General features: G+C 51.9%; 110 protein-coding genes and 2 tRNA genes (1 of these 112 running past the window's edge). 33 read left to right on the forward strand and 79 right to left on the reverse strand.

The features are described 5' to 3' along the window. The first annotated feature begins 441 nt into the window (after positions 1-441). Positions 442-1,431, forward strand: coding sequence for a cytochrome-c peroxidase (locus CPA45_RS14545; RefSeq protein ID WP_096652665.1), 990 nt, complete (start codon positions 442-444; stop codon positions 1,429-1,431). Between the two features lie 87 nt (positions 1,432-1,518). Here CPA45_RS14545 and CPA45_RS14550 read toward each other — a convergent pair whose 3' ends face one another. The 6 genes from CPA45_RS14550 to CPA45_RS14575 all read right to left on the reverse strand — a co-directional run bounded on the left by CPA45_RS14550 (position 1,519) and on the right by CPA45_RS14575 (position 9,569). Then, on the reverse strand, positions 1,519-2,517 hold the full coding sequence (locus CPA45_RS14550; RefSeq protein WP_096652667.1) for an adenosine deaminase: 999 nt from the start codon (positions 2,515-2,517) through the stop codon (positions 1,519-1,521). Between the two features lie 18 nt (positions 2,518-2,535). Next, positions 2,536-4,260: a thiol reductant ABC exporter subunit CydC gene (gene cydC / locus CPA45_RS14555; protein WP_096652669.1), complete on the reverse strand. Its 1,725-nt coding sequence runs from the start codon at positions 4,258-4,260 to the stop codon at positions 2,536-2,538. Then, a complete protein-coding gene (gene cydD / locus CPA45_RS14560) occupies positions 4,257-5,906 on the reverse strand; it encodes a thiol reductant ABC exporter subunit CydD (RefSeq protein WP_422822039.1) in 1,650 nt (549 codons plus the stop codon). Before cydD ends, cydC begins: the two co-directional genes overlap by 4 nt. A gap of 31 nt (positions 5,907-5,937) precedes the next feature. Next, positions 5,938-6,939, reverse strand: a complete 1,002-nt coding sequence (cydB, locus tag CPA45_RS14565; protein ID WP_078087705.1) for a cytochrome d ubiquinol oxidase subunit II — start codon at positions 6,937-6,939, stop codon at positions 5,938-5,940. Positions 6,940-6,941: 2 nt separating this feature from the next. After that, the gene (locus CPA45_RS14570) at positions 6,942-8,357 is read right to left on the reverse strand and encodes a cytochrome ubiquinol oxidase subunit I (protein ID WP_096652671.1); all 1,416 of its coding nucleotides are present in this window, start codon (positions 8,355-8,357) and stop codon (positions 6,942-6,944) included. Between the two features lie 237 nt (positions 8,358-8,594). Further along, positions 8,595-9,569, reverse strand: coding sequence for a calcium/sodium antiporter (locus CPA45_RS14575; protein ID WP_096652673.1), 975 nt, complete (start codon positions 9,567-9,569; stop codon positions 8,595-8,597). A gap of 150 nt (positions 9,570-9,719) precedes the next feature. On the opposite strand from CPA45_RS14575, the gene CPA45_RS14580 reads away from it, so the two are divergent. The 9 genes from CPA45_RS14580 (at position 9,720) to CPA45_RS14620 (ending at position 18,733) form a co-directional block, all read left to right on the forward strand. Beyond that, a complete protein-coding gene (locus tag CPA45_RS14580) occupies positions 9,720-11,087 on the forward strand; it encodes a paraquat-inducible protein A (protein ID WP_096652872.1) in 1,368 nt (455 codons plus the stop codon). After that, the gene (pqiB, locus tag CPA45_RS14585; RefSeq protein ID WP_096652675.1) at positions 11,080-12,765 is read left to right on the forward strand and encodes an intermembrane transport protein PqiB; all 1,686 of its coding nucleotides are present in this window, start codon (positions 11,080-11,082) and stop codon (positions 12,763-12,765) included. The genes CPA45_RS14580 and pqiB overlap by 8 nt, the downstream gene beginning before the upstream one ends. 12 nt (positions 12,766-12,777) lie before the next feature. Further along, positions 12,778-13,368 (forward strand): PqiC family protein, encoded by a 591-nt coding sequence (locus CPA45_RS14590; protein WP_096652677.1) that lies wholly within the window; start codon positions 12,778-12,780, stop codon positions 13,366-13,368. 139 nt (positions 13,369-13,507) lie between these two features. Continuing rightward, positions 13,508-13,975 carry a helix-hairpin-helix domain-containing protein gene (locus CPA45_RS14595; RefSeq protein WP_096652679.1) on the forward strand — a complete coding sequence of 156 codons (468 nt, stop codon included), beginning with the start codon at positions 13,508-13,510 and terminating at the stop codon, positions 13,973-13,975. Positions 13,976-14,238: 263 nt separating this feature from the next. Next, complete coding sequence (locus CPA45_RS14600) at positions 14,239-15,495, forward strand: DEAD/DEAH box helicase (protein WP_096652874.1); 1,257 nt, start codon at positions 14,239-14,241, stop codon at positions 15,493-15,495. Positions 15,496-15,572: 77 nt separating this feature from the next. After that, a complete protein-coding gene (locus CPA45_RS14605; RefSeq protein WP_096652681.1) occupies positions 15,573-16,076 on the forward strand; it encodes a hypothetical protein in 504 nt (167 codons plus the stop codon). 9 nt (positions 16,077-16,085) lie between these two features. Then, entirely contained in the window at positions 16,086-17,285 is a 1,200-nt protein-coding gene (locus CPA45_RS14610) for an MFS transporter (RefSeq protein WP_096652683.1), read from the forward strand. Between the two features lie 53 nt (positions 17,286-17,338). After that, positions 17,339-18,409: an asparaginase gene (locus CPA45_RS14615; protein WP_096652685.1), complete on the forward strand. Its 1,071-nt coding sequence runs from the start codon at positions 17,339-17,341 to the stop codon at positions 18,407-18,409. 84 nt (positions 18,410-18,493) lie between these two features. Beyond that, complete coding sequence (locus CPA45_RS14620; protein ID WP_096652687.1) at positions 18,494-18,733, forward strand: DUF2789 domain-containing protein; 240 nt, start codon at positions 18,494-18,496, stop codon at positions 18,731-18,733. A gap of 63 nt (positions 18,734-18,796) precedes the next feature. On the opposite strand, the gene CPA45_RS14625 is transcribed toward CPA45_RS14620, so the two are convergent. Together CPA45_RS14625 and CPA45_RS14630 are read right to left on the reverse strand one after the other, a co-directional pair. Then, a complete protein-coding gene (locus CPA45_RS14625; RefSeq protein ID WP_096652689.1) occupies positions 18,797-19,462 on the reverse strand; it encodes a TVP38/TMEM64 family protein in 666 nt (221 codons plus the stop codon). Beyond that, a complete protein-coding gene (locus tag CPA45_RS14630) occupies positions 19,455-19,871 on the reverse strand; it encodes an SRPBCC family protein (RefSeq protein ID WP_096652691.1) in 417 nt (138 codons plus the stop codon). Before CPA45_RS14630 ends, CPA45_RS14625 begins: the two co-directional genes overlap by 8 nt. 192 nt (positions 19,872-20,063) lie before the next feature. Here CPA45_RS14630 and queC point away from each other — a divergent pair, with 192 nt between their 5' ends. From queC to CPA45_RS14650, 4 genes are read left to right on the forward strand one after another with little or no spacing between them, the layout of a single operon-like run. Further along, positions 20,064-20,774, forward strand: coding sequence for a 7-cyano-7-deazaguanine synthase QueC (gene queC / locus CPA45_RS14635; protein WP_096652693.1), 711 nt, complete (start codon positions 20,064-20,066; stop codon positions 20,772-20,774). Continuing rightward, positions 20,774-21,418, forward strand: coding sequence for a 7-carboxy-7-deazaguanine synthase (queE, locus tag CPA45_RS14640; protein ID WP_096652695.1), 645 nt, complete (start codon positions 20,774-20,776; stop codon positions 21,416-21,418). Before queC ends, queE begins: the two co-directional genes overlap by 1 nt. Next, entirely contained in the window at positions 21,418-22,251 is an 834-nt protein-coding gene (locus CPA45_RS14645) for a 6-carboxytetrahydropterin synthase (protein WP_096652697.1), read from the forward strand. The genes queE and CPA45_RS14645 overlap by 1 nt, the downstream gene beginning before the upstream one ends. Continuing rightward, on the forward strand, positions 22,248-22,529 hold the full coding sequence (locus tag CPA45_RS14650; RefSeq protein ID WP_096652699.1) for a YkgJ family cysteine cluster protein: 282 nt from the start codon (positions 22,248-22,250) through the stop codon (positions 22,527-22,529). Before CPA45_RS14645 ends, CPA45_RS14650 begins: the two co-directional genes overlap by 4 nt. Before the next feature lie 50 nt (positions 22,530-22,579). Here CPA45_RS14650 and CPA45_RS14655 read toward each other — a convergent pair whose 3' ends face one another. Together CPA45_RS14655 and CPA45_RS14660 are read right to left on the reverse strand one after the other, a co-directional pair. After that, positions 22,580-26,476 (reverse strand): ATP-binding protein, encoded by a 3,897-nt coding sequence (locus CPA45_RS14655; protein ID WP_096652701.1) that lies wholly within the window; start codon positions 26,474-26,476, stop codon positions 22,580-22,582. Positions 26,477-26,495: 19 nt separating this feature from the next. Then, positions 26,496-27,164, reverse strand: coding sequence for a MiaE family protein (locus tag CPA45_RS14660; protein WP_096652876.1), 669 nt, complete (start codon positions 27,162-27,164; stop codon positions 26,496-26,498). Between the two features lie 587 nt (positions 27,165-27,751). Here CPA45_RS14660 and acnB point away from each other — a divergent pair. The 3 genes from acnB (at position 27,752) to CPA45_RS14675 (ending at position 32,949) form a co-directional block, all read left to right on the forward strand. Next, complete coding sequence (gene acnB / locus CPA45_RS14665) at positions 27,752-30,355, forward strand: bifunctional aconitate hydratase 2/2-methylisocitrate dehydratase (protein ID WP_096652703.1); 2,604 nt, start codon at positions 27,752-27,754, stop codon at positions 30,353-30,355. A gap of 146 nt (positions 30,356-30,501) precedes the next feature. Further along, positions 30,502-30,999, forward strand: a complete 498-nt coding sequence (rraA, locus tag CPA45_RS14670; RefSeq protein WP_096652705.1) for a ribonuclease E activity regulator RraA — start codon at positions 30,502-30,504, stop codon at positions 30,997-30,999. Between the two features lie 6 nt (positions 31,000-31,005). Next, a complete protein-coding gene (locus tag CPA45_RS14675) occupies positions 31,006-32,949 on the forward strand; it encodes a glycerophosphodiester phosphodiesterase family protein (RefSeq protein WP_096652707.1) in 1,944 nt (647 codons plus the stop codon). Positions 32,950-33,026: 77 nt separating this feature from the next. On the opposite strand, the gene ggt is transcribed toward CPA45_RS14675, so the two are convergent. Both ggt and ppsA read right to left on the reverse strand, forming a co-directional pair. After that, positions 33,027-34,847: a gamma-glutamyltransferase gene (gene ggt / locus CPA45_RS14680; protein WP_096652709.1), complete on the reverse strand. Its 1,821-nt coding sequence runs from the start codon at positions 34,845-34,847 to the stop codon at positions 33,027-33,029. Positions 34,848-35,032: 185 nt separating this feature from the next. Beyond that, a complete protein-coding gene (gene ppsA / locus CPA45_RS14685) occupies positions 35,033-37,417 on the reverse strand; it encodes a phosphoenolpyruvate synthase (RefSeq protein WP_096652711.1) in 2,385 nt (794 codons plus the stop codon). A 297-nt stretch (positions 37,418-37,714) separates the two neighbouring features. Between ppsA and ppsR the strand changes: the two genes are divergently transcribed. Next, complete coding sequence (gene ppsR, locus CPA45_RS14690) at positions 37,715-38,548, forward strand: posphoenolpyruvate synthetase regulatory kinase/phosphorylase PpsR (protein ID WP_078087727.1); 834 nt, start codon at positions 37,715-37,717, stop codon at positions 38,546-38,548. A 26-nt stretch (positions 38,549-38,574) separates the two neighbouring features. Here ppsR and CPA45_RS14695 read toward each other — a convergent pair whose 3' ends face one another. From CPA45_RS14695 to CPA45_RS14710, 4 genes are all read right to left on the reverse strand, one after another. Further along, positions 38,575-39,153, reverse strand: coding sequence for a hypoxanthine-guanine phosphoribosyltransferase (locus tag CPA45_RS14695; RefSeq protein WP_096652713.1), 579 nt, complete (start codon positions 39,151-39,153; stop codon positions 38,575-38,577). A gap of 61 nt (positions 39,154-39,214) precedes the next feature. Then, positions 39,215-40,225, reverse strand: coding sequence for a beta-N-acetylhexosaminidase (gene nagZ / locus CPA45_RS14700; protein ID WP_096652714.1), 1,011 nt, complete (start codon positions 40,223-40,225; stop codon positions 39,215-39,217). A gap of 38 nt (positions 40,226-40,263) precedes the next feature. Next, positions 40,264-40,827 (reverse strand): L,D-transpeptidase, encoded by a 564-nt coding sequence (locus CPA45_RS14705; protein ID WP_096652716.1) that lies wholly within the window; start codon positions 40,825-40,827, stop codon positions 40,264-40,266. After that, positions 40,805-41,482, reverse strand: coding sequence for a TetR/AcrR family transcriptional regulator (locus CPA45_RS14710; protein WP_096652718.1), 678 nt, complete (start codon positions 41,480-41,482; stop codon positions 40,805-40,807). Before CPA45_RS14710 ends, CPA45_RS14705 begins: the two co-directional genes overlap by 23 nt. Before the next feature lie 271 nt (positions 41,483-41,753). On the opposite strand from CPA45_RS14710, the gene lexA reads away from it, so the two are divergent. After that, a complete protein-coding gene (gene lexA / locus CPA45_RS14715; RefSeq protein WP_096652720.1) occupies positions 41,754-42,431 on the forward strand; it encodes a transcriptional repressor LexA in 678 nt (225 codons plus the stop codon). 59 nt (positions 42,432-42,490) lie between these two features. Here lexA and CPA45_RS14720 read toward each other — a convergent pair whose 3' ends face one another. Beyond that, entirely contained in the window at positions 42,491-43,162 is a 672-nt protein-coding gene (locus CPA45_RS14720; protein WP_096652722.1) for an energy-coupling factor ABC transporter permease, read from the reverse strand. A gap of 18 nt (positions 43,163-43,180) precedes the next feature. After that, a complete protein-coding gene (purU, locus tag CPA45_RS14725) occupies positions 43,181-44,035 on the reverse strand; it encodes a formyltetrahydrofolate deformylase (RefSeq protein WP_096652724.1) in 855 nt (284 codons plus the stop codon). A 312-nt stretch (positions 44,036-44,347) separates the two neighbouring features. Between purU and CPA45_RS14730 the strand changes: the two genes are divergently transcribed. Further along, positions 44,348-45,949: a ribonuclease J gene (locus CPA45_RS14730; protein WP_096652726.1), complete on the forward strand. Its 1,602-nt coding sequence runs from the start codon at positions 44,348-44,350 to the stop codon at positions 45,947-45,949. On the opposite strand, the gene moaE is transcribed toward CPA45_RS14730, so the two are convergent. The 10 genes from moaE to CPA45_RS14780 form a co-directional block, all read right to left on the reverse strand. Then, on the reverse strand, positions 45,946-46,428 hold the full coding sequence (gene moaE / locus CPA45_RS14735; protein ID WP_096652728.1) for a molybdopterin synthase catalytic subunit MoaE: 483 nt from the start codon (positions 46,426-46,428) through the stop codon (positions 45,946-45,948). The two genes, CPA45_RS14730 and moaE, sit on opposite strands and share 4 nt — an antisense overlap. Before the next feature lie 4 nt (positions 46,429-46,432). Further along, positions 46,433-47,227 carry a cyclic pyranopterin monophosphate synthase MoaC gene (gene moaC / locus CPA45_RS14740; RefSeq protein ID WP_096652730.1) on the reverse strand — a complete coding sequence of 265 codons (795 nt, stop codon included), beginning with the start codon at positions 47,225-47,227 and terminating at the stop codon, positions 46,433-46,435. 14 nt (positions 47,228-47,241) lie between these two features. Continuing rightward, on the reverse strand, positions 47,242-47,793 hold the full coding sequence (gene mobB / locus CPA45_RS14745) for a molybdopterin-guanine dinucleotide biosynthesis protein B (protein ID WP_096652732.1): 552 nt from the start codon (positions 47,791-47,793) through the stop codon (positions 47,242-47,244). Positions 47,794-47,832: 39 nt separating this feature from the next. Then, positions 47,833-49,053, reverse strand: coding sequence for a uracil-xanthine permease family protein (locus CPA45_RS14750; protein WP_096652734.1), 1,221 nt, complete (start codon positions 49,051-49,053; stop codon positions 47,833-47,835). A gap of 93 nt (positions 49,054-49,146) precedes the next feature. Next, positions 49,147-49,776 (reverse strand): uracil phosphoribosyltransferase, encoded by a 630-nt coding sequence (gene upp / locus CPA45_RS14755; protein WP_078087740.1) that lies wholly within the window; start codon positions 49,774-49,776, stop codon positions 49,147-49,149. Positions 49,777-49,873: 97 nt separating this feature from the next. Further along, a complete protein-coding gene (ung, locus tag CPA45_RS14760) occupies positions 49,874-50,557 on the reverse strand; it encodes a uracil-DNA glycosylase (RefSeq protein ID WP_096652736.1) in 684 nt (227 codons plus the stop codon). Between the two features lie 9 nt (positions 50,558-50,566). After that, positions 50,567-51,046 (reverse strand): xanthine phosphoribosyltransferase, encoded by a 480-nt coding sequence (gpt, locus tag CPA45_RS14765; RefSeq protein WP_096652738.1) that lies wholly within the window; start codon positions 51,044-51,046, stop codon positions 50,567-50,569. An 8-nt stretch (positions 51,047-51,054) separates the two neighbouring features. Next, positions 51,055-51,600: an adenine phosphoribosyltransferase gene (locus CPA45_RS14770; RefSeq protein ID WP_096652740.1), complete on the reverse strand. Its 546-nt coding sequence runs from the start codon at positions 51,598-51,600 to the stop codon at positions 51,055-51,057. Between the two features lie 33 nt (positions 51,601-51,633). Beyond that, a complete protein-coding gene (locus CPA45_RS14775; RefSeq protein WP_096652742.1) occupies positions 51,634-52,932 on the reverse strand; it encodes an NCS2 family permease in 1,299 nt (432 codons plus the stop codon). A 196-nt stretch (positions 52,933-53,128) separates the two neighbouring features. Continuing rightward, on the reverse strand, positions 53,129-53,755 hold the full coding sequence (locus CPA45_RS14780) for a riboflavin synthase subunit alpha (RefSeq protein WP_096652744.1): 627 nt from the start codon (positions 53,753-53,755) through the stop codon (positions 53,129-53,131). 478 nt (positions 53,756-54,233) lie between these two features. Between CPA45_RS14780 and CPA45_RS14785 the strand changes: the two genes are divergently transcribed. The 4 genes from CPA45_RS14785 to CPA45_RS14800 all read left to right on the forward strand — a co-directional run bounded on the left by CPA45_RS14785 (position 54,234) and on the right by CPA45_RS14800 (position 57,366). Next, complete coding sequence (locus CPA45_RS14785) at positions 54,234-55,277, forward strand: methionine ABC transporter ATP-binding protein (RefSeq protein WP_096652746.1); 1,044 nt, start codon at positions 54,234-54,236, stop codon at positions 55,275-55,277. Next, entirely contained in the window at positions 55,258-55,911 is a 654-nt protein-coding gene (locus CPA45_RS14790) for a methionine ABC transporter permease (RefSeq protein ID WP_078087747.1), read from the forward strand. Before CPA45_RS14785 ends, CPA45_RS14790 begins: the two co-directional genes overlap by 20 nt. A 103-nt stretch (positions 55,912-56,014) precedes the next feature. Next, a complete protein-coding gene (locus CPA45_RS14795) occupies positions 56,015-56,806 on the forward strand; it encodes a MetQ/NlpA family ABC transporter substrate-binding protein (protein WP_096652748.1) in 792 nt (263 codons plus the stop codon). Between the two features lie 80 nt (positions 56,807-56,886). Next, positions 56,887-57,366, forward strand: a complete 480-nt coding sequence (locus CPA45_RS14800; RefSeq protein ID WP_096652750.1) for a GAF domain-containing protein — start codon at positions 56,887-56,889, stop codon at positions 57,364-57,366. Positions 57,367-57,444: 78 nt separating this feature from the next. Here the strand turns inward: CPA45_RS14800 and CPA45_RS14805 are convergent. The 3 genes from CPA45_RS14805 to CPA45_RS14815 all read right to left on the reverse strand — a co-directional run bounded on the left by CPA45_RS14805 (position 57,445) and on the right by CPA45_RS14815 (position 59,214). Beyond that, positions 57,445-57,521, reverse strand: a tRNA-Val gene (locus CPA45_RS14805). Between the two features lie 77 nt (positions 57,522-57,598). Then, a tRNA-Val gene (locus tag CPA45_RS14810) sits at positions 57,599-57,675 on the reverse strand. A 162-nt stretch (positions 57,676-57,837) separates the two neighbouring features. Continuing rightward, positions 57,838-59,214: a class II fumarate hydratase gene (locus CPA45_RS14815; RefSeq protein ID WP_096652752.1), complete on the reverse strand. Its 1,377-nt coding sequence runs from the start codon at positions 59,212-59,214 to the stop codon at positions 57,838-57,840. Between the two features lie 419 nt (positions 59,215-59,633). Here CPA45_RS14815 and CPA45_RS14820 point away from each other — a divergent pair, with 419 nt between their 5' ends. Continuing rightward, positions 59,634-60,008, forward strand: a complete 375-nt coding sequence (locus CPA45_RS14820) for a phasin family protein (RefSeq protein ID WP_096652754.1) — start codon at positions 59,634-59,636, stop codon at positions 60,006-60,008. A 93-nt stretch (positions 60,009-60,101) separates the two neighbouring features. Here CPA45_RS14820 and hda read toward each other — a convergent pair whose 3' ends face one another. Together hda and CPA45_RS14830 are read right to left on the reverse strand one after the other, a co-directional pair. After that, positions 60,102-60,806: a DnaA regulatory inactivator Hda gene (gene hda, locus CPA45_RS14825; RefSeq protein WP_096652756.1), complete on the reverse strand. Its 705-nt coding sequence runs from the start codon at positions 60,804-60,806 to the stop codon at positions 60,102-60,104. Next, positions 60,803-61,972, reverse strand: coding sequence for an AI-2E family transporter (locus CPA45_RS14830; protein ID WP_096652758.1), 1,170 nt, complete (start codon positions 61,970-61,972; stop codon positions 60,803-60,805). Before CPA45_RS14830 ends, hda begins: the two co-directional genes overlap by 4 nt. A gap of 222 nt (positions 61,973-62,194) precedes the next feature. Between CPA45_RS14830 and purM the strand changes: the two genes are divergently transcribed. After that, entirely contained in the window at positions 62,195-63,292 is a 1,098-nt protein-coding gene (purM, locus tag CPA45_RS14835) for a phosphoribosylformylglycinamidine cyclo-ligase (protein WP_096652760.1), read from the forward strand. Next, positions 63,289-64,032 (forward strand): phosphoribosylglycinamide formyltransferase, encoded by a 744-nt coding sequence (gene purN, locus CPA45_RS14840; RefSeq protein WP_096652762.1) that lies wholly within the window; start codon positions 63,289-63,291, stop codon positions 64,030-64,032. Before purM ends, purN begins: the two co-directional genes overlap by 4 nt. Positions 64,033-64,140: 108 nt before the next feature. Here the strand turns inward: purN and dcd are convergent, their stop codons facing one another. The 3 genes from dcd to CPA45_RS14855 all read right to left on the reverse strand — a co-directional run bounded on the left by dcd (position 64,141) and on the right by CPA45_RS14855 (position 66,758). Beyond that, on the reverse strand, positions 64,141-64,707 hold the full coding sequence (dcd, locus tag CPA45_RS14845; protein WP_096652764.1) for a dCTP deaminase: 567 nt from the start codon (positions 64,705-64,707) through the stop codon (positions 64,141-64,143). Between the two features lie 11 nt (positions 64,708-64,718). After that, positions 64,719-65,519 carry an iron-sulfur cluster carrier protein ApbC gene (apbC, locus tag CPA45_RS14850; protein WP_096652766.1) on the reverse strand — a complete coding sequence of 267 codons (801 nt, stop codon included), beginning with the start codon at positions 65,517-65,519 and terminating at the stop codon, positions 64,719-64,721. A gap of 147 nt (positions 65,520-65,666) precedes the next feature. Continuing rightward, a complete protein-coding gene (locus tag CPA45_RS14855) occupies positions 65,667-66,758 on the reverse strand; it encodes a coiled-coil domain-containing protein (protein WP_096652768.1) in 1,092 nt (363 codons plus the stop codon). Positions 66,759-67,186: 428 nt separating this feature from the next. Here CPA45_RS14855 and CPA45_RS14860 point away from each other — a divergent pair, with 428 nt between their 5' ends. The 4 genes from CPA45_RS14860 (at position 67,187) to CPA45_RS14875 (ending at position 71,425) form a co-directional block, all read left to right on the forward strand. Beyond that, entirely contained in the window at positions 67,187-68,086 is a 900-nt protein-coding gene (locus tag CPA45_RS14860; protein ID WP_096652770.1) for a GGDEF domain-containing protein, read from the forward strand. A gap of 76 nt (positions 68,087-68,162) precedes the next feature. Beyond that, the gene (locus tag CPA45_RS14865; RefSeq protein WP_096652772.1) at positions 68,163-68,501 is read left to right on the forward strand and encodes a 4a-hydroxytetrahydrobiopterin dehydratase; all 339 of its coding nucleotides are present in this window, start codon (positions 68,163-68,165) and stop codon (positions 68,499-68,501) included. Further along, a complete protein-coding gene (locus CPA45_RS14870; protein ID WP_096652774.1) occupies positions 68,502-69,692 on the forward strand; it encodes an amino acid aminotransferase in 1,191 nt (396 codons plus the stop codon). Positions 69,693-69,934: 242 nt separating this feature from the next. Beyond that, positions 69,935-71,425 (forward strand): uracil permease, encoded by a 1,491-nt coding sequence (locus CPA45_RS14875; RefSeq protein WP_096652776.1) that lies wholly within the window; start codon positions 69,935-69,937, stop codon positions 71,423-71,425. On the opposite strand, the gene CPA45_RS14880 is transcribed toward CPA45_RS14875, so the two are convergent. The 18 genes from CPA45_RS14880 to leuC all read right to left on the reverse strand — a co-directional run bounded on the left by CPA45_RS14880 (position 71,422) and on the right by leuC (position 91,243). After that, the gene (locus tag CPA45_RS14880; RefSeq protein ID WP_165771568.1) at positions 71,422-72,756 is read right to left on the reverse strand and encodes an MATE family efflux transporter; all 1,335 of its coding nucleotides are present in this window, start codon (positions 72,754-72,756) and stop codon (positions 71,422-71,424) included. The two genes, CPA45_RS14875 and CPA45_RS14880, sit on opposite strands and share 4 nt — an antisense overlap. Before the next feature lie 117 nt (positions 72,757-72,873). Next, a complete protein-coding gene (locus CPA45_RS14885; protein ID WP_096652780.1) occupies positions 72,874-73,458 on the reverse strand; it encodes a YceI family protein in 585 nt (194 codons plus the stop codon). Between the two features lie 107 nt (positions 73,459-73,565). Beyond that, positions 73,566-74,123 carry a cytochrome b gene (locus CPA45_RS14890; RefSeq protein ID WP_096652782.1) on the reverse strand — a complete coding sequence of 186 codons (558 nt, stop codon included), beginning with the start codon at positions 74,121-74,123 and terminating at the stop codon, positions 73,566-73,568. Between the two features lie 324 nt (positions 74,124-74,447). Then, complete coding sequence (locus CPA45_RS14895; protein WP_096652784.1) at positions 74,448-75,647, reverse strand: O-succinylhomoserine sulfhydrylase; 1,200 nt, start codon at positions 75,645-75,647, stop codon at positions 74,448-74,450. Between the two features lie 36 nt (positions 75,648-75,683). Beyond that, positions 75,684-77,204 (reverse strand): amidophosphoribosyltransferase, encoded by a 1,521-nt coding sequence (purF, locus tag CPA45_RS14900; RefSeq protein ID WP_096652786.1) that lies wholly within the window; start codon positions 77,202-77,204, stop codon positions 75,684-75,686. Positions 77,205-77,354: 150 nt separating this feature from the next. Continuing rightward, complete coding sequence (locus CPA45_RS14905) at positions 77,355-77,939, reverse strand: CvpA family protein (RefSeq protein WP_096652788.1); 585 nt, start codon at positions 77,937-77,939, stop codon at positions 77,355-77,357. 5 nt (positions 77,940-77,944) lie between these two features. Beyond that, entirely contained in the window at positions 77,945-78,598 is a 654-nt protein-coding gene (locus CPA45_RS14910; RefSeq protein ID WP_096652790.1) for an SPOR domain-containing protein, read from the reverse strand. Between the two features lie 33 nt (positions 78,599-78,631). After that, complete coding sequence (gene folC / locus CPA45_RS14915) at positions 78,632-80,092, reverse strand: bifunctional tetrahydrofolate synthase/dihydrofolate synthase (protein ID WP_096652792.1); 1,461 nt, start codon at positions 80,090-80,092, stop codon at positions 78,632-78,634. Then, positions 80,085-81,113: an acetyl-CoA carboxylase, carboxyltransferase subunit beta gene (accD, locus tag CPA45_RS14920; protein WP_096652794.1), complete on the reverse strand. Its 1,029-nt coding sequence runs from the start codon at positions 81,111-81,113 to the stop codon at positions 80,085-80,087. Before accD ends, folC begins: the two co-directional genes overlap by 8 nt. Before the next feature lie 93 nt (positions 81,114-81,206). Next, entirely contained in the window at positions 81,207-82,010 is an 804-nt protein-coding gene (gene trpA / locus CPA45_RS14925) for a tryptophan synthase subunit alpha (RefSeq protein ID WP_096652796.1), read from the reverse strand. A gap of 8 nt (positions 82,011-82,018) precedes the next feature. Then, positions 82,019-83,257 (reverse strand): tryptophan synthase subunit beta, encoded by a 1,239-nt coding sequence (trpB, locus tag CPA45_RS14930; protein ID WP_096652798.1) that lies wholly within the window; start codon positions 83,255-83,257, stop codon positions 82,019-82,021. Positions 83,258-83,342: 85 nt separating this feature from the next. Then, positions 83,343-83,978 (reverse strand): phosphoribosylanthranilate isomerase, encoded by a 636-nt coding sequence (locus CPA45_RS14935; RefSeq protein ID WP_096652800.1) that lies wholly within the window; start codon positions 83,976-83,978, stop codon positions 83,343-83,345. Next, positions 83,975-84,910 (reverse strand): tRNA pseudouridine(38-40) synthase TruA, encoded by a 936-nt coding sequence (gene truA / locus CPA45_RS14940; protein WP_096652802.1) that lies wholly within the window; start codon positions 84,908-84,910, stop codon positions 83,975-83,977. Before truA ends, CPA45_RS14935 begins: the two co-directional genes overlap by 4 nt. 29 nt (positions 84,911-84,939) lie before the next feature. Beyond that, on the reverse strand, positions 84,940-86,553 hold the full coding sequence (locus CPA45_RS14945; RefSeq protein WP_096652804.1) for a type IV pilus assembly protein FimV: 1,614 nt from the start codon (positions 86,551-86,553) through the stop codon (positions 84,940-84,942). 237 nt (positions 86,554-86,790) lie between these two features. Beyond that, positions 86,791-87,903 carry an aspartate-semialdehyde dehydrogenase gene (asd, locus tag CPA45_RS14950; RefSeq protein WP_096652806.1) on the reverse strand — a complete coding sequence of 371 codons (1,113 nt, stop codon included), beginning with the start codon at positions 87,901-87,903 and terminating at the stop codon, positions 86,791-86,793. 119 nt (positions 87,904-88,022) lie between these two features. After that, entirely contained in the window at positions 88,023-89,105 is a 1,083-nt protein-coding gene (gene leuB, locus CPA45_RS14955; RefSeq protein ID WP_096652808.1) for a 3-isopropylmalate dehydrogenase, read from the reverse strand. A gap of 35 nt (positions 89,106-89,140) precedes the next feature. Further along, positions 89,141-89,788: a 3-isopropylmalate dehydratase small subunit gene (gene leuD, locus CPA45_RS14960; RefSeq protein WP_078087778.1), complete on the reverse strand. Its 648-nt coding sequence runs from the start codon at positions 89,786-89,788 to the stop codon at positions 89,141-89,143. Positions 89,789-89,791: 3 nt separating this feature from the next. Continuing rightward, complete coding sequence (gene leuC, locus CPA45_RS14965; protein WP_096652810.1) at positions 89,792-91,243, reverse strand: 3-isopropylmalate dehydratase large subunit; 1,452 nt, start codon at positions 91,241-91,243, stop codon at positions 89,792-89,794. A 176-nt stretch (positions 91,244-91,419) separates the two neighbouring features. On the opposite strand from leuC, the gene CPA45_RS14970 reads away from it, so the two are divergent. Beyond that, complete coding sequence (locus tag CPA45_RS14970; RefSeq protein WP_096652812.1) at positions 91,420-92,307, forward strand: LysR family transcriptional regulator; 888 nt, start codon at positions 91,420-91,422, stop codon at positions 92,305-92,307. 28 nt (positions 92,308-92,335) lie between these two features. On the opposite strand, the gene CPA45_RS14975 is transcribed toward CPA45_RS14970, so the two are convergent. The 15 genes from CPA45_RS14975 to CPA45_RS15040 form a co-directional block, all read right to left on the reverse strand. Next, positions 92,336-93,145: a diguanylate cyclase domain-containing protein gene (locus CPA45_RS14975; protein ID WP_096652814.1), complete on the reverse strand. Its 810-nt coding sequence runs from the start codon at positions 93,143-93,145 to the stop codon at positions 92,336-92,338. Then, positions 93,138-94,292 (reverse strand): nitric oxide-sensing protein NosP, encoded by a 1,155-nt coding sequence (nosP, locus tag CPA45_RS14980; protein ID WP_096652816.1) that lies wholly within the window; start codon positions 94,290-94,292, stop codon positions 93,138-93,140. The genes CPA45_RS14975 and nosP overlap by 8 nt, the downstream gene beginning before the upstream one ends. A 237-nt stretch (positions 94,293-94,529) precedes the next feature. Further along, positions 94,530-95,549 (reverse strand): OmpA family protein, encoded by a 1,020-nt coding sequence (locus CPA45_RS14985; protein ID WP_165771567.1) that lies wholly within the window; start codon positions 95,547-95,549, stop codon positions 94,530-94,532. A 119-nt stretch (positions 95,550-95,668) separates the two neighbouring features. Beyond that, complete coding sequence (locus tag CPA45_RS14990) at positions 95,669-96,136, reverse strand: OsmC family protein (RefSeq protein ID WP_096652820.1); 468 nt, start codon at positions 96,134-96,136, stop codon at positions 95,669-95,671. A gap of 205 nt (positions 96,137-96,341) precedes the next feature. Then, entirely contained in the window at positions 96,342-97,877 is a 1,536-nt protein-coding gene (locus CPA45_RS14995; RefSeq protein WP_208858519.1) for a sigma-54 interaction domain-containing protein, read from the reverse strand. A gap of 159 nt (positions 97,878-98,036) precedes the next feature. Beyond that, positions 98,037-98,486, reverse strand: a complete 450-nt coding sequence (gene cynS / locus CPA45_RS15000; protein ID WP_096652822.1) for a cyanase — start codon at positions 98,484-98,486, stop codon at positions 98,037-98,039. Between the two features lie 47 nt (positions 98,487-98,533). Beyond that, a complete protein-coding gene (locus tag CPA45_RS15005) occupies positions 98,534-99,463 on the reverse strand; it encodes an ABC transporter ATP-binding protein (RefSeq protein ID WP_096652824.1) in 930 nt (309 codons plus the stop codon). After that, positions 99,453-100,298, reverse strand: a complete 846-nt coding sequence (ntrB, locus tag CPA45_RS15010; RefSeq protein WP_096652826.1) for a nitrate ABC transporter permease — start codon at positions 100,296-100,298, stop codon at positions 99,453-99,455. The genes CPA45_RS15005 and ntrB overlap by 11 nt, the downstream gene beginning before the upstream one ends. A gap of 17 nt (positions 100,299-100,315) precedes the next feature. Continuing rightward, the gene (locus tag CPA45_RS15015) at positions 100,316-101,704 is read right to left on the reverse strand and encodes an ABC transporter substrate-binding protein (RefSeq protein ID WP_096652828.1); all 1,389 of its coding nucleotides are present in this window, start codon (positions 101,702-101,704) and stop codon (positions 100,316-100,318) included. 52 nt (positions 101,705-101,756) lie between these two features. Next, positions 101,757-103,091, reverse strand: a complete 1,335-nt coding sequence (locus tag CPA45_RS15020) for an FAD-dependent oxidoreductase (protein WP_096652830.1) — start codon at positions 103,089-103,091, stop codon at positions 101,757-101,759. Beyond that, positions 103,088-104,257, reverse strand: a complete 1,170-nt coding sequence (locus CPA45_RS15025) for an acyl-CoA dehydrogenase family protein (RefSeq protein WP_244287619.1) — start codon at positions 104,255-104,257, stop codon at positions 103,088-103,090. The genes CPA45_RS15020 and CPA45_RS15025 overlap by 4 nt, the downstream gene beginning before the upstream one ends. A gap of 60 nt (positions 104,258-104,317) precedes the next feature. After that, on the reverse strand, positions 104,318-104,875 hold the full coding sequence (locus tag CPA45_RS15030) for an OsmC family protein (protein ID WP_096652832.1): 558 nt from the start codon (positions 104,873-104,875) through the stop codon (positions 104,318-104,320). Between the two features lie 141 nt (positions 104,876-105,016). Continuing rightward, on the reverse strand, positions 105,017-105,268 hold the full coding sequence (locus tag CPA45_RS22720) for a hypothetical protein (protein ID WP_133066790.1): 252 nt from the start codon (positions 105,266-105,268) through the stop codon (positions 105,017-105,019). 112 nt (positions 105,269-105,380) lie between these two features. After that, the gene (locus CPA45_RS15035) at positions 105,381-105,824 is read right to left on the reverse strand and encodes a hypothetical protein (RefSeq protein ID WP_096652833.1); all 444 of its coding nucleotides are present in this window, start codon (positions 105,822-105,824) and stop codon (positions 105,381-105,383) included. A 119-nt stretch (positions 105,825-105,943) separates the two neighbouring features. After that, positions 105,944-106,309, reverse strand: a complete 366-nt coding sequence (locus CPA45_RS15040) for an SH3 domain-containing protein (RefSeq protein WP_096652835.1) — start codon at positions 106,307-106,309, stop codon at positions 105,944-105,946. Between the two features lie 179 nt (positions 106,310-106,488). On the opposite strand from CPA45_RS15040, the gene CPA45_RS15045 reads away from it, so the two are divergent. Continuing rightward, entirely contained in the window at positions 106,489-107,841 is a 1,353-nt protein-coding gene (locus CPA45_RS15045) for an erythromycin esterase family protein (protein ID WP_096652837.1), read from the forward strand. A gap of 364 nt (positions 107,842-108,205) precedes the next feature. Here CPA45_RS15045 and CPA45_RS15050 read toward each other — a convergent pair whose 3' ends face one another. The 10 genes from CPA45_RS15050 to CPA45_RS15100 form a co-directional block, all read right to left on the reverse strand. Then, positions 108,206-108,652 carry a GNAT family N-acetyltransferase gene (locus tag CPA45_RS15050; RefSeq protein ID WP_096652839.1) on the reverse strand — a complete coding sequence of 149 codons (447 nt, stop codon included), beginning with the start codon at positions 108,650-108,652 and terminating at the stop codon, positions 108,206-108,208. 224 nt (positions 108,653-108,876) lie between these two features. Continuing rightward, on the reverse strand, positions 108,877-109,473 hold the full coding sequence (locus tag CPA45_RS15055) for a GNAT family N-acetyltransferase (protein ID WP_096652882.1): 597 nt from the start codon (positions 109,471-109,473) through the stop codon (positions 108,877-108,879). Positions 109,474-109,763: 290 nt separating this feature from the next. Further along, a complete protein-coding gene (locus CPA45_RS15060; protein ID WP_096652841.1) occupies positions 109,764-110,210 on the reverse strand; it encodes a hypothetical protein in 447 nt (148 codons plus the stop codon). An 81-nt stretch (positions 110,211-110,291) separates the two neighbouring features. Next, complete coding sequence (locus tag CPA45_RS15065; protein ID WP_208858520.1) at positions 110,292-110,576, reverse strand: putative quinol monooxygenase; 285 nt, start codon at positions 110,574-110,576, stop codon at positions 110,292-110,294. A gap of 148 nt (positions 110,577-110,724) precedes the next feature. After that, positions 110,725-111,288, reverse strand: coding sequence for an NADAR family protein (locus CPA45_RS15070; RefSeq protein WP_096652843.1), 564 nt, complete (start codon positions 111,286-111,288; stop codon positions 110,725-110,727). 109 nt (positions 111,289-111,397) lie between these two features. After that, entirely contained in the window at positions 111,398-111,955 is a 558-nt protein-coding gene (locus tag CPA45_RS15075; protein WP_096652845.1) for a putative glycolipid-binding domain-containing protein, read from the reverse strand. Between the two features lie 36 nt (positions 111,956-111,991). Further along, on the reverse strand, positions 111,992-112,471 hold the full coding sequence (locus CPA45_RS15080) for a pyridoxamine 5'-phosphate oxidase family protein (protein WP_096652847.1): 480 nt from the start codon (positions 112,469-112,471) through the stop codon (positions 111,992-111,994). Positions 112,472-112,707: 236 nt separating this feature from the next. Next, positions 112,708-113,775: a homoserine dehydrogenase gene (locus CPA45_RS15085; protein ID WP_096652849.1), complete on the reverse strand. Its 1,068-nt coding sequence runs from the start codon at positions 113,773-113,775 to the stop codon at positions 112,708-112,710. 329 nt (positions 113,776-114,104) lie between these two features. Beyond that, positions 114,105-114,779 (reverse strand): cysteine hydrolase family protein, encoded by a 675-nt coding sequence (locus tag CPA45_RS15095; protein WP_208858521.1) that lies wholly within the window; start codon positions 114,777-114,779, stop codon positions 114,105-114,107. Between the two features lie 78 nt (positions 114,780-114,857). Further along, positions 114,858-115,343, reverse strand: partial view of a Crp/Fnr family transcriptional regulator gene (locus CPA45_RS15100; RefSeq protein WP_208858522.1) — the 3' portion only. Its footprint extends 201 nt past the window's final position; the window shows 486 of its 687 coding nt (coding positions 202-687); the start codon falls outside the window, past its right edge — the gene reads right to left on this strand; its stop codon occupies positions 114,858-114,860.

The raw sequence follows: 115,343 nt of genomic DNA on the forward strand, positions 1-115,343 counted from the left end.
TGCCTTGATATTTGGTGATTTATCACCCTCATCGGCAAGCGCCCACATGAATTACCTGATCAAATTGTTAAAGAGCTTATCGAAGGTCGTTGCCGTTCGATGTGGGCGTATCATACCTGTATTTTTTATTTGGTCAAGCGCTTAAATTAAGTTTTTGCAGGATCACGAAAGTCGACTAGCACTTCTCCACCTGAAAACACCTTGCTCAACAGCCTACTTCAGCACAAGCAGAGACTCAAACAAACAGCCCGCCTTGGCTGGATAGCTTATCAAGAGAGAAGAGAATCCTGAATCTCGGCAGACCTTGATCCAGCGCAAGCCGATCGATTTCCTGATCATTACACTGGACTGAAGCTTAAAAATTCAAGCACCTAGCGTAATTGATATTAAATTGAAAAACCGCAGGGCTGGACAGTGCTACTCATGCAGGGGGATCAAAAAATGAAAATGGTGAGAAAAATTCTGCCAAGCATTATCGCTAGCGCAGTTTTTACGACTACGGGCATCGCTGGAGCCGAAGATGGCTTTGAAGACTATCGCAACCGTTTTGAGCCACTGCCCTACCTCCCTCCCATTCCCACCAACAACTCACTTACGGAAGAAAAAGTTGAGCTGGGTAACATGCTATTTTTTGAACCAAGGATCTCATCAAGCGGTGTCATCAGCTGCGCCACCTGCCACAACCCAGCATTAGGCTGGGCAGACCGCATCCCACGTGCAGTAGGCCATGAGGGCCAAGTAGGCGAGCGTAATACGCCAACGGTTCTTAACAGCGGTTTTTTGGGGGCGCAGTTCTGGGATGGTCGTGAGCCAGACCTTGAAGGGCAAGCTCTTGGCCCCATCGAAGCCGAGGTTGAAATGGCCATGGCTCTTGAGACGGCATTAGATCGTCTGACTGAATTCGAGCTCTACCAAGAGAAATTTGCTGATGCCTATCCAGATGATGAAGACCCCATCAATGCAGACAACCTAGCTAAAGCCTTAGCCACATTCCAGCGAACCTTGAATACTCCCAACTCTCCGTTCGATCGCTATTTACGCGGAGACATAAGTGCCATTAGCGATCAAGCAAAAGAGGGGATGGTAGCTTTTGTAGATAACGGCTGTATCGCTTGCCACAGCGGTCCAGCCTTCACAGATAGCCGTTTCCACGCAATCCAGGTGCCAGGTTCCACAGATCTTGGCCGTTATTTGGTAACAGGAGAAGAATCCGATAAATACCGCTTTAGAACACCAACGCTCAGAAACGTAGCGGTAACCTATCCCTATATGAATAATGGTGCGACTGAAACGTTAGAAGAAGCAGTAGCTATCATGGGGCAAGAAATGCTTGGTCGTGAATTCGATGAAGCCACTATAGATAACATTACTGCGTTTCTTCATACCCTAACCGGCAAAATGCCCGACTTTGAGGTTCCAGCGCTCCCCTAACACCGGTGTAAAGCTGATACCGTCGGCCTAGGCCGACGGTATTTATTAACTGAAACTTTACAGCTTCAAGGTATCGCCATACACACTCTAAACACGGTAAGTTTCTAAACGCAGCAAAAGCTCTGCACGACGCTTTTCATTAGTAAAGGCCTCTTCAATGGCATTACGGTTTAAAGTGCAGAACAGATCCGCATCCCAACCAAATGCGTCTGCACATGCCATATGATTAGTCAGCAAACCTCCACCGAAATAAGCAGGATCATCAGAACTAATAGTTACTTTTAGCCCCTCTGCCAACAACTTAGGTAGGGGATGGTCACGTAGCTGCTCAACTACTTTCAAGCTTACATTTGAGAGAGGGCAAACAGTCAATACTACCTGCTGCTCACGGAGGCGTTGCACAACATCACTACTCTCTAAACAACGCACACCATGATCAATGCGCTGAACATCTAACACATCAAGAGCTTCGGCTATATAATCAGCTGGCCCTTCTTCTCCAGCATGAGCAACACGCACCAAACCCAGCTCTTTTGCCCGTGCAAAGAGCGCCTGAAACTTTCTAGGTGGGTTATTACGCTCTGCGCTGTCTAGCCCAATAGCATCTAAGTACTGCCAATACGGTGCCGCTTGCTCCAGCACCTGAAGAGCCTCGTCCGCAGGGCGGTCGCGCAAAAAAGCCATGATCATGCCAACAGATAAATCAAGCGATGCTTCAGCTTCTTGCTTAGCGCGAAGCAGGCCTGCCATCACAACGTTTAAAGGAACATCGCGCTGAAGATGCGCTTGCGGATCAAAATGCATGTCGATATGCACTACCCCCTCCGCCCGTGCGCGCTTGAAGTAATCCATCGCCAAGTCATAGAAGTCCTGCTCAGTACGTAGGACATTCATGCCGAGATAATAGAGATTCAGGAATCCTTGCAGGTCATCAAACTGGTAAGCTGCTTTTGCTTCACTGATCGTTGCATAAGGAAGCTCAATATTGTTTCGTTTAGCAAGCTGAAACATCAGCTCAGGCTCAAGGGAGCCTTCAATATGTAGATGGAGCTCAACTTTTGGCAATTTACGTAAAAAATCATGCATAGCGGGCTCCTTTATAGCTCACTGCGGTAGCGGATTATGCATTCCAGTATCAGTAATTAGCCGACCTTCATCAAGCTGCCAATAAAACTCAACGCCAGGTAAAAGCGAGACATCATCTACTTGATGAACAAAGTAAATCACTGTTTTATTACCAAGCCACTGATCTAATGAATGGGCAATATGCTTTGCTGTTTGCGCATCAACACCTGCAAACGGCTCATCCAACAACACCATATTTGGACTGCGCAAAAATAAGCGCGCCAAAGCAACCCGCCTTGCTTGTCCACCGGAAAGCTGTTGCCCCTTCTCACCTACCGGGGTATCCAGCTGTTGCGGTTGCCGCTGCGCCCAATCGCTAAGCGCAACCTGAGCTAGCGCACGCCATAGCTGCTCATCGTTCGCATCAGGGTTAGCAATACGTAAATTTTCTGCTAGAGAACCATCGAACAAATCCACCTGTTGCGACAGCATGGCAAAGTTCGCTGCACGGCTATCGGCTAATACCTCACACGGGGCACAATCGGATACGCTAACTTCACCGCTAGTAGGGGAAATACGCCCCATCAGTAGTTGCGCCAGCGTCGATTTACCCGCTCCAGAAGCTCCAGTAATAACTGCTCGTTTCGTGGAAGGAAGAGTCAAAGAAACCGTATTGACGGCAGGCTCGAGCATATCCGGATAGCGAAATGAAACATTGCTAAGGCTAACCAAGGGCCCACTACAAGAGGTAGGTAAGGTAATTTTCCCAAGGTTTGCGGGGCTCGTTGACAGGGCATTGAGCCGTTTGACAGCAGCGTGGCTAGCCCCTAATTTTACAAAGGCTGCCGGAAGCACACTAAAGGCTTCATTTACACCTAATAAAATTAACACTGCCATCACTAAGATTGGCCCACTCACATGCCCCTCTAGCATAGCGACACTGCCCACCCACAGTACGCTTATCACTAGTATGCCTGTTACCAAAGAAACCGCAGCATTACCAAGCGCAGTTTTAAACACTAAGCGTCGCTGATTCGCCGCGGCATGCACTTCCTGGCAGGAAATTTTCTGCTGATGCCATGCACTAGTCCGATAACTCATTAGCTCTGCGGAGGCCTGCACTTGGTCGAGTACTAAGTGGCGCAATTCCCTTTGATCGCTAGTCTGCTGATAGCTATTAGCGAACCCGAGCCAAGCAGAGCCTAACGTGATCATTAGCCACAGCGCCCCAAGCGTAACCACAACAATGATGGCCACCCCAGGCATCCAAATAGCTATAAAAGCTGGCACAGCCAGAACACATAACAGAGCGACTACCGGTGGCATTAGTAGACGCAGGTAGAGATTATCCAGTGTATCAATATCTGCTGTGAGTCGACTCAACCAGTCACCAGCCCGGCTACGACGCAAACTAGTATCATCTAGATGCGTTAAGTAGCCAAAAACACGAAAGCGCAAATCCGCCAACAGCGTTAATACCGTATTGTGGTTATATAGGCGCTCAACATAGCGCACAACCGTTCGCAACAATGCAAAAAAACGAATACCGCCACCTGGCACGTAAATATCCAGTGAAGACGGCAAGCCTGCGGCTAACGCGATACCAGCAAGCGCGCAGGCAGCAATAAACCAGCCCGACAAACCCAATAGCGACAATCCCGCTATGAGCGTTACCCATATGAGGATCGCACCTAATAAAAAACGCTGCCGACGGCGTAGTAAAAGTCTGAGCCAGGGTTTGAAATCTTGGTAGGCTTGCTTCATGGGGCCACCTCTGTGAGTGTGCCCATTTCACACATAAAGTGCCTATTGGCAACAGCAACGATGGCTGGGTGATGCGTCGCAACTACGAGCGTACGCCCCTCTCTGGCCCACGACAATAACGCTTGAATAACAACCTGTTCGGTTGAAGCATCCAAACTCGCTGTTGGCTCATCTAACAATATTAACGACGCTGAACTCAGATAAATGCGTGCAAGGGCAAGTCGCTGGGCCTGACCTCCTGATAGCCCAACACCCCGCTCACCAATGGTACTTTCAAGCCCAGCAGGCAATGCTGCTAATAGCTGCCCCAACCCAGCCTGCTGCAGCGCTTGAACCATTGCTTCAGCATCTGCGGCTGGGCTAGCTAACCGCAGGTTATCTGCCAAACTTCCCTGAATAATGCAGGGGTTTTGGTCAAGCCACGCCACTTTTGACGCTTTTCGACGATAGGTACCACTAAGGGGAGCCATAAATCCTGCCAACACTGCCAAGAACGATGACTTACCACTGCCCGACTCCCCCGTAACAGCAACAACATCACCCTCAAAAATCGAAACATTTACCGCTTGGAGCGCCAGCTCTCGGCCTGAATAACCTATGCTTGCGCTTGCAAGCTCACACACTGCGCCTGGCCCCTGTGGCTTTGCCAAGTATTCAGGCACCAAGCTCGGTTCGTTATAAATCACAACCAAGCTTTCAGCAGCGCCTAGTGCTGCCGCACGGTCGTGGTAGTGCTGGGAAAGCGTACGTAAAGGCTGGAAAAACTCAGGTGCCAACAAGAGGACAGCCAGACCACTAAATAGCGTAAGCGACGGTGATGGGCCGTAATCGATATAGCCCAGCAGGCCAAAACCTACATACATGGCAACAACGGCGATCGCCACTGACGCAAAAAACTCAAGCACTGCGGAAGATAAAAATGCCAACCGTAAGGTACGCATACTTAAGCGGCGATACTCATCAGTGGCATACCACACCATTCGCTGCGCAGATTGGGTATGGCCAAAAAGCTGCAGCGTTGTCATGCCGCGTACGCGATCAATGAAGTGTGCGGATAAGCGAGAGACTGCTTTGAACTGGTCTTGATTCAAACGCTCTGCCCCCATGCCCACTAAAGCCATAAAGAGAGGGATAAGCGGTGCTGAAAGAAACAAAAAAATGGCGACTAAGTAGTCCAGCCATCCCACTACACAGACAATAGCTAGCGGCAAGGCCACCACAATGCGCAGCTGAGGGTAGAAACGAGCAAAGTAGCCATCCAGCGTATCGACATGCTCAACCACTTGGGTAGCCAGCGCGCCACTTTGTTGCTGAGTTAACCAGACAGGACCAAGCTCAGCGATTTTAGATAAGAGTTCGGCCCTCGCGAACAAACGAATTCGTAGGCTGGCCTCAGCACTCAACACCTCCTGCGCTGATTGAAAAACTGCGCGAAGCCCTACTGCAGCAGCAAGTGCCAAAAATAGCGGCACAAACTCTGCCGGAGAACGGTCATGAACAACTAACTGCTCGATCAGCCAAGCCAGCCCCACCACTAGTACAACCGTTTGAACTCCCGCCAAAACGCCACACACTGCCGCGCCGGTTAATCTTTTTTGCTCGCGCTTTGCAAGCGAAGAAAGCCAACGGCGCGGCGTTATGGGCATCATCTTATCTTGATGACTAGCAGGCATACGCTCAGTGATACCCGTCCCCAACCCGTACCTTGCCGCGGAACACCCAGTATGTCCAAGCGGTGTAAGTGAGAATGATAGGAATGACAAATAACACGCCAATCAACAAGAAAAGCTGCGACTCCGGCGCAGATGCGGCGTCCCAAAGTGTGTAGTTAGGGGGCACAATCACAGGCCACTTACTAACAATCAAACCCAGGTAGGTGAAGACATAGATGCCGATGGTAGCCAGGAACGGCACACCCTCGCGCCGCGTTTTCACTGAACGATAGACAATAAAAGCACAGGCAAGCGCCAAGAATGGGAAGATCCATATAAGCTGAATATTACCAAACCAACGCTCCCACACCAGCGGGTTCACAAACGGCGTCCATATACTAATAATCCCAAAAACGAGCAGCACAAGGGCCAATAACATGGGAGTAATCTTATAAGCCCAGTCTTGAATATGTCCCTCTGACTTCAGAATTAACCAAGTCGCCCCGAGCAAAGCATAACCCGCCATCAGACCAAGACCAGTCAATATAGAAAATGGTGTCAGCCAGTCGAATGGGCCGCCCACATAGGCGAAATTTTCAACGGGGAAGCCCTGAATATAGGCACCTACTACCGCCCCCTGGGCAAAGGCAGCAATCGCAGATCCCCAGCAAAACGCTCGGTTCCACCAGCGACGGTTACGACGCGACTTAAAACGAAACTCAAAGGCAACACCGCGGAAAATCAACCCCGCCAACATGAGAAAAACGCCAATATAAAGTGCTGGCAGAAATACCGAGTAGACCAGCGGAAAGGCGCCCAACAATCCTGCTCCCCCCAGTACTAGCCAAGTCTCATTACCATCCCAGACAGGCGCCACAGAGTTCATCATGACGTCACGAGCATCTTCATCAGGAGCAAATGGATACAGTATCCCAAGCCCCAGATCAAACCCATCCATCAGTACGTACATCATAATGCCAAAGCCGATGATGAACGCCCATATTAGCGTTAAATCAAACATTTCCATGTTTAGCTCCTGACTGGATCAACGTCATCATCGAAAGGGGTATGCGCTGCAGAAAGCGGGCGCATGGGACGATGGAAGTTATCACCCACTGTTTCACGCTCTTCTTCGGGCAACATGCCATTGCGTACGACACGCGTGAGGTAGTAAACGCCTGCATAAAACACTACCCCGTAAACTAATATGTAACCAATTAAGGTAAATAACGCCATGGGGCCGGTTAGTGAGGGTGTTAAGCCCTCAGCATGAGTCATCATGCCATATACCAACCAGGGCGCCCGACCAGTTTCAGTGACGATCCAACCTGCCAAGACCGCGACAAACGGCATGGCAATCATACCTACCAGAGATTTTAGAAATAATGGCTGCGTATAGATGCGCCCTTTGCGGCGTAAAATCAGGCCTGTCAACGAAACTGCAATCATTAATAAGCCAATTCCAACCATTACCCTAAAGGCCCAAAAAACAATCAATACGGGTGGCTGCTCTTCCGGCGGAGCTTCACTAATTCCTGGTATCTCACCATCGACCGAGTGGGTCAAAATAATGCTCGCTAAGTTAGGGATGCCGAACGCAAAGTGATTGGTTTGCGCTTCTTGATCGGGTATCGCAAATAACAGCAGCGGCACATTGGTTGATGTTTCCCAGTGCCCTTCCATTGCGGCAACCTTTGTAGGCTGATGCTCCAATGTATTCAGACCATGAAAGTCACCGATAACAGCTTGAGTCGGCGCCAAGAACAACAGTAACCAAAGGCACATTGATAGTGCACGTCGATTCGCTTCAGGGTCACGATTACGGAGCAAGAACCATGCACTCACTCCCGCCACAACAAAGCCACCCGTCAGAAAGGAAGCTACAGCCATGTGCAGGAAGCGATAAGGGAAAGAGGGGTTAAAAATCGCTTCAGTCCACGAAATAATATGGAAGCGATTATCAATTAACTCGACCCCTGCTGGCGTGTGCATCCAGCTGTTCGCCGAAAGGATCCAGAATGATGAGATAAATGTACCGATGGCCACCATAATGGCGGCAAACAGATGCACTCCCTGGGGTACTTTTCCACGACCAAATAGAAGCACACCAAGAAAAGCGGCCTCTAAAAAGAAAGCGGTGACCACCTCATAACTCAGGACAGGTCCAAGAAAATTTGATGCCGCTTGGGAGAAATTACTCCAGTTAGTACCAAATTGGAAAGACATCACGATGCCTGACACCACGCCCATACCAAAGACAACGGCAAACACCTTTGTCCAGAATAGAGCAAGACGATCCCAGGCAGGGTTCTCGGTCTTGTAAAACAGGCCATGAAGTAGCGCTATATAGGACGCTAAGCCGATCGTAAAGACAGGGAAAATCGCATGAAACGATACAACGAATGCAAACTGCAATCGCGATAACAACAGGGGATCAAGTTCCATCTTACTCTCCTAAGACATGGATCGGTTTCCCACCTATGGGTTAACACAAGCTTAGTTGAGCCTTTGTGGCGCGACATTTTAGTTATAAGCACTAAGCCTATTTTTTTCTAAGCCTATTTTTTGATTGCTTATGGGCCGTTGCAATCAACTTAAATTGGACATTCATCATATAACATCAGCTGACCGTCCAAGATGTGTCGCATTGACGCATATCTTCAGTGAAATATCTTCAGTGAATTAAGAGAGTAGTACTAAACTCACCAGATAACCTGTGTACGCTATAAATAACAAGAACAACACTCCGCCCTCAACACGATTAATACGACGCGGGCGCCCTCGCCACGAGAAGGCGAATAGCACCATTAGAAGCGTCATAACGGTCATAACGCTCCAGTCTCGCACCAACACTTCGCGCCCCACTTCAATAGGATGAATAACCCCTGCCAACCCAACAACTGCCAAGCTATTGAACAAGTTGGATCCCACTACATTCCCCAGCACCATGTCATGCTCTTTACGGCGTAGAGCACTAATAGAGGAAGCCAGCTCAGGTAAGGAAGTGCCTATAGCCACCACCGTCAGCCCAATAATGAGATCACTGACACCAAAGCCAACAGCAATCTCAACAGCGCCCCATACTAATAGGCGTGAACTAGCAATTAGCAGCACTAGGCCAACCAGGGTCCACATTATCGCCTTCCCACGGGAAAGAGCTTTACTCTCTAACGTTTCAGCGACCTCCCCCGTCAATGGATCATCCTGCTGAGCACGGGAACGAACGATGCTCACGCCAATAAAAAGCACCAGTCCGCAAAGCAACAAAATGGACTCCCAGCGAGAGATCCAGCCATCAAACAGCATATAGCCAGTTAATAGCATAATGGCTACCAAAAGCGGCATCTCTTTGCGAATGACGTCTGAATGAACGGCCAATGGCGCTATCAGCGCTACAAAGCCAAGCACAAGACCTATATTCGCAATATTCGAACCGTAAGCATTACCCACCGCCAGCCCTGGATTTCCCTGCATAGCAGCTAGCACTGACACGGTCATTTCGGGTGCCGATGTCCCAAAACCAATCACAAGCATGCCAATAAGCAGCGGCGAAAGCCCCAGCCAATGAGAAGTAGCTGCCGCACCGTCGATGAATTTTTCCGCACTCCAAATTAAAAGAGCTAGCCCTACCAACACTGCTATGCAGGCGAGTAACATTTCAGTTCCTTAATGACATGATGTTAGGCACTATCGCGGCTGCATCCTTGTCCAAGCTAGTGCATACGTCAAGTACAGTTTTCTATCGACTTGACAGTCAAGCGTATCCACCGTATTGGTTTTACTACTCAACGCACTGAGAACTTGCTGTTGCCCCATTTCTCATTAAAAAATCGCCCATCGGTGTCAGTTAACACACCACTGGTTGACCGCACACCACCTGAGCTACGCGCTCAACGGAGGCGGCTGCGCGCTTGTCATGAGTGCGATTGGGTATCAGCACTCCCCCCTCTTAAGTCCGGGGAAAAAGCATCGTGCCCACGCTGCTCTCATACGCTGGTTAAACGCCACCGCTATCCCGCTCAACGCAGCATGGCATTGGCCATTTCAGCGCTTATTGCGTTGCTTGTGGCGGTCTCGTTTCCCTTCGTTAGTTTCAGCATAGGGGGAGTGGGCAACCGAATTGAGCTTTCACAAACAGCAACTACCTTAATAGCTTTTCATCAGCCTGTTGTGGCGATTGCAGTTATCATGACAATCATTGTGCTGCCTGCAGTTTATCTTATTGGGGTTATTTGGCTTCAGTACGGGCTTTTAAGCGGCAGGCATATGTCATTTAGCCGTGACATTGCGCGATCACTGGCCCACCTAACCCCTTGGATGATGGCTGATGTATTCATTATTGGCGCGCTTGTCAGCCTTATAAAAATAGCGGGTATGGCACAAATCGAGCTGGGCATCTCATTTTGGTCGTTTTGTATTTTTGCAGTGCTACTCCTTATGACGACTCAATCTCTGGATGCAGACTGGATGTGGTTCTCTTTGGAAGGCGAACCCCTCGCCCCAGAAGGAACGAAAACTGGCGCAACCGGCTTTAGCCAAGGGGTAACAGGATGCCCTACCTGCGGCTTAGTGAACCGGCTATCTCACAGCGGCGAAAAAAACCGCTGCACCCGTTGTAATGAGAAGCTACACCAGCGATTACCACATAGCTTACAGCGTACTTGGGCACTGCTATTTGCAGCCGCTGTCATGTATATCCCTGCTAACGTATACCCTATTATGACCACCACTAGCCTGGGGCATGCCATGCCTTCTACTATCATCGGCGGTGTGGTGCACTTATTGCAGATGGGTTCCTGGCCAGTAGCCTTGGTTATCTTTGTTGCTAGCGTTATCGTACCCGTGGGCAAGCTTATGGCCTTGACGTGGCTATGTTTTGCTATCAAGCGTAGCAATGAACTAAATGCCCAAAGCAGAACCAAGCTTTACAGAATCACGGAATTTATTGGTCGCTGGTCAATGGTCGATGTCTTTGTTGTTGCCATACTGGTAGCACTGATACGGGCAGGCTCCCTGATGTCGATTACCCCTGGACCAGCCGCACTCGCTTTTGGCTCAGTGGTTGTGCTCACCATGCTTGCTGCCATGACGTTTGATCCACGCTTGATTTGGGACGCTCCGCCTCCACGCTCTACTCGCCGTGAAACGGCCGCCAAGGAACCTGTTGATGGCTAATGATGTGATTCACAAAAACAGCTCGACATCCCCTGAAGAGAACGACCTACACAGAGCTAAGGCATCACCACAAACAAGGCTTTCCCCAATTTGGATTGTACCTATTGTGGCTGTCATTATTGGAATGTGGTTGGTCTATGACACCTACTCAAGTCGTGGCACTCTCGTTACCCTGAATATGGATAGTGCCGAGGGAATCGAGGCTGGAAGTACACTAATCCGCAGCCGTAGCGTAGAAATAGGAAGAGTGCAGAGCGTGCGTCTTTCAGACGATCTCTCACACGCAGTAATGACTGCCCGCATTCAGCCTGAGGCAGAGGCTATGCTACGTGATGATAGCCGCTTCTGGGTGGTCAAACCCCGTATTGGTCGGGAAGGTATCAGCGGTCTTGGCACCGTACTTTCAGGCGCTTATATACAGCTTGAACCGGGCAGATCAGAAGAACCACGCCGTGAGTTTCAGGTTAGTGATGTCCCACCTGTAGCGCCATCTGGGCAAGCTGGTCTACAAATTAGTTTAGTGAGTCAATTGGGTAATTCACTACGCGTCGGAGACCCTGTCTCCTATCAAGGCTATACCGTTGGTCGTGTTGAAGACACACGCTTTGAGCCCGAGTCCCGCACCATGCACCATCAGGTCTTCATAGAAGAGCCTTATGCACAGCTGGTTACTGACAGCACCCGTTTTTGGACATCCAGCGGTGTTGATTTTCGTTTGGATGCTGACGGTTTCCGCGTCAATGTAGGGTCACTTGAAGCATTACTGGGCGGTGGTGTCACTTTTGGCGTGCCAGAGGATCTACCAATGGGACAACCAGCAGCAGCCAACTCCAGCTTTAGTTTATATGCGGATGAAGACAGCGCTCGCGAAGGCACCTTTAACCGCTATTTAGAGTATGTGCTGTTGGTTGATGATACGGTCCGAGGCCTTTCAAGAGGAGCACCTGTCGAGTTTAGAGGCGTCCGATTAGGTACCGTTGCAGCAGTGCCTTGGAATTTCACCGCTCCGCAGCCAGGCTCCCGCGCCCAGTTCGCCATACCAGTACTCATTCGAATTGAGCCACAGCGCTTGGGTATTGAAAACTCGGACATTGATTTAGAAGAGTGGGAGGAGCGCTTCACTCGCATGTTTAATTTAGGTCTACGGGCATCTCTAAAAAATGGCAGCCTGCTTACAGGCGCCCTCTTTGTCGACCTTAATTTTCAGCGTGATTTAGCAGGCGAATATTTGGCTGAATCTTTCTCTGAGCGCACTGTATTCCCAACCGTGGCGGGCGGCTTCGCCCAAATCCAAGCCCAAGTGACTAACTTACTGGACAAGCTTAATGCGCTTGAGGTGGAGCCACTGCTAGCTGGCCTTGACCGGAACTTACAAGCCTCCGAGAGCGTACTAAATGAAGTCCGCAACGTTAGCGCTTCCATTAATCAGTTACTGAGTGATCCCGAGACCCAGGCAATGGGAGGCAATTTAAACGCCACGCTGGATGAACTACGTAGCACACTACAAGGGGTCTCACCGTCATCCCCTGCTTATCAAGAATTAACCAGCGCTATAGAGCGCCTTGACCGCTTAATGCGCGACTTACAACCGCTCACGCGTACGTTGAACGAAAATCCCAGGGCATTACTATTTGATAACCTGGATACTCAAGACCCAATCCCTCGTGCTCCTCGTTAACAAGGACTGATAATGCGTACTACGGCGCTCAAGGTTATATCACTGCTCAGTTTAAGCATGCTGCTCTCTGCTTGTGCGAGTAGCGTTACTCCACCAGCACGCTACCTACTCCCCAGCAGTCCAATGCTAAGCGCACCTGCACACCCTCAGGGCACACTCCAGGTGCGTTCACCACGTTTAGCACACTACCTGGATGTTGATGGAATCGTCATGCAGTTAAATGACATCACTCTCAACGAGGCACGAGAACACCAGTGGGCAGAAAGTATTGGCCGCCAGTTGGAACGCTCGCTGCGATCTCATCTTGCTCAAGAGCTAACGACTATCCAGATAGTACGAGATGATGGTAGTGCGGCCAATGCTATGACGTTACTTTTGGAAATCGATCAATTCCAAGGTAGATACGATGGCATGGCTGTTGCCAGCGGACAGTGGCAGTTAAGAGGCGCTAATAATGAGCTTCTGACCCTAAAGAGTTTTTCGGCTGAAAGCGCACTCGATGAAGATGGCTACCCGGCACTGGTTCGCGCACTGGGTGATAGCTGGAGCAGTGTTGGAAGGCAAATTGCACACCAAATTCGCCAAGGCAACTATTTCGACTAAGCTAAGCACAAATACCGCGCCCCAGATGCGCTATACAACAGCCGCATGACTTACTTAATTTACCCAATTAACTTAATTTTATGTAGATGCCCGTAATTAAGTGTATTAGCTACGTCAGAGACTAAGACAAGGATGCGATATGAACGGTGACAACACGCTTGGCAGTGAGGAGCTACTCAAACATCTATCTAGCTTAACGCAGTCGCTTGAAACGGTGCTTAGTGGAAACGCAGCGCTCGAACCACTTGAGTGTGCGTTGTCTAGCCATGATGTCCTAACTGAAGAGCTAGCCTCACTGGGCATGTCCTCTGCTGTCGCTGAGGTACTGGAACGCATCGAGCGCTTTATTATCGAACAAGCTCTCGCCTTATACGAAATAGCTCAATCAACCCAACAGCAAAGCCATATTGTCGATTGCTTTGCCCGCCACTTGTTAGCGGTTGAAGGCATTGGCCCAGCCACGGCAAAGCAACTATTTGAAGCTAACATAGCGTTTCCCGAACAACTATTTGAGCTTTCCCCCAAGGAGATAGCTGACCTGCCACTTCCTCCCGCCAGTCACGCACGGGTAACAGCCCTCTATGAGGAGCATGCAGCTAATCAATAACCTCTCTAGGCGCTGCCAGCGCATAACCGTGATACACTGGTGACGGTGTATCACGGTTATTTTTAGCGCCACCCCGTCACCTCCGAGCAAGACCTACTTTTTTTATCTAGGTCTTTATTGGCAAATAAATGACCGCCGCGGCTGCGAACTTTATCTGGCATATTTCACAGCCGCGACGGTGGATCATCCTCGCTTTTATGAACATTACGTCCAGTAACCGCCCTGCGCATCAGGGCTGCTTGCTAGGCGATTGCGGAGAACGCATGAGCTTTTCTGAACTTGGTCTGCACGACGATTTACTACGCGCTGTTACTGCGCAAGGCTATACCCAGCCAACGCCTATTCAAATAAAGGCTATCCCCGTCGTACTAGAGGGACGTGACCTGCTCGCCAGTGCACAAACTGGTACTGGTAAAACAGCGGGCTTTACGCTGCCTATGCTGCAGCGCCTCGCCAATGGCAAACGCCCAGGCAGACGCCAAGTAAGGGCATTGGTATTAACGCCAACGCGAGAACTTGCCGCCCAGGTAGGTGAAAGCGTTTCAGCTTACGGCCAACATTTAGCACTACGCTCACACATTATTTTTGGCGGCGTAGGCCAACAGCCTCAAGTGGATGCCCTCAAAGCAGGCCTTGATGTTTTGGTGGCTACCCCAGGAAGACTGCTTGACCTTCATCAGCAAGGTCACGTCGACTTATCTGCTGTGGAAATTCTCGTTCTTGATGAAGCTGATCGCATGCTTGATATGGGCTTTATCCATGACATTAAGCGCCTGCTTCGCCTGGTCCCCAAACAGCGTCAAAATTTGCTATTCTCAGCGACATTCTCTAATGAAATTCAAGCACTAGCCCAACAGCTGCTGAACAACCCAGCGCTGATTGAAGTCGCGCCGCGCAATACAACTGCTGAAAAAATTGAACAGGCCATTTATCGAGTCGACCGTGATAAGAAGCGGGAGCTCTTAGCCCACTTAATCCAGCAGCATGGCTGGTTCCAAGTGCTCGTTTTCACGCGGACTAAACATGGCGCAAATCGTTTAGCAGAGCAGCTTTCTAAACAAGATATTCCTGCCATGGCGATCCACGGTAATAAAAGCCAGGGAGCCAGAACACGGGCACTTGGCGCATTCAAGAGCGGTGATCTACAAGTCCTAGTGGCTACCGATATCGCAGCACGAGGTCTAGATATCAATGAACTACCCCACGTAGTTAACTTCGACCTGCCTAATGTCGCCGAAGATTACGTGCACCGCATAGGCCGCACAGGACGGGCTGGCAGTAATGGTGAAGCCGTATCTTTGGTCTGTGTGGATGAGCATGGCTTACTCAGCAATATCGAGCGGTTAATTAAGCAAACCCTGCCAAAGCGCATTGAGCCAGGCTTCGAACCTGACCCCAACGCCAAGCCCGAGCCAATTGAAAATGGTCGCCGCGGCCAGCGGCAGCCTCGCGCTAATCGCAAACCAGAAGGACAAGCCGCTAACGCAGGTGGCGAACGCCGTCGCCGCGCCCGCCGCTAGCCCATTGCCAAGGAATATGCAAAGGTTATCATCTTGCATATTCCAGCATTACAGCTGAACTGATTTATGGAGTTATTATGGCGTCAACGCAACTTATCAATGACTATCGTCAATGGCTGGCTTTTCAGCGCCAGGAGCAGCTAAGCCGCGAACATCAAGGCATTTCACAGCGTTTAGAAGATGCTCGAGCATCAGCAGTACAAGTGCTCCAGGCATATCGCAGCATGGCGGAAAAAGCATCTATAGAAGGTGCCTGCTACCGTACGCTTTTTCTACGTGAGCGCGACAGCAATGATGCCCTCCCCTGCGAAGGCTGGCTGTTTGTTCGCCGCGTCTTAAGCGAGGCTAATAGCACGCGCGTACGAGTTACTCTGATTGAAACATTTACCCTTGAAGAGGGCGTTATCGCTTTAGGTGACAAACCTGCGCGCAAACTGACCCTGGAAATCTACGATAAATTAGACATTAATAAGGGAATGCGTACTCAGGTGCGGGTAGACTGCCTGGACACTCCGCAGGACTACCACTTCATTACGATGTTAGATGCAGTGCGCGGTGACCTGCGCCCCTATCTAAAATAAGCATCCTTTATGATTTCACGTCGTGCGCTAACGTTCATCTTACTGATGTTCGTAGTTGGGCTTAATTTACGTCCTGCCATGTCGTCAGTTGCTCCGCTGTTAACTCGCTTGCAGGAAACAGCAGGGCTAACGCCCGCAGCTGCGGGTATGCTAACGACATTGCCAGTACTATTTTTAGGCCTATCAGCGCCTCTTGCGCCACTGCTAGCCCAGCGCCTTGGCAGCGAACGAGCACTAAGTGCCGCACTGATATTGTTAGCTAGCGGGCTAATACTACGTGGCTTGCCAGTGTCTGGCAGCCTGTTTATTGGCTCTGCGATGGCTGGTGCTGCTATTGGTGTTGGCGGTACGCTTTTGCCTGCGCTGGTCAAACGAGAGCTACCTGAAAGTGCCGATCTTCTGACTGGGCTATACACCATGGCACTATGCTTTGGTGGCGCCCTCGGCGCCGGGCTTAGCGTGCCCCTTATGCACTGGCTAGGCAGTTGGCAACTGAGCTTAATGAGTTGGTCGCTGTTGGCTTTTGCCGCATTACTTCTATGGATCGCAAAAGCACCCAGCCCTCAACGCCTTCAAATAGCGACTTCGTCACAAGCAAAGCTATTGCATTTATTGCGTAAACCGCTCACTTGGCACGTAATGCTATTTATGGGCATTCAGTCCTCTATGGCGTATATCGTGTTTGGCTGGCTGCCGACACTGTTAGTTGATCGTGGCTACAATGAAGCAGCCGCCGGTTGGACAATGGCAGTTTCCATCATGTGCCAGCTAGGCTCCGCTCTAGGTGCTCCCTGGCTGGCACGGCTAGGTAAAGACCAGCGTCCTGCGCTGCTGTTAGTACTATTTAGTACCGCACTAGGACTCTGGATGCTGCTTATTGCGCCAATGGCCTGGAAGTGGCCGGGCGCCGTGCTACTAGGACTAGGCCAAGGGGGCAGCTTTAGCTTGGCTCTTAGCTTACTGGTATTAAGAACCGCCAATTCACGACTAGCCGGCCAGCTTTCCGGCTTGGTTCAGGGTGGAGGCTACACCCTCGCAGCCTTAGGGCCATTTGGTGTAGGCATTATGCTACAGACAGGAGCTAAAACAGCTGATATTGCTTGGTTGCTTATTTTATTAATTTTAATCTGCTGCGGGTTTGCTCTGCTAGCTGGCCGTCAACAAAAATTAGACGACCAATCAGGCGAACTGCTGGTCCATCGCTGCTAATCCAGTCCCGGCCAGCACCTGGGCGCAGCATGCGCATATACTAGGATACAGTTTTGAGCTCGATACTCCCTTCGGCAAGTACAGCCCCTGCCCAAGAACGCCTATTGGTTATTTACACAGGCGGCACTATCGGCATGCTCCAACAGGCTAATGGTCTCACGCCAGGCGGTAATTTTACTAACCGCTTACAGCAGGCACTGAGTAAACTCTCCTTGGCTCAGCAGCAGGCTATACCTGCCTATGATGTGATGAGCTATGACTCACTCATCGACTCAAGTGCCGCCACCCCACTGAACTGGCAACAGCTAGCAAAAGATATCGCCAGCAACCTGACAGCATACTGTGGCTTTGTGATCATTCATGGAACCGACACGCTTAGCTGGACCGCCGCTAGCCTTGCCTACCAACTTCAAGGGCTAGACCGCCCTGTGGTTTTAACCGGCGCTATGCACCCCCTGGAAGCCCCCAATAGCGATGCGCTAGCCAACGTATACGGCGCATTTCGTTTCGCCGCCCAGCCAGCTCTTCAAGAAGTAGCTATCTATTTTGCGAACCGGCTGCTACGCGGCGTGCGAACTATTAAGCAACACACTGAAGCCAACAATGCATTTAGCTCTCCCAACTATCCGCTAATTGGCGAACGAGTGGGAGACGACTTTGTGTATTACCCCAGCAGAGGACTTGCTCGTCAGCAACGTGGTGCACCACGCTTTGAACTCGCCGACTACCAACCGGTAGCCCAAGGTGAAATATCAAGGGTTGTGCTTTGGCCCGGCATAAGCGCTTGGCAACTGCACGCTCTGATTGCAGAGCCCCGCATAAAAGGTTCGCTGTTACAACTATGGGGAGCAGGCAATTTACCCAACAACCCTGAGTTACTCTCGGTGATAGCCAGTGCTTGCGGAGAAGGCAAGCTGATAGCGGCTATTAGCCAGTGCCCCCAAGGTGGTACCCATTTAGGTGCTTATGCAGCGGGCCATGGACTAGCCGATGCCGGAGTACTTCCAGGCGATGATATGACGCCTGAAGCCGCTTACACCAAACTAGTGCACCTTGTGGCACAACCACTACCTATTGAGGACCGGCGGCGTCAGTTTTTAACGCCACTGGTAGGAGAACGCTGAAACGTTAGAGTAATAGGCACTGGCATCCTTGTTCATTCACGCTATGTTTAAGGGTAGGCTAACCGAAGGGAAGGAAAGAATAATATGGAACAACCTGTACATCACTTTAGCGAGCTTTTTGAGCAGTTGGGGCTACGTTCTGATGCAGAGTCCATCGAACGCTTCATACAACTCCACTCCCCTCTGCCTAAAGATATGCCACTAGCGAATGCGCCTTGCTGGAATGAGGGCCAATCCGACTTCCTTCGTGAATCAATTGAAGAGGACGCTGACTGGGCAGAGGTAGTAGACCACCTAGATGCATCAATGCATAAAACGGCATAGCTCGCCGTCATTGTATACTTCTATTAATACCAGCTTGTTATAGTTAATACCGGATTGTTATCGTTAACACCTGCGCGCCGATTCTACGCGGCGCCTATACCACCCACCTAACAACAGCAGTAGGGTCAGCGCTAAAAGCGGTAGTATTACCTCGAACTGCAATGCATTCTCCTCTTCAATCGCCTCTAGCGCACCGTAAATCGCGCTACTATACACCGCCCACTTCACAGATAAGCCGATAGCAGCCGCAATTAAATAGCGACTCAACGAAATCCGCCGCAACCCTGCTGCGAAGTTAATGACAGAGTGCGGAAAGCCCGGAAGAACACGCAACGCACACTGAGTAAAGAGATCACTACGCGCCTCAAGTGTTTCCATTACCTTGAGCGTTAACCCCTTAGGGTTCCATCGATCACCAGCATTGGCTGCTAATTGATAAGCCCCCCATGCCCCCGCCACACTGCTCAGGGTCAGCATCAGCGTAGCGATCATCGGCGGGTAAAAGGGAGCTATCAACCAAAGGCCTATGCTCCCCGGCAAACCAATAGCCAGGGTAATTGCCATGGTGATCATTACCCCGATGATCACCACCGGATGATGCGACATAGTAGCCGCCCAATGTTTAACTGCCATTAAATCGGGTGAGCACCATAACCATACATAAGCAAGCATTGCTACTACCGCAAAACCGGCGGCCCAACGCCAGGAGTATTGAAGAAATTTATTCATGTAATCGGGCTTCGACTCGTTCAAGTATTTGTCGACTAACCTTACCTACTAAAGGCTTGGCAGCCTTGTTAACCGCTTTTTCCATTAAGCGATTACGAATTTCATAACGTAACGTTAACTCCACCTCAGTACCCTCTGGTACTGCACGCAATTGGTAACGCCCCTGATTTTTCACACCTTCCAGTGACTCCCATGCCAGGGTATGAGGCGACTGTATTTCAGTCACTTTCACATCAAATGACCAATCCACTCCAACCGCCCGCACATGCCAGCGATAGCAATCATTACCCAAGATATCAATTGAGCGGATTAGATCGGAGTAATCCGCAAAATCCTCAACTCGGCGCAATAGCTCAAACACTCGCTCTGGTGGGGCTTTAACAATTTCACTATGTTCTATGGTGGCCATGAGTTCATCTCTTACGGCTAGGCATATAGCTTAACATGCCAAACCATACCGACATACACAACGAGGCTGCCTACCAACTGCCCCCTGGTCAGACACTCTGACATTGCGTACACTGCCGCACTTCCGGACCGGACCCCGGATCAAAGCGATGCGCAAGCACCCAATAAATTCTCCGAACAATGAGTATTCATTATGTTGCTATCCCCTGCTTCTGACGTTAACGCGTCTTCTACCGTTGTGATTTACTCCGGAGGTATGGACTCCTTCACCGTACTTCATCGCGCCATTCAAGAAGGACTGAATGTCCACGCTCTTTCGTTTGATTATGGACAACGCCATGCACGAGAGTTGGTCACGGCTCGAGAAGTTTGCCGGCAGCTCAAAGTACCCCATCAAGTGGTCGATATACGTGCCATTCACGGCCTAATTGACAACTCTGCATTAACCAACAGCTCCATTGCCATGCCAGAAGGCGATTACGCGGCAGATAATCTCCGCGCTACGGTAGTACCTAATCGCAATATGATCCTACTCTCACTAGCGATTGCCAAAGCAGTCAATATCGGCGCTTCACGTGTGGATTATGGTGCCCATGGCGGCGATCACATTCTCTACCCTGATTGCCGCCCTGAGTTTGTTGACGCAATGAATCATGTATCAGGCATTGCCAATTTTGAGCCAGTGCTCATTCATGCACCTTATCTAAAGTCTACGAAAGCCGATATTCTACGTGACGGCCTCGCCATGGGACTGGACTATCGACATACCTGGACCTGCTATGAAGGGCGTACATTGGCTTGTGGTAAGTGCGGGAGTTGCTTAGAGCGCCTGGCCGCTTTTACCGCCAACCACGCTACAGACCCACTGGAGTATGAACACAGTACTGCCCAGGTAACGAGCTGATGTACCATATAAAAGAAGCGTTCTATACACTCCAGGGCGAAGGGGCTCAAGCAGGCCGGGCAAGCGTTTTTTGCCGCTTCACCGGCTGCAACCTTTGGTCTGGCCGTGAGATTGACCGCGCCAATGCTCAGTGCACTTTTTGCGATACCGATTTTATTGGTACCGACGGTATTAACGGTGGCCGCTTTACTACCCCAAACGCGCTTGCCGAGCACCTCAATGCTCTTTGGCCTCAGCACAATACGCGCGCCACACCCTATGTTGTGTTCACGGGCGGCGAACCACTTTTACAGTTAGATACTCCGCTAATTACAGCGATGCATGACTACGGCTTTGAAGTTGCTGTAGAAACCAACGGTACTTTACCCCCGCCACCGGGCATTGACTGGCTGTGCGTAAGCCCTAAAGGCGCTAATACCCTAGCCATTACACAGGGGGACGAATTAAAACTGGTCTACCCCCAGTCTAAGGCGCTACCAGAAAAATTTGCGCCATTAGGCTTTAAACACTTCTTTTTACAGCCGATGGACCGTGGAAACCCACAGGTAAATGCTGAAACAGTGCATTTGACTACCGCTTACTGCATGGCAAATCCGCAGTGGCGCTTATCGCTCCAAACGCACAAAATTGCAGGATTTGATTAATGTCACTATTTGTAAACCATTTAACCCATATTGATGTGTCACTATGGTCTCCTGAGAAAGGCTTAATGGGCTGCAGTTGGCAAGTAGACGCCCTATTGGATGGAGAGCTGGGTGAAGATGGTATGCTGTTTGATTTTGGTGAGGTAAAACCCTGGATCAAACGAACGCTAGACAATGGCCTTGACCACACATTACTGGTACCAATTAGTGCGCCAGGTATTACAGTCAGTGATTGTGATGAAGGCCTGTGCATTCGTACTAACACCCCTTATCCAATGGAAGTACGTGGCCCAGCAGAAGCATTTACCCTTTTGCCCTGGGAAACGATTACGATCGAAGATGTTGCCGACCTATTGAGTGACACATTAACTAAGCAGCGCCCTGCCAACGTTCATTATGTAAAGCTCAACTTAAGTGATGAAGCGATTGAAGGCGCAGCCTATGGCTATAGCCATGGTTTGAAACGCCACCTTGGAAACTGCCAACGCATTGCCCATGGCCATCGCTCACGGCTTTACATTTGGCAATCAGGAGAGCGTCAACCGTCTCTTGAGCAGCAGTGGGCTGACTGGCTCGATAATCGTTATTTACTCGAAGAAGCAGATATAGCGCACCAGGATGAAGAAACTCTGACATGCCATTATGGCGCTGCCCAGGGTAGGTTTACGATTACTTTGCCTCTAGAGCGCTGCTGCGTATTACCTAAACCAACCACTGTCGAGAATATTGCTGCATGGCTCGCCGCCCAAGTTGCTGAACAGTGTGAAAAATCAACTTCGGTACAGGCATTTGAAGGGATTAACAAGGGCGCCATGGCTGACGCATTAACATGAACAGCAGGACATCTTCTCCTCAACCAGCGCAGTGTCGAGCTGGTTGCGGCGCATGCTGTATAGCACCATCGATAACATCCCCTATTCCCGGCATGCCTAACGGCAAGCCGGCTGGGGTCAGGTGTGTCCAATTGAGCGACGACAATTTGTGCAAACTGTTTGGCGAACCTAGCCGCCCCGCCGTGTGTGAGAACTTCAATTTTGATGGTGAAATATGTGGCGAGCACCGAGTACAGGCGCTCGCCACAATTGCATGGCTTGAAAGCAGTACGGCTTAAGCTGCTGCCAAGTGGCCGTTATATTTCAGAAGCCGCTTTAGTTCTCAACGTTAGCTCTCAACACTCAATACGTGGGAGCGCCGATCTAATAGACTCACCCAACGCACTAACACAGGTGCATCGCTATGGCTGACATCACCTAACAAAGCCCTGAATGCTTCTTTGGCCTGCTGGTCACTAGGAGCAATGCGCGTTAACCAAAACTCCAATGCAGCCAACTCCTGATGGCGGTTGCCATGCTCACGCGACTGGTGAATCGCCATTTCTGCAAGCGCTCTCACCTCATTAGCGGGATGCCCCAATAAATCGCGGACTTTAGCTAGTTGGGTGGCTATTTCAGGTAAAAACAGCGTCGTCCGCTCTCGCGCAATAACCAAGCACTGATCGAGATAGTCTTCTGCCGCTGCTAACTCCCCTAGCGCGATGCATGCATCGGAGTACCACAGCACAGGTCTCTGAAAACGATCACGGCCATTAAGCTCAGCCATTTGATCCAAACTATCACGCAGCTGCGCCAACCCACCTTGATCGCCTGATAATGCACGCTGCCAACCCAATACACCTTGGGCGGAAATTTGCCAAAGCTGTAAATCTGGTGTCTCCGTCATAGCAGCCGCACGCTCAGCATGTCGAGCGGCAAGATGTACATGGCCAAGTTGGCGGTATAACGCAGCAGCAAACAACAACGCCATAGCAAGGGTGCCTGGGTGACCTATTTTTTCTGCTAACCGTATCGCCGCAGAAACATGGCGTTCGGCACGCTGGTAATCTCCCCGCAAGCAGAGCGTCCACCCCTGGAAGCACGCCGCAGTTACCTGCGGGTGGTCAGAGAACGGCAGCCACTCAATCATCATTTGAGCGTTTAGTGGATCGATCTCATCAAGGTGGTCGTGTGCCTGCTGTATACGTCCCGCCCAGTACTCGCAATGGGCTCTGGCGTAGTCGGCCAGCCTACGATAGCGGGGGTCTTCCAAGCGCTCAGCAATATCGGCCAAGGTAGATGCTAATGCGAACGCATCCGCGTGCGCATAACGCTGGCTACGGCCGACCCACAACCCCCACTTAACCAAGAAAATTTGTTCTAGATCTTCTGGGTCCCCAACAGGGTCACTACACGATTGCCGCAATAGCTCTCTGGCACGTACAAAGCTTTCATGGGCCGTGGGCGAACCATGTCCCTCAAGGGCAAAGGCTGCTTGCCCCCGTACGGTTAGCAGGCTTACCTCACGTTCAGCCTGATGTTCAACATGGCGTAGGCTAGCCAGTCCAAAGTCTGCCATACGCAGTGCGGTACGGTTGGCACTAACCTTTAGCGCCTCACGAGCGGCAAGTTCAAAGTAACGGGCCCCCCGAGCATAATGGCCGCTGCGTCGTAGGTGTGTAGCAAAATCTCCGGGGTGACGACTAATCCAAACGGGAAAACGATTTTCGATTAAGGTGACGACCTGCTGATGTAACTTAACCCTTACATCCCGAGGGCAGGAAAGATAAGCCGCTTCCTGCAACAATTGATGGCTAAATTGGTACTCGTGCTCACCACTTTCTTTATCTACCGGCTCAATAATTTCCAGCAGCCGCATATGCTCAACCGCTTGTGTCAGCCGAACTTTTTCCCAACCGCTGCATTCGAGCAGGAAGTCTAGCCTGAAGCGCTTACCTAACACCGCAGCCACATGGGCAATTTCACGGTCGCTTTCCAACTGATCAATCCGGCTAGCCAGCAGCCCCAGCAAGCCCTTTGGCAGCTCATCAAACTGCACACTACGCCCTTCCCGCCGATCCATATCCAAGCGACGGCAAATTTCCTGCATATACAACGGAACGCCATCACATCGCTCGATAATCTGATTGCGCAAACGTGGGCTTAAGTGAATTCTATAGCGCCTTGAAAGCTGAGAAAGCAAGCGCGACGACTGCAATGCATCGAGCCGACTAAGGCTGATTTGCTGATCCCAATGCAATTTGACAGGCAGTGGCTCACGCCCATGATGGCTGGCTACTAACATGAAAGCGGTATTAATGGGCAAGCGTGCCTGAAGCCCTGCCAACACTTTAAACGAAGGCTCGTCCAGCCACTGCAAATCATCGACCATCAGCACTAACGTTTTAGAGCCTGACTGTTGATCAATTAAGCGGTGCAGTAGACGCACCACTAACTCAACGGCTTCCCCGTTCTGCGTTAATTGAGTAATTTCCTGTACATCTCGAACACCTAACGCTTCTTCAAGCAGCTGCTGGCGTTGCTCGTCCAGGGGCTCCATAGACAAACGAGCCTGCAACTGTTGGATAGCCTCACCGCTAGGTGCTGCTTCCAGGAACCACGCCACCAGCGTTCGGGCAACACCATAAGGCTCTAACACCGAAAGACGAGTGGTAGGTTGCCAGCAAATAGCCGCATCGCGGCTAAGCTCTAGCTGGCGAAATCCGACCATTAAAGCGGATTTCCCCATGCCAGATGCGCCTCGAACCAAAACGCTCTGGCGCAGCCCGATGCCTGCACGCGCTAAGGCGTCGCGCAGCGTACGTAGCGATGTTTCACGCCCAACCAAACTTGGCGGTAAAGCGTCTCTACCGCCCTCATTCTGCCCTAATACTAGTGCACGCAACCGAACACGACCGTCGCTAGCGACCAGCCGTGCTACCAAGCGGGGCTGCAAATCCAGCGCGGGAGGCATATGCTGGCTCGACTCTTGGGAGATCACCAGCTCACTGCCTTCAGCTGCACTCATGAGCTCTAGCGACACCTGGGTGACTTGCCCAAGAGGGTCCGCCAGCTGTCGCTCAGGCAAGTAAACTACTCGCCCGCTATGCAGCCCAGCAGCTAGTTCAAATTTGGGTGGCTCACCCTCACCGGTCCAGTGCCGCGTAGATTCTTGCGGCAACGCCAAACGGCAGTGCTCATAAAGAGCAACCAACTCCGCCAGTTGATGCGCAGGACCGTGGGTACCAAAGCACGCCAGCCCTAAACCTCCCGTTGCACCTGGCAACCAAAAACCACCTAAGTGGTGACATTGCTGCTCTAACCAACGTAACAACTCTAGCTGTAATGCTAAGCAGTTACGCGTTGCGGCACGCTCTTGCCAGTCACCTTGTAGCCGTAGTCTTATGGCCATAACAGAGAGTTGGCGAAGCTCAATTTCATCTTCACGAAGAGGCTTACTGTCCGCAGCTAATGCTCGGGAAAAGGCCCCTTGAGGGCTAAGTGCACGTGGATCATGGTGCCCATCAGACCAATAGGTCGCCAGCTGTAAAAAACTAGGCTCAGGCTGCTGGCCAGAAAGCGCCAGTAATTGCAGGTAGCTATTATATTGCTCATGCGCCGCCGCCATCTGGTTCTTTTCAGCCAGTTGACGAACAAGGCGCTCATGAAAGGGACCATAGCCTGAGAAACGGCTCACCAGCCCTTCCAACATTTGGTCAGGCACATCAGAATGAGCATCCAATACCTGCTCAGCGAAGCGTATAACCCGTTGACGCCATTCGTTACGGACCTGCACTAGCCAACGCTGGAACTCGCTACAGTTCGCTAACTGCAGCTCTTCAATCAAGTCTCCTTGATAGCAACCCATGACAGCGTCAAGGGTGGCTAAATCACGCGATCCTTCGAGTAGCTGCTGTAGCTCGTGTAAATCAACACGCCAATGAGGAGGGAGTTGGAAAGCAATAGTTTGGCGAGATACGTTTAATACGTGCTCGGCATTATCCCCCATTGACTGGCGCAAGCAGTGCAGTGCGTGACGCAAGTTAGTTCTGCCAGATGATAACCCTTGGTCTGGCCAAAGCAGCTCTGCAAGCGCGGCACGATTCACCGGCTGGCGGTGCAACAACAAATAAACCAAGAGAGCTTTAACTTTGTCGTAACTGAAATGAGTTAATACATCTTCGCCTTGGGATAGCGAGAAATGGCCAAAAAGAGTCAGTTGGTCTGTCGGTTGAGCATCGCGCATGATACACATCCTGCCTAGACTAGCGGTGGCCTTGAGTAGGCACGCCACTATGAAAACGAAAAGCCGTATCTGGCGAAGTAATCAGCTCCGCTTCACGCGCTACGAAAAAGGCGATTCGTTCATCTAGCGAATCGGCTGTCTGCTGCCGTGCAAGCAATAAATAGTCTTCAAAATGGCGCCCTTCTGATTTCACCAGTGTGCGATAAAACCGAGCCAGCTCTTCATCTAAATAAGGTATTAAGCGTGCGAATCGCTCACAGCTACGCGCTTCGATTAACGCGCCTATAATTAGCAGATCAATCAACCTCTCAGGGTCGCTACTACGCATATGCTTACGCAAACCTTCCGCGTAGCGAGAAGCAGTGAGATGCTCATAGGCGACGCCCCGCTTTTCCATCAATACCACTACTTGTTCAAAATGCAGCAGCTCCTCGCGAGCCAGTTGCGACATTTTGCTCAGTAAAAGAGGCTGATCCACATAACGGTACAGCAAACTCATCGCCGTGGAAGCCGCCTTCTTCTCACATTGAGCATGATCAACAAGAAGTGTTTCAGGGTTAGCTAGTGCCCATTGCAACCATGAATCTGGCGTTGAGCAGGCAAGAAAATCATGAAGACTTTCCGGTAGTAAATCATCTGCTTGTAGCGAATGACCTACCGGTTGCAGTGCCGTTAATTGTATTGACATAACACCATTACCAAGCATTTATCTCACTATTGTACAATATCTAAACGCCAAAGACGTTTGCTCCCATGAAAAAACCGCGTAAGCCCATGCTACAGCTCGCCACTGAGTTCCAGAAGCTGAGGCTTAACTCAAGTAAATTCATAATCGACCACATTTACATAGACTGCAACTAATGTAACAACTGAGCATATATCGTTACACACCAGATACCTCGAAGCTCCACACTTCGGCGCTATCCAACCTGCTAGCCACATATTGAGAACAAGCAGCTTTAGAACGATCCAGCAACGATATGGTAACGCGGCATAACCATAATCACACTTACTCTCACCATATTCACACCTTGTCGGTAAAAAAATTTCAGTTTTCCGACCCAAAAGTACGATTCAGGAAACTAAATATCTGCTCATCAGCATAAAGTACAACGCGCCCAACAGCTTGCCACCTTAACATTGTCGACAGTTTCCCGTAGAATCCCAACCATCCACCAGACGCTGTTTGTCAAGCGTATGTCACGTGAGCGGGCGCATACTCAATACCGTGTGGGTATGTGTTCGACACCACTAAGAAGATGAGAGGGCCCCAACGTGCTTGAAGCTTACCGCCAACATGTCGAGGAACGCGCTGCTGAGGGCGTCCCGCCCAAGCCCCTGAACGCTGAGCAAGTCGCCTCCTTAATTGAATTGCTGAAAAATCCGCCAGCGGGTGAAGAAGAAGTCATTCTTGACCTGATCACTAACCGTGTACCGCCGGGCGTTGATGAAGCAGCTTACGTCAAAGCAGGCTTCCTAACTGCGATTGCCAAAGGAGAAGCCTCCTCTCCGCTAATCGATAAAGTACATGCCGTTAAACTGCTCGGCACCATGCAAGGCGGTTATAACATCGTCTCGATGGTAGAACTGCTAGATAATGAAGAGCTTGCCCGCGAAGCTGGCGAGCAGCTAAAGCACACTCTGCTAATGTTTGACGCTTTTCATGATGTTGAAGAGCGTGCCAAAAACGGCAACGCCGTCGCTAAAGACGTCATCCAGTCCTGGGCTGACGCTGAGTGGTTCCTGTCCAAACCGGCCCTGGATGAGAAAATCACCCTGACGGTTTTCAAGGTCCCAGGTGAAACTAACACCGACGACCTATCCCCAGCACCAGATGCTTGGTCACGCCCTGATATTCCGTTACATGCCAACGCTATGCTTAAAAACGAGCGCGAAGGTATTGTACCGGAAGTACAAGGCAGCACCGGCCCACTCAAGCAGATTGAAGAAGTGAAAGCCAAGGGTTTCCCGGTTGCCTACGTAGGTGATGTGGTAGGTACCGGCTCTTCACGTAAGTCTGCTACTAACTCCGTGCTCTGGTTCTTCGGCGACGACATTCCCTATGTGCCGAACAAGCGCGCTGGAGGCTTCTGCTTTGGCAGCAAAATTGCCCCGATCTTCTTTAACACTATGGAAGACTCTGGCGCGCTGCCAATTGAAATGGACGTAGCCAACTTGGCGATGGGCGACGTTATCGACGTTTACCCCTATGAAGGCAAAGTGTGCAAACACGGCACCGACGAAGTGCTCTCCACATTCGAGCTGAAAACTCAGCTGATTTTGGATGAAGTACGTGCCGGTGGCCGTATTCCACTGATCATCGGCCGCGGCTTGACTGGCAAAGCGCGCGAGTCTTTGGGCTTAGAACAGTCTGACGTTTTCCGCCTACCAGACCAACCAAAAGACACTGGCAAGGGCTTCACCCTCGCTCAGAAAATGGTCGGTAAAGCCTGTGGCCTAGAAGGCGTTCGCCCAGGTATGTATTGCGAACCCAAAATGACCACGGTTGGCTCTCAAGATACCACCGGTCCAATGACCCGTGATGAGCTAAAAGACTTAGCGTGTCTTGGCTTCCAAGCCGATCTGGTCATGCAGTCTTTCTGTCACACCGCTGCTTATCCAAAGCCGGTTGACGTCGACACGCACCACACGTTACCAGACTTCATTATGAACCGTGGTGGCGTATCACTGCGCCCAGGTGACGGCATTATTCACAGCTGGCTTAACCGCATGCTGCTGCCCGACACCGTAGGTACTGGCGGTGACTCCCACACCCGTTTCCCGCTGGGTATTTCATTCCCTGCTGGTTCCGGACTGGTTGCGTTCGCTGCGGCTACAGGCGTTATGCCATTAGACATGCCCGAGTCTGTACTAGTGCGCTTTAAAGGCACCCGCCAGCCGGGCGTTACGCTGCGCGATCTTGTTCACGCCATTCCGCTTTACGCTATTAAGAAAGGCCTTTTGACTGTCGAGAAGTCAGGCAAGAAAAATGCCTTCTCTGGCCGTGTACTTGAAATTGAAGGTCTAGAAGAGCTAACCGTTGAGCAAGCATTCGAGCTTTCTGATGCCTCTGCTGAACGCAGTGCTGCTGGCTGTACCATTACGTTGTCTGAAGAGAGCGTAACTGAGTATCTGAAATCTAACATCACACTGCTGAAGTGGATGATTGCAAACGGCTACGGCGACGAGCGTACCATTAGCCGCCGTATTGAGGGTATGGAAGCATGGCTTGCCAACCCGAGCCTAATGCGCGCTGATAAAGATGCAGAATACGCCGAGGTTATTGAAATCGACCTCAGTGAGATTAAAGAGCCTGTTCTTTGCGCTCCGAACGACCCAGATGATGCGCGCTTACTGTCTGAGGTTGCGGGCGAAAAGATCGATGAAGTATTTATCGGCTCATGCATGACCAACATCGGCCACTTCCGCGCTGCTGGCAAGCTGCTTGAGAAACAGCCTGCTGGCAGCCTGAAGACTCGCCTATGGCTGGCACCGCCAACTAAAATGGATCAGCACCAGTTGACCGAAGAGGGCTACTACGGTATCTACGGCCGTGCTGGTGCCCGTATGGAAATGCCGGGATGCTCACTGTGTATGGGTAACCAGGCACGCGTTGCGGCAAAAAGCACCGTTGTGTCTACGTCTACACGTAACTTCCCGAACCGTTTAGGTGATGGTGCCAATGTTTACCTCGCCTCAGCGGAACTGGCAGCGGTAGCCGCCGTAGAAGGCCGCCTGCCAAGCGTTGAAGAGTACCAGCGCTACATGAGTGAATTTGACGCTATGGCAGGAGAGATATATCGTTACATGAACTTCCATGAAATCGAGGAGTACCAAAAAATCGCCTCGAACGTGATTCCGGTTGCTCAAGAAGCGTAACACCTTGCTGCATCCACCCATCGCCGATGCTCGCACCATCACAGAAAAGGTGAAAACCACCTCTTTCTGAGTCGATGACCGAACGCCCCGCCCTGCTTACAGGACGGGGCGTTTTTATCAGTAGACTGATACCTAAGGAGCTTGTCATGACAACGACCCATGCGATCGCTACTCCGGATTTATGCGACACCTATCCAGACGTAACAGTTCTAGAGCCTATATTTGCTAATTTCGGTGGTATAGACAGCTTCTATGGCCCCATTCGCACGGTAAAGTGCTTTGAAGATAACTCCCTGGTTAAGCAGGCTGTTGCTGAACTAGGCGATGGAGCCGTGCTAGTCGTAGATGCTGGCGGATCTAACCGCTGCGCCATGCTGGGCGACATGCTGGCCGAGCAAGCAGCCAAAAATGGCTGGGCGGGTGTGGTGATGTTTGGCTGTGTGAGAGATGTTGATATTTTAGTGACGCTACCTCTAGGCGTGCAGGCACTTGGCAGCCATCCACGACGCAGCGAAAAACATGGCGAGGGGCAACGGGACATTCCAGTAACCTTTGCTGGCGCTACCCTACGCCCGGGCCAGTGGCTCTATGCTGATAATAACGGCATTATCATTGCGAATAAGGCGCTCGATTTATCTGAGTAGCACTTCTTGCCAGGCGTGGCAGATAGTGCCACCCTGGTGATTCACTCTGACTTTTTTCTGGCCATGCAACCGCTAAATCAATTAGGTTACGCGCTATTAAGAACCCTCCGCGATCATCTACGCCCACTGATTGCGTACCACCTGCTCTTCACGATACTCGCTACTGCTCTACTAGTCCCCCTTATTGCCTGGGCAGCACGGGCCGTACTAGCCCAGCTTAATCGCGTGGTGGTTACCAATGATGCACTGCTCAGCCTCCTATTTAGTCCACTAGGCCTATTAGCGATGCTGGTTGGGCTTGGCTTTACCTTCTTACTGATCTATTGGCAGCAAGCAGGCATGCTTATGGTAGCTGTCAAACCAAAAGACAATCATTACCAATTAGCCTTTGAGTCGTTGTGGCTAAGTACCCAACGCCTGCCTGCACTTGCCGGCTTAGTCATTTTGCAGGTAGGTGTACACCTATTATTACTGGCCCCCTTTATGGCAGGCCTGGCTTGGCTATATAGCGTCTGGCTAAGTGGGCTAGACCCCTATTACCTACAGCGCGTTCGCCCCCCAGTTTTTTGGTACTTCCTTGCTTGTGCATTACCCCTTGTCATTACCTGGGCTAGCCTTGCAGCATGGCTCTACTTACGTTGGTTGCTGGCTCTTCCACTGGTTACCTTGGAGGGCTACAGTCCCTATCATGCTCTAAAACGCAGCGTCGTTTTGACCCGAGGCTGGCACCGCTCTATTGGCATTGCAGTACTCGCACTACTTGCCGTTATTATCAGCTTGCCATTTATCACTACTTGGCTGTTTGACCTTATTGTTACCCCCCTTCTCTGGTGGCTTCCTGAGCATAACGCCGTTCTTATACCCGCCATGCTTGCCTATTTGACAAGCTACATACTAATTACATTAGCCATTACATTTTTAGGCATAGCAACCAACGCACTACTTTCAGCTTGCTTATACTTACAGCTTGCTTATCGAGAAGAGCGCCCCTCTCCCCGCCCACAGCAAGCACATCCAGGACGCTGGGCCTGGGCAGTAGAAATAAGCGTACTATTGATCGCGGCACTGCAAGCTTGGTGGATCCTTAATAGCTTTGAGATACGCGATAATGTTGCGGTTATTGCCCATCGAGGAAGCTCAATGGTGGCCCCCGAAAACACTCTGGCGGCCATAGATCAAGCTATGAACGATAGAGCAGACTACGTAGAGATAGATGTGCGCTTGAGCGCCGATAACCAGGTGATGCTTTACCATGATCGCACTTTGGCTCGGTTAACCGGAGACCCTCGTGAATTCGGTAATTTAACCAGAGAGGAACTAAGCCATTTTGATGTTGGCAGCTGGTTTGGCGATGCCTTTCAAAATGAAGCAATTGCAGGCTTGGACGAAGCCCTGGCATTAGTACGCGGACGTGCGGGATTAATGATAGATATGAAGCCCTTACCCGGTGAAGAGCTGGCACTTGCCCGTGCAGTTTTAGAAACACTCGACGCGGAGTCTGACATTCGTTATCGCTGCTGGGCAACACAAGAGAGCGCGCTGACCGCTGTTACTAGCTGCGGTTTTCCCAATGCCTTTATGGAGACACGCGTAGCCACGATGTCTCTAGATACAGTTAGTTATATAAAACAACAAGCACCTCAATTACGTGTCACCTTATTAGCGCAGTTGATATTACCTGGCACCCTGGACCGGCGCAGCTTTGATGCACTAGGCCTACGGCATAATCGCATCAATCGACAAGAGATTCGCCTCGCGGCTCTTTATGGCTACGAAATTCATGCATGGACAGTTAACGACCGTGCTCGTATGTCGACACTGATAGACCTGGGCGTCGACGCCATTATTACCGACTATCCCGATCGTCTACGTGAATTGATAGAAGACCGCCGCGCTTTAAGCGACGGCAGTCTAATGCTGGTAAAGCTACGTAACTGGCTTCGCGAATAGCTACTTTCCATTTATTCATCAGTGCTTGGCAAGCAGGCATCCAATAAGCGGCGGGGAGTTAGCCGCCGCTTATGTCGCTAATCTCCCATTACTACGCCTTCACGGCGAGGGTCTGCTCCACCAAACAGAGAGCCATCCTCTAAACGCATAATTGCCTGCAAACCACTCGTGAGATCCCGCTCATTTACAGTATGGCCACGCTCGCGCAGGGCTTCTATTGTGGCTTCAGAGAAGCGACCTTGCTCTACCGAAACATCCCCGCCCAAGGTAATCGCATGGGGTAAATTAAGAGCAGTTTGAGCGCTTAGCCCCCAATCACGCATAGCCACAAGCGTACGGGCCGTATAGTGAATAATTGCCGCCCCGCCGGGCGAGCCTAAACTGGCGACTAGCTCACCACTGTCTTGGTCGAAAACCAGTGTAGGGGCCATACTGGAGCGCGGACGCTTACCAGGCTCAACACGGTTAGCGACAGGCTCTCCATCAATTTCAGGAACAAACGAGAAATCGGTTAGCTCATTATTCAATAAGTAACCGCCGGGCAACCCTGTGCCACCATCAGCTAGTATGCGTGAGCCAAACGCTTGCTCAATGGTTGTTGTCATGGCAACGGCATTGCCCTCAGCATCTACAATACTGATGTGGCTAGTACCATATTCAGGTTGCTCTGGCTGGCTTGCAAAACTAACCGTTTGCTCCCCAGGGTTGCCAGGTTCAGCACCTTCGCCCATGCTTTCCTCGCCGATTAACGCACTACGATTTGCGAGGTACTCAGGCGCCAGCATTAATGACCAGTCCCCTCCTGGCGCCTCGACAAATGCCGGATCAGCAATATAACGACCACGGTCGGCAAAGGCTAAACGTGACGACTCCAAGAACTGATGCAACCAACCACTACTAGCAGCACCGTTATCTAGCGGTGCCTCTAACAGAGGCTGTTGATCCAGCATGCCTAAAATTTGCATGACAGTAATATGTCCCGACGAAGGCGGTGGGAAACCACAGACGTCCCACTGCTGCCAGGGAGTGCATAAAGGCTCACGCTCGAGCGCCTCATAACCGCTTAAATCATCAAGCGTCATTTCACCGGGTCGAGCCGAGTGCGTTTGCACTCTGTGAACCAAGTCTTCAGCGATATCGCCTTCATGCAGTGCTACGCTACCTTCACGAGCAATACGTCGAAAAATAGTAGCAAGCGCTGGATTTTTCAGGGTTTCTCCGACAGCTATCGGCTCTCCGCTGGCGTCATAATAAAAGGTGCTCGCCAAGGGGTCATGGCGCAGCGCTTCGTCATTAGCCAAGCTGGTATGTAGCCGCTGACTAACCGCGAACCCCTCTTCGGCAAGCACAATAGCTGGCTCAAAAAGCACTTCCCAAGAGAGTTGACCATGTTCTGCATGGGCTTTTTCAAGCATTTTCAGGGTGCCGGGAACCCCCACCGAAAGCCCGCTTGCCACCGCATCCATAAAAGCCAGTGGCTCACCATCCTCCATAAACAGCTCTCCAGTAGCTGCAGCAGGAGCCGTTTCACGCCCGTCATAGGCTTGGACATTCGAGCCATCGTAGTGCAACAAGAAAGCACCACCGCCAATACCACTAGACTGAGGTTCCACCAAAGTGAGCACCATTTGCACGGCAACCGCTGCGTCGACGGCATTGCCACCTGCTTTTAATACTTGATACCCAGCATCTGTTGCCAACGGATTTGCGGCTGCCACTGCAAAAGAAGAGGCCGCCCAGCCGGGCTTCTCTTCATAACCCGAGCCTACCTCAGGTGTTATTGCAGGTGCCTCATAGCTAAACCCCCAGCTATATAGAGGTATCAGTAGTAAGCTTGCAAACGTAAGTGTTGCTTTTTTTGAAACCACTCTTTTTGAAACCACTCTTTTTGAAACCATGGTTGCACTCCCGTAAGAATTCCTGATAGCTGCCCCACTCAGCATTTTAGCGGCTAAGCGCCTAAACACAGCCTTAGTCAGCAGAGATTTAGAAGGCCCTGCAAGTAATCTAAAATCCGTAGCCTATAAAACGCATACGCCCGGCACAATGGCCGGGCGGAAATTAACGCGTAAACTAATTGGCTCTAGGCGATAGTTTCACCTGCCAACATAAACCATGTTTCCAGTACAGCATCAGGGTTCAGTGACACTGAGTCGATCCCTTGCTCCATCAACCACTTTGCTAAGTCAGGGTGGTCGGAAGGACCCTGGCCACAAATCCCAACATATTTTCCCTGGGCTTTACACGCCTGGATTGCCATCGCGAGTAGCTTTTTCACCGCAGGGTTCCGCTCATCGAATAAGTGCGCCACGATTCCAGAGTCACGATCCAAGCCCAGCGTAAGCTGCGTCAAGTCGTTAGAGCCGATAGAGAATCCATCGAAGTGCTCAAGGAACTCATCAGCCAGCAGTGCATTGGCGGGCAGTTCACACATCATGATCACTTTGAGGCCATCAGGGTTCTCGAGGCCACCCCGCTTCAAACCATTGGCAGCAAGTAACCCAACCACTTCACGCGCTTCATCCGGGGTGCGTACAAAGGGCACCATGATTTCGACATTATCGAAACCCATCTCTTCACGCACTCGCTTGAGCGCTTGGCACTCCAGCTCAAAGCAAGGACGAAAAGCCTCAGAAATATAACGTGAAGCACCGCGGAAACCGAGCATCGGGTTCTCTTCACCAGGCTCATATAGCTTGCCACCGATGAGATTTTCGTACTCATTCGATTTAAAATCGGACAGACGCACAATCACCCGCTGAGGATGGAAGGCCGCCGCCAGTGTCGAAATACCTTCTACCAGCTTATCAACATAAAAACTGACAGGATCTGCATAGCCCGCCGTACGTAGGTCGATGACTTGCTGAAGATCGGCAGGCAGCGTGTCGTATTCCAGCAACGCTTTAGGATGCACACCAATCATACGGTTAATAATAAACTCGAGCCGAGCTAGGCCTACGCCTGCATGGGGTAAGCTGGCAAAACCAAAGGCGCGGTCTGGATTACCGACATTCATCATAATTTTGAAGGGGATTTCTGGCATGGCATCAACACTCGATACCTTACAATCAAATGCCAGTAGTCCTTCATAAACGTGACCAGTATCACCTTCGGCACAAGATACCGTAACGTCAATACCTTCTTTAAGCTGCGTAGTGGCGTCACCACATCCAACGACGGCAGGGATACCTAACTCGCGAGCAATAATAGCCGCATGGCAGGTACGACCGCCACGATTGGTCACAATGGCCGAGGCGCGTTTCATGATCGGCTCCCAATCGGGATCGGTCATATCGGTTACTAGCACATCACCCTCTTGAATTTTATCCATTTCATCAGGGCTCAGCACAACTTTTACAGCACCGCGCCCGATACGCTGACCAATTGCTCGGCCGGTGATCAGGGTGCGACCCTTCTCACGCAAATGGAATCGCTCAAGCTTGCCTCCCTCTTGCTGAGACACCACAGTTTCAGGACGAGCCTGAACGATGTAGAGCTTACTGTCATCGCCATCGAGCGCCCACTCAATATCCATAGGGCGCTGATAATGCTGCTCGATAGTCATCGCTTGATGGGCCAAATCCATCACTTGCTGGTCATTGATACAGAAGCGGCCACGATCTTGTAGTGGCACATCAACCGTTTCTACCGATTTACCCGCACTTGCATCCTGACCGTAAACCATTTTGATCAGCTTGGAACCAAGCGTGCGGCGCAACACAGCTGGGCGCCCAGCAGCTAGTGTGGGCTTATGAACGTAAAACTCATCTGGGTTAACTGCCCCTTGCACAACCGTTTCACCCAGCCCCCAGGATGCCGTAACAAATACTGCATCACGGTAGCCAGACTCGGTATCCAAGGTAAACATAACCCCAGAAGCGCCTGTTTCAGAACGCACCATTTTCTGCACACCCGCCGACAACGCGACGTTCTCGTGAGCATAACCCCGGTGCACACGGTAAGAGATAGCCCGATCGTTGAACAGCGAGGCAAACACTTCATGTACCGCATGCTTGATGTTGTCGAAACCCTCAATGTTAAGGAAGGTTTCTTGTTGACCAGCAAAGGAAGCATCGGGCAAGTCTTCAGCAGTGGCGGAACTACGCACCGCGACCTTCAAGTTGGGATGTTGGGTTTGCAGCTGCTCGTAAGCGCCACGAAGGGCCTCTTCAAACACTGGCGGCAAAGGCGTATCAATAATCCACTGGCGAATCATGCTGCCCGCCTTGGCTAGCGCCTTAACATCATCAACGTCCAGGCGTGCCAGAGTGGCATTGATACGGTCATTCAGCCCTTCATGGGAAAGAAATTCACGGTAGGCATGCGCGGTTGTGGCGAAACCACCCGGCACTGTCACACCAACACCCGATAAATTGGAAATCATTTCCCCAAGCGAGGCGTTTTTACCACCCACGCGTTCGACGTCTGCCATGCCCAGCTGATCGAACCACAGAATGTACTCTTCCACGCTACCCCCTCGCTTTTAGACTTCTTTGCGGCCTACCAGGCCGACACTGAATGACCGTGCCACCCTAGCACCGTGGCAGGGTATTCGCCATTGGTCTAACAGCGAAGGGGGTGGAGGATTTTTACAACAAAGGCGCTTTCAAGGCATTTTCTGTAGTTGAAACTGGCTGAGGCAAGTTGAAGTTAGCTGAAAAAACACAGCTAGCGCAGCACAAATGACAGCAATTATTAGCTAGGCGTTGTGCTATATAGCAGCTCCGCCCACAATAACCACTTTCATTCTTGGGCGGAGTTCGACATGAAGCGGACAGCTTTTTTTATCTCTGACGGTACTGGCATCACCGCAGAGAGCCTTGGGCGTAGCTTGTTAGCACAGTTTAGCGACATTGAAATTAACATGCTGACCAAGCCTTACATCGACACACTGGAAAAAGCCCAGGCGTTGGCAGAGATAATTGAGTCCACCGCAGTACGTGATGGGCAGCGTCCAATCATCATCGACACTATCGTAGATCAACAAATTCGCGATGTGATTCGCAAAGCCACTGGCTTCAAAGTGGATATTTTTTCGACATTTCTAGAGCCATTAGAGCAAGAGCTAGAAACCCACTCTTCCTATAGCGTGGGTAGAACACACTCCATTGGCAGCGATGCCGTGTATATGGACCGCATCCACTCAGTACACTTTGCGCTAGACAATGACGACGGCGCCCGCACCCATCAGTATGATAAAGCGGATATTATTTTAGTAGGCGTATCACGTTGTGGTAAAACCCCCACATCGCTCTATCTCGCGCTTCAGTTCGGTATCCGAGCAGCTAACTACCCGCTAACTGAAGATGACCTTGACGAAGATGGCAGCCTAAAACTGCCCAAAGTGCTGTCGCTCCACCGCCACAAGCTGTTTGGATTAACCATCGATGCACGCAGGCTCGCCGCTATTCGTAACGAGCGCCGACCGAATAGCCGCTACAGCTCAATAGACCAGTGTTTGCAGGAAGTTGAGCAGGCGGAGTCGCTCTACCGCTCGCTGAGCATTCCATTTATTGACACCACCCGCTTCTCAGTTGAAGAGATTTCCACACGGATGATTGCAGAGACAGGACTTGCGAGGCGTTTTTCACCCCGCTAAGCCTCTGTAAACTTATTGCCTGATGTTTACATGCCCTTGGGGGCAAAGATCCCAGGGGCGTTGCGCCAGTAGCCTTTGTAGTCCATGCCAAAACCAAATACATAGCGGTCGGCAACTTCAAGACTACAATAGTCGGCTTTCAGCCCTGGTACCGCCTTCCTATCGTGCTGTTTGTCGACCAACACAGCGGTAGTCACACTGGCAGCCTGGGCTTCTTCGCAGTAAGCAAGAATAGCCGCAAGCGTGGCACCTTCGTCGAGAATATCGTCAACAATTACCACATGGCGGCCCGCCATGGGAATTTCCGGCGAAACACGCCAGAACAACTCTCCCCCACGCAGCTCATTCCGGTAGCGTGTGGCGTGCAGGTAATCCACTTCAAGAGGAAAACCAAGGCGCGTCAGCAGGTGCCCGGTTGTGATTAAACCACCATTCATCACACAGTAAAAAACCGGCAATTTATCGCCCAAGTCCTTAGTGATCGCTTCAGCCATACGATCTAACGCACGCTCTACCTGTTCCTGGGAAATCAGGCAGTCCGCGTTGTCCATCAATTCGCGCATTGAGTCTAGCGACTCAAGCGCTTCTTTATCCAACTTGGACATTTTGCAACCCCAAAAAAATAACGTAAATAATGGCTAAGCGAAGTGTTATGACGCCGCGTGTTTAACTTGCTAATGCTTCTAATTTGGCATGAGTCCGGCGCCAACGTCCCAGTGCTGACAGAGCATCCAGGTCCGGCCTGGCACGACCATAACGCAATTTGGCAGGGCGCTTACTCTGTAAACCATAACAGGCCTCAATAACTTCACAGGCTGCTGCTCTATCGTTACATACCAGCAGCATATCGCAGCCAGCACTTAAAGCGGCTTTAGCACGCGCCTGAGGATCACCCGCCTCGTGGGCACCAACCATGCTTAGATCATCTGAAAAAATACACCCCTTGAACCCCAGTGACTCCCTTAGCATGCCAAGCCAGTTCGGTGAAAATCCTGCAGGGCGAGCATCGAAGGCACTATAAATAACATGGGCTGGCATCACGCCATCCAACTGGCTTGCAAGCTGGGTAAATGGCACCAGGTCGTGCTGTTTAATTTGCTCAAACGGGCGATCATCAACAGGAAGCGCCACGTGGGAGTCTGCCGCGACGCCGCCATGTCCTGGGAAATGCTTCCCCACTGCGGCCATACCAGCTTCATGCAAACCTTGGATAAACCCATGGCCTAACAAAGCAACGTGCGCAGGATCACTACTGAAACTACGGTCGCCAATAACACTTGAAATGCCGCTTTCCACGTCTAGTACCGGGGCAAAACTAATATCCAGCCCACAGGCAGCCATTTCCATCCCCAGCAACCAGCCAGCATCTTTTGCTAGCGACATCCCCGCTTCTTGGTCCTGGGAAAACGTATCGCCGATACGAGCCATTGCTGGCATACGTGTCACGCCTTGCTTAATCCGCTGAACACGCCCGCCTTCTTGATCGATAGCGATAAGCAAATCACCACGCACGCTACGTATAGCGCTACACAGACCACGAGTCTGATATGCATCTTCTATGTTACGTGCAAACAAGATGACGCCACCAACTGCGGGCTCCATAAGAAGTTGCTGTTCAGCTTTACTTAATTGGGGGCCTTCAAGGTCAAGCATGACCGGGCCAAGGGGTTGAGTCATATAATGGATCCAGCTTAGGGGGCGACAATTTTAGTCGATCAATAGGGCGTGTCAAAATTATCGCAAGAAGGAACATAAGCATTTCCCCCATGCAGCCACACCGGCGTGCCAGGTAAAGCGAACTGAAAAACCGTCAACAAATCATCATTGCGTAAACGGATACAGCCATGGGAAGCAGGTACGCCCATTGGCTGATCAGGCGGAGTGCCATGCAAATAAATATAGCGACGCTGAGTATCCACGTGCCCACCTCGGTTCTTTCCGGTTTCTAAACCACATAGCCACAGGATCCGAGTAAGAATCCAGTCTCTATCAGGAAAAGTATCAGCAAGCTGCGCGGAGAACACTTCACCGGTCCACCTACGTCCCCTGAACACAGCATTATCCGGCAACCCATTACCTACCGCTGCCCGTATATAGTGCCAGCCTTGGGGAGTTTGACCACTGCCTTCTAGCTGCCCCACCCCCGCCTCACCGGTTGAAACCGCACACTCGAACTGTAGGCCACGCCCCTGCCAACAGCGTAGCAACTGCTTCTGCGTGTCTATTTCAAGCCAATGATCATGTTCAGGTGGCAGCTCAGCTAATGTGGGCGTTCTCATAGTGTCCTTCTTCTAACGCCGGAGGTAATGGAGCGTGCATAGCCGCCACCACTACCGGGCGTAAACGTCTAACGAGGTCCTTAACGGTCACTTGCTCGTGGTAATCCTTAGCAGCAATATCGCGCAGTGCATCAAGACCCGACAGCGTGAAAATTACCGTGCCTAGCATAAAGTGTAGTCGCCAAAAACGCTCAGCATCCGGTAGATGAGGTGTGGCTTGGCGCACTAGCTCGGTAAATCGTGTAAACACATCGCCATATTGCTCTTGAATATAGCGTCGCAAATGACCTTGGGCCTGACTGTAAGCCAAGCCTAGCAAACGCATAAACACCTTTAAGCTGTTTCGCTCTGCTGGCACAGCTAGCACGGTCGCTGCCATGGTTTCCAGCAGCACTTCTAAAGGAATAACACCTTCAGTATAGCGCGACTCAAGCTCATCAAGTGCGGTATGAAAACGCTGTGAAAAGGGATCGAGGTAACGGGCGAAAACCGCCTGTATAAGGGCTTTTTTAGAGCCAAAGTGATAATTGACCGCTGCTAAATTGACCCGCGCCTTACTGGTGATATTGCGCAGCGAGGTTTCGGCAAAGCCGCGTTCTGCAAATAGCACTTCTGCGGTATCTAGAATACGCGTTACCGTGTCAGACTGCGCCATAGCGCCCTCCAGGAAACAGGTGTTTAAAACATCGCAAAATACTATGCCATAACCCTTCTAGTCTCAATCCTTTATGTGGTCACCATGAGTTGCTACCAGTAATTAAATTCTTAAATAATTCAAACACACACCTAGTCACGCATGCGCCATCGAGGGCTCATTACCAGGCTAATCTTTAGCCATGTACTGGACAGAGGAACATACTGTATACTTAAACACATACTGATTAGCCGACATGTAGTTACTGTCATTTCATATTTTGGAGCTTGGTATGTCGCGTCCACTAACAGCACGCCAACAGCACGTTTTTGATTTTATCGTTAAAACAATGGGTGAATTTGGCTACCCACCTACTCGAGCTGAAATCGCTAAAGCACTCGGATTCCGCTCTCCCAACGCTGCCGAGGAACATCTGCGCGCATTAGAGCGCAAAGGGGCCATTCGTATTATTCGCAATACGTCGCGCGGTATTCGCTTGCCCAATCAAGAAGCCCAAGAGGTGAATGACACTACCGCGCCACAGCCTATCTCCTCGGCTGACGTTTTACCTAACGGTTTACCAGTGATTGGAGAAGTTGCTGCTGGCAGCCCAATCCTGGCGGCTGAACACATTGACCGCTACTGCCCACTACCTGCGGAATACTTTACGCCAAAAGCAGACTATCTACTCCGTGTGCGGGGTCTCTCAATGAAAGACGTCGGCATACTGGAAGGGGATTTACTTGCGGTACACCGCACTGATCGAGTGCGCGACGGACAAATAGTCGTCGCTCGTCTAGAAGATGAAGTCACTGTTAAGCGCTTCAAGCGCCAAGGGCATCTCGTCACCTTAGTCGCTGAAAATGCTGACTTTGCACCAATTGAAATTGACCTACGCACCCAACAGCTGGACATTGAGGGTGTAGGCGTAGGCGTTATACGCGGCGGTAACGGTCAGGCATTAGGCTAGCCTGCGGCACATATGTGCGTACGCATGGTGAGCCACACCCAAAAACTCGGCCTAGCATTCTATTGAGAGTCGATATAGCGGTGGTCATTGAATGTGGCCACCCAGTTAGGGTGGTATACCAGCAAAATACTTAACAGCATGCCCGTTAGAAAGGCTTCAGAAGGCATCAAGAGCGGCAGAAAGCGCGCATACTCTTGAGCAAGGTAAACAGCTTCGGGATCGGTTCCTGCGACCACGATCAGCAGCACGGTGACTAACCCACTCCCCAAAGTGGCCAGTGCAGCACCAAAAAAGCCACAGACAAACATAAATACCATTAAATTATCAGGCAGCCGTCGATCCACAAGGCGCCAGACCAAACCTATGATAAACGCGGGCACAATACCGGTAACAATTACATTGGTGCCCCACATTACCCAGTCGTTCCGCCCTATCAGCACCATAGCAACATTAATCATGACGTTGCTTAGCAGTGCCAACGGGACTTTAAACACCAGTGCCATCAAAACAGTAAACACAAGGTGCAGGGTTAGCCAATCAACCGCCTGAGCACGTAGCTGCCACATTAGCATGACCGCTAATGTGGCAGCCAACCATCGATGCTGAAGCGCACTGTCATCAATCAGCACTTGCCAAGGACGCAACCACACCACCCACCCCAATACACCAAGTGATATTAGCCAAGTAAGCAGCAGCGCCCAAGGTGTAAGAACGCTTTGCGCGAATGACATGGCAGCCCCTAACAGTGATTAACTGAATACAACCGTTTTGTTGCCGTGTATTAAAACACGATCCTCAAGATGCCAACGCAACCCACGTGCAAGTACCGCTTTCTCAACGTCGCGTCCAAAACGCACTAAATCAGTAGGCGTGTGGCAGTGGCTTACACGATGGATATCCTGCTCGATGATGGGTCCGGCATCCAGCTCCTCGGTAACGTAATGGCAAGTCGCCCCTATCAGCTTTACACCACGCTCATAAGCCTGATGATAAGGCTTTGCTCCGGCAAAAGAGGGCAAGAAGCTATGGTGTATATTAATCACCCGCCCCACATAGCGTTCACACAGAGCAGGCGGCAAGATTTGCATATAGCGTGCTAGCACTACGCAATCGGCCCTAGCGCCATCAATCTGTGCCTGCACCTTATCAAACGAGGCTTGTTTATTCGTGGCATCAACAGGAATGTAATGATATGGGATGCCATACCATTCAGTCAGTGAGCGCATATCTTCGTGATTAGAAATGACGCCTACGATATCACAATCCAGCTCACCGGCTTGCCAGCGATAAAGCAGATCCACCAAGCAGTGGGACTCTCGCGAGACCATAAGTACAACACGTCGGCGCTTTTGAGTATCAACTAACGACCACTGCATATTAAACGCCTCCGCAACGGGCTCAAAGGCACTGCGCAATGCTTCTGCAGACATTCCCAATGAATCCGCCAAGATCTCGTAGCGCATAAAAAAACGGCCAGTTTCCAGGTCAGAATGCTGGCTGGCTTCAGTAATTGAGCCACCCTGTTGAGCGATAAAACTGGATACACGCGCCACAATACCCACTTGATCTGGGCAGGAAACAACTAATCGATAGTGATGGGACATTAGATGGTCACTCTTAAATATGCTTAACAAAATTACTTAGCCGCTGCTCTTGACGTGTTAAACGGGCACGCTCGCTCTCCACTGATCTATGCAAAGAGCCACACAACAGACCCACTAGTCTACCGGAAGCTCCTACGCTAAGCACCGGGATGAGTTGCCTCGGTGATTGTTAGCCGCCCCCGCCTTCCCGTATAGTTAAGGTCTTACTTTTTAGGCTCTTCGTGACTAATGCATCCAACACGCGTTCAACTTCGTCCCCGTCGCCGTCCACCACTACGCCTACTCCCGTTAGGCGGGTGCGGTGAGATTGGAATGAATCTGACGCTGTACGGATACGACGATCAATGGATCGCCGTTGATTGCGGCATGATGATTCGACAAGATTTACCTAATGCTCCGCTACAGGTGCCTAACACAGAAACACTGGAAACACTCAATATCAGGCCCCAGGCACTCTTTATTACTCACGGTCATGAGGACCATATCGGTGCCGTTGCATGGCTGTGGCCTAAGTGGAACTGTCCTATTTATGCAACCCCTCTCGCCGCTGGCCTACTGCGTTTAAAATTTGCAGAGCAACAGCTTAGCAGCGCTGCAATTCATATTATTGAACCCGGCGATGCATTGCAGCAAGGGCCATTTACACTGCGCTACTTACTACTGACTCATTCCATTCCCGAAAGCTGCGCCATTATGATGATGGCAGGCGACTATCGCATTCTTCATAGCGGTGACTGGAAGCTAGACCCCGAGCCACTCATTGGCCCCCCAATGAATGCGGCAAATTTCCGGGCTCTAGCGCCGATCGACTTGCTTGTGGGCGACTCAACTAACGCGCCTATGCCAGGTCACTCTGGTAGCGAAGGTGATGTAGCCAGAGCACTGGCCAAAACCTTAGAAAAATGCACTGGCCGTGTTGTGGTCTCCTGCTTTGCCAGTAATTTGGCCCGGGTTCTGGCTATCGGGTTGGCGGCACAGCAGTGTGGCCGCCGAGTAAGCCTCATGGGGCGCTCAATGGAGCGCATGGTAAGCGTCGCGAAAGGCCTTGGCTACTTAGATAACTTCCCACCTCTGGTGCCACCCCACGATCTTGGCTATTTACCCCCTGAAGAGGTGGTCGTCATTGCCACCGGTAGCCAAGGAGAACCTCGCGCCGCCTTGCAGCGCTTAGCCCAAGGGCGTCACCCATTTATGGATTTAGCGCCTGGCGATAGCGTGATCTTCTCTGCTAAAGCCATACCCGGAAATGAACGGCCTATCGAGCAACTAAAAAAACGCCTATCTCAGCTTGGTGTTACTCTTTTTGATGAAATGAATCACCCAGAGCTGCATGCAACGGGCCACCCTGCTCAAGACGAGCTAAAGAAGTTCTATCAGTGGGTCAGGCCCAAATCGCTACTTCCCGTTCATGGAGAAGCACGCCATCAGGAAGCGCACCAAGCGCTCGCTGTATCATTAGGCATTAGTGCCCCTATTGCGCCAACTAACGGCGATATGATTGTTTTCGATAATCAAGGCCTACGCCGCGAGCAGCGCTACCCTCAACCACCATGCATTGTTAATCAAAACAGCATTGTCCCCCACCCTGGGCTCACTGAGGCTGCTTCCAATACACGGCGAGGCAGCCTGTTCCTGGCCCTCCCTGTTACCGCTAGTGAAACAGGCTGGTGGCGTATTGGGCGCTTAATGTTGGATGCCAGCAGCACAAGCCCCATAGATGAAGAGAGTTTTAGTGAGTGGCTGGATATGCAGCTGGAGGATATTGAAGCAGATACGCTGGCAGATTTGCGCATGGCACTACAGCCGCGGCTTATCCAATGGCTAGCCGACCACTGTCGGCATATGCCAGATGTGCATTTACAGATAATGGCCACCGAAATGCCGTCTGCCGAAGAGCTAGAAAATAAGCCTTAAAGTGTTGCAGATGAACTCCAACGTGCCGCATCTTGCTGATCGGTATGGCGCTCTTTCACCCAGTAAACGCCTTCGTTGGAGTGCTCTTTTTTCCAAAACGGCGCCTGGGTTTTTAGATAATCCATAATGAAATCGCAGGCATTGAATGCATCTCGGCGGTGAGCGCTTGCCACTAGCACCCTAACAATGGGGTCCCCTGGGGTTAAGTACCCTACCCGATGAATAATCCGCACTGCCTGAAGGGGCCAGCGCTGCGCTGCTTGCTCGCCAATCCCGACTAGCGTTCGCTCCGTCATCCCAGGATAGTGCTCCAGCGTTAGCCCCGTGACGTCAGGTGTTTCGTTAAAATCTCTTACTAGGCCTGTAAAACTAACGATTGCACCAATATCAGTGCGCTGCTGGAGCGCAGCCTCATAGCCATAATCCATAGCGAACGGCTCAGATTGTACTTCTACTGCGATGTCCAAGGATGCCTTCATAGGGCTATCCCCCTGTAACCGGTGGAAAGAAAGCGACTTCATCTTCATCGGTAATTCGCGATGTATCGTTTGCCATTACTTGGTTAATAGCACACAGCGTGCGCTGATCAGAAAGCACGCTAAAGCGCGTATCTCGTTGAGCGAGCGCTGCTTTCAACCCAGCGACGTCCCGGCTCGATAACTGATCAAGATTAATGGCTACATCACTCTGCCCTACTCGCTCACGCAGCTCAGCCAAAAATTTTACCCGCACACAAGGGGAAACACACCGCTCGCCTATGCTTACTTCTCCAGCGGAGCCCTCTCCGGTCACAATCGGTGCAGAAGATGCACGTCGGTAGTCACCTCGTACGCCCCCTCGTTTACTCTCTAGCTGTATCGCTTCAATGCGCATCTCTTTATCAACGGCTTTACACATATCGTAAAGCGTTAAACAAGTCACTGAAACAGCCGTCAACGCCTCCATTTCGACGCCAGTGCGGCCATTTAGGCGGCACATAGCTGAAACACTTACCCAGCTGTTAGCGTGATCCACCTCAAAATCAATCGACACTTTCGAAAGCGCTAGCGCATGACAAAGTGGAATTAGCTCGTGAGTTCGTTTCGCCGCTTGAATGCCGGCGATGCGCGCCGTTGCCAGCACATCCCCTTTTGGCAGCGCACCATCACTCAATAGCTTAAGAGTTTCAGGCTGCATAACGATACGACCAGAAGCAACAGCCTCTCGACGCGTCTCCCGCTTATCACCAACATCCACCATATTGGCTTCACCGAGAGTATTGAGGTGGGTTAACTGCATAACATTACCTTTTGTTAAAAGCCGCTGTACATGGGATGAGCCTTCGCCCAGTTAATCATCCACTGAGTAATCGCTTCGACATTATCAAGGTCCAGACGCTCTATAGACGTGCCTAACACCCCAGGTGGTGATCCGCTAATTGCCACGGCCTGAACCCACTCACCATTTGCAATGGATGGATCGCCAATTCCTTCCCGATAAAGCACAAGTTTGGGAATCGGCCAAGCTTTAAACCCCTCAACGACAACCAGATCAGGCTGATGAGAAGCCATCAAAGCCAACAAATCATTTAAGTTAGGCTCTGCTTGCCCTGGCGTCTCTTGCATCAACGCAAAACGCTGGCGGGAAGCAATTAACATTGGCGCCGCCCCAGCATGGCGAAGTTTATAACTATCTTTACCAGGCTGATCTACATCAAAACTATGGTGGGCATGCTTAACAACCCCCACCTTTAACCCAGCTTCTTGCAGGCCTGGCAGCACCTTGGCCAACAGCGTGGTTTTACCCGTACCGCTCCACGCTGCAATGCCTAACACAGGTAACGGGCTATCGATTGAAGTTATCACTGATGCTCCCGTCGTCACATTAAAGCTCCCTAGAAAGAGCTACTCACCCTCTGTTTCTGCGGGCAGTAGCCAATTTAACGTGATACCAACCAGAGCCGCTAAACTGACGCCCTGAAGGGTAAACTGGCCACCGCCAAACTGCATGCCACCAATGCCAAATACTAAAATCAGAGACACCACCACCAAGTTCCGGGCAGCGGTAAGTGATTGCCCAGCACGCACTAGTGTATTCATACCCACTACGGCGATAGAACCAAACAGTAGTGTCATAATGCCTCCCATAACAGGGCCCGGTATAGTTTGGAGAAAGGCACCTAACTTACCGACAAAGGCCAGGATAATAGCAATAATGGCCGCTATCACCATGTATTGGGGATTAAAGGCTCTTGTCAGCGTCACCGCGCCAGTTACCTCAGAATAGGTAGTGTTAGGGGGCCCGCCAAATAAGGCAGCCGTTGTAGTGGCAAGACCATCCCCTAGCAACGTACGATGCAAGCCTGGTTTCTCAAGGTAATTTTTCCGGGTTACCGAGCCAATAGCCACCATATCACCAATATGCTCTACCGCTGGTGCTATAGCGACAGGAATCATAAAGAGAATGGCGGCCCAATGAAAACTAGGTGCAGTAAAGCTAGGTAAGGCCAGCCAAGCTGCGTTATCTACCGGAGTAAAATCCACTACTCCCATTATCAATGCCAAGATATAGCCTGTGGCAATCCCCCCCATAATAGGCACTAGGCGCAAAATCCCACGCCCAAACACCGCCAGTACCAAGGTCACCAGCAAGCTTGCCATTGATAAGAAAATGGCCTGCCCATAACCAATATTATCGCTTGTTTCACCGGTAGCCATACTGACAGCGACAGGAGCCAACGCTAAGCCAATCACCATAATCACAGGCCCAACCACGACAGGTGGCAGCAAACGGTGAAGCCACCCGGTTCCTTTCAATCGAACAGCCTGTGAAATCGCCACATAAACCAGGCCCGCAGCCATGAGCCCCCCCATGGTGGCGGAAACGCCAAAGCTCGCAATTGAGCCTTGAATGGGCGCAATAAAAGCAAAGGATGACGCCAAAAAAACGGGAACGGTCTGTTTCGTCACTCCATGAAAAACAAGCGTACCCACTCCAGCGGTAAATAGTGCAACACTTGGGTCCAAGCCCGTCAGCAGAGGCACTAGCACCAGAGCCCCGAAGGCAACAAACAGCATCTGCGCCCCGGTCAATATGGTTTTAGGCCACGACTCATTGTTACTCATTTTTCAGGCTCCCATCGTTTCATTATGTGTAGTAACGGGCCAAAAAAATGCCCCCAACGCCAGAAGCGTAAGGGGCAGTGTTGGATGGTACGCTTAGCGGGTACCGAAAATCTTATCGCCAGCATCTCCCAAACCAGGCACGATGTAGCCATTTTCATCGAGCCGCTCATCCACCGATGCGGTATAGATCTCAATATCGGGATAAGCATCCTGTACTCGCTTAATACCCTCAGGCGCGGCAACCAGTACAATCACTTTCATATGTTCACAGCCACGCTCACGCAGCATATCCAAAGTGGCAACCATTGAACCACCGGTGGCTAACATGGGATCAATAACAATCGCCATACGCTCTTCGATGTCGTTAGCGAACTTGGCAAAGTAAGGAACCGGTTGCAGCGTCTCTTCATCCCGGTAAAGACCCACTACACTTACCCGCGCACTGGGGATCAGGTCGGTCACCCCTTCCAACATCCCTAGCCCTGCTCGCAGAATAGGTACAACGGTAACTTTTTTACCCTTAAGGCGGCGAGTAGCGATAGGTTCGCCGTTCCAGCCATGAATCTCGTGATCCTCAAGCTCAAGACCTTTCGTCGCTTCATAGGTCAGCAGCTTAGCCACTTCACCAGCTAGTTCACGAAAGCTCTTGGTGCTTAGGTCTGCTGCGCGCATCAGTCCCAGCTTATGTTGAACAAGCGGATGGTTAATGGCATAGACACTCATGGGACTTCCTCACTGCAGGGGATTCAGGATGACGACCTTAGTCGCATCGACAAGCTTACAAAATTGCGCGCAATTCTACCCGTAACTGACCATCAGGTTAAGTGGTTTCCGGCAATTGCCACTCAATTGGCAAACGCCCTCTGTTAACCAAAAACTGATTGGCACGGGAAAAATGCTGGTTACCAAAGAACCCACGATGTGCCGAAAGCGGTGAAGGGTGAGGTGACTCAAGGACCAGATGGCGCTCTTGGTTAATTAGCGCCTTTTTCTGCCGCGCATGGCTACCCCATAGCATAAACACGCAAGGGCCAGCATGTAGGTTAACGGTTTCAATCGCTCGGTCAGTAAAGTGTTCCCACCCTTTGCCACGATGCGACGCAGCATTCCCCTGCTCAACGGTTAAGGCAGTGTTTAGCAGCAAAACGCCCTGCTTCGCCCAGGACTCTAAAAAGCCGTGTCGGACAGGGACAAAGCCAACATCACTGGCCAATTCTTTATAGATATTGACCAGTGACGGCGGCACCTGAATCCCTGGTTGCACTGAAAAACACAGCCCATGGGCCTGGTTCGGCCCATGGTAGGGATCCTGTCCCAATATAACGATTTTGACCTCGTTTAATGGTGTCAGCTCAAAGGCGCGAAACCAGTTAGACGAGTGCGGGTAAATGACTTTTTTTGCCGCTTTCTCCTCGGCTAAAAAAAGCTTCAAAGCTTTCATGTAGTCAGCTTGAAACTCTCGCCCAAGCCATTGACTCCAGTCGTTAGGTAATGGGTTAGCCATATAACTTCTTCATTTTTTCATTTGATCAACAAGCGGCTCAACATAGGCAACGCCCATGTCCCAAGGGAACTGGATCCAGCAATGTTGAGCCACTTCTGTTAAGTATTGGTCGACCAAAGGACGACCCTCAGGCTTAGCATAGATGGTTACAAAATGTGCTTTGGGCAGCATCTCACGCACAGCACGAGCTGTTTTACCAGTATCAACAAGATCATCCACCAACAGCCAACCATCGCCATCATGGTCAACGCCCTTCATGATATCCAAACCGCTTTGGTCCATATGGTCGTAGCTTTTAATACAAATGGTATCAATCAAGCGCACATTGAGTTCGCGTGCGATTAGAGCAGCGGGGATAAGCCCACCTCGAGTGATGGCCACAATCCCTTTAAAATCGCGCTCAATCAACTGATGGCACAACTGTCGCACGTCACGGTGCAGTTGATCCCAGGAAACAGTAAAGTGTTGGTGATAGCGTTCGCTGCTCATAGGAGGCGTTACTCGTCTTCGTTAAATGAACATACCGCGAATACACTAAAACCAGCATCGCGAATTTTCTGAGAACCGCCCAGCTCGGGCAAATCGATAATCGTTGCAGTCTCAACCATGTGACCACCGCAACGCTGAATCAGGTTAGCAGCCGCCAACATAGTGCCGCCGGTAGCAATTAGGTCATCCATCAGCAAGATGCGATCACCGTTCTGGAAAGCATCAGCGTGAAGCTCCACTTCCGAATGACCATACTCTAGCTTGTAGGTTTCACTGATAGTTTTGAAAGGCAGCTTACCTTTCTTGCGCACTGGTACAAAGCTGCAGCCCAATTCATAGGCTAATGGAGCCCCAATAATAAACCCTCGGGCATCAATGGCCGCAATGGCATCTAAGTTCATCTCCTGGTAGCGGTGCACGAAGCTATCGATCAGCTTGCGAAATGCAGCGCTATTTTGCAGCAGCGGAGTGATGTCACGAAAATTCACCCCCTGTTCTGGCCAGTCGGGAACCGTGCGAATAACGGACTTAATATAATCGCCGTAGATGCTCATCGCGTCTCTCATTGATTAGTAAAAAACAGGGTATTAACCCAAGAATAGGAATTTCGCTGCAAACAGCAGCGCTAAAACAACCACCGCTGGATTCAAGTCTTTGAAACGACCCGATAGCGTTTTAATCGCCACAAAGCTGATAAAACCAAGCGCTATGCCTTCGGCAATAGAAAAAGTTAGTGGCATTGCTAAAGCTGCAATAAGTACTGGCGCCGCGTCAGTGGGGTCTTCCCAGTTAGCGTGAGCCAGACTACCTGCCATCAACACAGCGACATAAAGCAACGCACCCGCTGTAGCATAAGCCGGAATAGAACCGGCAAGCGGTGCGAAAAACAGACTGATGAGGAACAGTACACCCACCACAACCGCTGTTAAGCCGGTGCGGCCGCCGGACGCAATACCCGCCGTTGACTCAATGTAACTAGTGGTTGTTGAGGTACCCAGCGCAGCCCCCGCCATAGAAGCGGTACTATCCGCCATCATGGCACGGCCGATGCGCGGCAGCTTACCGTCTGCATCGAGCAATTTACCACGGTGGGCGACCCCCACTAGAGTGCCCGACGTATCAAAAAGATCGACAAACAAGAAAGCGAAAATGACGCTGAGCATCGCCACATCCAGGGCGCCCATCAGATCCATTGCCATAAAGGTTGGCGCAATGGAGGGAGGCATCGACATAATACCGCCATACTGGTTATGCCCGAACACCATCGCCAGTACGGTGACACCTAGAATGCCAATCATCACTGCACCGGTCACTTTAAGATAAGCCAGTGCGGTGATCACAAAGAAACCTAACAGTGCATAGAGCGGCGCAGGCTGCGAAAGGTCTCCCAGTGCCACATAGGTGGCCGGGTTCGCTACGACAATGCCAGCGTTTTTTAAGGCAATCATGGCTAGGAATAAGCCAATACCTGCTGCAATCCCTAAACGCAGTGAAAGCGGAATCGAGTTAATAATCCATTCACGAACTTTAAAAATACTTAGCAGGAAAAATGCAAAACCTGAGAAGAATACGGCCCCCAACGCCGCCTCCCAGGTATACCCCATCCCCAACACAACACCGTAGGTAAAAAAGGCGTTAAGGCCCATTCCAGGCGCTTGAGCAATGGGGTAGTTAGCCCAAAGTCCCATTATGAAACAGCCAATCGCAGCAGCTAGGCAGGTGGCTACGAAGACGGCGCCATAATCCATCCCCGCTTCTGAAAGAATACTGGGGTTAACAAAAATGATGTACGCCATGGTGAGAAACGTAGTGATACCTGCGATCACTTCGGTCTTCACATTCGTCTTCTGCTCCGAGAGCTTGAAGTAGTTGTCCAGAAGTTTCATGTAGTTTTTGTCCTTCGCGCTAACGCTGAATGCGTCCCTTGATGCGAGAAAAGCCGCACATACTACCGAAAGGCACTACACGATGCGAGCACCTAACATGCGGCTGGCTAAAGCGAGAATATTACCCGCCACGTAATGGCTAGCAAACTTCAGGCCATAAACTAACCGATCGGTCAAGCTGACGATAAATTAATGCTTATTGACGGCTTGCCAACACACGCTCCACGGTTTCTACAATCACCTGAGTTTGTGGATCAATTTCAATATTGACCAGATCACCAAGTAACCGCTCTCTTAACATGGTACGAGACAGTGTCTCAGGAATTAAATTAACGCTGAACTCAAGCCCAGCCCCGTTTGCCTCTGGTCGTACATCACCAACGGTCAAGCTAATTCCATCTACTCCGATGTACCCTTTCTCAAATACAAATCGGCTGGCCTTTTCAGGTAACGAAAACCATAAGCGTCGATTGTTGGGCGCTTCCTCAATAGCCACCACTTTCGCCATGCAGATGATATGGCCAGACATCGAGTGCCCCCCAATCTCATCACCAAATCGTGCGGCACGCTCTATGTTGACGCACTGACCAGGCAATATTGCACCAAGATTAGTCAACCTTAGCGTTTCGCGCATTAGATCAAAGCTAACGTTCTCACCGTCGATTGCTGTCACTGTTAAGCAAACACCGTTATGTGCAACCGATGCACCAATCGCCAACCCTTCACGAAGCTCAGCAGAGAGAGCCACTACATGGGTACGGAACTGCTCAAGCTCACGCACTTCGACCACTTCTGCAGTACCCTGCACAATGCCAGTAAACATATCGCCACTCCTTATTGAGACGCTAATAATTAGGTTCATTTACCCATGAAAATTTGCGCAAGCTTACTACTAATGCGCCTATTTTGTGCAGGCACCAGCTTCAACAACATGCTTATGACCCACCGCGTTAAATGCTTTTTTGCTGCCAGCCAACGCTCGGCCGACCATAAACAGAGCACAACACTGAAAAAAGAGCCTAAAATAGATTAAATTTCCATTTAAAGCCCTATAAACATGAAATCGAATGGTTCTGATTGACAAAACCACTCCCCATCTTTAGACTTTCGCCGCAAATGTAATGACGCCGATTTGTACCCAGATTGCGGGCGTCCACCAAGCCTTTGGCGTGGTGAAGTGCAGCTAAAAGGGTGTGTCCAGCGTTGATGGCCACCCGAAAGGGTGGCCTTTTTTTATTCCTCACCCTGCGCCTGCCTCCTCGCACTCTTCCATCTTCGGCCTACAATCGAAGGCAGACGCTATGATTGAACTTAGCAACGTCAGTAAAACCTATGGCAGCGGTAAAAACGCCGTTTTTGCTTTAAAAGAAGTTAATTTAACAATACCTAAAGGCACTATTCACGGTGTCATTGGCCTATCCGGCGCAGGAAAGTCGACGCTAATTCGCTGCGTCAATCTTTTAGAGCGCCCGACAAGCGGCAGCGTTACGGTGGACGGTCAGGAAATGACCCTATTGAAACGCTCTGAATTAAATCAGGCACGCCATCGCATTGGTATGATTTTTCAGCACTTTAATTTGCTGACGACACGCACAGTGTTTGACAACGTTGCGCTGCCGCTGGAACTCATGGGGCAGAAACGCGGCGCTATCAAAGAGCGTGTTTTACCACTACTAGAGATGGTTGGCCTAGCAGATAAAGCTCAGCAGTACCCGGCCCAACTTTCTGGAGGGCAAAAACAGCGTGTTGCTATTGCGCGCGCCTTAGCAAGCAAACCCAACGTATTGTTGTGTGATGAAGCCACTTCTGCCCTCGACCCACAAACGACAGGCTCTATTCTCGAACTGCTAAGAAGTATTAATCAGCAGTTGGGTATTACCATTTTGCTGATTACCCATGAAATGGAGGTAGTGAAGTCTATTTGCCACCGGGTTAGCTTAATTTCAGATGGCAAATTAGTTGAAGATGCTGAAGTCGGCGACTTCTTCACTGCGCCCATCACTCAACTGGGCCGAGAGTTTCTTAATGACTTCTTGCAACTCAGCCCACCAAAAGAGCTAATAGAGCGCCTAAGCGACGCACCTGGCGAGCACACACATCCTGTGGTACGGCTAACCTTCTCAGGAGATGCAGTGTCTACACCTCTTATCTCGCGCCTTGCTCGTGAGTGCAGTGTTGATGTGAGCATTTTGCAAGCTAAAGTCGAATCTATCCAAGACCGCACTCTCGGCCTAATGATCGCCGAACTGTTAGGCACTCCCGCTCAAACCCAGGAAGCTATGGCTTATTTGGAAGCACACCAATTACAGGTAGAGGTACTCGGTCATGTCCAGCGCAATGTTTAACCTTATTTTACAGGCCACGCTGGATACGCTCTATATGGTGGCCATCTCAGGAGTAATCTCAACGCTGATCGGTTTACCACTCGGGGTCATGCTCTACGCCACACGCCCACGGCAAATTCTAGCCATGCCGGTACTCAATCAAGTACTAGGCATTATTACCAACATTGGGCGCTCCATCCCCTTTATCATACTGATGGTCGCGATCATTCCATTCACCCGCATGCTAGTGGGCACCTCTATTGGTATCAACGCTGCCTCGGTTCCGCTAACCATTGCAGCGATTCCTTTTGTTGCGCGATTAATAGAAGGGGCGCTTAACGAGATATCTCCTGGACTGATAGAGTCAGCGCAATCTATGGGAGCAACACCTTGGCAAATTATTTGCAAGGTGCTTATCCCTGAAGCAAGAGGCGGTATTATCACAGGTTTAACGATCACCCTTGTGACCCTCGTTAGCTATTCCGCTATGGCAGGTGCCGTTGGCGGCGGCGGCCTCGGCGACCTTGGTATTCGCTATGGCTATAACCGCTTTAACCCCACCATCATGCTTATCACCGTCATTATTCTGGTCGTGATGGTACAAGGTTTCCAAAGTCTAGGTGATTACTTGGTGCGCAAAAGCGACCGCAAATAATCATGCATAGCCACCACTCAAATATAACCAAAACGCATTAGACATTTGTTTTTTATTACCTCATTATTGACTCAACTTTGCACAACGCTTTCGGAGAAATGCTATGAAAAAAGTGATTATCGGCAGCCTCACAGCACTTGCCTTAGCTATTAATGTTGCCAACGCTGAGACACGCACCATCAAAATGGGCACCGTCGCAGGCCCAGAAACAGAAGTAATGGAAGTAGCGGCACGAATTGCTAAAGAAGAGTTCGGCCTGAACGTCGAGATTATTGAGTTCACCGATTATGTCACCCCCAATGCTGCATTAGCCGATGGTAGCCTTGATGCCAATGCCTATCAGCACGAGCCATACCTGCAGGCAATGGTCAATGATCGTGGTTACGACCTCGCCATTGCAGGCTACACGTTCGTTTACCCCATTGGCGCTTATTCCGAGAAGTACGACAATATCGACGACCTGCCGAATGGCGCGCAAATCGCATTGCCCAATGATCCTTCTAACGAAGGACGTGCGCTAATTCTTATGCACAACAAGGGGCTGATCACGCTAAACGATCCAAGCAACCTGGAAGCAACACCCATTGATATTGCAGAAAACCCGCGCAATTTCCGCTTCCGCGAAATTGAAGCAGCACAATTGCCCCGTGTTTTGCCTGATGTCGACCTTGCCTTCATTAATAATACCTTTGCCCAACCAGCCGGCCTTCGCTTGGATGACGCACTAATTAAAGAAGGCCCGGAATCTCCCTACGTTAACTTGATTGCCGTACGTGGAGGCGATGAGGATCGCGAAGATATCCGCCAACTAGTGGATGCTTACCAGCGCGATGAAGTTATCGAGAAAGCCGAAGAACTGTTTAAAGGCGCCGCAGTTCCTGGCTGGGTTGAGTAATCACAATACGGCACTTGCACTTAACTAGCATCAGGCCAGCCTTAGGGCTGGCCTGATGTGTTTTATAATTAGGAACTAAAATGGCTAATGTGGACTACTCACTGCTCAACCGCCAGCTAGAGTCGCTGCTGGATACTCGCGACTGGCTCACCAATAGCGCCCAAACCTGCGCGTTCATTTATCACGCCATTGATAAACTCAATTGGGTAGGCTTTTACCTTCAGCGCCAGCCCGACATGCTTAGCCTCGGCCCCTTTCAGGGCAAACCAGCTTGTCACCCTATTCCTTTTAGCAAAGGAGTATGCGGCGCTGCCGCACGCCAGCAAGCTACCCAACGCATTGATGATGTCCACGCTATCGCTGACCATATTGCTTGCGATGCTGCATCACTCTCCGAATTGGTTATTCCGATTATGGTAGGTAACACGCTATGGGGGGTTCTCGATCTAGACAGCCCTCAATACGCACGCTTCAGCCAAGAAGACCAAGCCGGCATTGAAGCCCTGGTCGCCACCTTTATTCGCCACACAGATCTCCCCTACCCCCTCCAGAACGGCTAGTACAGGTTTTTTTGTACAAGCTTTTTTTGCATACAAAAAAACGCCCCATGCAGTGCATGGGGCGTTTTATCATATTCTTGGTAGGACCAGGCGGATTTGAACCGCCGACCTCCACGATGTCAACGTGGCGCTCTAACCAACTGAGCTATGGTCCTAAAGCATTTTTACATGCAGTTTCACACACAAACTCTCATATGAAACTTTTAAATACAGCCTAATGGTTACACATAATTGGTAGGACCAGGCGGATTTGAACCGCCGACCTCCACGATGTCAACGTGGCGCTCTAACCAACTGAGCTATGGTCCTGCTGTGCAACGGATGCGTATTCTACGGCTTTGTGGCTGAATTGCAAGCAATTTCCACTCCCAGCAATGTCGTCTCTCTACTAGCAACGCCACATCATGCCTTAAAAAGAGAATACAGCGGTTTGAGTCATTTAGCTCTGCGCTGTAAGCGCTTATAAAGTAGCTACTGTGGCACACCACCCTTGGTAAGTACGGCTGGGTCAAGCAGGCGCTCAAGTGTAGCTCGATCTAGCTCCGTCTCCTCTTCCGCCACATCAATAACTGGCCTGCCAGCCTGATAAGCTTTCTTAGCAATAGCGGCAGCAGCGTTATAGCCGATAACACTATTAAGCGCAGTGACCAAAATAGGGTTACGCGCCAAGGGCCCCAACAGATTTTCCTCGCGCACCTTAAAGGTCGCAATCGCGCGCTCGGCGAGCAAAGTAGCCGTATTACTCATTAAAGTAATCGACGTAAGCAGATTTGATGCCACTAGCGGCAGCATAACATTGAGCTGAAAATTACCACTTTGACCTGCCACCGTAATAGCGGCATCAAGTCCTATTACTTGGGCCGCAGCCTGAGCCGCCGACTCAGGAATAACCGGGTTTACTTTTCCAGGCATAATGGAGCTCCCCGGCTGCAGCGCTTCCAGCTCAATTTCACCCAGCCCAGCCAGGGGTCCCGAGTTCATCCAGCGTAAGTCATTAGCAATTTTCATAATAACGCAGGCTAACCCTTTAAGTTGGCCCGACAACTCCACGGCAGCATCTTGCGAAGCAAGGCTGGCAAAAAAGCTATCATTGGGAACAAAGGTTAAACCCGTTTGCTGACTAAGTTCGCTTGCCATTTTCTCGGCAAACTCTTCAGGGGCATTAATCCCCGTACCAACTGCTGTACCTCCTTGCGCTAGCCGACATAACCGCCCCATTGCACTATCAAATCGCTCAATGGCTTGATTTACCTGACTGGACCATGCACCCAGCTCCTGATCCATACGCAGCGGCATAGCATCCATCAAATGGGTGCGGCCAGTCTTTACTACATGGGCTAGTTCTTTCGCCCGCTGATCGATCGCAGCACGTAACCTAAGCAAGGCTGGGCGCAGCGAGCCATCCAATGCAATAGCAGCAGCAAGGTGAATCGCCGTAGGGATTACATCATTACTTGACTGCCCCATATTGACATGATCATTAGGGGTTACCTCGACACCTTCACGGCTAGCTAGGGTAGCCAGCACCTCATTCACATTCATATTAGTGGAAGTGCCAGAGCCGGTTTGATAAACATCCACAGGAAAGTGCTCATCGTGCTGGCCATCAATCACTGACTGCGCTGCTTTTTCTATCGCACCTGCTCGCTTTTCATCTAGCAGGCCCAACTGATGATTAACCCTCGCGGCAGCTAGCTTTATACGTGCAACCGCATGGATAAAAGCAGCAGGCAGAGGCGTGCCAGAAACTGGGAAATTATTTATGGCGCGCTGGGTCTGAGCGCCATAAAGAGCGTTAGCCGGAACCTCTAATTCCCCCATACTGTCACGCTCTTTGCGCATATTCATAAGCACTCTCCTTTTAGGGCAAATAGCAAATTGATAGCCAAACACTCGCCTACGCTGTTCGTCGCTTTAAACCGCCGCAGTTTTAATCTGTCGTCGCTCTGATATGTCGTAGCTTTAACCTAGTCGACCATCTCGGTTAGGTAAATACGAAATTGAGAAAAAGCTAATACAACATTCACTTAAGACGGTATGTGGTTAGTACCGTATTCAATTAGTACGGCACTCACCTAATGTAAGATGAGCCAAATGTTGCACTGCACAAAACCACCTGTTATGCTGCAACGCATGATCATCAACATCAGCTGCGGTGAACGCTTTGCATGAGACCGCTGCTGAACCACCAACACAAGTTGGCACTGCCTAAAGCACACCAGCATTAGCATGACCAATTCGTGAGCAACGGCACAGGAGTGTTTATTATGCGTACTTTCAACACCAATGAAATGAACCAGCAGTTTGATAACTTTTTTATGGCACCTGTTCGTGCATATACAGCGCTAAGCATTGATTATTCAGAAAAGCTGCTGAATGCACAATTAGATGCCAACAAAGCCTATGTTGATACAGGCATTGCTCAAATGCGTCAGCTGTTAAGCGTAAAAGATGCTGAGGGTCTTCGCAGTTATATGGAAGGTCAGCAGAAAGTTGCCAAAGACTTGGCTGAGCGCGTTAAAGGCGACGCGGATAAAGTCGTTTCTTTACAGCAAGACTTTTTACAAAAAAGCCAAAAGCTTACCGAAGAAAATGTAAAGCAGGCCCAAGCTGCTGCCAGCAAAATGAGCAAAACCGCTTAAATTAAGCCCCCCTGCTTTCGGCAAAGACTCTGCGTTAACGATCTAGATAATGCTTGAGAAAAAACACCCCTGCCAGCTTGCTGGCGGGGGTGTTTACCAATTAAGTGCTGATTTAACAAAAGGGATAGTCAGCTTACGCTTTGCGGAGAGAGAAGCCTGATCTAGCGTTTCCAGTGCACGGCATAACTCGTTCAAATCTCTGGGACCGCGATGCAATATATAACGCCCCACGTCATCGGGTAATTGCATGCCTCGCACTTTAGCCCTCAGCTTTAAAGCGCCTAGGCGCTCAGCATCGTCTAGCGGGTGAAGATGAAAGGTCACTCCCCAGGTTAGACGGGACGCTAAATCGGGCAACACCACATCTAGTTGCCTAGGCGGAGAGCTGGAGGCAATCACCAATGCTTTACCTGCATCCCGAAGCCGATTAAACGCATGGAATAGCGCCTCCTCCCATCGTTTTCGCCCCACGACATACTCCAAGTCATCAATAGCCACAATATCCAGCCGTTCAATCTCTTCAAGCATTAAAGGGGGGAAGTGGCCAAGATCAGCTAACGGCAAATAAAGCGCCCGCTTATCCGCATCTGAAGCGGCGTTACAAGCTGCTTGCAAAAGATGGCTACGGCCGCTGCCTGGCGCGCCCCATAAGTATAAAAACGGTTCAGCATTAGGCTCCAACTGACGAGTAAAATACTCAACCAGAGACGCATTAGCGCTCGACACATAGTAATTATTAAACGTTGCATCGTCTCGCAACCCCACGCCAAGCGGTAGTTGCGCTGGCATTCGGCTCATGAAGACTCCCTATCATCGTAAGGACCAAGCCCATCATGGCCAATTGGGCGTACTAATGATCGTTTTTCTGAAGTACCTTGCTCTAATGGGCCTTGTTCCAAGCCCGGCGATGCAGTGCACTGCTCTGCATCGTAAAGCACACTCTCTTTATAGCGTTCCTTAACTTCTTTGAGCAACACCATGATCACAGATGCCGCAGGAAGAGCTAATAATACGCCAGTAAAACCAAAAAGATTACCCCCCGCTAATACAGCGAAAATGACCGCTACAGGATGTAGACCAATTTTGTCACCTAACAGTTTGGGTTGAAGCACAGCACTTTCAACAATTTGCCCAAAACTGAATACCACCACCACACCTAGCAGTGGTAACCACGAATCAAACTGAAACAGAGCAACAATGAGGGCAACCCCCAACCCAACAATAAACCCCAGGAACGGCACAATACTAACGAGGCCCGATACAACACCGATAAGCAAACCGAAATTAAGTCCCATTAGGGTTAAGCCTAGCGCATAAATGATGCCTAAACACAGCATCACCATCAATTGGCCACGTAAAAAAGCTGACAAAACGTCATCACATCGTTTAGCCAAACGGACAACATCATCCAGCCACTGACGAGGAATCAGGTCAGCAATACTGGCCAGTAGGCGGTTCCAGTCCAGCAGCAGATAAAAAGCTACCACGGGTATCAATGCGACGTAGGTTATCCAAGTGGCAAACGCCATGCCTGAACGGCCAATTTGGCCTAACGCTTGCGCCAAATAGCCCCCCGCATCACGCCAATGCTCAGCAAGTGTCTCCTGGGCGTTATCAAGTTCAGCACGTAGATCGTAACCCGTCCACTCCTGCACTTGAGGGGCCAATATATTTTCAACCCAATCAAAAACGCTAGGTGCCGCTTCACCTAATTGTTTTATTTGCTGGACTATTAACGGAACTAAAATCAGCATACTAACCGCCAATACCAGCAAGATGATTAGGAATACGCTAGAAACCGCAAACGGCCGATTCATACCCCAGCGCTGTAACCTGTTGGCTATTGGATCACCCAAATAGGCAATAATCATTCCAGCGATAAATGGCATCAGCATCGCATCCAGCAAATACACTAGCCCCACTAACACCGCTAATAGCAAAACGCCCCACCACGAATTTCGCATTCTGAATTTCTCCCTCCTGGATAGATGGTTAGCGGCCTAGCGCACCGCATGATTTGCGATACTACCCAATGAATAGTAACAAAAGTAACGCTTCTCGCATCTGATAACACGACACATCGATGCGACTTACGCCACTGAGTGATACAATCTGTCTCGTTATTGCCCCAGCACTGGCCAATTCGCCAGCACTACCGCACTGCTATAGGCTTCACAGGACCTGTCATGACCGAGACATCCCCTTCTCAGGCTACCCCATCACTCAGCTATAAAGACGCAGGTGTCGATATTGATGCCGGTAACGCGCTGGTTGACCGCATTAAACACGTTGCTAAACGCACCACACGCCCTGAAGTAATGGGTGGGCTTGGCGGCTTTGGCGCGCTATGTGAGCTGCCTGCTGGCTATAAGCAACCGGTACTCGTGTCTGGCACCGATGGCGTGGGCACTAAACTGCGTCTTGCCATGGACCTTGGCAAACATGACACCATCGGTATCGATTTAGTGGCAATGTGTGTCAATGATTTGATTGTTGCTGGCGCCGAACCACTGCTTTTCCTTGACTACTATGCCACGGGTAAGCTGGACATAGATATCGCTGCTGATGTTGTTACAGGCATCGGCACAGGCTGTGAGCTGGCTGGCTGCGCATTGGTAGGTGGCGAAACAGCCGAAATGCCTGGCATGTACGAAGGCAACGATTACGATCTAGCAGGCTTTTGCGTTGGCGTCGTCGAAAAAGCCGAAATCCTTGACGGCAGCAAAGTTGCCGAAGGTAATGTCTTATTAGGGCTAGCCTCCTCAGGCCCGCACTCTAATGGATACTCGCTGATCCGCAAAATTTTAGACGTGAGTAATGCCTCACTAGACGAAACGGTCGGTGGCCAAGCTTTGGGCGATGCCCTAATGGCCCCCACTCGCATCTATGTAAAATCCCTTTTATCGATGATGCGTGGCACCGACATTTCAGTGCATGCCCTGTCGCACATTACGGGCGGCGGCCTGCTAGAAAACATTCCCCGGGTACTGCCTGACACTTTGGCGGCAGATATTGACCTAACCACTTGGCAACGCCCAGAAGTATTTAACTGGCTGCAGGCTAAAGGCAATGTCAATGAGACCGAAATGCACCGAGTACTTAACTGCGGTATTGGCATGGTAGTTGTAGTGTCGGCAGAACAGGCAGAAAGCGCCATGGCTCACCTTACAGAGCAAGGCGAAACCGTCTATCAAATCGGCACGATCATCAAGCGCCAGGACGAAGCCGTCGTACTTAAGAATATGCATAGCGATGAGCACGGTCTGGAGAATCGCCCCGCATGAGCAGTACCGATTACAACAGCGACACGTTAAACGATATGACGCCCGAGCCCATAGGCGCACGGCGTGTCGTGGTATTGATTTCTGGAAGCGGCAGCAACCTGCAAGCATTGATAGATGCACAGCAGCACGATCGCTTGGGTGGGGAAATTGTAGCCGTCATTTCAAATGAACCAAGTGCCTATGGCTTAAAGCGTGCCCACGAAGCAGGCATTGAAGCGGTTGTATTACCACACAGGGAATACGAGAGCCGAGATGCTTACGATGGTGCCCTCATCAAGGTGATTGAACGCCATGAGCCGGACGTCATTGTGCTTGCTGGTTTTATGCGTATATTAACGCCACGTTTTGTGCAGCGCTTCCTGGGCAAAATGCTTAATATTCACCCATCGCTGCTGCCAGCTTATCAAGGGCTTAATACCCATGCGCGGGCACTGGCCGATGGAGCTTCATCCCATGGTTGCAGCGTACACTTTGTGACTGAAGAGCTGGACGGTGGTCCAGTGGTATTACAGGCAGAACTAAACGTTGCAGACGATGACACGGTCGAGACACTAAAAGATAAGGTACACGCTCGCGAGCATCTTATCTTTCCTATCGCCGTACAGTGGTTTTTACAAGGCCGCCTGAAGTACAGCACAGAAGGAGCAACGATGGACGGCCACCTGCTGCCGCCCTACGGTATGCGCCTATCCCATGCTGATGCTGCAGAAGAGCTTGATGAAGACGTAGCCCCTAACTAAACAGTCCCTAACTAAACAGCCCCTAACTAAACCGCTTTTAGTCCTAACAAGCGCCTTACTACGCCGAGTAACACCGGAGCAGTAAGGCGTTTATGGTTCAGGGGCAGCTTAGGTGCGCGGCAATGTAACGCCTCGCTGCCCCATGTACTTGCCGCCACGGTCTTTATAAGAAGTTTCGCATACCTCGTCGGACTCCAAAAAGAGCATTTGCGCCACGCCTTCATGGGCATATATCTTGGCAGGCAAGTTGGTAGTGTTAGAAAACTCCAGCGTCACATGCCCTTCCCACTCAGGCTCCAAAGGCGTCACATTGACGATAATGCCACAGCGAGCGTAAGTGGATTTACCTAGGCAGATAGTCAGCACGTTACGTGGAATACGGAAATACTCTACCGTACGCGCTAGCGCAAACGAGTTAGGCGGAATAATACATACATCGCCTTTCACATCCACAAAGCTTTTAGCATCAAAGGCTTTAGGGTCAACAATTGCCGAGTGAATATTGGTGAATACCTTGAATTCGTCGGCACAGCGCACATCATAGCCGTAACTGGAGGTGCCGTAAGAGATCACCCGCTGCTCATTAATGTAACGGACCTGCTCCGCTTCAAACGGCTCAATCATGGCATCGCTTTGTGCCATACGACGAATCCACTTGTCAGATTTAATACTCATTTGTTACTTCATCACTCGCTAAAAGAAATAGTGGGGCCGCTGCTTTTGTTAGCGCTCACAGCATGAGCTACCTGTTTGGCAATCTCAGCAAAGGTTTGGCTAACTGAGCTATCTGGTTCTGCAATGACACTAGGACGGCCAGAGTCCGCCAACTCACGAATGGAGAGAGTAAGAGGCAGGCGCCCTAGCACACTTGTTTGATACTCTTCCGCGATGCGCTCACCACCGCCCGTGCCAAAAATAGCAGCCTCATGACCACAGTTTTCACAGTGGTAAAGGCTCATATTTTCAACTACGCCAAGTACTGGCACATTAACTTTACGGAACATCTCAATACCCTTACGCGCATCTAAAAGGGCAATATCCTGTGGCGTAGTGACAATAACCGCGCCTGCAACTGGTACTTTTTGTGCCAATGTTAGCTGGATATCGCCGGTACCCGGAGGCATATCTATCAGCAAGAAATCAAGATTATCCCACTGGGTTTGGGTTAACATTTGCTGAAATGCACCTACGACCATTGGACCACGCCATACCATGGCCTCTCGAGTATTGACCATAAACGCCATGGACATTGCCTGAAGCCCATGAGCTTCCAGCGGCAGAAACTTATTGTCTTGGGTTGCCTGGGGCCGCACGCCCTCTTTAACTCCCAGCATTTGTGCTTGGCTAGGCCCGTAAATATCAGCATCCAGCACGCCGACACGATAGCCTTGTGCTGAAAGTGCCAACGCCAAGTTAACGGTTACCGTCGACTTGCCAACGCCTCCCTTACCCGACGCCACTGCTACAATATGCTTAACCCCATCCATTATGGCACTCCCATCGGTCACAACGTAAATTGCATAAGGTGAATGATACTCTTCGGGGCAGTATTCATAAACTAACAAACAAAAAAGCGGATGCAGGTGTTACCTGCATCCGCCTCATGAGAGCAGCGAACTCAGCTTAAACGCCTATTACTGAGCTTCTTGCTCCTCAGCTTCATCATCGCTATCGCCATCTTCTGCTCCCACCAAGGTGGGCACCTCATCATTCGCAGCGCTGCCAACTTCACCTAGCCGCGTGTCGAGCGAAGACAGTTCTTCGCGCCACTCGTCAAGCTGGGCATCTAAGCGAGCTAGCCTCTCTTCGCGGGCCTCAATGTCACTTTCAACATTAGCAACCTCTTCACGCCCAATATCCAGCGCAACTATCAGATCATCCATTTCAGAGCGCACCTGGGTTAAGCTCTGCTCTTCTTCTTCACGCAACTCAACCAGCGCATCAACTTCTTCTTGTAGTGCGTCGCGCTCATTAGTAGCAGATTCATGCTGACCTCGGAGTTCCTCCAGTTCGCTTTGCGTCGTGGCGATCTCCTCTTCAAGGCTGGCTAGCTGTTCATTAGCCTCGCTCACCTTGGATTCCAGCTCAGCAAGTTCTGCTTCAGCAGCATTCATCTCTTCAACTGCTGCCTGACGCTCTTCCTCAGCTTCCTGACGAGCTCCTTCTGCCTCCTGACGGGCATCTTCGGCACTTTGGCGCGCATCTTGAATTTGCTGAAGCGCTGCTTCTGCCTCATCGCGGTCGCTGACCATTTGATCGCGCTCTTCATGCAGCGCCTCTAAATCAGCGTTAGCGCTTTCGAGCTGCTCATTCAGGCCGTCTACTTCTTCTTGAAGTGCATCGCGCTCGGCCTCTAGCTCCTCAAGTCGAGTACTAACGTTACTAACATCTCGCTCCGCAGCCTCAAGACTGGTTTTCGCCTCAGTTTGCTGCTGCTCAAGTTCTGCTAATTCCTCGTGCATGGCCGCTAAGTCAGCTTCAACCTGCTCCACGTCTGCTAAGCGCTGGCTTAGCTGGCTATTCTCTTGCTCTACGCCAGTAAGACGACCTTCAAGCGTTTCAACCCGATCCTTATGGGTGCCAGCATTAGATTGTGCCATGATTGCCCAAATAACCGCGACAGCGGCAATGCCTGCTATCCCTTTGACGCGGTTATCTTGAAATAGTGTTTTCATGCCCGGTTTGTTAGCCGGTGATTGCTGATCCGAGTGGTTTGCTTCTGGCATACTGCGTCCCTCTCTTTTATAAGCTACCGATTCCAGCAGCGTTAATAGGCATTTAAAGCGAATTCGCTCTTGAAGAACATTCCTTACTAGCATACACAGCTAACAGCATCTAGCCAGTGTATGCGTTAATTCAATGGCCTAATTAGGTGATACTGCTCATATAAATGTCATTTCTGTGGATTTTGGAGCGCTTGCCAGCCTACCACCTTGACGTGCACTCAGTCGGTCTCAAAACATATCTGCCGACCTCAAAACCTAATAGCCTTACACCAAACACTGAAAAGCATCAGGGCATAAAAATCAGGTTTCTTATAAGAAATAACTATTAAAAACTGACACACTGTCGGCAATCGCTTACATCCCTCCTCCTCATTTAAAGCTAACCTCTTGGGTTAACTTAAATTGCTATTTGTCCTGGAGATGTACGCATGTCCGTGAATGACGCAATCCCCGCGCCTCAAAGTGCTGATCATCTAGTCCCTCATATACCTGGGGTCGTTTTTCAATTTTACCGATCCCACTGCGGGAAAATGCGTTTCAACTATCTTGAAGGTGGTGGGGCTGCGTTGAAATACATTGATCGTCAGCAGCTAGCGCTAGATGCCAGCCAGCTCGTAAGACAGCTAACAAATATCGACTACCCTAAGATCATGTCCGCAATAGAGCGCTCAGCCCGCTGGATGATGCCACTATCCACCCGGTTTAGACTGCCATTTCCGAAGGGGAAACCCCACTGGATTGCAGTTAGTGCCAAGCCTGAGCCAGCAGTCGGTGGCGTATGCTGGAATGGCCTTATGATGGACATTACCGACCAAGTTGCAGAAGAGTCAAGGCTACGTAAGCTGTGCGATACCGATCCACTTACCGGTCTACCCAACCGTCGAAAATTAATGGCGCATTTAACTCACCTGTCTTCACTGAGCGCACGCCACGGCACACCTCTTTCAATCATGATGTTGGATATCGACCACTTTAAGCAGCTCAATGACCGTTGGGGTCATTTAGAGGGTGACAACGTCCTCAAACTATTAGCTACAAAGACGCAAGCCCTGCTTCGCAGTGAAGATATGGTGGCCCGTATGGGTGGAGAGGAGTTTATGGTCGTGTTGCCGCTAACACCGCTGCAGCAATGCCATAAACTCGCCGACCGCCTGCGTGATTCCGTTGCGTGTTACGATTTCGGGGTGGGAGTCGGACAAGTAACACTGAGTATTGGTGTTGCTGAGTACCGCTGTGGTGAGCCGCTAACTAACCTAATAGAGCGTGCAGATAAAGCGCTTTACGGCGCAAAAGATATTGGCCGCGACTGCGTCTGCCTTCTACCTTAAAAGCCATACAAGCCATACAAGCCCAGGAAAAACTCTCTCCCTGTCGTAGCAGAAGATAACAAAAAGGAATCATATAATGAGCAGCTTGGCGCAAGCGACTTGCGAGCCCTGCACCTCGGGTACTCCCCCACTTGATAGCAACGCATGCAAAACCTATCAAGCAGCGCTTCCAGAGTGGCAGATTATTGATCACGATGGCATCATGAAGCTAACGAGACGATTTACGTTTCGTAACTTTGCTGATGCGCTGACATTCACCCAGCGCGTTGGTGAATTAGCAGAGCAGGCAGGGCACCATCCAAGCATTGTCACTGAGTGGGGCAAAGCCACTGTGACGTGGTGGAGCCATGATATTAAAGGCCTGCATCTTAATGATTTCATTCTTGCCGCCAGAACCGACGAGGTAGCCGAATAAATGTTTGAGCATATTGAGCGAGTCCCAGGAGATGCCATTCTCGGGCTGATCGAAGCTTTCAAAAAAGACACCAATCCCCAAAAAGTAGACCTTGGAGTTGGTGTATACCGCGATTCAGCTGGCAATACGCCGGTGATGCGCGCTGTGAAGGAAGCTGAAGCTCGCCTGCTCAAGAATGAAACCACCAAGACCTACATTGGGTCTCATGGTGCTCCCGCCTATGGTGAAGCCGTTCTACCCATAGTCTTTGGTGCAGACTCACCCATACTTACAGCCAACCGCGCCAGCGCCACTCAATCCCCCGGTGGCACAGGTGCGCTGCGCCTAGCCGCTGACTTTATAGCCAGCCAATTACCAGGCAAAGGCATTTGGGTAAGCGATCCTACTTGGCCAAACCACCATGGTATTTTCACCTCAGCGGGTATCGAGCTACATAAATACCCTTATGTTGATGCTGATAACCGCCTTGATTTCACCGGCATGCTGGCGGCACTTAAAAAAATCCCTGAAGGCGATGTTGTCGTACTACACGCCTGCTGCCACAACCCTACAGGCTTTGACCTTTCTGCAGAACAGTGGCAAGAAGTGCTAACCGTACTTCGTGAGCGCAAGCTTCTTCCGCTGATTGATTTTGCCTACCAAGGTTTCGGCCAAGGCCTGGATGAGGATGCTTACGGCGTTCGCCTACTGGCTGAAAATCTCGATGAAGCCATTATTACCAGCTCTTGCTCTAAAAACTTCGGTATTTATTGTGAGCGTACCGGCTGCCTGATTATGGTCGCCAAAGATGCTGAGCAAATGGAAAATGTTCGCTCACAAGTGGCTATTGTTGCTCGTGAAAACTACTCCAACCCACCAGCTCATGGCGGAGCGATTGTCAGCGAGATTCTTCATGATCCAGAGCTTTCTGCTATGTGGCGTGAAGAACTAACTGAAATGCGTGACCGCATAAACTCACTGCGTCGCGATTTTGTTGAGGCGCTAAAACCCTATGGCCTCGACCAGAAGTACGCCTGCGTTGCTGAGCAGCAAGGCATGTTCTCCTATACGGGCTTAACCCCAGCACAGGTTGACCGCCTACGCGATGAGTTTGGCATTTACATGGTGCGCTCTGGACGTGCCAACGTTGCAGGCTTCTCCCAAGAGAACCTGGCCTACCTCGCTAAAGCCATCGCTGCCGTTAACGAATAAATAGAACGGCACTAAGGCTTTCTAAACCCCTGGTCTCCTCTGGAGACCAGGGGTTTTCTTTTGATTTTGTTAATAAACCCTGTAAACGTAACTAGCCTCATTGTGTACAATTGCGCGCTTGCCGCCAGAGCCTGGGGCGCCCGCGCGGCGTCTGACACAACGCAACGCTTGACCGAATAGTCAAACATTCGGCACACTCAGCGTAGCCTTGTATACAACACACCATAACTAAGAGGCCTCACATGGCAGCTGCCGGCATTCACTACCCCTGGTACAAAAAAGAAGATACCGATGCGTTCTTCGCACTGTTTCAAAACAATATTGCTAACTTTGTCATCATTGCGATTACGATGCTAGGCATGGGGTTCCCCAGCTCCATCGTTTATGGCCAAGTACTGCCCGGCGCTGCCGTTGCAGTAATGGCAGGTAATTTTTATTACGCCTGGAGCGCCTCACGGCTTGCCCGAAAAGAGAACCGTAGTGATGTCACAGCACTCTCATATGGCATCTCAACACCGGTTATGTTTGTCTTCTTGTTTGGTGTACTGTTACCTGCCAAGCAGCTAACCGGTGATGCCGAACTAGCCTGGAAAGTAGCGGTTGCCGCCTGCTTTATCAGCGGGGCTATTGAAGCCTTAATTAGCATTATTGGCCGCTGGGTTCAGTATCATCTACCACGAGCGGCAATGCTTGGCGCTGTAGCCGGGGTAGCATTAACCTTCATTGCAGGTGAAATGCTATTTAAAACGCTGGAAATGCCGATAATTGGCCTGCTGGTATTGGGTATTATCATCGTTGGCTTGGTCGCCCGGGTTAGCATGCCCTTCAAGTTACCCACCTCGTTATTTGCCATCGTGGTAGGCACTGCCATGGCTTATCTGATTGGTGATGCTGGCAGCGAGCGCTTCAGCGATGCGTTTACCCACCTTGGTTTTTACCCGTTACTGCCTAATCTCGCCTGGTTTGAAGGGCTTGGTCTACTGTTGACCGGCATGCTGGCTGTGCTCACTGTCGTACTGCCCATTACGCTCTACAACGCCATTGAGACTATGAACAACGTTGAGGCAATGGAAGCCGCTGGCGATAAGTACGACGTTCGAGAGTGCCAAGCGGTTGATGGAGCAGGCACTATGATCGGCGCCCTGTTCGGTGGAGTTTTTCCTACCACGGTGTATATTGCAACCGTAGGGGCTAAGTGGATGGGGGCTGGCCGGGGGTACAGTATATTAAATGGTGCAGTTTACGCACTGGCCACAATGTTCGGTTTGATTGCAGCACTCGCCGCCATTATCCCCGTGTCAGTGGTTGCCCCCATTTTGGTATTTGTCGGCATGTCGATGATTGCTACTGCCTTCCAAGCCAACGACACCCGTTACTACCCTGCCATCGCCTTGGCCATGCTGCCCTACTTTGCTAATTATGTAATGACCCGCTTTAATCGCGGTGCAGGCGAGGTGGTCAGCGATATTTCAAGTGCCATTGTGGTGATGGGCCAAGGTGCCATGTTCATGGCGATTTTCTTGGGTGCAATGACCGTCTCCGCCATCGACCACCAGTTCCGTCGTGCGGCAGCCTTTGCTCTTATTGCCGCCGGTTTCTCGTTTGTCGGCCTTATGCACGCCCCTCAATTAGCCTTTAATGCTGCGCCTGAATTTGTCATGGGCTATTTAGCAATGGCACTTTTATTTACCTACTTCTCTTTCCAGGAAGCCCCCCGCCAACGTCGGTCTTAGGAAACATATCCCGCCTGCCTATGCGGGCGGGATAAGATACGTCGCAGCAGCAACCAAGCCATTAAACCCGCCGCCAGATTACCTACCGCTGCACCGACGGCCAACCCCACCCAACCATATAAATAAGCGCCTAACCATAGACAAGGCAAGTAACAGACGAAGAGCCGAGCGCTTGATAGCAACATGGCACGCAGTGGCCAACCAAGCGCATTGCCAGCCGATACTACTAGCATACATACACCTAAAGCGGCGTAACTTGGCAGTAAAAAGCGGATGATCAGAGCCAATTCGCCTTGCACTTCAGGGTTACCCGCCAAGGCCATGGCTACCCAGGGTGCACCTAATGCCAATAGCACACCCAAACTAAGCTGCCAAATCACTGCTACTTTTAATGCCAAACGCATTAACTGCTGAATTTGTGCCCAGTCTCCTGCTCCATAGCAACGCCCAAGCCATGGCGGCAGCGACATGGTCATGGCTAATATTACCATCAAAGAAAGTGTCTCTAGCCGACTAGCAAGCCCCCAGGCAGCCACATACGTATCTCCCAGCCCCGCAACGGCGGTAATGGCAAGCATTGCTGCTAACGGTGGCATTAGCTGACTTACCATGGCAGGAGCAGCAATACCTATAAAAGGCCGCCAGGATCGTCGGCACTCCTGCCCAATATCTTCCCTGGTTACCCACTGGCAGCGCGCCAATGTGCCGCTTGTCAGTACGAGGCCCACTGAAAAGGCAATCGCCGTCGCCCAAGCTGCTCCAGGTAACCCAAAACCACTCCAGGGACCAATACCAAATATAAGCAGTGGATCAAGAACGAGGTTAATTAAGCTACTCAATACCATCATTTTACCTGGGGTGCGTGTATCGCCATGGGCACGAAACACGCTATAGATAAAATAGAGCAGTGCTCCCAGCCAGGCTGAAAATAGCTGCGGCCCCCAGTAGCTTCGAATATATCCCAACGCCGCCTCATCTGCGCCCAGCAGCCTAAATACGGGCACCTGGATCAACCACAGCACCACTGCTAAGCAGCCAATCACACCGCCACCAGCAATAAGCACCAAGCTAGTTAGACGCTTAGCGCGAGCATCCTCCCCCCCACCAAGCGCACGGGAAATAAGAGCGGCGATAGCAATTCCCATCCCCACCTGAATACCGATGATTAAAAAGGATAATGGGAAGGTAAACGACTGCGCGGCTAGCGGCGATGTACCCAAACGGGCAATAAAAGCACTATCTACAAGCTGAAAACCCAATAGCGCCAATACACCGATAGCCATTGGCCAAGTTTGCCGCCATAGGGTTATAGCCAACTCGCGTTGCTGCATAAAAGCTGCCAAACACATGCTCCCTAGATAAAACTGTAAAATAAGAACTACTAGAGCATCACATACAAAAGCGCCACTACCCCGGCTGGGATAGTGGCGCTTTTCGTGAAGCTAAACTTACTGACGAATACCTTCAAATGTCACGTAAAGCTCCAGCTCGTGCATAGACTCAGGGAAATCGCTCATATCAATACCGAAGTCGCCGAGTGTCAGCATAGTGCTGCCTTCAAAGCCAGCACGGTAGTTACCCCAGGGGTCATCACCTTCGCCCATTAAGGTAACTGGCATTTCGATTTCTTTGGTTTCGCCGTGCAGCGTCAGGTCACCCGTTACCACACCTTCGTTCTCACCGGTTGACTCAAAGCCAGTCGATGTAAAGGTCGCGGTGGGATACTCGCTAGCATTCAAGAAGTCACTGCTCAGGAAGTGACGATCACGCTCAGCGTGATTGGTGTTAAGACTGCTCACCTGCACTTCCATTTCCACAGAAGAGGCGTCTACGTCATCTGCATCATAAGAGAACTGGCCATCAAACTCTTCAAACGTACCAAGAATGTAGGAGAAGCCCAAATGGTTGATTTTGAACTGCACAAAAGCGTGCTGGCCTTCAGTATCAATCTGGTAGTCAGCGGCCTGTGCTTGGCTTAGCGGTACCAAAGCAGCGGCGGCAATGGCTGTTGCAAATGCAGTTTTCTTTAACATATTAGATGTCTCCTCTCTTTCCTTAAGAATCACTATGGCGAGTACTTCCCACCCTAGCAACGTACAAATCGAGTCGTTATTCGTTTAGCCATCTTCTTCACTGCAGGCTATGTTCGCTTCTGACCATGGGTTGGCTTAACCATACGAACCAGAGTTGAGTGTCGATCAAACCAATGATGTTTAAAAGCGGCCAGTGCATGGCCTGCAGCCAGTAACATTAATGCAAGTGCACTATACCAGTGAATATCACCCGCCAAACTGGCTTGATTGGGCAACCCGTGTAGTACCGCCGGCATTTCAAACCAACCGAATACACTAATCCCCCTGCCATTAGCGGTGGAAATTAAGTAACCACTTACCAGCACAACCAACAATAAAGCGTAAAGTGCAATATGCCCCATATGGGCAGCCACTTTCTCTATGCGACTACCCTCAGCCTTGGGAGTAGGCTGCACTAAACGCCAGAAAAGACGCAGAGCAGTCGCCAGCAATAACAAAACTCCGATTGAGCGATGAATCCATGGACCTTGGTTGTACCAAGGATCATAGTACCCCAGCCCCGTCATCCACCATCCTAGAATAAACAGCCCGATGATGGTGACCGCACTAAGCCAATGAAACAGAATACTTATGACACCCCAACCATGCTGTGTGTTCCGCCACATCCCATTATTCTCCGTAGCTACCATCTAATTTGATATATCTGGCTTGTGACATCTGGCTTAAAATCGCCAGTGGTTAACTTTATTTAACGAACGGATAGCAAAAGCATAACGGTTATTGCTGAAAAAGACTGCTGAAAAAAGCAGAACACTTCATTCGTAAAAACCGTTGATAGCCCTGAACAAGGGTAGCAAAGCTAATAAAAAACCGGCCAATAGCGGCCGGTTCACTACACTAAATAGCTACTCTACATGACTATGTCAAACAGCCATCTAAGTACCATGTCAAACAGCTATGCTAGGCACAACCACACTAAGTGATGCGAATTAGCGGGCAGTGAGCGCATCCAAACCACGAGCAAGGTCACGCTGGATGTCCGCCTGACTTTCCAAACCAACCGCGACGCGTATTAACCCTGGCGTAATGCCCGCTGCTTCTTTTTGGTCATCAGAAAGGCGGCCATGGGTCGTCGTAGCAGGATGGGTAATAGTAGTTTTGACATCACCAAGGTTGCCCGTGATAGAAAGCATGCGCGTGGCATCAATCACCTGCCAAGCCCCTGACTGCCCTCCTTTTACTTCAAAACCCAATACTGCACCAAAGCCCCGCTGCTGTTGCTTAGCAAGTGCATGTTGTGGGTGTGCTTCCAAACCACTGTAGTAGACCTTATTCACAGCAGGATGCTGATCTAGCCAACGTGCCAACGTCATCGCATTCTCGCAGTGTGCGTTCATACGCAGCGCGAGGGTTTCTAGCCCTTTGGTAAAAATCCAGGCGTTAAAAGGGCTCAAGCATGGGCCGCAAGTACGAACCACACCAAACACTTCTTCCAGCACATCGTGCCTGCCCACCACCGCGCCACCAATCGCTCGCCCTTGGCCATCCAGGTATTTAGTAGCAGAGTGGATCACCAAATCAGCGCCCAACGCAATCGGTTGCTGCAACGCGGGAGTTAAAAAGCAGTTATCAATGGCTAGCAGCGCCCCACTTCGCTTAGCAAGTGCTGCAAGTGCTGGAATGTCGGCCACTTCCGACAGCGGGTTGGAAGGTGTCTCTGCAAATAGTAGCTTGGTTGCAGGACTGACCGCCGCTTCCCAAGCCGCGATATTCGACAACTCGACGTAGCGGGTGGTAATACCAAACTTACCCAGGTATTTATCAAACAAACTAACGGTCGAGCCAAACAGCGAGCGAGAAGCGACAACCTCATCCCCCGCCGATAGCAGCGCGAGCGCTGTTGAGAGGATGGCTGACATTCCAGAGCTGGTTGCCACACAACGCTCGCCACCTTCCAGCGCCGCCAAACGGCGCTCAAACGTATGCACTGTGGGGTTGGTGAAACGTGAATAGACGTTGCCCGGCTCCTGCCCACCAAACTTACGCGCAGCCTCCGCTGCGCTTTCATAAACAAAACTAGAGGTAGGGAAAATCGGTTCCGAATGCTCTTGTTCGAAAGTACGCTGGTGGCCCGCGCGAATCGCTAACGTCTCTAACGACCACTCATCCTGCTGGCTATCATCGTGCATGGCTTAGCCCCTTGTGTAAGGCATCAATATACGTGGCTAGTCGTCAAAATCATCATCTTGGTTATGCATATCCACCAAGGCGTGATCGCCTGCACTTTGGTCTTTTGCCGCATCATTACGGCTAGCCTCCAAAACGGCTAGATAAGCATCATCGATATCACCGGTTATGTACTTACCATCAAATACTGAGCAGTCAAATGCTTCCATTTCAGGATTGACTTCCCGGCAGGCGTCTTTCAGATCTTCCAGATCTTGATAGAAAATTCGATCAGCACCAATCAGTTGCCCAACCTCCTCTTCCGTGCGGCCATGGGCGATCAGTTCTGAGGCAACCGGCATATCAATGCCATATACATTGGGATAGCGTACCGGCGGGGCTGCTGAGGCAAAGTAGACTTTACGCGCACCAGCGTCGCGAGCCATTTGAATGATTTGCTTACAGGTAGTGCCGCGCACAATGGAGTCATCCACCAACAGGACATTTTTGCCCCTGAACTCCACATCGATGGCATTTAGCTTTTGGCGTACCGATTTTTTACGCTGAGTTTGGCCCGGCATAATAAAGGTTCGGCCAATATAGCGGTTCTTCATAAACCCTTCACGATAGGTCACCCCAAGGTGCTGAGCCATTTCCAGCGCCGAGGTACGGGAGGTATCAGGAATAGGAATAACCACATCGATATCATGGTCCGGCCACTCATTGAGAATGCGGTCCCCCAGTTTGCGTCCCATTTGCATGCGCGTGCCGTAAACATAGGCGCCATCCAGAAGCGAATCCGGACGTGCTAGGTAAACGTGCTCAAAAATGCACGAATGTAACTGAGGACGATCTGCGCAGACTTGGGTATGCACCTGCCCTTGCATATCAACAAAAATAGCCTCGCCAGGTGCCAAATCACGCTCTAGCTCAAAACCACCTACATCCAGCGCCACAGACTCAGAGGCAATCATTACCTCTTGGCCGTCGACGTCTTGACGTGTGCCAAACACTACTGGGCGAATGCCATAGGGGTCACGAAATGCCACCATGCCAAAGCCATTAATAATCGCGACCGCCGCGTAGCCGCCTTTGCAGCGCCGGTGCACTCTACGAACGGCATCAAAAATATCTTCTGCTTCTAGATGCAGGCCCTGCTTGCCCAACTCATGGGCAAATACGTTAAGCAGCACCTCGGAGTCGGAGCTAGTGTTGATATGACGCAGGTCGGTGGAGAAAAGCTCCTGCTTCAACTGCTCAGAATTGGTCAGGTTACCGTTGTGCGCTAGTGCTATGCCATAAGGAGAATTGACATAAAACGGCTGCGATTCAGCTTCACTGGAGGAGCCTGCCGTAGGATAACGTACGTGCCCAATGCCCAGGTTACCTTTAAGACGAGCCATATGCCGAGTATGGAACACGTCTCTAACCAGCCCGTTACTCTTGCGCAGTAAGAAGCGTCCCTCGCTCCAGGTCATCATGCCGGCAGCGTCCTGGCCCCGATGCTGAAGTACGGTCAGGGCATCGTAGATTCCCTGATTTACCGCCTGCTTGGCCAGAAGGCCCACAATACCGCACATTCCAGTTACCTCGCTTTAATGCCATGACTTACCGGGGTAAGCCCGTACGTTCATCAACTTACAGAAACCCACAACATGGAAACGATGCAGGTAGCTTACAAAAGAGGTTATAAAGCACTTCTCAAAATGGTAATGATTCAACCTTAAGCGCTACTCATTTTCTGGAGTAATGTGTATGCGTGAATCAATGGGAGCTTGCTTGGCGCGCAGGTCAGGCAAAGAGATATCACGCAGCGACTCCGGAGCTTGGGGAAGCTCTCGCTCCCACTGATCCAACTGACTTACCGCCCAGTCTCTTAGCTCGATAAATGTAGGGCGTAGCGCTGCTTGTTGCCATGCTTGAAGCTCGCCAAGCGGCGTCAAGGTAATAAGTACGGTTGCTACCAGTAGAATGACTGTTCCACGGGCCACACCAAAAGCCGCACCCGCAAAGCGATTTAACAGCCCCATACCGACCCACTCTACGGCGGCATGCACCAAGCGAATAACGATACCGCACAACAAGATGACGGCAAAAATCACCAAAATAAACGCTAAGACCAAGCGTGCATCAAAGCTCTCAATAAAACCGCTCATCAGTTCCGCTACTGGCTCGGCGAGCACCCGAGCCACCATGAGCGCCACAACCCAAGCAGCCAGGCCTAGCGCCTCTCTAACAAAGCCACGCACAAAGCCTGCCAGCATTGAAAGTGCCAAGACAGCCAGAAAAATCGCATCTATCCAGGTAAGTGCCATATAAATTAATCTCTTACCCTGACTAATAAACCTTGAACATTGGCACGCTGCTTAATCAACGCCATGGCCGCCTCACCATCTTCGGAGGTCGCGTAGGGGCCAACATAGACGGTGGTGAGATTATTTTCGCGCTCACGCTGGTAGGTGCTAAATCCTTCTGCTCCCAGTTGCTCGCCTAGGCGCTGAGCATTCGTAGCATCTCCGAAACTCCCCACTTGTATCGCCCATTCTCCTCGCTGTGTAGTAGCAGGGCCAGCCGAACTGGAACCCGACGAACTTGCTGAAGAAGAGCTAGAGGATGCATTGCTGCTTGAAGATGTATTGCCACTGGAATTGGCAGCCACTAATTCAGCAATTGGGTCATTAGCGGGTGGAGACACAGGCGCCGTGTCTGGCTGCCGAGGCGCAGCATCAATTGGCGTGCTAATAACAGTATCACTCCCAGACGACTCAGATGTTGGTAATGCATTAATCGTTGATGGCATCTCTGGCGCAGGAACATCCTGTCGCGCAACCTGAACGGGCTGTTCAATAACAAAAGTAGGCTGCGGGCGCTCTTCCCGTGGAGCAGGATCACTCATCAGCCACGGCACAAAGATCGCCAGTAGCGCGAGCAAAATGACAATACCGCTGATGCGTTCCGTTTTACCGTATTTCATATCCGTCTCCATCAGGCTTAGCGGGCATTACGGTTAGGCTTGTCGAGCTTGCGGCAGCGGGTTTGCCAAAAGCGCAGCCACGGTGAAAAATGATCCGGTGGCCAACACACGGTCATCCAGTGTCAAGCTCTCGGCCAATGCGCTTACTCCCTCTTCGGGTGAGGCCGCACAGTAGCGCACACTTCCGCCCCGCGAGGTGATACGCTCGGCTAATTCAGCCGCTGGCCGCCCACGCTCCCCTTCAAGGGTGACGCACACCCAATCAGTAATACGTGGGAGTAGAGCGTCTATCACACCGTCGGCATCTTTATCATTAAGCATACCAATCAACGCCCATTGCCGCCCACCAGGCGGTGGCATGGGTAACCGACGAGCCACGTATTCAGCAGCGTGGGGGTTATGCCCCACATCCAAGCACCACTGGCCAAGCCACTGCATACGACCTGGAAGCCTTACAGACTGCAGCGCATCGCAACATGCTTTTGTGGTTAACAGCACGCCCCCAAGTGACAAGGCCTGCAGTGCTGTGGCGGCATTATCAATCGGCAGCCCTGGATCGGGAAGCCCATTAAGTGAAATTGTTTCGCCATCAACGTTTAAACCATACCAACACCAAGAAGCGCTGGTTGTGTCGTTACTTTCTCTGACACCACCTATTGGTCCATGTTCTGTAACGTCATGCTTTACAATGCCAGTCTCTATTAGGCCGCTCTCTATCAAGTTACTGCCAGCATTTCTAGCGGTGCGCTGATCAGAACCGGCAAGTAAACTATGGGAAAACGCTACTCCTAAGCTATAAACAGGAGCGGAGATGGCTGTGGCGGAATCAGCAACACTGACTGGCAACGACTGGCTACCCAACACCGCAGGCTTTAATGGGCGAAAAATACCCGCTTTCTCACGCCCAATTTGATCAATATCTGTGCCAAGAAAATTCGCGTGATCCTGAGCAATAGTCGTTACCACACCAACGTCAGCATCAATAATATTAACCGCATCCAAGCGCCCACCCAGGCCTACTTCAAGTAGCGCCAAGTCGAGCTTGGCTTTAGCCAAACACCATAGCGCACATAGCGTCCCTGCTTCGAAGTAGGTCAGGCTAATAGCGGGCTCTTGTAGCCTTGCAGCTTCTACTTCAGCAAAGCCCTCCACTAACTGGTGGTCTTCTGCTTCCTGCCCATTGATAGTGACACGCTCGTTGTAACGCAAAAGATGGGGTGACGTGTAAGTACCTGTGCGCAGGCCATGGGAGCGGGCTAGAGCATCCATCATGGCAAGGGTAGACCCCTTGCCATTGGTGCCCGCAACGGTAATCACTCGCGTTGCAATGGGGCGAGTTAGCAACCCCATCCGCGTAGCTACCTGCGATACCCGTTCAAGCCCCATATCAATCCCTACCGGGTGCAGGGTTTCAAGATATTGTAGCCAATCAGCTAAGGACCCCGGTTTTAAAGGCTTAGATGTTAAGGACTTAGATGTTAAGGACTTAGGCATTGCGTGTCGCGTCGTCACTCTTAACCGTGTCACTCTTAGCAGTGGTAGGTTCGTCGTGAACCTCAGTAGTGGCAGTGGCCTCATTAACCTCCGCAAGCCGCTCATCATCCACTAGAGGCTCAGCAGTTGCAGCGTCTTCCAGGGAGTCATCATCAACAGGCATAGCACTGTGGTGAGTAAGCTTTCTTAGCACACTACCAACACGGGTACGCATATCATGACGATGAACGATCATATCCACCGTACCATGCTCCAACAAAAACTCGCTGCGTTGGAAACCTTCCGGCAGCGTCTCACGCACGGTTTGTTCGATAACCCGCGGCCCAGCAAAACCAATCAAAGCATTGGGCTCGGCAATATTGAGATCTCCCAGCATGGCAAGCGATGCAGAAACACCACCAAACACTGGGTCAGTTAGTACGGAGATGTAAGGTACGCCTGACTGTTTGAGCTTTTCAAGCGCCGCTGATGTTTTGGCCATTTGCATTAACGAGAACAGCGCTTCTTGCATCCGCGCACCACCAGAGGCAGCAAAACAGATCAGCGGAATGCGCTCTTCAAGTGCGATGGTGGCGGCACGGACGAATTTTTCGCCAACAACCGCCCCCATAGATCCACCCATAAACGTAAATTCGAAGGCTACTGCTACTACCGGCAAGCCATCCAATTCACCGCGCATTGCTACCAGCGCATCTTTCTCGCCAGTATCTTTCTGCGCTGCGGTTAGGCGGTCTTTGTACTTTTTAGAGTCGCGGAATTTGAGGCGGTCATTAGGCTCAATCTCAGCCGCCACCTCTTCGCGTCCCTGTTTATCCAAAAACCAGTCCAAGCGCTTACGGGCCGTTAAGCGTAAGTGGTGGTCACACTTCGGACACACGCTATGGTGCTTCTCTAGCTCAGGAAGGTAGAGAACGGCTTCACACTTGGGACATTTACGCCAGAGGCCGTCGGGCACGCTAGCGCGACGGTCTTTACGCTGGATACGCCCCATCGAGGGCACGATCTTGTCTAACCAGCTCATATTAAAAAGGTTTCCATATACGTCAATGCCTGGCTAGGCCAAGCCTGATGAGTGTCGTCTGCCAATTCAGTGTAGACGATGAGGAGACAAACTTTAGGCATCCATTGCTGTACGCATTTCAGCCAAAACGCTTTTCAGCTGGCCAGCAATGGTCTCAGGTGCATCAAGGCTGTCAGCTATACGATTAACAAGCGCACTGCCAACGATAACACCATCAGCCACTTTCGCTACTTCTGCAGCTGTAGCCCCGTCGCGAATACCAAAGCCAACACATAGCGGCAAGTCGGTCATTCCACGTAGCGGCGCCAGATGGTTAGCCACATCTTCAGCATTTAGCGTAGCCGCACCTGTTACACCTTTCAGCGAAACATAATACAGGTAGCCCTCACCGTGGGCACATATTGTAGCGGCACGAGCATGTGAAGTGGTAGGTGCAACCAAGAAAATCGCTGCTAAATCACGCGCTTTTAATAGTGGCCCAAACTCTTCAGCCTCTTCTGGCGGCATATCCACCACCAGTACACCGTCTACACCAACGCTTGCTGCTTTGTTTGCGAACACCTCGTAACCAATCCGCTCAATGGGATTTAAATAGCCCATTAACACCACTGGAGTGGTGGTATCCGCTTGACGAAACTCAGCCACCATATCCAGTAGGTCTACAAGCCGCGTACCTTGTTGCAGTGCACGCTCGCAAGCTTTTTGAATAACCGGACCGTCAGCCATCGGGTCTGAAAATGGCACGCCAAGCTCAAGAATATCAGCCCCTGCCTCTACCAAGGCATGCATAAAGCCAACGGTATAGTGAGGTGCAGGATCACCGGCGGTAATGTAGGGGATTAGGGCCTTGCGCCCCTGCTGCTTTAATTCGGAAAAACGCTGGTCAATACGATTCATGCTCACCCCTAAAACTCGATGCCGTCGATGTTCGCCACGGTCATAATGTCTTTATCACCACGGCCAGAGAGGTTGACCACAATGTGCTGGTCGGTGCGCATTGTTGGCGCTAACACCTTTGCATGCGCCAGCGCATGAGCCGACTCAAGCGCTGGCATGATGCCTTCCATATGGGTCAATTCACGGAAGGCCTCCAACACTTCTTTATCGTTTGCAGCCACGTAGTTAACACGACCAACGTCTTTCCACAAAGCGTGTTCAGGGCCAACACCTGGGTAATCAAGGCCTGCTGAGATCGAGTGCGTATCCGACACTTGGCCTGCCTCATCGGACATTAGGTACGTACGATTGCCATGTAACACACCACGAGGGGCATTGGACGATAGCGGTGCAGCATGACGTCCTGTTTCTAACCCATCGCCACCGGCTTCAACGCCATACATAGCAACCGCGTCATCTTCAACAAACGGATAAAAGAGGCCCAGTGCATTAGAGCCACCGCCGACACAAGCTACCAGCGCATCAGGCAGGCGGCCAATTTGCTCTAGCGACTGGCGTCTCGCCTCGCGCCCCACCACTGCGTTGAAATCACGCACCAGTTGCGGATAAGGGTGCGGGCCAGCCACCGTACCGATGATATAAAAGGTGTTATCGACGTTAGTGACCCAATCACGCAGTGCTTCGTTCATCGCGTCTTTTAATGTGCGTGTACCCGACTCAACCGGAATAACCCGCGCACCTAGTAGATGCATGCGATAAACATTGAGCTTTTGACGCTGAACGTCCGCAGCCCCCATGTAAACATCACACTCGAGGCCTAAACGGGCAGCAACGGTGGCCGTGGCAACACCGTGTTGACCTGCACCAGTCTCAGCAATCACCCTTGGCTTACCAGTTTTTTTCGCCAGTAGCGCCTGACCGATAGTGTTATTTACCTTATGAGCGCCTGTATGGTTTAAATCTTCGCGTTTAAGCCAAATTTGCGCACCACCCAACGACTGCGACCAGCGCTCGGCATGATACAGCGGAGATGGGCGGCCCACATAGTGGGCAAGATCACGGTCAAACTCTGCCTGGAAGGCCGGGTCATCACGGAGACTTAGATAAGTCTGCTCCAACTCTTCCAGAGCAAAGCTCAGGGTTTCTGACACAAACCGGCCACCGTAGGGGCCAAAATGACCACGAGCATCCGGCATACGGGTTAGGTCGCTGAACTTCGTTTCAGTGGCTGAGACAGTCACAGGCATACCTCACAAGATCGCCAGAACAGGCAAACAATGAATGAACTTACACAAGGACATAGCCGCTTTTCCGGCGCGCCCTCGCGGTGAACTATTGGGCGCTGGCTAACGTCACTTGTTTAACAAAGGACGCCATTAAATCGGCATCTTTAACGCCATGAGATGCCTCGATACCGCCAGATACATCAACAGCATAAGGCATAACTTGCTTAACCGCTGCAGCAATATTTCCTGCCGTTAACCCACCGGCGAGGATAACAGGTTTCGCCAGGGTTGCGGGGATTCTCGACCAGTCAAAGGTCTCCCCTGTTCCACCCGGCGAGCCTGGCCGATAGGCATCGAGAAGCAGTGCCTTGGCATCAGAATATTCTGCTGCAGCTTGATGAAGGTCGATATCGTCACGCATACGCAGGGCTTTGATCCAAGGCCGGTCAAACTGCTGACAAAACGAAGCCGGTTCATCGCCATGGAATTGAATAAGGTCCAAATAAGGTAAGCACTGCTCAATCAACTCAGCAGGCTGATTCACAAATAGCCCGACCCTGGTCACAAAAGCAGGTACATTTGCTGCCAACCCCTGAAGCGTATCCGGCGTTATGCTGCGGGCGCTTTTAGGCCACATAACAAAACCCAGAGCATCGACACCCAGTGCAACAGCTTGTGCAATATCTTCATGGCGGGTAAAACCGCAGAACTTGATCCGCGTGCGTGCGTAGTTAACACTCACGACGAGGCCTCCTGTTTGGGTATGGCACGTTTTTTGAAGGTCAGGTTCCGCCGGGCTGCTATCCGAGGGCTATCAGGCAACGTACGTTCACCTGTCCACTCACCGGTAAATGCCAACATGTTCGGCCCTAGCGGCTCTTGAGGCAATGCAAAACGCTCATCGTAAATAGAGTCAACAAAATGCAGGCCACAAGCAGGTGCAGTCACATCCCCTTGACGGCGATTCTTCAATGCCAGCAGGCGTTCAATGTGCCCTTCATCTTGAGCACCACGCCCAACACTAACCAGAGCACCGGCAATATTGCGAATCATATGATGTAAAAACGCATTACCCTGAATATCAATCACCACTAGCGGGCCATAGCGCTTTACTTCAACAAAATGCATTTGACGCCATGGGGTTTTGGACTGGCAGCCCGCCGCTCGGAAGCTCGAAAAATCATGCTCCCCGACCAGAGCTTGCGCTGCGCGATGCATAGCATCGGCGTCTAGCGGGTCTCGGCACCAAGTGACATTGCTGCGCTCCAACACAGGGCGGCTAATTTGATTAAGCAGGATATAGCGGTAGCGGCGCGCCAGCGCTCCCAAACGCGAGTGAAAGTCATCAGAGACCGGCTTCACCCAACGAATAGCAACATCTCTTGGCAAATTGGTATTGGCACCAAAAATCCAGGCTTTTTCCGTACGCTGTGCAGGTGGATCAAAATGGATCACCTGACGGGTAGCATGTACACCAGAATCTGTTCGCCCACTGGCATGGATAGTCACCGGGGCATTGGCCACCTTCGCCAAAGCCTCTTCAACCGCCTGCTGAACAGAGGCTGAATGTTTTAGTCGCTGAAATCCGCAAAAGCGAGTGCCATCGTACTCAATGCCCATCGCCAAACGGCCAGCCAGCGGTTGTGTCTCGTCAAAGTGGTAGAACAGCGTCATTAAGCCATGTCATCTAGAGAATATAAGGGTTAGCTATTATCCCGGCGTCGCGGCTCGAATGCTACCTCTTCAACCTCCCACTCCTCTACTGGCACTGCATCCGCTGGTACTGAGTCTACTGGTGCTGAGTCTACTGGAGCTGGGTCTACTGGTGCTGCGCGCGAGGGTTGTATCGAGGGGGAAGTGAATGGCACATCCTCTAGCTGGGGAGTTGCTGAGCACTGAGTAGGCGGCACCACGGTTTGCAGCGGTACAGCTTCCCACTTACGCTCACGACGTTTACGGGACCACACCAGCGCCCCCAACAGTAACGCTAGCGCAACACTGGCAATGGGCCATTGGTAAGCAGCCACCCGCTCCGAAATACCGTAGGAGTTGTCAGAAACGCCAGTAACTGACTCAACCATAACGTCCCGGGCAGTGGAAGCAAGGGCAACTGCGGTTTGCACTTCCCGCTGTGACACACTGAGCGCTTCGGTCAGTGCAGCCATCTCTTGGCGTAGCTCGGTAAGCTCGGCACGAAGCTGCTCGCGCTCTTCAAGCACCGGTTGAAACATGGCTTGGCTTTCTTGTAGCTGCTCGACCAAATCACTTAACGTCAGTCCCTCCAACTGTTCCTCTTGTGAAGAGTGTGTCAAAAGGCCTGGCTGCTGTTGCCCTTCTGGCACTTCTACCGCAGCTTGGGAGGCAGCAATACTGGGCGCATCTTCTCCTGTCACTCCTGTAATTCCTACGCTTCCAACAACTTGTTCAGCATCGGGCGATGCAGGGGTGGCTGAGAGGGTAGATGAGAGGGTAGATGAGAGAGTGGTTGAGAGAGCAGCCGCAGGCTCAGCACTCTCGGTTTCTGGAACTGGTTGGCTAGTGGCCCCTGGTACGCTATCGGTTACGTCTGGCTGCCGCATCGCCCGAAACGCTTGTCGCGCATCACTGGGCGAGCGGGCCATTATCGCTTCATAGCTGGGCATCGCTAATGTTTGCCCGGCGCGCATACTATCGATATCACCCAAAGGGAATACTTCAGGGTTAGCGTCCACAAGCGCGACGACCATCTGCGGCACACTCGCATCAGTAGGCTTTGCCCGCTCGGCAACACCCCAGAGCGAATCACCACTAGCCACGTAGAGAGTACTATTAGCCTCTGAAGCGCCACTACTTGCATTACGCTCCCGATTATCTAGTGCAGAGGAGTCGCTACTGGACTCAGCAGCGTTAATAAGCGGTTGTCCAACATCCGGGGTACTACTACGCATATCAGGCAGATCAAGCAGCAGCGTAAGCGCTTGGCTAGTTTCACCCTCAGGAGAAGACACGGTTAGCAGAACATCTAGCCATAGTTCATCGACAACCTGTGAGGAACTCAGCACCAACTGATAACCGCCCGACTGCTCACGCAACTCTGTGCGAAGTGACGCTGCTAACGGAGTCCACTCCAACCCCAGTGCTGTAAAAGCAGCTTCATTAGCCACCGTGATATGCAAATCATCTAACGCATACTGGTCAGCATCCAGTAAAGGTACCGTTGCGCTAAGCGGTGCATTTAGCGGCGTATTAACTGACACCGGGCCTAAGCCAACAGCCAGTGCCAAGGTGCTAACAGCACTGAGCGACACCCCTAACAAACCTACTAACTTTTGTTTCATTTAGGCCCCTACTGCCGTCGATCCCCTCTGGATCGAAACCTCCTAGAGATACTCTCCACTATATCTAGGCATTCTTCATTAATTATACCTAATTTAAAATAATTACAATGATGTCACACAGCTTTTTTATGACACTGGCGCTTAAATAAATCGTAAATAGCGACCAAAAAAAGAGGGAAGCTGCGAACAGCTTCCCTCTTTTGGACTAACGTTTTAGGCGTGAATTAAGCGCTCTGCTTACTGCTCACGCAGAATTTTAAGCATACGCTTAAGTGGCTCTGCGGCACCCCAAAGTAGCTGGTCACCCACACTGAATGCAGATAAGTACTCGCCACCCATATTTAGCTTACGCAGACGCCCTACCGGAATTTGTAGCGTGCCAGTGGCAGCGGCAGGCGTTAGACCCGCAACGGTGGCGTCTTTGTCATTGGGGATCAGCCTAACCCACTCGTTATGCTTGGCAATACGCTCTTCAATTTCATCAAGCGGCACATCCTGCTTTAGCTTGATGGTAAATGCCTGACTGTGAGAGCGCATTGCACCAATGCGTACGCACAGGCCGTCGATGGGGATAGGGTTGTTTTGAAGGCCCAAAATTTTGTTGGTCTCAACGCTACCTTTCCACTCTTCGCGGCTTTGGCCACTTTCGAGCTTGCTATCAATCCACGGCAGCAGGCTACCCGCTAGCGGCGCGCCAAAGTTATCGGTGGGGAAATCGCTGCTTCGCATCGCGGCGGTAACTTTGCGATCAATGTCGAGAATCGCGCTAGACGTATCTTTCAGCTCTTCACCAACGCTATCGCGTAGTTGACCCATTTGGTTCAACAGCTCACGCATATGTTTAGCGCCGGAACCTGAAGCAGCCTGATAGGTCATGGAGGTCATCCACTCGACCATGTTGGCCTCGAACAGACCGCCTAGGCCCATCAGCATCAGACTAACGGTACAGTTACCGCCCACAAATGTTTTCGCGCCTTTCGCTAACTGGGCGTCGATCACATGGCGGTTAACCGGGTCCAGAATAATGGTAGCTTCATCTTCCATGCGCAGGGTACTGGCAGCATCAATCCAGTAGCCTTGCCAGCCTGCTGCACGCAGGTCTTTATAAACCGGCTTGGTGTAATCACCGCCTTGACAGGTAATCACTACGTCAAGCGCCTTAAGCGCTTCGATATCGAATGCATCTTTCAGCGGAGGTACGTCTACGCCGATGTCGGGACCCGGTTGGCCAACTTGAGAAGTGGTGAAGAAAATCGGCTCAATGCCGTTAAAATCACCATCTTCTTGCATGCGCTGCATGAGCACAGAGCCAACCATACCACGCCATCCCACGAAACCGACTTTCAACATGTGAAGTCCTCCAACTAAGAATGAGACCAATATTATACACAAATATTAGACACAACGTCGGCCACCCCCAGGGGTGGCCGACCAGTATTGTTACAACAGGTACAGCAGACTTGCTTAACTTATGACTGCTTTGCAAATGCCGCTAGAACCGCATCGCCCATTTCCACGGTGGAAACAAGGCGCGTGCCTTCGGATGCGATATCGGCAGTGCGAAGCCCGTCATCCAACACGTTGCCAACAGCCGCTTCGATTCGCTCGGCCATCGCTGCTTCATTTAGCGAGTAGCGCAGCATCATCGCCACAGAAAGCATCATGGCTAATGGGTTGGCAATGTTCTGCCCCGCGATATCTGGCGCGCTGCCGTGACAAGGTTCGTACATGCCCTGCCCACTCTCGTTGAGTGATGCAGAAGGCAGCATACCGATAGAGCCTGTGAGCATGGCGGCAGCATCGGAAAGAATATCGCCAAACATATTGCCCGTCACCATCACATCAAACTGCTTCGGTGCACGCACCAACTGCATGGCAGCGTTATCCACGTACATGTGGGAAAGCTCAACATCAGGATATTCCGGTGCTAAGCGATCCATGACTTCACGCCATAGAATGGTCACTTCCAGTACGTTTGCTTTATCTACCGAGCAGAGCTTCTTGCCGCGTTTTTGAGCCATTTCAAAAGCCACGCGGCCAATGCGCTCAATCTCACTTTCGGAATAGATGTAGGTATTAAAGCCAACTCTCTCGCCGTTACGCACTTCGATGCCACGTGGCTGACCGAAGTAAATACCTCCAGTAAGCTCACGAACAATCATAATGTCCAGCCCAGCTACCAGCTCAGGCTTTAGGCTAGAGGCACTAGCCAACTGCGGGTAGAGCATGGCCGGACGAAGATTACCGAACAAACCCAAATTCTTACGTAGCCCCAACAGACCTTTTTCAGGGCGTTTGGAGAGGTCTTCCAGCTTATCCCACTTAGGGCCACCCACCGCACCTAACAAAATGGCGCTGGCTGCTTTGGCTTTATCCAACGTTTCCGTAGGAAGCGGCTCACCATGCACATCGTAGGCAGAGCCACCCACAAGGCCTTCTTCAACCTCGATGTCCAAACCGGCTTCTTGGCAGGCTGTCAGTAACCGCGCCGCCTGGGCCGCAATTTCCGGACCGATGCCATCACCCGGCAGCAGTAATACCTTATGAGTCATACAACTTCCTTAGCATTAATAATGTTGAAGGTGGCTTACGCAGGTTGGCGGAACAGCCAAGGACGCTGTTGGCGATGGGTCTCTTCGAAGGAACGAATAGCCTCTTCGTCCTGCAACGTAATGCCAATATCATCCAGGCCATTCAGCAGGCAGTGTTTGCGGAATTCATCCACTTCAAACTCAAGAATCTCGCCGCTGGGGGTAGTCACCCGCTGGTGCTCTAAGTCCACATCCAGCTGATAGCCTTCATTAGCATCAGCTTCGGCAAATAAACGGTCTACTTCTTCTTCCGCCAATGTGATCAGCAAAATCCCGTTTTTAAACGCATTATTGTAGAAAATATCGGCAAAGCTAGGCGCAATCACTACCTTAAAGCCAAAATCCTCCAGCGCCCAAGGGGCATGCTCACGGGAACTGCCACAACCGAAGTTACGACGCGCCAGCAACACCTCAGCACCCTGATAGCGTGGCTGATTCAATACAAAATCAGGGTTTAATGGACGTTGCGAGCAGTCTTGCCCCGGCTGGCCTTCATCTAAATAGCGCAGCTCGTCAAACAGGTTGACACCAAAGCCTGTGCGCTTGATTGACTTTAAAAACTGCTTCGGAATAATCAAGTCGGTGTCGACGTTAGCACGATCCAGTGGCGCGACCACACCTTCAAAACGTTCAAACTTTTTCATGGCTTAGGCCTCCTGGGCATGGCTAGCATCGTTAGCGGGCAAGGTACGCACATCAACAAAGTGACCGGCAATCGCGGCGGCTGCTGCCATCGCAGGGCTAACTAAGTGGGTGCGACCGCCATAGCCTTGACGGCCTTCAAAATTACGGTTTGAAGTAGATGCACAGTGCTCACCAGCACCCAGCTTATCGGCGTTCATGGCCAAGCACATTGAGCACCCCGGCTCGCGCCACTCAAAACCCGCTTCCGTAAATATCTTATCCAAACCTTCTGCTTCCGCTTGACGCTTCACTAAGCCAGAGCCCGGCACTACCATGGCCAGCTTGATGGAATCAGCCACTTTCTTGCCCTTGGCTACTTTGGCAGCTTCGCGCAAATCTTCGATACGCGAGTTAGTGCAAGAACCGATAAACACTTTATCTAGCTTGATATCAGTAATTTTCTGGTTTGCCTGCAAGCCCATATACTCAAGCGCTCGGGCGTGGCTGCGCTGCACGGTTTCATCCAATGCGGCTTTGGGGTCCGGCACCTGGCCGGAAATACCAGTAACCATTTCAGGGCTAGTACCCCAACTTACCTGCGGCTCAATCTCTTCGGCATTCAAGACAACCACTTTATCGAACTGAGCATCCGCATCCGATACCAGGTTACGCCAATCAGCCACGGCAGCTCCCCACTGCTCTGCAGTCGGTGCAAAGGGGCGCTCGGCAAGATAATTAATTGTCGTGTCATCCACCGCGATAAGACCCACTCGGGCACCGGCTTCAATCGCCATGTTGCACACTGTCATGCGGCCTTCCATAGACAGCGACTCAATAGCACTGCCCGCAAATTCAATCGCATAGCCAGTGCCACCAGCAGTACCAATTTTACCGATAATCGCCAACACAACATCTTTAGCGGTAACACCCAGGCCAAGCTCACCCTCGACGCGCACCTGCATGTTCTTCATTTTTTGTGCCAACAGGCACTGGGTAGCCAATACGTGCTCAACCTCAGAGGTACCGATCCCGTGGGCCAAGGCCCCAAAGGCTCCGTGGGTAGCGGTGTGAGAGTCTCCACATACGACAGTCATGCCCGGCAGTGTTGCGCCTTGCTCTGGGCCAACTACGTGCACAATACCCTGACGCGGGTCATTGATTTTGAACTCTTCAATTCCAAACGCCAGGCAGTTGTCATCCAACGTTTGTACCTGGATTAACGACACTGGGTCTTTAATACCGCTGTTACCTTCAGCGCGCTCTTTAACCGTAGTAGGCACGTTGTGATCAGGAGTTGCCAAATTGGCATCCAAACGCCAGGGCTTGCGGTTAGCTAAACGCAGGCCTTCAAACGCTTGAGGAGAAGTCACTTCATGGAGCAGTTGGCGGTCGATGTAAATAAGCGCAGTGCCGTCGTCACGCTGTTTCACCAAATGCTGGTTCCAGAGTTTGTCGTAAAGGGTTTGACCTGACATATGGCTCTCCTGGGCTTGTGCCCTGCTAGTTCGGTATAGCAGCCTCTGCGTGCTGCTTAAAATGCTATGAAGCGAGTGTTACGCGACTCGCACATAAAAGCAATTCATGTTATTCATACTTTAGATTCCAAACAGGAATACTTGCTTTAGAAATACCTATTCTCAGGGATACATAAGTGGATACCCAAAGCCTGCAAGCATTTCTGGCAGTTGCCGAAACTCAAAGTTTCTCTCGCGCTGCTGAGCAGCTGTACCTGACCCAGCCAGCGGTAAGCAAACGCATTGCTACTCTAGAGGGGCTGCTAGGCACGCGATTATTTGACCGCATCGGACGACGCATAGCGCTGACAGAAGCAGGTAATGTGTTGCTACCCAAAGCCAAGCGTATTCTATTTGCCGTGGAAGACAGCCGCCGTGCCCTAGCCAACCTTTCTGGCCAAGTGGGCGGCAAACTCACTCTTGCCACCAGCCACCATATTGGCTTGCACCGCCTGCCACCATTGTTAAAGCAGTACACCCAGCGCCACCCAGAGGTAACGCTGGACCTACACTTTTTAGATTCCGAACTAGCCTATCAAGGTGTGGTAGATGGGACGTTAGAAATGGCAATTGTAACGCTTGCCCCTCATCCCATTGAGCAGTTACATGTAGTAGAGCTATGGCGTGACCGGCTCTGCTTTGTGTGTGCTACCGACCATCCGCTGGCTCAGCGAATCCGCCACAACCACGCCACCCTCAGCCTAGCGGAACTGTGTGAATTCAACTGTGTGTTACCGGGAGCTAAAACCTTCACTCACACGCTTATCGGCCAACGCTTTATTGAAGCAGGCTTAGCACTGCCTGTAAGCATGTCTACCAACTATTTAGAAACGCTAAAAATGATGTGCGGAGTAGGCCTCGGCTGGAGCCTGCTGCCGGAAAAGATGGTCGATAGTGAACTGGTCGAACTACAGGTAGACACCGCGCCTATCCATCGGCCGCTAGGCTATCTAGTTCACACCAACCGCACGCTCTCCAACGCCGCAAAAAAAATGATTGAAGAGCTAGAAGCAACGCGCAATTAACGCATCCTGCACTCAAATATCTTATCACTCAAGCTGCGTTGTCGAAGTAACGAATGATATTGCGCCCTTCTTTCTTTGCCTGATACATAGCCAAGTCGGCCCATTTAAGGACGTCTTCCTGACCGGCCTGATGGTCAATAAATAGCGCCACGCCAATACTGGCAGTGCAATGGTGTTCAACCGTCGCCACTACACCTCCCTCCATCGTGCGAGTTAAAATGTACGGTTCTGCTAGCGTAGCGCGGATTTTCTCAGCGACGATGCCTGAGCGCTCAATAGATGACCCATAATCCTGATCCAGCTCACCGAGCATGACGACAAATTCATCGCCACCTATTCGCGCCACAGTATCCACCCCTCGCACGCACTGGGTCAGCCGGCTTCCTACTTCGATCAGCAGCAAATCGCCTGCATGGTGACCATGCATATCGTTGAGCGGCTTAAAGTTATCCAAATCAAGAAACATCACCGCGCCATAGCATCCGCTACGTGCGCTGGCATCCATCGCCTGTTTCAGGCGATCAGTCAGCAAACTGCGGTTGGCAAGTTGCGTTAAGGTGTCATAAAACGCAAGTTGGCGAATTTGCTTTTCGCTCTCACGCAGGTCGCGGGTTATCTTCTCGTTCTCCAGCTTGGCAGCTTCCAGTTCCATGGTGCGGCGACGCACCTGCTCTTCCAGCGTGATGGTGGCATGGATTAGGTTGAAATCAGAGCCACGCAAGCTGTCGGTGCGTTCAGCGCGATTCATCAGGGCTTGAATGATCTTGTTCAAGCGCACGATCTCGGCCTGCAAGGCTGGCACGCTCGCTTCCACGTTTTTCGATAGGCGTTCAGACATCAGTGCCAGTCCGAGCCGAGCCAATGGCCACCCCAGTTAACGTCTGGTTAACGTGGATACCATGAAACTGTTCGCCATAACTATTGAAACCAATAGTATTGTTGTCCTTAAATATTTCTGCGATACGCCCTTGTAGCCCGTTTTGCACAACTTCCAGCTTACGCAAGATGCAATCACACCCAATGACTAGCTGGGGATGACCAAGTTCTGCATGGATTTTATCAAACGTCTGTTCCAGATTACTTACCAATCCGGCGCCATGTGCCACCCGGAGCACCAATCCTTCCTCAATAGCAGAATATAATGTCAGACTACCATCGGGGTTGGCCTGCTGAATGGAGCGAACGTAGTTCGTGCCCGCTATCATCACGACAACCGGTGAGGCGGCAAAGCGCATAGGATTGAGCTCATCCACACGGACCCCTAACATCCGCGCATACTCCTCAGCGGCGGGCAGCCCGTTGATCTCCTTAACGATGCGTTCTGATAAGTCAGCCTCCGTGACCACCATTCGTTCTTCAGTAGGAATAAAGTGCTGAGTTTTAAATGTCATGAAGGGAAAAGCTGTATTGACCAGAACCAGCACGGCGCTATCAGCATGGAACTTGCCGTTACTAAACACATAGGTTCGGACGAATTTCTGGTCATCGCCCGCCGATCCGCCAAACAGTGGGATCTTGCCAAGAGCATACTGCAACGCATGTGCCGCTGGCTCTTCGCGACTAGACATGCCATCTATCATCAATAGTGCAAAGCGGTTTTCCAGGCAGACCTTTGGATCATTGCTTTCAAGGCGCTGTAATAACGTCTGGACAAAAACCTGCGCTCTGGAAATTTCGAACCGGCTTAGATCTTCCAATAGCCCGCTGACAACCAAGTGACTGTCAGCCGGGAAGCTCGCTCCTGTAAGAGTGTGCTGAAGATAGCCTGCTGGCCCAATTTCTCCTGCGGTTGTGCAACCCACCACCTGAACCCCGGAAAATCGCTGATTCATTTCCGCAGCGAGAACATCAAGATCGTATTCACTAGAGCAGAAAAAAATCACCAACGCCATATCCTGCTGAACCACAGCGGCATGAAACTCCGCCACGGCTTGGCGAGCTTCTGTGGCAGATGAGTGCGCAGTACGTATTATTTGGCTGCTCATACCTCCACCTCTATTTTTATTCTTCATAGCCACTGCGCGAATGCAGTAAAAAGATAGCCTTATGAGGTAGTCATGATAGCGCAAAACATGAAACACAGGATCAAAACACCGGTAGAGCAGAGCCTGAGGTATGGCATATCTCTCTGATAACGCAAGCTACGCTTATAATCACCAAAACAGCCGAGGTGGTATAGCACCCAGAGCACGGCGATAGTCTGTGAGCAGGCATTTCCTCCCTTATCTCAGCACTAGCTCTACCCGGCGGTTCAGCTCACGCCCTTCCTCGCTGGCATTACTAGCAACAGGTGCCATAAAGCTGGCTCCTTTTGCGGTCATGCGCTCGGTCGCTATACCATAGTCACGGGCCAATGTTTGACGTACAGCGGCGGCGCGGCGCGTAGACAATTCTGCGTTGTAGTCGAAACTACCTTGATTATCAGTATGCCCCACCACCAGCACTTCGAACCCAGGGTTCATTTCTAGCAGCTGGGCCATCTGAACCAGAGCATCCACAGATTCGGACCGGATCTCAGCACTGTCATACTCGAAGAAAATGCCTTCAACAATCGCCTTCCCCTCAACTGTCAGCGACGCCTGCAGCTCATCCGCGCTACGCACTCCTGTCTGAACCTGGCCGGTATGCATCGGCTCCCCTTCGACTACAACCTGATGAATAACGGGTTGCTTTAAGTCCATAACGTACAAAAAGACATGGGCACTGCCCTCTTCGTTCTCACGCTCGACCAGCAGAGCACGGGCATCACCGCGCAAAATCACGGGCGGCTCCAAAGCATTGCGCAGCTCTCGACGATAACTATGCGGGATCACCACATTGCGTACGTACATGCTCATTTGACTGCCGCAGTCTGTTTGCCCAACGCATTCGAACAGCACATCAAAACCATCAGAGGTAAGTGCTTGCTGGTAATTTCTCAATATCTCCAATGTGCTTCTGTTCTCAGGCGCCTGATAGGTAATCCACGTCACTCTGCCTTCAAGTGGCACTTCAACTGCTCGAAGAAGCTCTGCATTCCAACCGTCTCGAGTATGGTAGGCCTCTCTTGGTATGGGGCCAGAAGGCAGTGCCACCGCATCATACTCACGCTCCTGGTAGCCATGCATCGTGGCACCACTGTAACGGCTGACTAGCGGGTTATCGCTGCCAGGCTCATTAGCGATAGCCGATGCAGCTATCAATAAAAGCCCACCTTTCAAAAAAAGGTCACTTATCAGTCTAAAGATAGGATAAGTTTTCATACCACTTTCCATAAGCCAATATCACCTTCTCAGGATTCCATGAAATTATTTCCTTAACCAGTTGGGATAGATGCTCTCAGCAGCGGCCGAAGGACGAAAACTGCGGGCGATGCATCTTGTTAAGTATTGATTTCAGTGGTGACCTCCGTTTTTACCGAGTTAGCTATAAAACATTGCTCATGGGACAAGTGATGCATTTTTTCAAGATCATCTCTTGAAGGTATTCGGTCACCCGAAAACACAACTTTTGGCCGGAGAGTTACCTTAGTCATCGATATTTTCCCCGATTGATCTTTCTCCATAATGCCTACAGCATCGTCAGTATAGCTTTCAACCACGTACCTTTTTTTGGCGGCGACTGATAGAAAGAAAAGCATATGGCAACTTGATAAAGAGGCAATAAACGCTTCTTCAGGATCGACATTTTGCTCAACTGAATATGGCAGAGGAACAATATGGGGCGATGAAGATGCAGGCACACAAGCACCACCGTCAAACTCCCATACATGACCTCGGCTATATTTATTATCAAGATAGGCTTCATCTTTACCGCGAGCCCACTTAACCACAGCATAATACTCTGACATTTCTTCTCCTTTAGGCTGACTTTTGCTCAACGGACGTTATCCCTAGTCAGCTCGCCCACGATGCATTTATATATAGCCCCCGGACCGTACTCTGCCGCTCGCGACCGCCGATACCCTATGACTGGATGTCGATCAATTTCGGCACGCCCCCACAGCGAGCCGTGACGCAGGTAATCCCCCCCACCGCTCTCCCGACGGTGGCGCTCTAGCCGGAGAGCCCCAGCTTATTCCAGCGGTAGCTATACTGGCGAGGGGTCAGGCCCAGCAGCTGGGCGGCACGGGTCTTGTTGCCTCCCGCTCGCTGCAGGGCACGATAGAGCGCCTCGGGACTGTGGGAGGTGGCCGGTACATAGGGCCGCACATCGCTCAGCGTCTCCTCGGGGCCAGCGTCGATCACGCGGGGATCAGCGCCCGGTGACAGTGGCAGAGAGGCCTCCGGCAGAAAGCGTTCGATATCCGCAGCTTCCAGTGCCGGATGATCGCAGAGCAGCACCATACGTTCAATCACGTTGCCCAGCTCACGAATATTACCCGGCCAGGGATACTGCTGGAGCCGTTCGATGGCACCGGCGGTAAGGTGCACATTGCGCTGGTTGGCCTGATTGACTCGGTTGAGGTGGTGTAGTGCCAGCGCCGGAATATCGCCGCTGCGCTGGGCTAGGGAGGGAAGCCGGATGGGAATGACGTTGAGCCTGTAATAGAGATCCTGGCGGAAGGCGCCGCGAGCGACTTCCTCCTCGAGGTTACGGTTGGTGGCCGCCACCAGCCTCACGTCGGTACGAATCTCACACTTGCCCCCCAGGCGCGAGATGCACCCCTCCTGCAGGGCACGCAGCAGCTTGGTCTGCATGGCGAGCGGCAGCTCGCCGATCTCGTCGAGAAACAGGGTACCGCCATCAGCCTGCTCGAAGGAACCCTGGCGAAGGGACTGTGCCCCGGTGAAAGCCCCCTTCTCGTAGCCGAATAGCTCCGACTCGAACAGTGTCTCGGGGATCGCCGCACAGTTGACCTTGATGAAGGGCGCCTCTCGCCGCGGGCTGGCCAAGTGCAGGGCCCGGGCAAAGAGCTCCTTGCCGGTACCCGATTCGCCCAGCAGCAGCACGCTGGCGGTGGAGTCCGAGACCTGTTCGAGCTCGGCAATCGCCTGTACCAGCCGCGGCGAGTTGCCCACGATGCCGTAGCGACTGGCGCTGGCGTCCAGCGCCCGTGAGAGCAGCCGGTTCTGCTGCTGAAGCGACTCAGTGCGCTCGCGCATCTGGGCATGCAGCTGCAGCAGCTGGCCCGCATGGGCCGCCAGCAGCTTGAGAATCTGCAGATCATCGGCCAGCGGCCGCGGCCGGTGCCGGATGCGATGACAGGCCAGCACACCAAGGGTACGCTGGGCCACGCGAATCGGCTGGGCGATAAACGAGACCGGCCCTTCTGGAAGCAGCCGACGCTCCACCATGCGCCCCAGGAAGTGAGGGTCGTTGTCGATGTTCTGGGAGATCACCAGCTGGCCGCTGGCCAGGACTCGCCCGGTGATGCCCTCGTTGAGGGCGTAGCGTCCACGTGCCATCTCCTCGCGGGTCAGCCCGTAGGCATAGCGAATCTGCCCGGACTCCCCCGTTTCGTCGAATAGTACGATCCTTCCCCGGTTGAGACCCAGCAGCTCCGAGAGCAGGTGCAGCATCTCCTGAAGCGCCGGCCCCGGGTCCAGCTCGCGTCCGGCCAGCGCCATCACCTGCTGCAGCAGCAGCATTTCCTGAGTCCGCCAGTAGGATGCGGAACACCCGTCATCCCCCGGCGATTCCGAGCGCCCTTCCTGGGGTGATACGAGACTCTCCATCGGCTACCTCCCGAAACGATAACGCCCTCCGGCCACAAACGGCCGGAGGGAGTCCATGTGCTGGCTGTAGGATCAATAGCTCTTGTAGGGCAGGAACTTGCCGGAGAGCACCACGTTGACCCGATCGCCGTTGGGGTTTTCCTCGCGCTGGATATCCATGGAGAAATCAATGGCACTCATGATGCCATCACCGAACTCCTCGTGGATCAGCTCTTTGATGGTAGTGCCATAGACGCTGACCACCTCATACCAGCGGTAGATCAGCGGGTCGGAGGGCACCTCGGAGGGCAGCGACCCCTTGTAGGGCACCACCTGCAGCCAGGCCACCGCCTCGTCGGAGAGCCCGAAGATCTCCCCCAGCACCTCGGCCTGCTGCTTGTCGAATGTCATCTGGCCGAGGCAGCCGGCGGTGGTCCACTCCTTGCTCAGGCCGACGGCTCGGGCTACATCGCACCACTTCAGGCCCTTGCTCACCTTGGCGGAGAGGATCATCTCGGTCACTTGCTTGCGGTCGGTAATCATCGTTTGCTGCTCCTGCTCATGTTGAAAAAGGGATTATCGAGGGTGATTCAGGCCGGCCGAGTCGCGACGCGGGCGGCAGGGATGGCCTCGTCACGCGATGCCACCACCTTCAGGGAATCGAGGCCGGGGCGCACCACGACGGGCTCGCCGTAGGCCGCTTTGAGGTTTCGATTCACCTGAAGCTGCTTCGAGCGATGCACCAGGAAGTCCACCAGATGGTTGCGCAGCCGGTAGAACTGGGGATCGTGGTGCATGGTCTCCCGCTGCCGGTCTCGCGGTAGGGTGTTGATGACGATCTCGGCGATATGCGCCCGAGGGCCGTTGCTCATCAGCAGAATTTTGTCGGCCAGTAGGATCGCTTCATCCACATCGTGGGTGATCATAAAGACCGTCTGCCGGGTGTCGGCGCAGATCCTTAGCAGCTCGTCCTGAATCACGCCACGGGTCAGGGCGTCCAAGGCGCCGAAGGGCTCGTCCATCAGCAACATCTTCGGCTCCACGGCGAAGGCCCGGGCAATACCGACCCGCTGCTTCATGCCTCCGGAGAGCTCGGCAGGCTTCTTCTTCTCGGCGTCCTTGAGGCCGACCATTTTCAGGAAGCGAGCCCCATGTTCGGCCACCTGATTACGCGACCAGCGCGGATGGCGGGAGCGCACCGCAAAGGCGATGTTGTCCTCCACGCTCAGCCAGGGCAGCAGCGCATGGCTCTGGAAGACCACGCCGCGATCCAGACTGGGGCCATCCACCTCTTTGCCGGCCATTACGATGCCACCGCGGGTGGCCTGCTCCAGCCCCGCCAGCGCGTTGAGGATGGTGCTCTTGCCACAGCCGGAGTGGCCGATGATGCAGATAAACTCGCCTTTATGGATGGAGAAGCTGACGTTCTCGAACACCGGCGGCAGATCGCTGCGGTACTGCTTGGTCAGGCCCTCGACCTTGACGAAGGGAGCCTCGTTGCTAGGAGTTTCATTCCACATAGGTCACCTTCCTCTGCAGTTGGGCAAACATCAGGTCCAGTAGCATGCCGATAAGGCCGATCATCAGCACCGCGAAGATCACATTGTTCAGCGACAGATTGTTCCACTCGTTCCACACGAAGTAGCCGATGCCGGTGCCCCCCACCAGCATCTCCGCGGCCACGATGACCAACCAGGCGATGCCCATGGAGATTCGCATGCCGGTGATGATGGTGGGCGCCGCGGCAGGCAGCACCACCCGGAAGGCCTTGCGCAGCGGATTGACCTCCAGAGTGCGGGCCACATCGAGCCAATCCTTGCGTACCGCCGCCACGCCGAAGGCAGTGTTGACCAGCATCGGCCAGATGGAGCAGATGAAGATTACGAAGATCGCCGAGATCGTGGAGTCCTTGATGGTGTAGAGCGCGATGGGCATCCAGGCCAGCGGCGAGATCGGCTTGAGCACCTGGATGAAGGGGTTGAGGGTCTGGTAGAGCAGCGGCGACATGCCGATCAGAAAGCCCAGCGGAATCGCCACGATCATGGCCAGCATGAAGCCGGCACCCACCCGCCACAGGGAGTGCATTAGCTGGATGCCAATGCCCTTGTCGTTGGGGCCGTTGTCGTAGAAGGGACTGGCCAGATGCCCCAGGGCGCTGGCACCGAACTCGGCGGGGGTCGGAAACCCGCCGCTCTTCTCGCTCTCAGCGGAGAGCCCCATCAGCATCGCGTACTCGGGGTCCAGCCCCTCGTCGCCAGCGGCGATGGTCTGGGTGGCCACGTGCCAGATGGCGACCAGTGCCAGCAGCAGCAGGCAGGAGAGCAAGGCCGCACGTAGTTTCAAGGTCTTGTCCATGGTAATGGCTCCTCAGTTCAGCCGCGATAGAGCGGCAGGCTCTCGAGATAATCATCGGCCCGGTGCGGGTCGAAGGTACGCCCCATGACCTCGAAGCTCGGATATCCGTCCAGCGGCGCCTGCTCCGCCTCGGCCATGCCTAGCTCGCCCATCTGGCGACGCGCATCAGTCATCAGGAACACCTCCTCAGCCAGTTCCTTGAAGTCGACTTGCTGTTGCAGATAGCCCCAGCGCTTCATCTGGGTCAGCATCCAGGTGGCCATGCCGTACCACGGCATGGGGTCGAAACCGGAGCGCTCAGGCTCGTCCATGATCCCACCCAGGCCGTCGGCATAGCGCCCGGTCAGTGCCTGGCGAATCACGATTTCCGGCTGATTGAGGTAGTTGGGGGTAGAGATCGCCTCGGAGATGGTCGTGAGATTGGCCGGATCCCGGGCCATGGCAGCGGCGTTGAGTACCGCCCGATAGAGCGCAGCGAAGGTGTTGGGATTCTCCTGGATAAACGCCTCGGACATGCCGAAGGAGCAACAGGGGTGGCCGTTCCAGAGGTCCTTGGTCAGCACATGCAGGAAGCCGATCTGGTCGTAGACAGCACGCTGGTTGAAGGGGTCGGGCCCCAGGAAGCCATCGATATTGCCGGCGCGCAGGTTGGCCACCATCTCCGCCGGCGGCGTGATCCGCAGCTGCACATCGTGGTCCGGGTCGAGCCCATGCTCGGCCAGGTAGTAGCGCAGCAGGAAGTTATGCATCGAGTATTCGAAGGGAATCGCGAAGCGAAACCCTTTCCAGTTGCGCGGATCGCGGTTCTCCTTGTGTTTCATGGCCAGGGTGATGGCCTGGCCGTTGGTGTTCTGAATGGTGGCTACGCGCATCGGCTGGCGCGAGGAGCCCAGCCCCAGCGAAATGGCCAGCGGCATCGGCGCCAGGAAGTGCGAGGCGTCCAGCTCGCCGTTAAGCATTTGGTCACGCACCAGGGCCCAGCCGGAGCTCTTGATCAGCGAGACGTTCAACCCCTGCTCGGCATAGAAACCCAGCGGCCCCGACATGATCAGCGGCGTGGCGCAGTTGATCGGAATGAAGCCTACTCTCAGGTCCTTCTTCTCCAGTGGCCCCTGGCGCTCTTCCGCCATGGCCTGCAGGCTCTCCATGGGCAGCACGCTGGCGATGGCCGCCATGGCGGTGCCCGTCCCCACCGCCTTGAGAAAGCGGCGCCGGGTGGCGTCGTGGGGGAACAGCGCCTTGACCGCAGCGGCCTCGACGAAGTCGCGGGAGAGGTAGTCGGGGTCGCTGGCCCGGGCCTGACGGGCCTCGGCGTCGTGCTGCGCCTGGCTGTCGTGGCGACCGCAGCTGCAGCCACCCAGCCGTGAGTCGCTCGAATAGGGACGGTAGATATTGTTATCGCTCATGGACTTGTCCTCGTGATAATGCGGAGTAACCGTGTCGCCGATAGAATCAGGATCAGGCGGCGTGCCGGGCAGCACCAATCTGCAGAGTAGCCACCACCTCCCCACCGAGACGCTGCTCCATCTGCAGCGCCTGCGGGCCGTCATTCAGGATGACCCACTCGCCTTCGGGAACGGGTCGGCCGTGCAGGGTGATCGGCAGGCCTCGGGTCTTGAGCCTCACCACCGGTGCGGCATGGGCATAGCCGGGGTGAGCACGCCCCAGCAGCGCATGAGCAATGGCCTCGGCTTGGCGGGCCAGCGGCTCGATGAAGCGGCATGGTGCATCATCGATGGTGATGCAGTCGCCCAGGGCGAAGACATCGGGGGCACTGGTCTGCAGGGTGTGAGGATCGACCCGGATGCCGTGCTCAAAGTCGAGACCGGCCTGACGGGCCAGGCGCGGTTCGGTGACCAGCCCCGTCGCCGCCACTACCTGATCCACCACTAGGCGTTCGCCATCCTCCAGCACTACCGCCCGCTCGCCGCTGGCCAGCGGCTCGATGGCGGCGACCTGCGCCTCAGCACGAAACGCAATGCCCAGCGACCGCTGGTTTTCCAGCAGCCGATGGCCAGCGTTCTCGGGCAGCAGCGATGCCAGCGGGTAGCGGTGCCGATCCAGCAGGCTTACCGCATGGCCCGCCCGGGCCAAGTCCTCGGCCAGCTCGCAACCGATCATGCCGCCGCCCACCACCGCGACCCGCACGGGACCGTCGGACAACCGGCGCTGCAGCCCACCCCAGCCAGCCAGATCGTTAACACGCCAACAGTGCTGCGGGGCGAGTGCTGCGGGCAGCGCCGGGGTCGCCCCCAGCGCCAGCACCAAGCCGGTGTAGCCCAGGGTGCCGCGAGTGGTGCGCAGTCGGCGCTGGGCAGGTGAGAGGCCGGTGACGAAGGTCCGAACCAGCAGCTGCACCCCTAGGCGACTCGCTGCCTCGACAGCGGACTCCTTGACCAGCCCGGCAATGTCTAGCCCGCGACTCAGCGCCACCGACAGCTCCGGCTTGTGGTAGCGGTCGCCGTCACAGGCGGTGACCAGGGTGATCGGCAGCTCGCGATCCAGATCACGCAACGCCTCCACCGCAGCCCAGCCGGCCAGACCAGCGCCGACCACCACCACGCCGGTGCGACGAGGACCTGACTCGATGGCCACGGCCTCCACTGGCTCGCGCTTCTCGAAGGGCTCAAAGTCCGCCTTGGTCACGCCGCACAGCGGGCACTCCCAGTCGTCGGGGATATCCTCGAAGCGGGTCCCCGGGGCCAGTCCGCTGTCCGGATCGCCCTCCTCCTCGTCGTAGATCAGCCCGCAGGCGCGGCAGATATACTGCTTCCAGGCACGTTCATCGCTCATGACGGCATCTCCTCACGCATCAGGCGCGCCATCTCCCAGCGCAGGTGCTTGATGGCGGGGGTGACGATGGCCACGAAATGCGCCTCGCGGATGCGGCGCTGGGGGGCCGCGCTCATCAGATAGCCCCGCGCGCCTTGGTGCAGCAGCGCCGACTGCGAAGCCCGCAGCGCCAGCTCGGATCCCTGGACCCGGGCATCCAGCACCTCCAGCAGGTAGTCGCGGCTGGTCTCGAAGGGTGTGCTGGCCAGGGTCAGAGCACGTTCGCGCAGATCATCCAGCTCCGCCTGTAGCGCATCGGGGCGTTCATCCAAGTGCTGGTTGACGTGCCCCAGAGCCGGCTCCACCTCGCGGATCGAGTCGATGCTGCCCTGGCTGACGCCCAGCGCCATGCCGGCCTGCAGCAGGATGAAGGCGGCCTTGATGCGGGCGATGAAAGGTCGTGCCGGATCGGCGATCAGGTCATCCTTGCTGACGAAGTAATCCTTGAGCACGATGCTCCAGGTGCTCGAGCCCTCCATGCCGGAGAACACCGGGCACTGGCGCAGTTGCACCTCGTCACGGCAGTGCAGCACGAACATGATCTCGTGGGAGAGGCTACCGTCAGCCCCCTCGACCCCCGCGATGGCGCCGCAGTACTGCCCGTGGGCAATATGGCTAACCCACGGCAGGGTGCCGCTGACCCGGTAGCCGCCGGGTACCTGACGTGCCCGCAACGCCAGGCTCTCGATACCCGACAGCGCCTTCATGGGATTGGAGAGCGCGGTACCACCAAAGCTGGCGCCGCTGGCATGGCGCTCCAGAAAGCGGCCGGTAAGCGCTGGATTACCCGACTGCTCCAGATAGAGGCCGAAGACATCGTGGGCCCACACCAGGAAGCCAGTGGTACCACAGCGCCGACTGATGGCTTCCATGGCGCCGATGGCCCGGTCGAAGCGCTGGCCGTTGCAGGACAGATGCGCCCCCAGGCCGCCGGCACGCCCCAGTGACGCCATGATCTCGAGCGGATAGTGGCCCTGGTCGATGCGCCCGGCCATCTCGGCCAGCGGTCCGGCGGCGATCTGCTCGACCTGGCCCAGGAGCCCGACACCGGAATCCGGCAGCGGCGGCGATGGCATGCCCGGCACAGGCACAGAACGGGAGGGGGTGACGGTTGCGGCGTCGATCATGGTCATGACTCCGTGAAAGCGTTCGAAGGCCGCGGCGCCGGTGACGCCGCGGGGCGCGACTTACTCGGGATCCGCCAAGCCGATGCTGAAGGCGATCGGGTTACGCATAGTGTTGGCCACCGGCGAGTAGAAATTGGCGTGCCGGACGATCTCATCGAGCTCCTCGCGGCTGGCGTCGCCCTCGACCAATACCTTGACGCGGATCTCCTGGAAGCCCATCTCGGGCGGAAGCTTCTCGGCACCGCCAGCGCCCCAGGCCGCGGGGTTGCCGATATCGCCTTCCAGGAAGATCTCCAGACGGCTCAGTTTGACCTGCTTCCAGGTGGCCACGGCGGTGATCCCTACCGCCAAGCAACCGCCGAGGCCAGAGAGCACGATCTCGCCGGGCGCCGGCGCGGTGTCCTCACCGAACAGGTGCAGGGGCTCATCCACCACCACCTGGTGGCCGCTGACATGACTGATGGTGCGGTACTGCCCCTCGGTCACGGTGTGCACCTTGTTGGTGCCGCGGCTGGCGGGGTTGCTGCGGCCCTTCTCGGCAAAGGCCATCAGACCGTCACGATCGATGGGGCGCAGCTGGCTCTTCACGGTGGTAGGTGTGTCGGCAAGGGTAGTCATGGTCTTCTCCTGTCATTAGGTCGGTAGCGTTTCGGCTTGGCGCACTGCGCGCCCTTGATCTTCATCAAGTCTAAGCAACCGCTAGGCCAAACCTAAAAATAGGAGAAAAAAATGTTTATTTTTAGATACTTGAAGACATAACTACACCAACGCACCGAAGGGTGGCAACTCGACAAAGTCGGACATTTTGTCGGCAATGTCGACAATTGGTGCGTCGCACAAAAGGAAAGATGACATTACCGCGCAGCTGAAGTGGCCGCCGCCGACGCCGCTAGCATCGGATGGGGCAGGCAGGTAGAAACAGAGCGCCCCCGCCGGAAGACCGGCGGGGGCGCTGTCAGATGATACCTTCCAGAGCGTGGAGTCAGTCTGGGCACCCTGGGAGTTGCGCACGGCAGACGTCAGATAAAGTCGCCGCCCCTGGTGGCCGAGCCACCGGCTGACTTATGGCGAAGACGACACTTAGAGTCATGAGACGCTGCTGGGTAGTAAGCCCTGCGTAGAGTCATTGACTATCCCTAGCCTTGCTAATAAAACCCTCGATCAGCATTTTTGCGCGTTCAGCATCCCGTTCGTAAATGAACAGATGATCGAATACAGCTCCACACTGAGGGCCTGCTTTGATGCCCTCGTCATTGAGCACTTTTAAAACAGGGCCAAGGAAGCCAATAACGTCGAAAGGGAGCTCTCCATCCGTGGACACGACTCGAAATGGGCCGAAGCAGTCCCTAACCAAAGCTTCGGACTTCAAACGCTCGACTGCTTCCTCCTCGACAATAGCTGACACACCGGCTTGGTCACGAATCAAACAACTATAGCGGCCAACACTCGTAACAAACGCGCCAGCAGCATCTTGAGCGGATGCATCGCCAAGATCCAGCATCCAGTACCGCTCAGGCCAGACCTTCAACTTCATATTCGCCCATACAGCAATGGGGTCAATAGACATCAACGTCTCCTAAAACAGTTATACGGCTACCAACAACTGGCCGCCATAAGCTATCAAGTGAGAAAAGACCTAGCGGCCACAGGAGAAAACTTAATGGCTTCATTAGCCAGCCACAGCGGCTACTCCGAAACCTCTTTTAAGTTCTCTAATGGCACCCACCCTGATTCTGGGCAGGCAGATTTTTCACACCATACCCAACCATTCAAACTCTTTGTGCCAACCAGTAATTCCCCCTCCAGCACATTGAGCTCTCTTGCCGTATAGTCATCAAGTGCTCGCCCGCTAGAGCCACCGAAGCGCTCAATCACTTGACCAGGAACCCAGCCTGGTTCTTGCCCTGACGTACTGCAAAAGAACCAGTTATCCCAGCTTTCAGCCCCTTCATACTCTTCACCAACCGTAAGAAAATCACCTTTTTGGAAAGTAATGGGGCTAGGGAACTCACTTTCATGGGATCTTGTAACGAGATATTTCTTAGTACTCATGTGGCTATAAAACTCTAGTTAGTATCGAGACCTGGAGGCCCGTAAAGGTCATTGGTAGCGTTGGCCCTACCCATTTCACAGTGAACACTTCAAGAACGTCATACACTGCAATAAGGTAAGTTAACTCAAGATTGCCAATTAAGAACCATCACTGCAAATTAGCTAAAAGAGGGTTGATAATGCTTTGCAAACCCAGACAACGAATAAGACGCTGGCAGTTACTACTGATTTTGGTTGTAGCCTTAGGGTCAGCAGTGGCTGCTAAAGTGCAAGCCTCTGAACAACACTATCGCGCCTTCTTTGAAAGCAGCGTACTTCCCCTCTCTGAACCAGCACATCTAGCTCCTATGTATGACGCCATTGGCGAACGCCGCTTCGTGTTGTTGGGTGAGTCGACCCATGGAACCCACGAGTACTATCACTGGCGTGCCGAGATTTCCCGCGAGCTAATTACCAATCACGACTTTTCATTTATTGCCGTAGAAGGCGATTGGCATGCCATTTATCAGCTAAACGACTTCGTGAAACTGCGTGACTCTGTTGAAGACAATGCCTCGGGAGATGCCCGCACACTGCTGCGTAACCACGCTATTCGCTGGCCCCGTTGGATGTGGATCAATGAGGATTTTGCGGACTTTCTGGACTGGCTGCGCGCCCACAATGCCGAACGCCCAATGGCGCAGCGAGTAGGCGTTTTTGGTATTGATATGCAAGACCCGCAAGACTCAATGGAACATGTGCTGGCCTGGTTTCAGCACAATGATCCCAGTAACTACCCGCAAGTGGCTGATGCCTATCACCGTATGCTCGACTTCCCAGAAGAGTTCCGCGGCTACGCCCAGCACTTGGTATACGGCGGAGAGCGTCTCAATAACCAGATGGCACTCGCTGCCAAGCTGTTACACGACCAATTAGGTGGTAATCCAGCAGACGCCGACAAGGCAACCTGGGTGGCTCGCGAAAATGCATTAGTCGCCAAACGCGCAGAAGCACAATTTCACGGCGCCACACAGCTAGGGCCGGAATCTTGGAATGCCCGCGCTCGCTTTATGCATGAGTCACTGCTGCGCCTAGCCAAACGCCATGGAGAAGAAAGCCGAGGGATTGTATGGGCGCACAATACCCACGTGGGAGATTCAGCAGCCACTAACATGAGTAATCGTGGCGAGGTCAATATCGGGCATTTACTACGTATCAGTGAAGGCGAAGATGATGTCTTTATACTCGGCTTTGGCACTTATCAAGGCTCCGTCATCGCCAGCCCATCCTGGGGCGAAGGGCAGCAAGAAATAGCTGTCGTACCCGCTCACCCAGAAAGCTATGAAGGCCTACTACACCAGAGTGGGATTCAGCAGGGCCTGTTTCTGTTTGACGACACTGCACGCCAGGGTGATTTGCTTGCGCCGCGCCACCAACGTGCCATCGGCGTGATTTATACCCCACCGAACGAAGCCTACGTGCCAACTATCCTGACTCGCCGCTACGACGGCTTCATTTACTTTGACGAGACCCAAGCACTAAACCCCTTGTAAGAGGGCTTTTATTTATAAAGCCAGCTACGCTGCCATGCATCGATGGTATCCATCGATGCAACGAAGCCAAGCAGGACGATTATGGCAACGCCCTAAATACGTAGCCACATTGGGAAATAGTTGGGCTGCTACATTTCTCTTGCTAGTCGAACACGTCTCTTGATTCTACTGAGTGCGACAGGTGTAACTCTGATGTACCCACCTATGGCTTTGTCCGACAGATACATTGCCAGCCTGCCGTGCTATTCAATAAATCTGAGGTAGCGCTTCTGGGGAGAGCGTTAACAGATCTCTCAGCGCTAGGTGAAAAGTAGCCTAGTAACCGAGCATGGTTATTAAAACCTCTATTAAGAACACACCAGAACTAAAATGTGATTGCCATTCGTATCATATCTTTGTGCTGAATCCCATTTTCAAAAATGGGCTCTTCATAATTCTCCAAGAAAAAGTCTACCTCCAAGCTGAATGGCCTAAATCCCGCTTTTTGATAGTACGCAAGCTGGTACCCGAAAGTCCCTGTTCCTAATTCAAGACGGTGAGCACCTAAATCTTTTGCCGAGTTCATTACATGGCTAAGCAGCTCTGAACCATGGCCTCTGCGCTGAAACTCCGGCGCCACTGCGATGTTCATAAGCTCATATATTCCCAAGGACAACTCCTTTAAGACATAAGCGCCTATCTCTTCCCCATCTAACGTCGCTACATAGCACTTTGAATGTTCAAGATAGCTACGAACCCTCTCAACTGATGGGTCAGCTTCAAGCAGGATCGTCATCGGAACCTTCAAACCTGAGACTTCTTCTATTTTCATGGAGTTCACTTTCACTCTGCGTAACGCTTGCCACAAACGCGAGCGGCTTATAGCGAGCCGAGCGGCGAAGCGACGTTTTCAATTTTCAAGAAGCTAACACCCTTGCTCTGAAGCCAAGGCAGATTGGCGCATCATTCACGCAAGCTAGCACCGGGAAAATTGACTTTGGCCGCCCAGCAGCAGCTTGCTAGGCTCATGGCCGTAAAAGCACATAAAACCTTTCATTAGTCACGAGGCCGGCTGAGCAGATAATTCAGGTGTGAGCAAATCTCAGGCCATTCGCCTCTGCGTAAACTATACATCACAGTGTCACGAATAGTGCCGTCACGGCGCAGCACATTACCCCGGATCACACCATCCTTCTTCGCGCCTAAGCGCTCAATTGCACGCTGACTCTCGAAGTTGAAGTTGTCCGCGCGCCAACCAACCACATTACAACCTAGTGTGTCGAAAGCGTGGGTTAAAAGCAGCAACTTGCATATAGTGTTGACATGCGTTCGCTGTGCTCGCTTTGCGTACCAGGTGTAGCCAATTTCTACTCTTTTTACGTCGGGCAGAATATCGTGGTAACTGGTGGAGCCAAGCACCGTGCCGCTGGCATCGTCAATAACAGCAAAAGCAAAACGGTGGCCTTGCTCGCGACCTCTCAGCGCGGTATCAATGTAACCGCGCGTCTCGTTGGGTGCTGGCACAGATGTGATGCGTAGATTCCACAATTCTCCATCAGCGGCAGCGGCGCGAAGCCCCTCTTCATGGCTAAACTCAAGCGGCACCAAACTTATGCCGCGTGCTGTGAGGGTGATGGGTTCTATGAAGGCCATGTTGTTCCCGATATCTAATAGCGAGCGCAAACTCCCCGCCTTGTTAAAATTTTTATAACGCCATATGTAGTAGTGGATACGCATTTCCCTAGCCATCGATTGGTGAGCCATCCCACTACCACTGTTAGCGCACCTTAAATCAATAACGCCAAGATACTCTGTAGATCTTCTTCCGCTAAAAATACATAGCTATGCACTTACCTCGATTACAGCTATATATCAAGCACAAGCGACAAGCCGCGCTATAGAGCAGGCATCCCAGCGACAAAGGCAGTGAATGGGACGTACTGTTAGGCATTTTTACTACCCAGTTTTGACCATTGCTGCAAAGAACCAATAGCAAACAGGCCACCAATGAACAAACAAATACCTGAGCTGATGAGCCAAAATGTCAGGCTATTTTCTGGGAACATGGGTATTAAGCCAACGAATGAAACACCTCGAAATATAAATATGCCTGCAATAACTACCAAAGCCAATCTTGTGAGCGGTAAGCGCTTAATGACGCCAGCTCCAGAAAGTCCATAGAGCGCACAAATTAAAAGTATTAAAACAATGACAGAAGTGACTATCGCAGGATACCAAAGGCCTTGTTCTGCCATCTGAGCCATCTCTTCACCAGCGCCAAAGAAACGATACCAATCTGCGCCGAATACTATGCAGCCAACATGAGCAAGTGCAGCGACAACGCAGCAAAGTGCTGCAGTGACAAGGTACTTATTACTATCAGAATTCACTTTTCCTCCTTGAGTGCCTAACGCTTTGGTTCAGAGATAAATTGCGAGTACAGCGAGTAACTTACCCGCGTGCAACAGATTTCATTCGAATGAATCCATAAGCATGACGGTTCCATCTTTTCTTTGATACTTGTTGATCATTGGTACCAACCTTTTGAAATGTTCTGTATTACAGTGGATACGCAATGCTTCCCGATCAGGCCACTCCTCTATGAATATAAAATGCCCTGGGTCTTTTTGGTCGATAAAAAGATCGTAAGACACGCAAAGCGGCTCTTTTTTAGTTTTCTCAACTAACTCTCGATATAGAGCCATCACTTCTTGAATATGGGCCGGATCGATGAAGTCTTGAGCAATTACTTTCAACTGTTCCTGTGCTTAGCCTAATGACTCGGTATATAGAGGCCTCCAACATTGCTCTCTCCCTTTAGGGCTCTATTCCGCTAATTTACTACAGACACTTTAAATAGGTCAGTCACACAACAGGATGATGATCAACGTCTAACTGGATTATTTAAGCATGGCTTTCCCAGCTACAAAACTGGTTACGCACTTCCATAAGAGCGAACCCTAGCAGATTAAGCCCTTGCCACAGGTTTGGATTTTTCGCAGCAGGATCATCAACCGCCAGCCCAATTCCCCAGATGCGGTCCACGGGACTCGCTTCAACTAGCACCTGATTGCCAGTTGATACCAAGAAGTCCTTAAGCGCCAAGTTTTGATCAAATTTTAGGAGGTTAGCTTTGACGACGATTTCGAATCTATGACGGTCCCATAACTGTTCATCAAACCCCTTGACCTTACGACCTATTTTCTTAGCTTCTCCAGGGCTTGATGCTGCCACTGCCCTTTGCACAGCATCATCGTCACAAAATAGACGCGCCTTTGCTGCCATCATGTAATGCTCTGCCGTCTGGTACGTTATCCCACCTTCGATGAATGGCGCGTCGTACCACTGGCTAAAGCAGGATTTCATAATCCCACCTCCAGACTTCTGGTGACCCCAAAAGAACAAATATTCGACCCTGTTCCCATAGTTCACATAGTGGGATAGCTCATCCCTGTCTCGAATCTGCACTTTGCACCCTCGATCTATATAGCGGCTTAACAAGGCTATAGAAAAACCCAATTTCAAGCCACTTCGCGGCTCAGCCTTTTCGTCGTGCCAATATTGCCGAACATTGCCGTCATCTCTCCTCAATGAACAAGCCAGGGTAGCTGGCGATAACACCCGGCGCAGAAAACATCAGTATTCCGCTATAGTCAGCAGTTGGCGCCTGATACTCATATTCAGTGTCTGAAATGCGTTTATAGCGCTGCGGGAGTATCTCAAACCTCAGCTCAGGGAATGCCAAATAAGCGGCGGACACTTGCGCTTCTTCGCCAACCCGCAGAGCCAGCCGCCGAACTGGAAGAAAGTTCGTTGCTGGAGTGAATCCAAGGTCCAGGTCCATACAGCCTGCCAACTGGGGCTGCTCAGCATCATTCATTATCCAAACCCCGTTATCAGTAGCACGGACCCGCACGTCCACTACTGTATCGCCAATCCAACCTGCCACCGCCGCCTTCTGTGTCTGAAAGGCCGGATCAGCGAGCACCTCGTATCGGATCTGGCAGACCTCTCCACCTTCGAGAAATACAGCCGAACCACGTAAGGTCCAGCCGTTATCACTAGGTGCGAACCGGCAAGCATCATGGCCAGGCACATCGAGCCTGCGCCACAACACGGTAATAGCTTTGTTCATTCAGCCCCCTTGCTGGTGGCGACGCTAGCACTTGAGTTAGGCATCTTTATCCTGGGTCACCCCATAAGTGCGAAGCGCGGACTGAATTTGCGACTCTTCAGTAGTCTCTGAAGGGTAAAGGCGGTAGCTAGGCGCAACGATCGGTTCCACAGCGATAGCTCTTACAACGAACACGCTATATATCGGATAGCGATCACCAGCCATCGCGAGCAGCGGGTCAACCCAGCGAGAATACTCCGGCTCTGACGGCTTAAGTTCGGTTGCCGTGCCAATAATCTTGAAGCCCTTTTGGACAAAAACATCAACAAAACTCAGACATATCTTCTGGTTCACCCTGATATTCTTTGCTGACTGAGGTGAAGCAATGTTTGCAACCACTATGTTCTGACTATCTGCAACAGCAAATACTTCCTTTGGCGACACATTCGGCTGCCCGTTTTCGTCACTTGTAGCTAGCCAACAGAGCACGCTTCGCTCTACAGATTCACGAACTTCGGAAGTTATTAGGTCTGACACACATTCCTCCTAGAATGCCTAACGCAGCTTTAGTCTAAGCGGGTATCATAGAAAGATCGTTCGATATACTGCTCCCCACTCCATGACGCTGCCAAATGGCCATAAGCGGCTGTTTGCGTCCGCTGAATTGACAGGTTGAGCAATGCCTCCCAATCCACACCTGGAATGGTTTGTTTTGATCTCAATGCCACCCAGGCGGACATTCCAAATATTTATTTTGGTTCTAATCCCGCTTTTCAAAAAGCTCCCAGTGATCGTGCCACGGTAGCGAGATCGGTGAATATGCCCTGCCCAGCCTGCTCTGGCCCGGCACCTGGTCCAATAATTGTAATCTCGCTAACTGTATCGGATTTAACGGTAAGAGCATTCATCACACCATCAATCCGGGAAAGTGGATCTGTCAGTGGCAGGGCAACTGGCTCGACACGACATTCAAGCGGTATATGTCTAGCTTCGGGACTATTGCTCTTCTGACCGAGCTGCACACTGGCTAAAAGCTTGATCCGACATTTGTTCTGAGCAGCCTGCTGTACCTCATTTTGTGTAATTTCGGTAATCCCACGCAGGATGACTTGATCGGCTGAAACAGTTTGGCCAAATGCAACGGCTGTCAATATACGAACCTTTGCAACTATATCGTATCCTTCCACATCATCTGTTGGGTCTGGTTCCGCGTATCCATAGTATTTCGCATCAGCTAATGCACTTGAATAGTCAAGACCGTCGGCCATCTTGCTTAGAATGTGGTTTGCCGTCCCATTCAAGATTCCCCGGAATCCAATCACGCGTGTTCCGGCCAAGCCCTCTTGCAAAGTACTCAGAACTGGGGTGCCGGACATGACGGTGGATTCCATTCGGAAATGAACACCGCGCTTCTTAGCAAGCGCAGTCAATTCCAGTGCTGCAGCGGCGCAAGCGCCTTTGCTAGACGTTATAACGTGGGTGCCACGTTCCAGAGCTACGCGGATGTGGCTCAGCGCAGGTTCAGGATCACGAGGGTTTGTATTACTTGTTTCTGCCAACACGTCGTATTCTGTCGCTGCAAGGCCCTCGAGTGCATTTTCCCACCATTGGACACCGGGGTAATCCGCCAAAGCCTTCCCGGCAACTAAATAATTGAGTAGGTTAGGAATATCAAAACCGGCATCACAGTGAATAAATCCACCACGGCGAGTGGCGACACTAACCACAGAAACCTTAACTCCACACTCTCTTTCGAGCCATGTGCCACGTCTATACACGGCATCAGCTAGCCAGCGCCCCACTGTACCAAAACCAACAATTGATAAACGTATATGTTTCATGTGTGTGCCATCAACCAATGGGCCAGAGAGGCATGAGTTCTAGAGAGATACACAGCGACTGCGTAACAGACCGGTTTGGAATCACGCAGCAGTGGAAAAGTGATCACTGTGCAGTCTTTGGTTATAAACCAATATAGCTCAAGGCCACATGCGCTTCTGTGTAATCCAGAACCGATTGAGGGCTATTAATGCGATTCCCGACAGAGACAAAGTTGTAGCCCAGGGTTTTGGATGCTTCCTGATCCCAAGGCCCGTCCCCAAAATAGGTTATGGAATCGTAACGCTCCTTACCCGCACGCCTTGCGGCCAACCGCATAATCCTGTAACAGCTATTGTTCAAACATTTCATCGAATTGCGTCACGCTAACTCCGTGACCAAAATGGTGAAGCACCTCATTTTCAAAATAGGTTTGCTGTGATTCCTTAAAAGCGCCAGTGGCGTCGGTGACCACGAAGGTACGATAACCTTTATCATGAGCTTCCCTCAGTGTCGATTCCACACACACGTGAGTTGCAAATCCAGCTAAAAATAACGTATCGACTCCGTTATTCCGCAGGAAGCTATCGAGATTACTGCCAGCGAATCCTGAAGCGCCCGTTCTCTCAGTGATGACATGCTCATGTGGAAGCGGTTCGAAATCGGTATGGATAGATTGCATGTCACCTCTCCAAGTATTGGCGTTAGGTATTGCGGCTCTGAGGCCAAAGGTGGCATCACCAAAAATACGGTACTGGGCATCAGGTTTTAGCGTCACGTGAATTACTGATACTCCCTGTTTCCGGGCCGCGGCCAATAGAGATTTCGAATGATGGATAGCTGACTCAAAATGCACCTCGTCCTCAACGAGAAGGTTTCGAAGATTGCCCTCTTCCGAAACCCATTCGTTCTGGTACTCAATCATCACTAACGCCGATCTGGACTGCTCAACAGATTCGGCGTACAAATTGGATGATGAAATCGCCATTCCCGCGATAATTACTTGAACAATACGCTGAAGTGTCATTGATAAAGCTCCTGAATCATGTGATTGACAAGAGCATTCTTCACAAAGAAGTAGCTTAGAGCCTTAACATTTGATAAGTCAGTTTTTCATGCTCCGAATTCGAGACAGGGTTACGTCCGTCATCCCGAGGTAAGAGGCCAAATGACGGAGTGGGACTCGCTCGTGAAGGTCGGGAAAGTCAGCTACGAACCGCTCATATCGGCCTCTCGCATCCAACTGAAGAAACATGACTTCGCGGCGAATTTTATCTTCGAGCAGGCCTTCAGCCAGACGATAGAAAAAGTCATTACCACCAGAATATTTCCTCAGAAGCGCAGCCAATTGGGCATAACAACACCGATAGACTTCAACATTGGTCAGCGCTTCGACAAAGAAAAGCGAGGGTTCCTCGATAGCTGATCGAGCCATTGGGGCAAGAATTTGTCCTTCACTGAAAAATCCCTTATTGGATTCTCTGCCTTCGGAGTCCAAGTAGTACAGCCTGAAAATGCCTTGGCGAATCACCATCAGTTCATTCCAACGTTCCTCCGGAGATAACATTATCGAACCCGAGGAAATGTGAGC

Origin of the sequence: Vreelandella nigrificans (assembly GCF_002374315.1) — a bacterium.
Taxonomy (GTDB): Bacteria; Pseudomonadota; Gammaproteobacteria; order Pseudomonadales; family Halomonadaceae; genus Vreelandella; species Vreelandella nigrificans.

What these genes read in the sequence shown, in the direction of transcription:
- purM (WP_096652760.1), top strand. Translation starts at nt 62,195, where the DNA reads ATGACCGAGACATCCCCTTCTCAGGCTACCCCATCACTCAGCTATAAA.
- CPA45_RS14730 (WP_096652726.1), top strand. Translation starts at nt 44,348, where the DNA reads ATGAATCTGACGCTGTACGGATACGACGATCAATGGATCGCCGTTGAT.
- cynS (WP_096652822.1), bottom strand. Translation starts at nt 98,486, where the DNA reads ATGATTACCGACCGCAAGCAAGTGACCGAGATGATCCTCTCCGCCAAG.
- purF (WP_096652786.1), bottom strand. Translation starts at nt 77,204, where the DNA reads ATGTGCGGTATTGTGGGCCTTCTGGCCAAGCAGGCGGTAAATCAGGGA.
- CPA45_RS15045 (WP_096652837.1), top strand. Translation starts at nt 106,489, where the DNA reads ATGCTTTGCAAACCCAGACAACGAATAAGACGCTGGCAGTTACTACTG.
- CPA45_RS14705 (WP_096652716.1), bottom strand. Translation starts at nt 40,827, where the DNA reads ATGAGAACGCCCACATTAGCTGAGCTGCCACCTGAACATGATCATTGG.
- CPA45_RS14630 (WP_096652691.1), bottom strand. Translation starts at nt 19,871, where the DNA reads ATGGCCACCATAGAACATAGTGAAATTGTTAAAGCCCCACCAGAGCGA.
- CPA45_RS14855 (WP_096652768.1), bottom strand. Translation starts at nt 66,758, where the DNA reads ATGCCAGAAGCAAACCACTCGGATCAGCAATCACCGGCTAACAAACCG.
- truA (WP_096652802.1), bottom strand. Translation starts at nt 84,910, where the DNA reads ATGACGCTGTTCTACCACTTTGACGAGACACAACCGCTGGCTGGCCGT.
- CPA45_RS14620 (WP_096652687.1), top strand. Translation starts at nt 18,494, where the DNA reads ATGGAACAACCTGTACATCACTTTAGCGAGCTTTTTGAGCAGTTGGGG.
- CPA45_RS14885 (WP_096652780.1), bottom strand. Translation starts at nt 73,458, where the DNA reads ATGTTAAAGAAAACTGCATTTGCAACAGCCATTGCCGCCGCTGCTTTG.
- CPA45_RS15030 (WP_096652832.1), bottom strand. Translation starts at nt 104,875, where the DNA reads ATGACTACCCTTGCCGACACACCTACCACCGTGAAGAGCCAGCTGCGC.
- CPA45_RS14550 (WP_096652667.1), bottom strand. Translation starts at nt 2,517, where the DNA reads ATGCATGATTTTTTACGTAAATTGCCAAAAGTTGAGCTCCATCTACAT.
- hda (WP_096652756.1), bottom strand. Translation starts at nt 60,806, where the DNA reads ATGAGCCGAATGCCAGCGCAACTACCGCTTGGCGTGGGGTTGCGAGAC.
- queE (WP_096652695.1), top strand. Translation starts at nt 20,774, where the DNA reads ATGTACCATATAAAAGAAGCGTTCTATACACTCCAGGGCGAAGGGGCT.
- CPA45_RS14645 (WP_096652697.1), top strand. Translation starts at nt 21,418, where the DNA reads ATGTCACTATTTGTAAACCATTTAACCCATATTGATGTGTCACTATGG.
- ggt (WP_096652709.1), bottom strand. Translation starts at nt 34,847, where the DNA reads ATGGTTTCAAAAAGAGTGGTTTCAAAAAGAGTGGTTTCAAAAAAAGCA.
- CPA45_RS14600 (WP_096652874.1), top strand. Translation starts at nt 14,239, where the DNA reads ATGAGCTTTTCTGAACTTGGTCTGCACGACGATTTACTACGCGCTGTT.
- CPA45_RS15040 (WP_096652835.1), bottom strand. Translation starts at nt 106,309, where the DNA reads ATGAGTACTAAGAAATATCTCGTTACAAGATCCCATGAAAGTGAGTTC.
- CPA45_RS14660 (WP_096652876.1), bottom strand. Translation starts at nt 27,164, where the DNA reads ATGTCAATACAATTAACGGCACTGCAACCGGTAGGTCATTCGCTACAA.
- CPA45_RS14995 (WP_208858519.1), bottom strand. Translation starts at nt 97,877, where the DNA reads ATGCTGCTGCTGCAGCAGGTGATGGCGCTGGCCGGACGCGAGCTGGAC.
- cydB (WP_078087705.1), bottom strand. Translation starts at nt 6,939, where the DNA reads ATGGAAATGTTTGATTTAACGCTAATATGGGCGTTCATCATCGGCTTT.
- lexA (WP_096652720.1), top strand. Translation starts at nt 41,754, where the DNA reads ATGTCGCGTCCACTAACAGCACGCCAACAGCACGTTTTTGATTTTATC.
- pqiB (WP_096652675.1), top strand. Translation starts at nt 11,080, where the DNA reads ATGGCTAATGATGTGATTCACAAAAACAGCTCGACATCCCCTGAAGAG.
- CPA45_RS14985 (WP_165771567.1), bottom strand. Translation starts at nt 95,549, where the DNA reads ATGAAAACTTATCCTATCTTTAGACTGATAAGTGACCTTTTTTTGAAA.
- dcd (WP_096652764.1), bottom strand. Translation starts at nt 64,707, where the DNA reads ATGAGTATTAAATCTGACAAGTGGATTCGTCGTATGGCACAAAGCGAT.
- upp (WP_078087740.1), bottom strand. Translation starts at nt 49,776, where the DNA reads ATGAGTGTCTATGCCATTAACCATCCGCTTGTTCAACATAAGCTGGGA.
- CPA45_RS15005 (WP_096652824.1), bottom strand. Translation starts at nt 99,463, where the DNA reads ATGTGGAATGAAACTCCTAGCAACGAGGCTCCCTTCGTCAAGGTCGAG.
- purU (WP_096652724.1), bottom strand. Translation starts at nt 44,035, where the DNA reads ATGTCCCATCACTATCGATTAGTTGTTTCCTGCCCAGATCAAGTGGGT.
- accD (WP_096652794.1), bottom strand. Translation starts at nt 81,113, where the DNA reads ATGAGCTGGTTAGACAAGATCGTGCCCTCGATGGGGCGTATCCAGCGT.
- CPA45_RS15085 (WP_096652849.1), bottom strand. Translation starts at nt 113,775, where the DNA reads ATGAAACATATACGTTTATCAATTGTTGGTTTTGGTACAGTGGGGCGC.
- trpA (WP_096652796.1), bottom strand. Translation starts at nt 82,010, where the DNA reads ATGAATCGTATTGACCAGCGTTTTTCCGAATTAAAGCAGCAGGGGCGC.
- moaC (WP_096652730.1), bottom strand. Translation starts at nt 47,227, where the DNA reads ATGCAGTTAACCCACCTCAATACTCTCGGTGAAGCCAATATGGTGGAT.
- cydD (WP_422822039.1), bottom strand. Translation starts at nt 5,906, where the DNA reads ATGCCCATAACGCCGCGCCGTTGGCTTTCTTCGCTTGCAAAGCGCGAG.
- nagZ (WP_096652714.1), bottom strand. Translation starts at nt 40,225, where the DNA reads ATGACTCAACCCCTTGGCCCGGTCATGCTTGACCTTGAAGGCCCCCAA.
- CPA45_RS14860 (WP_096652770.1), top strand. Translation starts at nt 67,187, where the DNA reads ATGTCCGTGAATGACGCAATCCCCGCGCCTCAAAGTGCTGATCATCTA.
- CPA45_RS14575 (WP_096652673.1), bottom strand. Translation starts at nt 9,569, where the DNA reads ATGTTACTCGCCTGCATAGCAGTGTTGGTAGGGCTAGCTCTTTTAATT.
- CPA45_RS15035 (WP_096652833.1), bottom strand. Translation starts at nt 105,824, where the DNA reads ATGTCTATTGACCCCATTGCTGTATGGGCGAATATGAAGTTGAAGGTC.
- ntrB (WP_096652826.1), bottom strand. Translation starts at nt 100,298, where the DNA reads ATGGACAAGACCTTGAAACTACGTGCGGCCTTGCTCTCCTGCCTGCTG.
- apbC (WP_096652766.1), bottom strand. Translation starts at nt 65,519, where the DNA reads ATGGATGGGGTTAAGCATATTGTAGCAGTGGCGTCGGGTAAGGGAGGC.
- CPA45_RS14610 (WP_096652683.1), top strand. Translation starts at nt 16,086, where the DNA reads ATGATTTCACGTCGTGCGCTAACGTTCATCTTACTGATGTTCGTAGTT.
- CPA45_RS14595 (WP_096652679.1), top strand. Translation starts at nt 13,508, where the DNA reads ATGAACGGTGACAACACGCTTGGCAGTGAGGAGCTACTCAAACATCTA.
- CPA45_RS15025 (WP_244287619.1), bottom strand. Translation starts at nt 104,257, where the DNA reads ATGATCGACGCCGCAACCGTCACCCCCTCCCGTTCTGTGCCTGTGCCG.
- CPA45_RS14820 (WP_096652754.1), top strand. Translation starts at nt 59,634, where the DNA reads ATGCGTACTTTCAACACCAATGAAATGAACCAGCAGTTTGATAACTTT.
- CPA45_RS14975 (WP_096652814.1), bottom strand. Translation starts at nt 93,145, where the DNA reads ATGTCTGAACGCCTATCGAAAAACGTGGAAGCGAGCGTGCCAGCCTTG.
- rraA (WP_096652705.1), top strand. Translation starts at nt 30,502, where the DNA reads ATGACAACGACCCATGCGATCGCTACTCCGGATTTATGCGACACCTAT.
- CPA45_RS14780 (WP_096652744.1), bottom strand. Translation starts at nt 53,755, where the DNA reads ATGTTTACTGGCATTGTGCAGGGTACTGCAGAAGTGGTCGAAGTGCGT.
- ppsR (WP_078087727.1), top strand. Translation starts at nt 37,715, where the DNA reads ATGAAGCGGACAGCTTTTTTTATCTCTGACGGTACTGGCATCACCGCA.
- CPA45_RS14905 (WP_096652788.1), bottom strand. Translation starts at nt 77,939, where the DNA reads ATGGCACTTACCTGGATAGATGCGATTTTTCTGGCTGTCTTGGCACTT.
- queC (WP_096652693.1), top strand. Translation starts at nt 20,064, where the DNA reads ATGTTGCTATCCCCTGCTTCTGACGTTAACGCGTCTTCTACCGTTGTG.
- leuB (WP_096652808.1), bottom strand. Translation starts at nt 89,105, where the DNA reads ATGACTCATAAGGTATTACTGCTGCCGGGTGATGGCATCGGTCCGGAA.
- CPA45_RS15015 (WP_096652828.1), bottom strand. Translation starts at nt 101,704, where the DNA reads ATGAGCGATAACAATATCTACCGTCCCTATTCGAGCGACTCACGGCTG.
- nosP (WP_096652816.1), bottom strand. Translation starts at nt 94,292, where the DNA reads ATGAGCAGCCAAATAATACGTACTGCGCACTCATCTGCCACAGAAGCT.
- trpB (WP_096652798.1), bottom strand. Translation starts at nt 83,257, where the DNA reads ATGCCTGTGACTGTCTCAGCCACTGAAACGAAGTTCAGCGACCTAACC.
- CPA45_RS14890 (WP_096652782.1), bottom strand. Translation starts at nt 74,123, where the DNA reads ATGTGGCGGAACACACAGCATGGTTGGGGTGTCATAAGTATTCTGTTT.
- CPA45_RS14795 (WP_096652748.1), top strand. Translation starts at nt 56,015, where the DNA reads ATGAAAAAAGTGATTATCGGCAGCCTCACAGCACTTGCCTTAGCTATT.
- CPA45_RS14605 (WP_096652681.1), top strand. Translation starts at nt 15,573, where the DNA reads ATGGCGTCAACGCAACTTATCAATGACTATCGTCAATGGCTGGCTTTT.
- CPA45_RS14870 (WP_096652774.1), top strand. Translation starts at nt 68,502, where the DNA reads ATGTTTGAGCATATTGAGCGAGTCCCAGGAGATGCCATTCTCGGGCTG.
- CPA45_RS14945 (WP_096652804.1), bottom strand. Translation starts at nt 86,553, where the DNA reads ATGAAACAAAAGTTAGTAGGTTTGTTAGGGGTGTCGCTCAGTGCTGTT.
- leuC (WP_096652810.1), bottom strand. Translation starts at nt 91,243, where the DNA reads ATGTCAGGTCAAACCCTTTACGACAAACTCTGGAACCAGCATTTGGTG.
- CPA45_RS14785 (WP_096652746.1), top strand. Translation starts at nt 54,234, where the DNA reads ATGATTGAACTTAGCAACGTCAGTAAAACCTATGGCAGCGGTAAAAAC.
- CPA45_RS15055 (WP_096652882.1), bottom strand. Translation starts at nt 109,473, where the DNA reads ATGGCCTTCATAGAACCCATCACCCTCACAGCACGCGGCATAAGTTTG.
- CPA45_RS14545 (WP_096652665.1), top strand. Translation starts at nt 442, where the DNA reads ATGAAAATGGTGAGAAAAATTCTGCCAAGCATTATCGCTAGCGCAGTT.
- CPA45_RS14990 (WP_096652820.1), bottom strand. Translation starts at nt 96,136, where the DNA reads ATGTCAGAGTATTATGCTGTGGTTAAGTGGGCTCGCGGTAAAGATGAA.
- CPA45_RS14880 (WP_165771568.1), bottom strand. Translation starts at nt 72,756, where the DNA reads ATGCAGCAACGCGAGTTGGCTATAACCCTATGGCGGCAAACTTGGCCA.
- CPA45_RS14655 (WP_096652701.1), bottom strand. Translation starts at nt 26,476, where the DNA reads ATGCGCGATGCTCAACCGACAGACCAACTGACTCTTTTTGGCCATTTC.
- CPA45_RS14695 (WP_096652713.1), bottom strand. Translation starts at nt 39,153, where the DNA reads ATGTCCAAGTTGGATAAAGAAGCGCTTGAGTCGCTAGACTCAATGCGC.
- CPA45_RS14815 (WP_096652752.1), bottom strand. Translation starts at nt 59,214, where the DNA reads ATGAATATGCGCAAAGAGCGTGACAGTATGGGGGAATTAGAGGTTCCG.
- CPA45_RS14720 (WP_096652722.1), bottom strand. Translation starts at nt 43,162, where the DNA reads ATGTCATTCGCGCAAAGCGTTCTTACACCTTGGGCGCTGCTGCTTACT.
- CPA45_RS14800 (WP_096652750.1), top strand. Translation starts at nt 56,887, where the DNA reads ATGGCTAATGTGGACTACTCACTGCTCAACCGCCAGCTAGAGTCGCTG.
- CPA45_RS15020 (WP_096652830.1), bottom strand. Translation starts at nt 103,091, where the DNA reads ATGAGCGATGAACGTGCCTGGAAGCAGTATATCTGCCGCGCCTGCGGG.
- CPA45_RS14895 (WP_096652784.1), bottom strand. Translation starts at nt 75,647, where the DNA reads ATGCACGATGATAGCCAGCAGGATGAGTGGTCGTTAGAGACGTTAGCG.
- asd (WP_096652806.1), bottom strand. Translation starts at nt 87,903, where the DNA reads ATGTTGAAAGTCGGTTTCGTGGGATGGCGTGGTATGGTTGGCTCTGTG.
- CPA45_RS14625 (WP_096652689.1), bottom strand. Translation starts at nt 19,462, where the DNA reads ATGAATAAATTTCTTCAATACTCCTGGCGTTGGGCCGCCGGTTTTGCG.
- CPA45_RS14590 (WP_096652677.1), top strand. Translation starts at nt 12,778, where the DNA reads ATGCGTACTACGGCGCTCAAGGTTATATCACTGCTCAGTTTAAGCATG.
- CPA45_RS15095 (WP_208858521.1), bottom strand. Translation starts at nt 114,779, where the DNA reads ATGACACTTCAGCGTATTGTTCAAGTAATTATCGCGGGAATGGCGATT.
- CPA45_RS14650 (WP_096652699.1), top strand. Translation starts at nt 22,248, where the DNA reads ATGAACAGCAGGACATCTTCTCCTCAACCAGCGCAGTGTCGAGCTGGT.
- CPA45_RS14790 (WP_078087747.1), top strand. Translation starts at nt 55,258, where the DNA reads ATGTCCAGCGCAATGTTTAACCTTATTTTACAGGCCACGCTGGATACG.
- CPA45_RS14570 (WP_096652671.1), bottom strand. Translation starts at nt 8,357, where the DNA reads ATGGAACTTGATCCCCTGTTGTTATCGCGATTGCAGTTTGCATTCGTT.
- purN (WP_096652762.1), top strand. Translation starts at nt 63,289, where the DNA reads ATGAGCAGTACCGATTACAACAGCGACACGTTAAACGATATGACGCCC.
- CPA45_RS14775 (WP_096652742.1), bottom strand. Translation starts at nt 52,932, where the DNA reads ATGAAACTTCTGGACAACTACTTCAAGCTCTCGGAGCAGAAGACGAAT.
- leuD (WP_078087778.1), bottom strand. Translation starts at nt 89,788, where the DNA reads ATGAAAAAGTTTGAACGTTTTGAAGGTGTGGTCGCGCCACTGGATCGT.
- CPA45_RS14865 (WP_096652772.1), top strand. Translation starts at nt 68,163, where the DNA reads ATGAGCAGCTTGGCGCAAGCGACTTGCGAGCCCTGCACCTCGGGTACT.
- ung (WP_096652736.1), bottom strand. Translation starts at nt 50,557, where the DNA reads ATGGCTAACCCATTACCTAACGACTGGAGTCAATGGCTTGGGCGAGAG.
- CPA45_RS14770 (WP_096652740.1), bottom strand. Translation starts at nt 51,600, where the DNA reads ATGAGCATCTACGGCGATTATATTAAGTCCGTTATTCGCACGGTTCCC.
- gpt (WP_096652738.1), bottom strand. Translation starts at nt 51,046, where the DNA reads ATGAGCAGCGAACGCTATCACCAACACTTTACTGTTTCCTGGGATCAA.
- moaE (WP_096652728.1), bottom strand. Translation starts at nt 46,428, where the DNA reads ATGAAGGCATCCTTGGACATCGCAGTAGAAGTACAATCTGAGCCGTTC.
- CPA45_RS14750 (WP_096652734.1), bottom strand. Translation starts at nt 49,053, where the DNA reads ATGAGTAACAATGAGTCGTGGCCTAAAACCATATTGACCGGGGCGCAG.
- cydC (WP_096652669.1), bottom strand. Translation starts at nt 4,260, where the DNA reads ATGAAGCAAGCCTACCAAGATTTCAAACCCTGGCTCAGACTTTTACTA.
- CPA45_RS14875 (WP_096652776.1), top strand. Translation starts at nt 69,935, where the DNA reads ATGGCAGCTGCCGGCATTCACTACCCCTGGTACAAAAAAGAAGATACC.
- CPA45_RS14830 (WP_096652758.1), bottom strand. Translation starts at nt 61,972, where the DNA reads ATGCGAAATTCGTGGTGGGGCGTTTTGCTATTAGCGGTGTTAGTGGGG.
- CPA45_RS15075 (WP_096652845.1), bottom strand. Translation starts at nt 111,955, where the DNA reads ATGAACAAAGCTATTACCGTGTTGTGGCGCAGGCTCGATGTGCCTGGC.
- CPA45_RS14710 (WP_096652718.1), bottom strand. Translation starts at nt 41,482, where the DNA reads ATGGCGCAGTCTGACACGGTAACGCGTATTCTAGATACCGCAGAAGTG.
- CPA45_RS15050 (WP_096652839.1), bottom strand. Translation starts at nt 108,652, where the DNA reads ATGAAAATAGAAGAAGTCTCAGGTTTGAAGGTTCCGATGACGATCCTG.
- CPA45_RS14910 (WP_096652790.1), bottom strand. Translation starts at nt 78,598, where the DNA reads ATGAAATACGGTAAAACGGAACGCATCAGCGGTATTGTCATTTTGCTC.
- folC (WP_096652792.1), bottom strand. Translation starts at nt 80,092, where the DNA reads ATGCCTAAGTCCTTAACATCTAAGTCCTTAACATCTAAGCCTTTAAAA.